The sequence below is a fragment of the Lutimaribacter marinistellae genome (genome assembly GCF_042648365.1).
In the GTDB taxonomy this organism is placed as follows: Bacteria; Pseudomonadota; Alphaproteobacteria; order Rhodobacterales; family Rhodobacteraceae; genus Lutimaribacter_A; species Lutimaribacter_A marinistellae.
Genome location: NZ_JBHRXI010000008.1, coordinates 1 through 92,820 on the forward strand (window position 1 = coordinate 1; position 92,820 = coordinate 92,820).

The 92,820-nt window shown below is 61.1% G+C and carries 71 protein-coding genes, 3 tRNA genes and 1 riboswitch; of the genes, 25 read left to right on the plus strand and 49 right to left on the minus strand.

Annotated features, from left to right (window positions below; genetic code table 11):
• Positions 1-94: 94 nt before the first annotated feature.
• On the minus strand, positions 95-568 hold the full coding sequence (locus ACFORG_RS08360) for a cupin domain-containing protein (protein WP_386734960.1): 474 nt from the start codon (positions 566-568) through the stop codon (positions 95-97).
• A gap of 207 nt (positions 569-775) precedes the next feature.
• Between ACFORG_RS08360 and ACFORG_RS08365 the strand changes: the two genes are divergently transcribed.
• Positions 776-2,446 (plus strand): ABC transporter substrate-binding protein, encoded by a 1,671-nt coding sequence (locus ACFORG_RS08365; RefSeq protein WP_386734961.1) that lies wholly within the window; start codon positions 776-778, stop codon positions 2,444-2,446.
• Positions 2,447-2,495: 49 nt separating this feature from the next.
• Here the strand turns inward: ACFORG_RS08365 and ACFORG_RS08370 are convergent, their stop codons facing one another.
• From ACFORG_RS08370 to ACFORG_RS08390, 5 genes are read right to left on the minus strand one after another with little or no spacing between them, the layout of a single operon-like run.
• A complete protein-coding gene (locus ACFORG_RS08370) occupies positions 2,496-2,981 on the minus strand; it encodes a DUF2165 family protein (RefSeq protein ID WP_386734962.1) in 486 nt (161 codons plus the stop codon).
• A gap of 7 nt (positions 2,982-2,988) precedes the next feature.
• Positions 2,989-3,882, minus strand: coding sequence for a TauD/TfdA dioxygenase family protein (locus ACFORG_RS08375; RefSeq protein WP_386734964.1), 894 nt, complete (start codon positions 3,880-3,882; stop codon positions 2,989-2,991).
• Between the two features lie 15 nt (positions 3,883-3,897).
• On the minus strand, positions 3,898-5,325 hold the full coding sequence (locus ACFORG_RS08380; RefSeq protein ID WP_386734965.1) for an FAD-binding oxidoreductase: 1,428 nt from the start codon (positions 5,323-5,325) through the stop codon (positions 3,898-3,900).
• Positions 5,322-6,554, minus strand: coding sequence for an amidohydrolase family protein (locus tag ACFORG_RS08385; RefSeq protein ID WP_386734966.1), 1,233 nt, complete (start codon positions 6,552-6,554; stop codon positions 5,322-5,324). Before ACFORG_RS08385 ends, ACFORG_RS08380 begins: the two co-directional genes overlap by 4 nt.
• Positions 6,551-7,345: a creatininase family protein gene (locus ACFORG_RS08390; RefSeq protein WP_386734967.1), complete on the minus strand. Its 795-nt coding sequence runs from the start codon at positions 7,343-7,345 to the stop codon at positions 6,551-6,553. Before ACFORG_RS08390 ends, ACFORG_RS08385 begins: the two co-directional genes overlap by 4 nt.
• Positions 7,346-7,560: 215 nt before the next feature.
• On the opposite strand from ACFORG_RS08390, the gene ACFORG_RS08395 reads away from it, so the two are divergent.
• The gene (locus tag ACFORG_RS08395) at positions 7,561-7,959 is read left to right on the plus strand and encodes a RidA family protein (RefSeq protein ID WP_386734968.1); all 399 of its coding nucleotides are present in this window, start codon (positions 7,561-7,563) and stop codon (positions 7,957-7,959) included.
• A gap of 12 nt (positions 7,960-7,971) precedes the next feature.
• On the opposite strand, the gene ACFORG_RS08400 is transcribed toward ACFORG_RS08395, so the two are convergent.
• From ACFORG_RS08400 to ACFORG_RS08435, 8 genes are all read right to left on the minus strand, one after another.
• A complete protein-coding gene (locus ACFORG_RS08400; protein WP_386734969.1) occupies positions 7,972-9,885 on the minus strand; it encodes an HWE histidine kinase domain-containing protein in 1,914 nt (637 codons plus the stop codon).
• A 151-nt stretch (positions 9,886-10,036) separates the two neighbouring features.
• A complete protein-coding gene (locus ACFORG_RS08405) occupies positions 10,037-12,919 on the minus strand; it encodes a beta strand repeat-containing protein (RefSeq protein ID WP_386734970.1) in 2,883 nt (960 codons plus the stop codon).
• Positions 12,920-13,110: 191 nt separating this feature from the next.
• Positions 13,111-15,267 carry a S8 family serine peptidase gene (locus ACFORG_RS08410; protein ID WP_386734971.1) on the minus strand — a complete coding sequence of 719 codons (2,157 nt, stop codon included), beginning with the start codon at positions 15,265-15,267 and terminating at the stop codon, positions 13,111-13,113.
• Positions 15,268-15,303: 36 nt separating this feature from the next.
• Positions 15,304-16,497 carry a phosphatase PAP2 family protein gene (locus ACFORG_RS08415; protein WP_386734972.1) on the minus strand — a complete coding sequence of 398 codons (1,194 nt, stop codon included), beginning with the start codon at positions 16,495-16,497 and terminating at the stop codon, positions 15,304-15,306.
• A 38-nt stretch (positions 16,498-16,535) separates the two neighbouring features.
• A complete protein-coding gene (locus ACFORG_RS08420) occupies positions 16,536-18,332 on the minus strand; it encodes an adenylate/guanylate cyclase domain-containing protein (RefSeq protein ID WP_386734973.1) in 1,797 nt (598 codons plus the stop codon).
• 213 nt (positions 18,333-18,545) lie between these two features.
• Positions 18,546-19,664, minus strand: coding sequence for a CaiB/BaiF CoA transferase family protein (locus ACFORG_RS08425; RefSeq protein WP_386734974.1), 1,119 nt, complete (start codon positions 19,662-19,664; stop codon positions 18,546-18,548).
• Positions 19,665-19,673: 9 nt separating this feature from the next.
• Entirely contained in the window at positions 19,674-20,720 is a 1,047-nt protein-coding gene (locus tag ACFORG_RS08430) for a hypothetical protein (protein WP_386734975.1), read from the minus strand.
• Positions 20,717-21,205: a MaoC family dehydratase gene (locus tag ACFORG_RS08435; protein WP_386734977.1), complete on the minus strand. Its 489-nt coding sequence runs from the start codon at positions 21,203-21,205 to the stop codon at positions 20,717-20,719. Before ACFORG_RS08435 ends, ACFORG_RS08430 begins: the two co-directional genes overlap by 4 nt.
• A gap of 651 nt (positions 21,206-21,856) precedes the next feature.
• Here ACFORG_RS08435 and ACFORG_RS08440 point away from each other — a divergent pair.
• Positions 21,857-27,526 carry a beta strand repeat-containing protein gene (locus tag ACFORG_RS08440; RefSeq protein WP_386734978.1) on the plus strand — a complete coding sequence of 1,890 codons (5,670 nt, stop codon included), beginning with the start codon at positions 21,857-21,859 and terminating at the stop codon, positions 27,524-27,526.
• A gap of 213 nt (positions 27,527-27,739) precedes the next feature.
• Here ACFORG_RS08440 and ACFORG_RS08445 read toward each other — a convergent pair whose 3' ends face one another.
• From ACFORG_RS08445 to ACFORG_RS08475, 7 genes are all read right to left on the minus strand, one after another.
• A complete protein-coding gene (locus ACFORG_RS08445) occupies positions 27,740-29,362 on the minus strand; it encodes a cation:proton antiporter domain-containing protein (RefSeq protein ID WP_386734979.1) in 1,623 nt (540 codons plus the stop codon).
• 80 nt (positions 29,363-29,442) lie between these two features.
• The gene (locus ACFORG_RS08450; RefSeq protein ID WP_386734980.1) at positions 29,443-32,562 is read right to left on the minus strand and encodes an efflux RND transporter permease subunit; all 3,120 of its coding nucleotides are present in this window, start codon (positions 32,560-32,562) and stop codon (positions 29,443-29,445) included.
• Positions 32,562-33,665: an efflux RND transporter periplasmic adaptor subunit gene (locus tag ACFORG_RS08455; protein ID WP_386734981.1), complete on the minus strand. Its 1,104-nt coding sequence runs from the start codon at positions 33,663-33,665 to the stop codon at positions 32,562-32,564. The genes ACFORG_RS08450 and ACFORG_RS08455 overlap by 1 nt, the downstream gene beginning before the upstream one ends.
• Positions 33,666-33,702: 37 nt before the next feature.
• Positions 33,703-35,367: a sulfatase-like hydrolase/transferase gene (locus tag ACFORG_RS08460; protein WP_386734982.1), complete on the minus strand. Its 1,665-nt coding sequence runs from the start codon at positions 35,365-35,367 to the stop codon at positions 33,703-33,705.
• 56 nt (positions 35,368-35,423) lie between these two features.
• Positions 35,424-36,260 carry a formate/nitrite transporter family protein gene (locus tag ACFORG_RS08465; protein ID WP_386734983.1) on the minus strand — a complete coding sequence of 279 codons (837 nt, stop codon included), beginning with the start codon at positions 36,258-36,260 and terminating at the stop codon, positions 35,424-35,426.
• On the minus strand, positions 36,260-37,522 hold the full coding sequence (locus ACFORG_RS08470; protein ID WP_386734984.1) for a DUF3179 domain-containing (seleno)protein: 1,263 nt from the start codon (positions 37,520-37,522) through the stop codon (positions 36,260-36,262). The genes ACFORG_RS08465 and ACFORG_RS08470 overlap by 1 nt, the downstream gene beginning before the upstream one ends.
• A gap of 11 nt (positions 37,523-37,533) precedes the next feature.
• Positions 37,534-37,776: a hypothetical protein gene (locus ACFORG_RS08475; RefSeq protein WP_386734985.1), complete on the minus strand. Its 243-nt coding sequence runs from the start codon at positions 37,774-37,776 to the stop codon at positions 37,534-37,536.
• Between the two features lie 165 nt (positions 37,777-37,941).
• On the opposite strand from ACFORG_RS08475, the gene ACFORG_RS08480 reads away from it, so the two are divergent.
• A complete protein-coding gene (locus ACFORG_RS08480; RefSeq protein WP_386734986.1) occupies positions 37,942-39,339 on the plus strand; it encodes a hypothetical protein in 1,398 nt (465 codons plus the stop codon).
• 807 nt (positions 39,340-40,146) lie between these two features.
• Here ACFORG_RS08480 and ACFORG_RS08485 read toward each other — a convergent pair.
• Positions 40,147-40,236: transfer RNA gene (locus ACFORG_RS08485), tRNA-Ser, on the minus strand.
• Positions 40,237-40,715: 479 nt separating this feature from the next.
• Positions 40,716-41,672 (minus strand): GlxA family transcriptional regulator, encoded by a 957-nt coding sequence (locus ACFORG_RS08490; protein ID WP_386734987.1) that lies wholly within the window; start codon positions 41,670-41,672, stop codon positions 40,716-40,718.
• 57 nt (positions 41,673-41,729) lie between these two features.
• Between ACFORG_RS08490 and ACFORG_RS08495 the strand changes: the two genes are divergently transcribed.
• Positions 41,730-42,920, plus strand: coding sequence for a clavaminate synthase family protein (locus tag ACFORG_RS08495; protein WP_386734988.1), 1,191 nt, complete (start codon positions 41,730-41,732; stop codon positions 42,918-42,920).
• The gene (locus ACFORG_RS08500) at positions 42,917-43,681 is read left to right on the plus strand and encodes a class II aldolase/adducin family protein (RefSeq protein WP_386734989.1); all 765 of its coding nucleotides are present in this window, start codon (positions 42,917-42,919) and stop codon (positions 43,679-43,681) included. The genes ACFORG_RS08495 and ACFORG_RS08500 overlap by 4 nt, the downstream gene beginning before the upstream one ends.
• A gap of 77 nt (positions 43,682-43,758) precedes the next feature.
• Here the strand turns inward: ACFORG_RS08500 and ACFORG_RS08505 are convergent, their stop codons facing one another.
• The 5 genes from ACFORG_RS08505 to ACFORG_RS08525 form a co-directional block, all read right to left on the minus strand.
• Positions 43,759-48,840, minus strand: a complete 5,082-nt coding sequence (locus tag ACFORG_RS08505; RefSeq protein WP_386734991.1) for a hypothetical protein — start codon at positions 48,838-48,840, stop codon at positions 43,759-43,761.
• A gap of 283 nt (positions 48,841-49,123) precedes the next feature.
• Positions 49,124-51,511 (minus strand): calcium-binding protein, encoded by a 2,388-nt coding sequence (locus ACFORG_RS08510; protein ID WP_386734992.1) that lies wholly within the window; start codon positions 51,509-51,511, stop codon positions 49,124-49,126.
• Between the two features lie 266 nt (positions 51,512-51,777).
• Positions 51,778-52,167, minus strand: a complete 390-nt coding sequence (locus tag ACFORG_RS08515) for a carboxymuconolactone decarboxylase family protein (RefSeq protein ID WP_386734994.1) — start codon at positions 52,165-52,167, stop codon at positions 51,778-51,780.
• 80 nt (positions 52,168-52,247) lie between these two features.
• The gene (locus ACFORG_RS08520) at positions 52,248-53,324 is read right to left on the minus strand and encodes an aromatic ring-hydroxylating oxygenase subunit alpha (protein WP_386735031.1); all 1,077 of its coding nucleotides are present in this window, start codon (positions 53,322-53,324) and stop codon (positions 52,248-52,250) included.
• 5 nt (positions 53,325-53,329) lie between these two features.
• Positions 53,330-54,217 carry a MurR/RpiR family transcriptional regulator gene (locus ACFORG_RS08525; protein WP_386735032.1) on the minus strand — a complete coding sequence of 296 codons (888 nt, stop codon included), beginning with the start codon at positions 54,215-54,217 and terminating at the stop codon, positions 53,330-53,332.
• Between the two features lie 71 nt (positions 54,218-54,288).
• Here ACFORG_RS08525 and ACFORG_RS08530 point away from each other — a divergent pair, with 71 nt between their 5' ends.
• The 4 genes from ACFORG_RS08530 (at position 54,289) to ACFORG_RS08545 (ending at position 59,904) form a co-directional block, all read left to right on the plus strand.
• Entirely contained in the window at positions 54,289-56,745 is a 2,457-nt protein-coding gene (locus ACFORG_RS08530) for an FAD-dependent oxidoreductase (RefSeq protein WP_386734995.1), read from the plus strand.
• Between the two features lie 73 nt (positions 56,746-56,818).
• Positions 56,819-57,421, plus strand: coding sequence for a dimethylsulfonioproprionate lyase family protein (locus tag ACFORG_RS08535; protein WP_386734996.1), 603 nt, complete (start codon positions 56,819-56,821; stop codon positions 57,419-57,421).
• Positions 57,422-57,518: 97 nt separating this feature from the next.
• Entirely contained in the window at positions 57,519-58,622 is a 1,104-nt protein-coding gene (locus ACFORG_RS08540) for a mandelate racemase/muconate lactonizing enzyme family protein (RefSeq protein ID WP_386735033.1), read from the plus strand.
• A 4-nt stretch (positions 58,623-58,626) separates the two neighbouring features.
• Positions 58,627-59,904 carry an aspartate aminotransferase family protein gene (locus ACFORG_RS08545; protein ID WP_386734997.1) on the plus strand — a complete coding sequence of 426 codons (1,278 nt, stop codon included), beginning with the start codon at positions 58,627-58,629 and terminating at the stop codon, positions 59,902-59,904.
• A 42-nt stretch (positions 59,905-59,946) separates the two neighbouring features.
• Here ACFORG_RS08545 and ACFORG_RS08550 read toward each other — a convergent pair whose 3' ends face one another.
• Genes ACFORG_RS08550 through ACFORG_RS08575 form a run of 6 tightly spaced genes read right to left on the minus strand, consistent with a single transcriptional unit; the run spans position 59,947 to position 65,585 of the window.
• Entirely contained in the window at positions 59,947-61,017 is a 1,071-nt protein-coding gene (locus ACFORG_RS08550; RefSeq protein ID WP_386734998.1) for a DUF1513 domain-containing protein, read from the minus strand.
• Positions 61,018-61,021: 4 nt separating this feature from the next.
• Entirely contained in the window at positions 61,022-62,008 is a 987-nt protein-coding gene (locus ACFORG_RS08555; RefSeq protein ID WP_386734999.1) for an imelysin family protein, read from the minus strand.
• Positions 62,005-63,582, minus strand: coding sequence for a di-heme oxidoreductase family protein (locus tag ACFORG_RS08560; protein WP_386735000.1), 1,578 nt, complete (start codon positions 63,580-63,582; stop codon positions 62,005-62,007). The genes ACFORG_RS08555 and ACFORG_RS08560 overlap by 4 nt, the downstream gene beginning before the upstream one ends.
• Entirely contained in the window at positions 63,542-64,027 is a 486-nt protein-coding gene (gene bfr / locus ACFORG_RS08565; protein ID WP_386735001.1) for a bacterioferritin, read from the minus strand. The genes ACFORG_RS08560 and bfr overlap by 41 nt, the downstream gene beginning before the upstream one ends.
• Entirely contained in the window at positions 63,975-64,274 is a 300-nt protein-coding gene (locus ACFORG_RS08570; RefSeq protein WP_386735002.1) for a (2Fe-2S)-binding protein, read from the minus strand. The genes bfr and ACFORG_RS08570 overlap by 53 nt, the downstream gene beginning before the upstream one ends.
• 48 nt (positions 64,275-64,322) lie before the next feature.
• Positions 64,323-65,585 carry an imelysin family protein gene (locus ACFORG_RS08575; protein WP_386735003.1) on the minus strand — a complete coding sequence of 421 codons (1,263 nt, stop codon included), beginning with the start codon at positions 65,583-65,585 and terminating at the stop codon, positions 64,323-64,325.
• Between the two features lie 403 nt (positions 65,586-65,988).
• Positions 65,989-66,181: riboswitch (cobalamin riboswitch) on the plus strand.
• Between the two features lie 122 nt (positions 66,182-66,303).
• Here ACFORG_RS08575 and ACFORG_RS08580 point away from each other — a divergent pair.
• Both ACFORG_RS08580 and ACFORG_RS08585 read left to right on the plus strand, forming a co-directional pair.
• The gene (locus ACFORG_RS08580; protein WP_386735004.1) at positions 66,304-66,615 is read left to right on the plus strand and encodes a hypothetical protein; all 312 of its coding nucleotides are present in this window, start codon (positions 66,304-66,306) and stop codon (positions 66,613-66,615) included.
• A 24-nt stretch (positions 66,616-66,639) separates the two neighbouring features.
• On the plus strand, positions 66,640-67,419 hold the full coding sequence (locus ACFORG_RS08585) for a cobalamin-binding protein (protein WP_386735005.1): 780 nt from the start codon (positions 66,640-66,642) through the stop codon (positions 67,417-67,419).
• A gap of 28 nt (positions 67,420-67,447) precedes the next feature.
• Here the strand turns inward: ACFORG_RS08585 and ACFORG_RS08590 are convergent, their stop codons facing one another.
• The 3 genes from ACFORG_RS08590 to ACFORG_RS08600 are packed head-to-tail and all read right to left on the minus strand — an operon-like array spanning position 67,448 to position 69,476.
• On the minus strand, positions 67,448-68,251 hold the full coding sequence (locus tag ACFORG_RS08590; protein WP_386735006.1) for a metal ABC transporter permease: 804 nt from the start codon (positions 68,249-68,251) through the stop codon (positions 67,448-67,450).
• Entirely contained in the window at positions 68,251-68,982 is a 732-nt protein-coding gene (locus ACFORG_RS08595; RefSeq protein WP_386735007.1) for an ATP-binding cassette domain-containing protein, read from the minus strand. Before ACFORG_RS08595 ends, ACFORG_RS08590 begins: the two co-directional genes overlap by 1 nt.
• Positions 68,979-69,476 (minus strand): transcriptional repressor, encoded by a 498-nt coding sequence (locus tag ACFORG_RS08600; RefSeq protein WP_386735008.1) that lies wholly within the window; start codon positions 69,474-69,476, stop codon positions 68,979-68,981. The genes ACFORG_RS08595 and ACFORG_RS08600 overlap by 4 nt, the downstream gene beginning before the upstream one ends.
• Before the next feature lie 76 nt (positions 69,477-69,552).
• Between ACFORG_RS08600 and ACFORG_RS08605 the strand changes: the two genes are divergently transcribed.
• The 5 genes from ACFORG_RS08605 (at position 69,553) to ACFORG_RS08625 (ending at position 73,980) form a co-directional block, all read left to right on the plus strand.
• Positions 69,553-70,626, plus strand: a complete 1,074-nt coding sequence (locus ACFORG_RS08605) for a zinc ABC transporter substrate-binding protein (RefSeq protein WP_386735009.1) — start codon at positions 69,553-69,555, stop codon at positions 70,624-70,626.
• 115 nt (positions 70,627-70,741) lie between these two features.
• Positions 70,742-71,851 carry a CobW family GTP-binding protein gene (locus ACFORG_RS08610; RefSeq protein WP_386735010.1) on the plus strand — a complete coding sequence of 370 codons (1,110 nt, stop codon included), beginning with the start codon at positions 70,742-70,744 and terminating at the stop codon, positions 71,849-71,851.
• Positions 71,844-73,055: a GTP-binding protein gene (locus tag ACFORG_RS08615; RefSeq protein WP_386735011.1), complete on the plus strand. Its 1,212-nt coding sequence runs from the start codon at positions 71,844-71,846 to the stop codon at positions 73,053-73,055. Before ACFORG_RS08610 ends, ACFORG_RS08615 begins: the two co-directional genes overlap by 8 nt.
• Positions 73,052-73,687 carry a DUF1826 domain-containing protein gene (locus ACFORG_RS08620; protein WP_386735012.1) on the plus strand — a complete coding sequence of 212 codons (636 nt, stop codon included), beginning with the start codon at positions 73,052-73,054 and terminating at the stop codon, positions 73,685-73,687. The genes ACFORG_RS08615 and ACFORG_RS08620 overlap by 4 nt, the downstream gene beginning before the upstream one ends.
• Complete coding sequence (locus ACFORG_RS08625; protein ID WP_386735013.1) at positions 73,684-73,980, plus strand: DUF6525 family protein; 297 nt, start codon at positions 73,684-73,686, stop codon at positions 73,978-73,980. Before ACFORG_RS08620 ends, ACFORG_RS08625 begins: the two co-directional genes overlap by 4 nt.
• Before the next feature lie 216 nt (positions 73,981-74,196).
• Here the strand turns inward: ACFORG_RS08625 and ACFORG_RS08630 are convergent.
• Positions 74,197-74,272 (minus strand) — tRNA-Val (locus tag ACFORG_RS08630).
• A 220-nt stretch (positions 74,273-74,492) separates the two neighbouring features.
• On the opposite strand from ACFORG_RS08630, the gene ACFORG_RS08635 reads away from it, so the two are divergent.
• Positions 74,493-77,405, plus strand: coding sequence for a M10 family metallopeptidase C-terminal domain-containing protein (locus ACFORG_RS08635; protein WP_386735014.1), 2,913 nt, complete (start codon positions 74,493-74,495; stop codon positions 77,403-77,405).
• Between the two features lie 13 nt (positions 77,406-77,418).
• Here ACFORG_RS08635 and ACFORG_RS08640 read toward each other — a convergent pair whose 3' ends face one another.
• The 6 genes from ACFORG_RS08640 to ACFORG_RS08665 form a co-directional block, all read right to left on the minus strand.
• Positions 77,419-77,859, minus strand: a complete 441-nt coding sequence (locus ACFORG_RS08640) for a DMT family transporter (protein ID WP_386735015.1) — start codon at positions 77,857-77,859, stop codon at positions 77,419-77,421.
• Positions 77,856-78,359: a GNAT family N-acetyltransferase gene (locus ACFORG_RS08645; RefSeq protein WP_386735016.1), complete on the minus strand. Its 504-nt coding sequence runs from the start codon at positions 78,357-78,359 to the stop codon at positions 77,856-77,858. The genes ACFORG_RS08640 and ACFORG_RS08645 overlap by 4 nt, the downstream gene beginning before the upstream one ends.
• On the minus strand, positions 78,356-78,907 hold the full coding sequence (locus tag ACFORG_RS08650; protein ID WP_386735017.1) for a helix-turn-helix domain-containing protein: 552 nt from the start codon (positions 78,905-78,907) through the stop codon (positions 78,356-78,358). Before ACFORG_RS08650 ends, ACFORG_RS08645 begins: the two co-directional genes overlap by 4 nt.
• Positions 78,908-79,023: 116 nt before the next feature.
• Positions 79,024-80,031 (minus strand): Fe(3+) ABC transporter substrate-binding protein, encoded by a 1,008-nt coding sequence (locus ACFORG_RS08655; protein WP_386735018.1) that lies wholly within the window; start codon positions 80,029-80,031, stop codon positions 79,024-79,026.
• Positions 80,032-80,216: 185 nt separating this feature from the next.
• Positions 80,217-80,342: a type B 50S ribosomal protein L36 gene (gene ykgO / locus ACFORG_RS08660; protein WP_068338904.1), complete on the minus strand. Its 126-nt coding sequence runs from the start codon at positions 80,340-80,342 to the stop codon at positions 80,217-80,219.
• A 78-nt stretch (positions 80,343-80,420) separates the two neighbouring features.
• Positions 80,421-80,495, minus strand: a tRNA-Val gene (locus ACFORG_RS08665).
• Between the two features lie 155 nt (positions 80,496-80,650).
• Here ACFORG_RS08665 and ACFORG_RS08670 point away from each other — a divergent pair.
• Positions 80,651-81,511 (plus strand): N-formylglutamate amidohydrolase, encoded by an 861-nt coding sequence (locus ACFORG_RS08670; protein WP_386735019.1) that lies wholly within the window; start codon positions 80,651-80,653, stop codon positions 81,509-81,511.
• A gap of 12 nt (positions 81,512-81,523) precedes the next feature.
• On the opposite strand, the gene ACFORG_RS08675 is transcribed toward ACFORG_RS08670, so the two are convergent.
• Complete coding sequence (locus ACFORG_RS08675) at positions 81,524-82,777, minus strand: DNA polymerase IV (protein WP_386735020.1); 1,254 nt, start codon at positions 82,775-82,777, stop codon at positions 81,524-81,526.
• Positions 82,778-82,857: 80 nt separating this feature from the next.
• Between ACFORG_RS08675 and ACFORG_RS08680 the strand changes: the two genes are divergently transcribed.
• Positions 82,858-83,289 (plus strand): NUDIX hydrolase, encoded by a 432-nt coding sequence (locus ACFORG_RS08680; RefSeq protein WP_386735034.1) that lies wholly within the window; start codon positions 82,858-82,860, stop codon positions 83,287-83,289.
• A 233-nt stretch (positions 83,290-83,522) separates the two neighbouring features.
• Here ACFORG_RS08680 and pyrF read toward each other — a convergent pair whose 3' ends face one another.
• Both pyrF and ACFORG_RS08690 read right to left on the minus strand, forming a co-directional pair.
• Positions 83,523-84,233, minus strand: a complete 711-nt coding sequence (pyrF, locus tag ACFORG_RS08685; protein ID WP_386735021.1) for an orotidine-5'-phosphate decarboxylase — start codon at positions 84,231-84,233, stop codon at positions 83,523-83,525.
• Positions 84,234-84,431: 198 nt separating this feature from the next.
• The gene (locus ACFORG_RS08690; protein ID WP_386735022.1) at positions 84,432-84,707 is read right to left on the minus strand and encodes a hypothetical protein; all 276 of its coding nucleotides are present in this window, start codon (positions 84,705-84,707) and stop codon (positions 84,432-84,434) included.
• Positions 84,708-84,931: 224 nt separating this feature from the next.
• Here ACFORG_RS08690 and clpB point away from each other — a divergent pair, with 224 nt between their 5' ends.
• Together clpB and ACFORG_RS08700 are read left to right on the plus strand one after the other, a co-directional pair.
• Positions 84,932-87,556: an ATP-dependent chaperone ClpB gene (gene clpB, locus ACFORG_RS08695; RefSeq protein ID WP_386735023.1), complete on the plus strand. Its 2,625-nt coding sequence runs from the start codon at positions 84,932-84,934 to the stop codon at positions 87,554-87,556.
• Between the two features lie 306 nt (positions 87,557-87,862).
• On the plus strand, positions 87,863-88,540 hold the full coding sequence (locus ACFORG_RS08700; RefSeq protein WP_386735024.1) for a DUF6629 family protein: 678 nt from the start codon (positions 87,863-87,865) through the stop codon (positions 88,538-88,540).
• Here the strand turns inward: ACFORG_RS08700 and ACFORG_RS08705 are convergent, their stop codons facing one another.
• Together ACFORG_RS08705 and ACFORG_RS08710 are read right to left on the minus strand one after the other, a co-directional pair.
• The gene (locus ACFORG_RS08705) at positions 88,541-88,945 is read right to left on the minus strand and encodes a hypothetical protein (RefSeq protein WP_386735025.1); all 405 of its coding nucleotides are present in this window, start codon (positions 88,943-88,945) and stop codon (positions 88,541-88,543) included.
• Positions 88,946-89,110: 165 nt separating this feature from the next.
• Complete coding sequence (locus ACFORG_RS08710; protein ID WP_386735026.1) at positions 89,111-89,551, minus strand: DUF302 domain-containing protein; 441 nt, start codon at positions 89,549-89,551, stop codon at positions 89,111-89,113.
• A 113-nt stretch (positions 89,552-89,664) separates the two neighbouring features.
• Between ACFORG_RS08710 and ACFORG_RS08715 the strand changes: the two genes are divergently transcribed.
• The 3 genes from ACFORG_RS08715 to msrQ all read left to right on the plus strand — a co-directional run bounded on the left by ACFORG_RS08715 (position 89,665) and on the right by msrQ (position 92,732).
• Complete coding sequence (locus ACFORG_RS08715; RefSeq protein WP_386735027.1) at positions 89,665-91,158, plus strand: FMN-binding glutamate synthase family protein; 1,494 nt, start codon at positions 89,665-89,667, stop codon at positions 91,156-91,158.
• 69 nt (positions 91,159-91,227) lie between these two features.
• Positions 91,228-92,127 carry a protein-methionine-sulfoxide reductase catalytic subunit MsrP gene (gene msrP / locus ACFORG_RS08720; RefSeq protein ID WP_386735029.1) on the plus strand — a complete coding sequence of 300 codons (900 nt, stop codon included), beginning with the start codon at positions 91,228-91,230 and terminating at the stop codon, positions 92,125-92,127.
• Positions 92,127-92,732 (plus strand): protein-methionine-sulfoxide reductase heme-binding subunit MsrQ, encoded by a 606-nt coding sequence (gene msrQ, locus ACFORG_RS08725; protein ID WP_386735030.1) that lies wholly within the window; start codon positions 92,127-92,129, stop codon positions 92,730-92,732. The genes msrP and msrQ overlap by 1 nt, the downstream gene beginning before the upstream one ends.
• The last annotated feature ends 88 nt before the right edge of the window (positions 92,733-92,820 follow it).

Here is a 92,820-nt window from a genome sequence, read left to right on the forward strand (position 1 = left end):
AGCGCCCTCCCGAAACCACTTTCATCGCGCAAGCCGCCCAACGGCGGCTCCCTGCGTTCGCGGTAAAAACAAAAGCATCAAGATCAACGCACCCTCAAACCCGACCCCCAGAAGAAACAAATCCACCCTCAGGCCCAGGCACGCACACGACAAGGATACGGGCGTCGCGATCTCCGCCGGATGCATAGAGGTGACCAACGGAACTGTCGAAATAGATGCTGTCACCGGCCGCAAGGTGAACGGGATCGCGCCCCTCGACGAAGACCGTCACTTCGCCCTCCATCACGATCAGGAACTCCTGCCCGGGGTGACGCACGAAGTCTTCGAAATCGACAAGTTCCCGCGCCTTGAGCGACCCCATCATCGGCGTCATCGCCTTGTTCCAAAGGTCCGGAAAAAGCATCTCGTAGACGTAGTTCTGCGTCTCCTGCCGCTCGAAATCCCCTCCCCGCGCTACCGCAAAACTCCCAGCCTCGAAACGCTGACCCTCAGCGGTGAAAAAAACCGCCAGATCAACGCCCAAACCAACCGAAAGCTGCGATAAACGATCATACGTCAACGAAATCACGCCAGACGATCAATTTCTGGGCAACCTTCGTCTTTGGCGATCCGAAGATACTGGGAAACCTTGGCATGGGGCGGTTGAACCGGTAGCCTGTTGGAACTCTGGCACAGTTGAAAGGGCCGCGTGTACCCCAAGCCGTTTCGGCGATCGGGACGCGCCTTTCGTCACTCTGCGCGCCTTTGGTTGCGCAACTGCCAGGGAGAGTTTCTCATGCCCATGTCACCTGATCGGCCTATGCGGATTCCGGATCATATTCATTCTTCGGCCAAAACAGCGCGCTCGGCGGGTTGCGAGGTTTCGCGGCGCGAGTTCCTTGCGACTGCCACCAGCTTTGGCGTCGGGGCTGCCGCCGCTTACGGCATGCTTGGAGTGGCGCGTCCGGCCGCCGCACAGGGCACGCCCGAAATGGGCGGCACTGTTCGGATCCAGCAGGAGATCGTGACGCTTCGCGATCCGCGGAAGTTCGATTTCAACAGCCTCGCCAACTTCACCCGCGGCTGGCTGGAATATCTCGTCGAGTACAATTCTGACGGCACCTTTACCCCGTCGCTGCTGGAAAGCTGGGAAATCAACGACGATGCCACCGAATACACTTTGAAAGTACGTCCTGGCGTGACGTGGAACAACGGTGATCCCTTCACCTCTGCAGATGTCGCTCGCAACATCGAAGGATGGTGTGACAGCACGGTTGAAGCGAATTCCATGGCTATCCGCTTCGGCACCATCGTCGACGAGGATACCGGTAAGATGCTGGATGGTGCGGTGACGACACCGGATGAATTGACGGTTCGTATCGTGTTGCCCCGGCCCGATATCTCGCTGATTGCAAGCATGGCGGACTACCCGGCTGCGATCGTGCATGAGAGTTTCAAGGAAAACGACATGCTGGAGAACCCGATCGGGACTGGCCCTTACTTGCCCGAGTTCTACTCGGTCGGTGAGGCTTGGGCCTTGAACCGGAACACCGATCACACTTGGTGGAATGAGGGTAACGGCGCCTGGATGGATCGAATCGAGGGCATCGATTTCGGCTCTGATCCTTCGGCACATTTCGCGGGGGCCGAATCCGACGAGTTCGACGTTACATATGACACCGAGGGTGACTTCATTCCCGCCTTCGACCAACTCGACGGATGGACCAAGCACACGGTGACGACCGGTGCCGTGGTTCTGGCTCGGCCGAACCAGCAGGCCGAGGTGAACGGAGTAACCCCCTATGGTGATGCACGCGTGCGTCGCGCTCTGGCTTTGGCGGTAGACAATGCGGCCGTCCTGGAACTGGCCTACAACGATCTCGGCGCGGTGGGTGAGAACCACCATGTATCGCCCGTGCATCCTGACTATGCCGACATCGGGCCCGCCGAGTACGATCCGGAAAAGGCTCTGGCCTTGTTGGAAGAGGCTGGAATGGCCGATTTCGAGCACGAACTGATTTCGCTCGACGCCGCTTTCTGGAAAGCAACTGCGGATGCCATTGCGGCGCAATTGCGTGATGCGGGCATTCCGATCAAGCGTACGGTGATCCCGTCGTCCTCGTTCTGGAATGACTGGGCGAAGTATCCTTTCTCGGTCACCAACTGGAACCATCGTCCCTTGGGCATTCAGACATATGCGCTTGCATATGTTTCCGGGAAAAGCTGGAACGAGTCGGGTTTTGCAAATGCCGAGTTCGATGCCTTGGTTGAAAAAGCGTTGGCGACCCCGGATGTCGAAGCGCGCCGAGCGATAATGGAGCAGCTTGAACAGATCATGGTCGACGAAGGTGTGATAATCCAACCCTATTTCAGGGGGTTGGCAAACCACGCAAAGTCGAACCTGAATGGTGCAGGCATCCATGTCAGCCAAGAAATGAAGCCGCAATACATGTTCTGGTCGGCGTAGACTTCGCCGCACCTAACTGAAAGGCCGCCCCGAGGGGCGGCCTTTTTCGTCAGAGCATCAGCACCAGAAGAACGAAAAACCCCCAATACATCAGCATGAAGTGGTTCGACTGGGCCCATTGATGACAATACCAATACGCGAAGTAGTTCCCTCCGATCACGAACCCTGCCCAGATCGAAACGAACAGGGTCGAACTCAGAATTGCGGCACCTGTTGCAAGAGTTCCGGCGACAACCCCGGCTGCTGCCAGAGCCAGCAGCAGTGCCGAAAGCAACAGCAGAACCGCAGCCAGCGTTTCGAACAGACGAACCGTCCGGAACATACGTCCGATTAGTTCGGGCGAGTCGATGCGGCGATGTGCAATTATCGCGAAATCGTCAGGGTACATCTGCTCCATCAGTTCCATACGAACCACCAGCGCGACAGCCTCTTCGTTTAGCCGCGGATGTATCCAGTTGTCGGCAACGGCGACCGTCATCCAGACGCCCAGGCCTGCGACCAGGGCAGCATCCACAAGAAATAGGATCGCTACCATCGCTGCCTCAAGCCATTTCCGGCTCGATACGGATCGCGTCGAGACCGTCGCTTTCGCGAACCGAAGAGCAAATGCTCGACAGCTTGCGCGGCTGTTCATAAGGCCAGGGTGTACCCCTGTGCATCACCGCCCGCTGGTCCCACAGCAGGACATCGCCCACCGACCATTGATGCGAATAAACGAAACGCGGCTGTGTACAGAACTCGGTGAGTTCGGCAAGCAATGCCTCGCTCTCTTCGGCGTCATAACCATCTACGGCAAAAGCATGGCTGGCGAGGTAAAGCGCCTCACGCCCGTTCACCGGGTTGGGCCAGACCGATTTCCAATGCTGGTCGGGCCATTTGTTGAACATCGGCAGTTTCGACAATTCCTCCGAGATCTTCTTGCGGGAATGGCTGTAACGGTGCCAGATCCCGCGCCCCTCGACTCGCGTCCTGAGATCGGCGGGCATCTCGGCCCAGGCTGCGCGCGTGGACGCAAGCTCGGTTGCGCCGCCCTCGGTGGTTACAACGCGCCCGACGAGAATGTTCACCAAGGAGGGCACCGGCAAGAACGTACTGTCTGAATGCCACAGAAAGTTCGACTTCAGATTCAGTGTTTTGAGGTCCATCTCACCGCTTGTGGTGCCGTCATCGAGAACGTTCGACACTTCGGGGATCTTGAATGCTTCACCCGGTTTGCGCGTGTCGGCTTCGCGGTCCTCTATGGGACCGAACAAACCGGCGAGTTCCAGGTGCTTTTCCGGCGCCAGATCCTGCCCGCGAAAAAGCAGGGCGGAGTGCTCTTCGAAAAGTGCGCGGATCTCTGGAAACAGGTTCTCCGCCGTCACAACCATCAAATCAAGGCCATGTACCTCGACGCCAAAAGTCGGATTGAGCGGGGTCAGGTCAAACTGTGTCATCCTACTTCTCTCTTCCTAAGTCTCGTTCTTGTGGCCCATGGCCTCGATTTCTTCGGGGGAAAGGTGCCGCAGCTTTTCCCAAACGCGGGATTTGCCAGGATTCAATAGCCCCTTCGGGTCCAGCCGTTTCTTCCACGCCAAATGTCGGTAATCGGGCTGCATGTGATTGCCCTCGATCGCGTTGAGATGCGCGTCATAAACGGTGAAGCCGTCGGACTCGTAAGTCGCATTTATCTCGGCAAGCCGTTCGGGGTTCTTGAACCAGATGATAGGAAGGTCAGCGGTGAGAACCTTGCCGCCCGCCCGTGTGAACTCGTGATGCGACCAGACATCGTCGCCGAGTTTATTGCGCATCGCGGCCACGCGGTCGCTATCAGAGGGATCAGGCACGCCGATCTGTTGATAGGTCGCGCTTCGGTCCGATTTGAGAACCTGAAGCGTGGTGTGATTATAGGCGAACTCGAACACGTGGGGCAGTCTCAGCCGCGTGCGCTCCTCTTCGTCCATGGCAAGGTGAACGGTACCGCCATGTGCCTCGATGAGGTTACGGAATGCCGGCAGTTGGTCGCGAGGAACCAGAGAAACAAGCAGATGCTTTCCCTTGGGAACGTGGTTTTCCAGGCGAGGAAAGTAATCGCAGATTCGCGAGTCCACCGTCGAACAAAGCTTGCGAGCGATGTCTTCATCCGGCGCCGAGGCGAGTGCATAGCCCGCGCGGTAGCAATCGGCATAGTCGTCGAAGCCCGCCATGCAACCGATCCAGTCCTGCGTAGGCACGGTTCGCAAGGTGACCTCGGTGATCGCGCCATTGAGACCCCAAGCATGGTGTATTTGAAGAACGTCATCGCCGTCGAAACTGTGTTCGACCGGTTCCGCCTCCATCGACAGGGCCTTGATACTGATGATGTTGCCGTTCTCGCGAAGCGGCCCGTTGGCAACCGAGCCGATCCCGGCCGATCCACCGGCAACAAAACCTCCGACAGTGGCGATGTCCTGCGTGGACGGAAACATCGCCATCTCCCAACCTTCCGGTTGCAGGGCGGCGTTGATGTCAGCCATCAGCGCTCCTGCCTCGGCCCGGACGAACCCGTCACCGATTTCAAGGATACGGTTCATTGCAGTGGTTTCGATGATCAGGCCCCCCTCCAGCGGTACGGCCTGCCCATAGTTCCCAGTGCCGCCACCACGCAGAACCACGGGAATCTCTTCAGAATAGGCAACGGCCAGACACTGCGCCAATTCTTGCCGCGTTTTGGGAAGTGCCACGAGATCGCCAAAGCACTTGCGCAATTCCTGATTGAGGATCGGCGAATACCAGAAAAAGTCGCGCGAACGCTTCTTGACCAGAACCGGCTCATCAATCACCTCGACCGGCGCAAGGCTTTGTGCGATCGCGGCCCAATCCCGTTCGGTGTCGTGTTGTTTTTCCGGAACATCATTCATGTCGGAACTCCATGCAGGTCGACCAAGGGAACCGGTCGCGGCAGGGCGCTGAGCAATTCCGAGGTCGAAAGAGCGTCGAACGAAAGAAGATCCCCCAAGGCAGCCCCGTCGACGGTTTGAGGTGCCAGTCCCAGGGCGATTTGCGCCCCGGTGGTGATCATGGGAAGTATTTCGTCAAAGGGCGGGTCGAGGTGTGCCGCCAGGACCGTCAGCGACAAGACAGAAACCGGATCATGTCGTCCAATCGGACAGAAGGCATCGCGCACATTGTCCGTCCCGACCACGACATTCACGCCTGCTGCGCGCAGTTCGTGCACACGGGTGATTCCGCGCCTGTCCGGTGTGCCCGCGTTTCGGCCCTGCAGGTAGAGGTTGGTCTGCGGCAGGACGGCGACAGAAATGCCGGCGCGCGCAAGTTTGTCTGCGATCCGTTTCACAGATTCGGGCCGCTGGTTGGCAAGGCTGCAGGCATGACCGCACAAGACCGGGCCTTGGAAACGCGCTGCCAGCGCAGCGTCTGCGATCCGTTCCAAGCCGTCGAGGCCGGGTTCGAGCCCTTCATCGACGTGAAAATCCAGCGCAAGTCCAAGGCGGTCAGCCTCGCGAAACGTGTTTTCCAGCCCCTTGTCGCGTTCGGGCTGGTCAAACAGGAAAGCGCCAAGAACGCCACCATCCGCCGCTACCCGGCTGGCACAGCGTCGCGCGTAGCCATCATCAGAGAGTTGGTCGATACCGGTCAGCGCGGCGCGTTGCAGGCACAACCCGGCATCCTTTGCCAGCTCTGCCAATACGTGCCAGGCGAGTGGAGGACGGTCCCCATCGGCATCGTCGCCCCAATCGACATGGGTGCGTACTGCGCTGCACCCCGCCTTTTTCAGTTCGCGCAACCCGCGTGCTGCGCGGATGCGGATGTTCTCGGCGGTCCAGGTCGCCTTGTCTGCTCGTTGTGCCTCTATCGCCTCGTGCAGGTCTCCGCCGACGTCGTGCATCCGGTCAATGCTGTGGCATTTGTCGAGGTGTACATGCGCTTCGGTCAATCGCGGCAGGACAAGATGCGCGGGCTTCGTCTGGGAAGGGTGGAGTGCCACGGCCCGCCCCTCCACGATCAGCAAGTCGCCAGCCAAGCAATCGGCGACTGGTATGCCACCGAAACGCGCCGGATCAGAAACAAGCGATCGCGGCACCAATACGCCGGGTACGGAAAAAGACCCTCCACCGACACGGTTCATGAAGACGGCCTCCGGTGGTCGAAGCGGGCGAATTCGGCGAGGAAAGCGGCAAAATTCCTTGCAGCGCTTGATATCAGGGCCTCACCCTTTTCTTTCGTTGCAGCAGCAGCATTTCCGCACGCGCCCAAGGGGTGCATGTCTTGGGCCATCCAGCCGGGATTGGCAGGTTTGCCCGACAGACCGACATTCGGAAACCGGCTCTCCCAGTCCGACATGGCCGGACGAAAATTCTGTGCCAGCGCCATGTCGACGCGGTCGGGACGAAGGGCAAGCATTGCCGATGTCTCGCTGTCACCGGCATGGATGTCGTGTGCATACTCATGTGGTTCGAAATGGGATTGCCACTCGGCAAAACTGCTCCAGGAACAGGTCACGACGATCATCTCATGCATGATGCGCAAGTCCCGCGCCACGATCTGCAACAGGGCGCTGTTGCCGCCATGGCCGTTGAACAGGACCAGACGCTTGACGCCCGCCCGCGCGACAGAGGCGCCAATGTCACGAAGCACCGCAATGAGGGTTTCACCGGACAAGATCAGCGTTCCGGGAAACTCGATGTGTTCATCGCTTTTGGTGATTTTCAGCGTAGGCAAGATCAGAACCGATTGGTCATCAGCCAAGTCGCCAAGGGCTCGCTCTGCTACGGCATCGATAAGGTCACTGTCTACCGACAGTGGAAGGTGCGGGCCGTGCTGCTCGGTCGCCCCAAGTGGCAAGACCGCCACAGTGTCCTCTGCGAGGGTCGAAAAGCTGGACGAGGGCAGATCTGCCCAGAATCCCTGTACGCTCATGTCACCACCCCTGCGGGCAGGACAGGATACAACTGATTTACTTCATCACACGATGTTTTGGGATCGCGCATTGGATCACCCCTGACTTTCTCCCGAACCGGGAGGTGAATTGGGTGGCCCTGAAACTCATCTGTGCCTGAGATGCAGCCTAAAGTTTTCAGAACTGATCGGATCTGGCAAGGTTTTTCTGACACAACAGGAAAGCTGTCAAAGATATGAAAGCCTTGAACCCCGAAACACTGCGCGCGCCCTTTGCTGCTTACTCACATGGAACCGAGATACCGTGTGGAATGCGACTGATCCGAACGTCCGGGCAGCTTGGTATCGAAGCCGATGATTCGATCCCGGACAGTCCGTTTGATCAGGCCGTGATCTGTTTCGGGAACATTCGCGCAATCCTAGCAGAGGGGGGGATGACACCCGAAGATGTGGTGCATGTCACCGGCTATGTCACCGCACGCGAGCACATGGCAGGGTACATGCGTGCCCGAGATGCCTTTATTGGCGATGCATCTCGCTTGCCCAGCTCAACCCTGCTGATCGTCTCGGGGTTCACCAAGCCGGAGTTCAAGGTCGAGGTAGAGGTATGGGCTGCTCAAGCTGTCGCTGAATAGCCCGCCGGCAGTTTACTGGCGCAACAACTCGGTGGCTGCCGCTATGAGGTCGCGCAGATTTACCGGTTTTTCCAGTCTTGCGCAGTTCCCGAATTCCATTGGGAAGCTCTTGGCCGACGAGTAACCGGTGAGGAAGAGGAAAGGCGTCCCGCTGTCGAGCAGGCGATGAGCGATGGGCCAGGTATCGCCGTCGTCGACCGAGACATCGAGTATTGCGCAGTCGAAACCGCCCCGCGCGGCGATAGGAATGGCTTGAGCGCAGGAGGCGAGGGGGCCGACCACTTCGGCTCCTTGCGACCTCAATTCCTCGGCTAGATCCTGACCAACGATAGCCTCATCTTCCACCAACAGGATACGCTTTCCGGCCAGCGCAAGATTTTTGCTGCGCCGCCCGGGAGCCAATGAACTCTTCCTTGCCTCCGCGATACCACTGGCTGTGGACGGGGAGGGTATGGAAAAGTGAACCCTCATGCCTTCTTTTTCGGCATCGAAGTGTACTGCCCCTTTCAAATCGCCTTCGACGATCAAGGTGATGAGCCGGGTCCCGAAACCCTTTCCTACCTCGGCGGTTTCGATTTCGGGGCCCCCCTGTTCGGTCCACTGGATGTCAAGCCGGGTTTCACCATCGACCTGCTCAAAGGCCCATTCGCACCGCACCGACCCACCAGGTAGCGTGAGCGCACCGTACTTCGCCGCATTGGTGGCAAGCTCGCCGAAAACGAGGGCCATGCCCTGAGCAGCCTTTGGTGCGACTAGCAGATCGGGGCCTTCCAGTACGACGTTTCCACCTTGATCGAAGGGTCTTAACGTCTCGGCGATCAGAAGGCGTAGCGAGGCACCGCGCCACCGTTCCTCGGACAGGAGCCCGTGCGAAGTTCCCAAAGCCTGTAAGCGCGCCTTTACCGCGTCGCGAAAGGGCGATGGTGCCTTCGACAGTGACTGGTTGACTATCGACTGCACCACGGCCAGCACGTTCTTGACGCGATGATCCAACTCGGCGGTAAGCGTTTTCAGCCTTTCTTCGGCTTCCTTCTGCGCCGAAATGTCGAAGTTTGCACCGATCATCCGGATGGGACGCCCCGCCTCGTCCCGTTCGATCCGAGCACGCGCAAGGATCCAGAAGTCTTGTCCATCCCCTTTGCGTGCGCGCCATTCGGCCTCGAAAGTATCTTCTGATCCTTCCAGTGCCGTACGGACGACGTCCTCGGCGTGAGCGATATCATCAGGATGGACCAGACGTGCCCAATCCGAGTATGTGCCGCCGAAGCTTCCGACAGGGATGTTGTAGAGTCGCTCGATCTCGGGACTCCAATGGTTCACGTCTCGCGTGATGTCCCAATCGAAGGTACCGACGCCTGCGACCTCTTGCGCGAGGCGCAGTTGCGTTTCACTCAGGTCGAGGCGCCGCATCGCGCGATCGCGGTCAATGCCCAGCCATATGCGTTCAGCGGCCTCGCGAAGAAGATCTTCTTCCTCCGCCTTCCAATCACGTGGTTCACGGCAATGAACATAGAAGACGCCCCGCCAGGCGCCCTCGCGGTTCAGCGCGACCGCCAGAAACGCACGGATCTGCGCAGCGGCGAGGAATTGGCGCTCTTCGGGTGAAATGCGTGGGTCCGACGAGACATCCGCGACCCGGATTGCTTCGCCCTGGCGGTAGTCAAGTAAAAAGGCGGCGCCAAAGGCCGAGACAGAACCCGACCCTTCGAACTGTGGTACGCCATCCGTGTATCCCGGCATCGCATCGAACGTGTCGCCATCGATGTTGGCAAAGGACGCGCGATTGACGCCCAGTCCCGGACCGATCACCGCGGCGGCCTCGTTGATCAGCTCCGTCGGATCGTTGAGGAACCGCATGCGATTGGCCAATTCGATACGCAACTCCGCGAGGCGCGCGAGATCCGATTGAAAGGGTGGCGTGCTCATGTGGAAGAGTTCCTGTTGCCTGTGCCAGCTTCACAGCAGCAAGAAGACAAAGGCAAGCAGGTATCAACCAACTTTGGAATAGCATTGGCACGCACGAAGGCGGCCGCGCTTTGTCGGTCGTCGCATGTTTTGGTTCAGAGGCGGCTTGGGCTCAGATGAAATCGATATCCGCGAAAGTCACCAGACCCGGAGTTGCATGATCGACCTGAACCGATCCGCCCGCCCAGCTGACAAGCGTGCCGTTGACGTTTGGCGTGATCGTTGTTCCTGCCTGTGTCACCGGTCCGGAAATGGCGATCCGGTCAAAGCCGTCTCCCCATCCGGTGATCAGATCGTTGCCCGTGCTGAAGGCAGTGTTGAACACAAACACATCAGCGCCCAGCCCGCCCGTCATCGTGTCGTTGCCGATGCCGCCATCCATTCTGTCGGCATTGTTGCCGCCGAATAGGCGGTCATTGCCCCACTGGCCAAACAGCACGTCATCGCCGCCACCGCCGTTCATTGTGTCGTTTCCGTATCCACCGTAGACGGTATCGCGACCGAAGGCGTTCCCCTGTCCGTTATCGTTGAAGACATCGTCACCCCCGTTGAGATAGACAAGATCGGGCCCGTCATCACCCCAAACGGTATCGTTGCCATCCCCGGCGCGTATCGTGTCACCGAAACTGCCGCCGTGGATCTGGTCATTGCCCAATCCGCCTTCGACGCTGTCTGCATGCTGGCCAGCCCAGACGGTGTCGTTCCCGCCATTGGCCCGTATCGTGTCCTGGCCGGTCCATCCGTAAATCAGATCATGTCCGAACTGGTTGTTCTGGGCGTTGTCGATGAATTCATCGTCGCCAGCCTGAAGGTAAACGACGTCGCGACCGTCACCACCCGTCACCGTGTCGTTGCCGTTGCCCCCTCGAATGATATCGGCGAACGAGCCGCCGTCGATGAGGTCGTCCCCGTCTCCGCCGCGCAGATCGTCTTCCCCCGAGCCACCTCGGATGGTGTCATTCCCTCCACCCCCGTTCACGGTGTCGAGGCCGGTGCCTGCAGATATGCTGTCGGCGCCGAAAAATCCGGTTTGCGCATTGTCGTTGAAAAGGTCGTTGCCGTCCCCAAGGTCAACCACGTCGCGGCCGTCGCCTCCCTCGACGGTATCGTTTCCGTTCCCTGCCGCGATGTTGTCGGAGAAGGTCCCGCCGCGGATGGAATCGTCTCCTTCGCCGCCAGAAAGACTGTCTTCACCGGAGCCACCGTCGATCGTGTCGTTGCCGCCACCCCCATTAATGGTGTCTAGACCCGAGCCACCCTCGACACTGTCGGCCCCGTTGGCGCCGGTTTGGTTGTTGTCGTTGAAAACGTCGTTGCCCGCGCCAAGAAAAACGCGGTCTGGTCCGTCATCTCCAAAAACGGTATCATTTCCGGCATTCCCGCGGATCGTGTCACCAAAGCTTCCGCCGCGCAGCAGATCGTTGCCATTGCCGCCTTCGATGCTGTCTTCGCCTGCGCCACCATTCAACGTGTCGTTACCGCCGAAGCCCAGCAGGATGTCCGGACCGCCCAATGCCTGGATGTCATCAACGGCATCGCTTCCGAAATAGATCTCGCCAGCGTTGGTCAGGGTTTGTGTGTTCGGTCCGCCGGGCGAAACAACGACGGTGCGCGGGTCAGCTGTCAGACCTCCCACACCAACCTGCACACCATTCATGATCAAAGCTTCGATATTCGTTAGAAAATCGATCCCCTCATTGGGTGTGATGGCATAGAAACCGCCTGTTCCCGCGACAAACACGATGTCGGCTTGGGCGGCGGCGTAAACCGCGACATCGGTTTCCGGAGCCGCACCCGTTCCACCGTCAAGGTAATCATTTCCCCTTCCGCCAACGAGGGTGTCCGTTCCCGCATAACCGAAGATCGTGTCGTCACCGTCATTCCCGTCGAGGGTCGTGAAGTCACCGTTGAAATTCTGTCCATGGATCACATCGTCAAAAAGCGACCCCAAAAGCCTTTCCACGTTGAGGTATATGTCGCCCACGGCATGCCCCGTCGAGGCATATCCCGGGTTGCCCGGCGCATTGAAGAGGTCGATTACAAGGCCGGTTGGAGAGGATTCGTAACTGGCAGTGTCAATGTCGCCGGGATTCGATATGAGTCCGCCGTTGAAGGTATCGGCACCGGCACCGCCGTCCATGGTATCGCTTCCCGCGCCACCATCCAGGCCGTCATCCCCGATACCGCCGATCAGGCTGTCATTGCCGGTGCCTCCGAAGAGTTGATCGTTGCCGGTCCCGCCATCGATCAGATCGTTTCCATTGCCGCTCCCGTCGACGTTGTCGCCATAAAGCCCGGTGTCATTGCCGTTACCGCCGAAAATCGTGTCATTGCCAGCCCCGCCGGTGACGAAACCGTCATCTCCGCCGCCCGCGTTGATCAGGTCGTTGCCGTCTTTGCCATCGATGCGGTCCACACCCCCCAGCCCGTTCAGAACGTCATTCTGCGCCGCGCCGACAAGGCCGTTGTCACCATTCGTTCCGGTCAAATTGCGGTCAAACTGGTCGAGATATGTATTGAGTGCGCTGAAATCGCCAGTGCCAAAGCTTTGTGCGACGGCTGTACCCAACGCTGCTGCCGAGATGCCGCCTGTCGCGATGGTTCCGACCGTTTCGAGGTTCGAGGCAAGTTCGGTTGCCGCAACCTGGGCCTGGTAGACCGCAATGCCACCGATGTTATTGATGTAATCAGGTGTTCCCAATGCCCAGATGGCCCGGCGGGCATCGTTGAACTCAACCGTGAAGGATGTGATCGTGCCGCCCGTGAACACGGGTACCGTACCGCCACCTTGAACCGCAGCGGTTCCCATTGTCAGTCCGGTACCGTTGAACGTGATCCGTCCCTGCCAGTTGGGGTCGCGTAGAACCACCTGCGTGGACGTCGCCGATACCAGAAGCGGAGGCGATGAACCAAAGATCACACCATCGGCGAAGTAACCGTCAACGCCCATGAAAATGTGTTCGGCGTCGGTCAGGATTGTTCCAGTCCAAGTCATCTCAATACCTCAATGTCGCAATACTCGAATGGGGCGCCGCAATGTTGGAGATGAAAGGCTGCCCGGCCTTTCACGGCCAAATGCCGCGCCCCGGAAATGTCGTGGAGGTTACGCGATTCCGTCCTCATCGCCAACGGTCTTGAGGTCGGAGCCGCCACGGCCTAACGCCGACGGAGTACGACCGCCAAAGCCTATTGGCCCGGCCAGCGCAATGCTCCGAACACCGTGGGCAATCTCAAACGACCTCCGCCGGTTCGGAGGGGGGATGGTTTGCCGGGCGCCGGTGGGTCATCGGTTTCGGCTTTGGCGGCGACAGTTGCGCGTTGGAAGGGGCTGGTCGGAGATAGGGCGATACGATCGGCCGCCCACCGCGCGACTTGAGGAGTCGCTACGCTGGTCCCGTTCATGCTCACACGCGACCCGCTACTGGATCCTGCGCTCAACACCCCGTGAAGAACGAGACTGTCGTCGCTGACGGCAGAGGCGTCAGGCCCGGCCAGGCGAAAACCGTTCAGTGTGGGTCCGCCGGCAGAGTAGGAGGCCATTGTCGAATTGGAACGCACATACCCGGCAATCACCGCTGGCAGGTTGCCGCAAGCGATGCCGTTGATCATGCCCGCCCGCGAAACGGCACTGTCAGGGGCAATCGGGTCGTCCAAGAGTGGCGCTCCCCCCGGTTTGTCGAACCGACGATAAGTTGGATCCGACAGGTAGGATTGCCGTCCGAACTCCGGGAAGCCAGGCAGGGTTTCATCTCGCTGAACCCAGATGTGCAGAACCAAGTCATCCAGATCATTGCCTTTGACCAACCGCAGCTGCCAATCACCAAACGGCGCAACGGGACCAGAACTCTCCAAGTGTTCCGTCGGTACGGCCAATACGGTAAATTGACCACGCTGTGTTGGCGGCGCTGGAGGCCGGTAGGCTATGACACCGACGATTTCCTTAACGCCCGATGGCGTGGTTCTTTTCAGGAAACTGTGTTGAGGCGTCATCCCCGCGACAAGCGACTTGGGCGTTCCGAAGCCCGGAATGCTGACCTCGACCTTGACCGCGTCGTCTACAGGCGTCAGCGCCGGCAGCCATATGCTGAGGATCGAGGCGCTGCGATCACCAGGTTGTATCCGCCAGTTCAGGTCCTGCGACGGTTCTTGCTCGGTCAGCCGGACAAGCCCATGACACCTTGAAAGGTTCCCGTTCCCAGAAGGCAGCACCAGAAGTCGAGGCCGTTTGGAGGCCGAGGCCATATCCGTCAATTTGGCGTCGATGGCGCGCGCGATCTCGCTGGTGCCATCATGCGGCCCCATGAAATTACCAAAGCTGAAATTGATCACGAGCGGGACATCGGCGACTGATCTTCCGATAACGTAGTGATCCAGGCGTTTGGAAATGAAATCCAATGCCTGTTCCAACGCGTCTTCCAACCCGTATCCAAGGGTGTTTGACACCAGCCTTGTCGGCAATTGCACGGCAATAATCGGTCGATCGAGTCCGGGATCGTCTTGGGGTTTGTAGCCGGCGGCAAGGCCTGCGACATGTGTTCCGTGCGACACGCGATGCGCGCAAGCATTGAACGGGCGGGTTTTGTAATCGATCAGACCGAGGTCGCGATACACTGCAGCCTCGTCCAACAAACCGTCATGGAAATTTGCTTTTAGGATCGTCTCGATTTCGCACCGCGTCCATACGCGGCCAAGGGTGCTGGGGATCTTTGCACTCGCATCGGGAAACGCGTCCATGTCCAGAAAGAAATCGACACGGCTTCGCAAAAGGTTCCCGCTGCCGTCATCCGCACGAAAGAGGTCATGCGCAACTGCGATGCCGTGATCGATCACGGCAGTCACAACCGTCGTTGACGTTGCCGGCACCTCGATGGTCGGTGGGAGGAAGGGTTCGCCGGGAGGGACAACGGTTCCTTCCCGCAGTGGAGTGCTGACGGTTACGGATCGGATCCCAAGTCGCTCTTCTCCGTCCGGAGCATTGACGGCATTCAGGTAGTTCCGCCGGGCATAGATCGTTATCACGTCAAGGTCGGTGCGTTTCCACGCGTCCTTATCGTACTCTCCGGGGATCACCAATGAATTCGAAATCGGCGGATCGCCGGGATAATCGAGTGCCTTGCTGACCAGTTGCTCTATCGTAAGGCTCTTTCCTTCCTTGTCGCGCGCAACGCTTGCTAGCGCGAGAAACCACTGTTCCTCGAATGCAGCGCTGCGCTTTTCCGGATCATCAGTTTGCCCGATACCTATATCTTCGGCGACGAACCTCTCCATCGTGTTCAAGGCGAAATCCGTCAGCGGGTTGCGCGGAATGTCCCTTGGGTCGAGGTCTTCCCATTCGAAAGCCATGAGTTCTTCCCCTTGCTGTCAATTGTCGTGACCTGACTAGATGTCCTTCCACTCCGCTTTGGCTTTCTTCCAAAGCCAGTCCAAAGGTTCTGACGTTATGGGGGTTCCGCTCGGGTTCGGAATCGGCTTGCTATCAACCCAGCCTGTTTCGGTTTGCTTTGGGTTTGTTGCGTCCGTGTCGAAGTAATCTCGCCATTCGAAATCCATGGTGCTGGGATAGGCCGTGCCGTCAAATGCCCAACTTTCTGATGGCTCTTTTTTCGTGCATCGGCGGGTGAAGTACTCGCCCAAAGCCAGACCGAGAGTCGCACCCGCGGCACTGTCGACTGGAAAGTGTACACCGGCCACCGTCCGGTTTATCGCGATGCGTGCCGCCTGCCGCATCAGCATGGTTCCCCATACTGCTTCGGAGTACGGTTTCACCCCTGCAGCCCTGAGGAGAGCCCAGAGGACCCGCGCCATGGTGAACGCCTCGGTCGAATGACCGCTTGGCAGACTGCCGTGTGACGGTGTCCAGATCATCGGCTGGATCTGCGGGGAGTATTCGATCGGGCGTTTGCATGCCAAAGCATATTTGAGACGCATTTCGACGAAGTTTGCCAACCAATGCGCGGTTGCCAGCAATTCGATCGTGTAAGGTGTGCGCGCCGGTTCGATGAAGGATATCGCGCGCAGAAACTCGGTCGGCGTCCCCAACTGTGCCAAAATCTCGGCCATCCGATCTTGCCGCAGATCCGCGTAATTGGCGACCAATGTCAGTTGGTCGATGAACACGTCCTGTGTCGGTCGCCGCATCGAGATCAGATGCTCGTACTCCGTATCGGGAACGGAAGAACCTGCTGTTAGGGACAAATGGAAAACCCGCGCCCAACCGGGATCGCTTGATGTTGCGGCAGGTTCGAACGCAAACCCGATGCGGCTGCCAAGTTCCAGGGCATAGATGCTGGCCCGAACCGCGGGCGCCAAACGCGCAAGATAAGCGGTTTGCTCTTCCTTGTTGGGGTTGACTGCATTGGCGTTCGTTATCGGGTTCCAAGTGCCCGCAATGCCGTCGTAGTTGGTAATCAGGGCTTGAGAGATCAACGGCGGGTTGGCGGGGCCGGGGCCACCGAAAGCGCCAAACGCCCCGAACGCCCCAAAGGCGCCAAATGCCCCGCTACCGGTGAATGCGCCGAAAGCTCCAAAAGCACCGAATGCGCCCTCGGGCGCCACGTTAGATGCATTGGCCATGTCAGTCCCTCCGATCTATAAGATGTTGTCAATCGTCTTCAGTCCGGTATTCCAATCTCTTTGAGTGTCTTGGCAAAGGCCTGCCCCACCGAAAAATCGGCGCTGGGCGTGGAACGTTTCCAACGGCTGATCGAGAAATCAGGATCCAGCCGTATGATCTTGTCCGCCGCGCTGCGCGCTGCGGTATGGTTCCCAAGGCGCCATTCTGTCACGGCTAACATCCGAAGTGAGGACATGTGCAGGCGGTTAAGCCGCAACGAGCTTTTGATCAGTTCCAATGCGCGCGGATAATCCTCGGCGGCGAGGCTGGCGCTTCCGGCAAGACACTGGAAAAAGAAGCGATGGGGATCGCGTGGCGCAAGGTGCAAAGAGCGTTCGGCATCCCGCACCGCACGCTGCCCGTCGCCGCGAAACGCGTAGAGCGTCCCGCGCAGGGCGCGTCCGGTCGCCTCATTCGGCGTGTATTCGAGCGCGCTGTCGTAAAGCTCTTCAGCCTCGTCAAGATCGTGCAATAGGTTTGTCTGCACGAAGCCTTCGGCGATGAGCGCGCCGCTGTTGGTCGGATCGAGATCCAATGCGCGGTGAGTGTGATTGAGCGCTGATCGCGCTTCTTGCTGCAGGTCGGTCGACCAGCCCTGAACCACTTTCAGAACATGCCAGCGCGACTTCCATGCAAGGGGAACGGGGTTGTTTGGAATGCGGTCTATCAGGGCATCCAGCAACTCTCCGGCCCGTATGAAATCCGCGCGCGACAAGCGGTGCATTAGCGCCACCGAGGCCATGAGGATCTCGAAGCTGTCGAGTGACGGGACCGGTTGGCTCATCGCGCGCTTCATTTCCAAATCGAGGATCGCGAGGTGGATGTCGTTGGCGACCTGGGCGAAGATCTCGTTCTTTTCCATGACATGGGCTGCATCCAGTTCGATCCGATCCGACCAGATGATCCGTCCGCTTTGTGCCGAAGAGACAGCAATATCGAGCACGTGCCGGGTATCTCCGGCTGCGCAAGAACCTGAAAGCAGGAAATCCGCGTTCAACGCTTTGGACAATTCCGGCAGCGAGAAGGTTTCGACCCGAATGGCCATTGTGGACAGCCGCGATATGACGTTCATTCTGTGGGATCGTGACAGGGCGGCGATCAGGTCATCGGCAAGCATGTCGCCCCACAGTTGATTGCCGTCAGAACCACGTGTCGAAAAGGGCAGAACGGCAATCGTAGGCAGCAGGTCTTCAGGCGACATCAGGGGTGCCACTCGCGAAACCTCGTCTTGTGTCACCACGCGGAAGGCATGAACCGGATCGACAACGTTCTTGAGGTATACAGGGCCGATATCCTCGAACTCTGCATCGTGACAGTTGGCCAGGGTATCCCGGACACTGGCAGAGGCGACGATCGCCCCGGGATATGCCGTGCTTGCAAGCCGGGCAGCTATGTTTACGTCACGGCCGTAGAGGTCGGCATCCGGTCCACGCAAGACATCACCTGAATGCATGCCGATGCGGATTTCCATGTTCTGCCGGTCAGCGTCGCGCTGGTTGATCGCCGCGAGTTCTTCGCGCATGTTCAGCGCCTCGCGTACGGCCTGAAGCGGGTCGTCGAACTCGAGCATCAGCCCGTCGCCGAGTGTCTTCACAATGCGGCCGGCGCGGTTGCCTGAAATCCGTTGTTCGACCGCAGCAACGAACCCAAGCCAACGACGGACCGTGCCCTCTTCGTCATTGTCAATCAGGCGGACCGAGTCCACGACATCGACAAACACGATCGTCTCGGGAGAGCGCAGCAGCGCCTGCATCCCAAGCATGTCGTCAGGAGAACTCTTTCTTTTTTCTGCCATGCAAAGCACCCCGGAAAGCCGGAGCCGTTAGCTCTAGTATAGCGAAAACCAGATATTTTGCATCCTTTTGGCATGACAGCCGACGTCAGGTGTCGTGGTCACAGGGTAGCTGTTTCATCGCGTGCGATGCAGGGTAGACATGCGCGCGCAATCACAATCCGCACGAAGATGTGCGGGGTCGGTGGACCAACAGAAAGATCCACCAAATCGCGCTTATGACCAAGATGCCTCTGAGGAGCCTACAGGTGGCGCACCAGTGTGCTGTTCTGGGCGTTTTCCGTTGAAGCTGAGCGGCAGGCCCAATCCGCGTATCTCGGGGTTGTCGGGCGCAGCTTGAACCATACCCAGAGCCTCGGTTTGTGCGTGGTCCAATGCCTCGGATATGGTGTTTACCGGGGCACATGGGACGCCGGCCTTGCCAAGCACGTCAAACCAATACTCCTGCGGCTTCCGTTTCAGGAGATCGCCGACCATCCCCTCTATCAGCGCCTTGTTCCGGACACGTGCGGGGTTGTCACGGAACCGATCGTCGTCCGGCCAGTCAGGACGATCGAGTACCTCGGCCAGCTTGCGGAAAAGCGCGTCACTTGCGCAGGCCAGCATGAGAGGGCCGGTTTCCGTCTCGAAGTACCCATAAGGAGAAATGAGGTGATGGCTTGCTCCGTTGCGGCCCGGTTCGTTGCCAGACGCAAGATACGAGCTTGCGGCGACAGCCGTCCATGCCAGGGCGGTTTCAAAAAGCGAGGTCTGAACAAGGCCACCCTTTCCAGTCCTGTGTCGTTCCTGGATAGCGGCGAGAACACCGATGGCCAGCCACATGCCCGAGCCGAAGTCACATACCGAAGGGCCGCACCGGACAGGGGCGCGGTCGGCCTCTCCCGTAATGCTCATGACACCACCGAAGGCCTGTCCAAGGATTTCGTAGCCGGGCAGATCCTTCAGAGGTCCCTTGGGGCCATAAGCGCTGATCTCGGCGTAAATCAGCCGGGGAAACTCGCTGGCGAGCGTATCCGGTCCGAGGCCGAGCCGGTTCAGGGCGCCGGGTCGCAAATTGTGTACCAACACGTCAGCGTCGGCGATAAGCGACCTGCATGTGGCAACGTCGGTTGGGTCTTTCAGGTCGAGAGCAACGGATCTTTTGTTGCTGTTGATCGCATGAAAGACCGCGGCATCTTCGCCCCAGAACGGCGGCCCCCAACGGCGCGCTTCATCCCCGCTGCCGGGGCGTTCGATCTTGATGACGTCCGCCCCAAGATGCGCAAGAATTTCCGAGGCGAAGGGACCAGCAAAAGCCTGCCCAATCTCAACAACGCGGATTCCTGAAAGCTGCATGGTATTGTCCTACGTTTGTTGGATGGATGCTTGTTCGCGAAGCGACAATTTCCACACCAGGCCGTCTGCATTGTGCTCGACCCCGACATCGAAAAAGCTGCGGTGTGATGCGATGGCACCCAACCAGAGTTGAATCCAGCACGCCAGGATACTGGCCCGGTCGTGGCCTTCGATATCGCGAACGACGCGCAGCCCGGTCTGTGTTACCTTCGCCTGCTGACCATCATCGTGCAGTGTCATCTCAACCCCGTCACCCATTCCGGCGAAAGCTTTCTGCAAGAAGTCCGCAACATCCGGTACCGCGCCATCGACGCAGTCCATTGCTTGTGCCAAATGGCGGTACTGCTGAAGTCCGGTCAGGCGTGCAGCGCGTTTTCCAATGTCCATTGCCTGGTCCGCACCGATGACGTGTCCCAATTCACGTAAGCCGTTGCGGACATACTCCAGCGCATAGTTTCGCGCGGCCTTGGATAGTCGCTCATCACTCCACTGGTCATCTGGCGGCGCAGGCTGTTTGCTTGGGTCAAAAGACGGCGGCACTTCTTGCGGAGCAAAGCGCAGCCGTTCTTCTGGCAGCAGCTCGTGGTCATACTCCTGAAAGTAGCCGCATAACCCGAATTGACCGGTCAGGTCTTCGGAGACGCAGACATACCCAAGGCGCGGGTTCTTCAATGACACCCCGTTTTGAGCATACCAACCGCGCAGGAAGCCACGGCTGGCCTCGACCGGGATGCCACAGATCGCGGGACCGTCATACATCCAGCGCGGATAACGGAACCGCACCCAAGCCTTGCGATCGTTTTCCTCCATGTATTCGACACGGACCCCGCCGACACCATTGGACAAGACATGATACTTTGCACATGCGACTGCGTGGGGCAGGTCACTAAGTCCAAGCTTTTCGAAGCTCGACAGAAACTTGTCTTCATGCTGCCTTCGGAACAGCCGAAACATCCAATCGCCCACGACATCGCGCCCTTTCTCGACGGCGACCATCAGTTGAAGACCTAGAAAGTACTGGTGATGCAGATGCGCCTGCGCCTTGATCGAATTCATCCTTCGGGCTCCCGTTTGCGGATCAGGTAGCTGTGCTCGCCTTCGAAAACCTGAACGCTGTCCTGATTCCAGATCTCTGCCTTCAACGTAATGATTCCGGTCGTGTTCTGCGGCTTCAGTCCGGCGATAGTAAGACGTGGGTAGAGCGTGTCACCGGCATAGACAGGTTTGAGAACGCGACCGGAAAGTTCGATCATTCCGAGAAGGGAGGCGGCCACCTGCTGCGGAAATGTGCCTGCACCTGCCGCCGACTGGATCATTACTTGCATGCCATGTGCCAGGAGGTGCTTGTGTCCGCGCGCATGGCAGTAGTTCACATCGTAGTGGATCGGATCGTTGTCGCCCGAGGCAAGTTGGAACGCCGCAAAAAGCGCCTCGGTCATGGTGCGGGACGGAATGTAGAATCTTTCTCCGAGTTCGAAATCCTCGAAATAACGGTTTGGTCCGGCGTGAAGATCGCGCAAGACGTCGAAATCGTCGATCATGAACCTTCACCCATTCCTAACCGAAACCCGAGACGTTGCATGGGCAGAGCGACACAGCGTGCGATCGGTAAGGTAGGTCGCAGAGATTCTAGCCTTTTCAACAGGAACTTCGTAATTTGTGGGAAGGTGGTTTGCTCGAGACCAGCCAGCGGGTTGGCCCGGTCTGACGCAGTTCGTGACAATCGTTCCATAGGTGCAAACCTCGCTGGAAGTGTAGTTCTGCCACCCTAGGCGACGCGGAAATTTCTTCAACCGGGTGTCGGGGACACGCGTTCGGTTGAGGTATCGCGTCTGAAGCGGCCAAGTGCTAGAGACGAAAGTACGGCCTGTCTGGCCAATCGACGCGCAAGCGGTGCGATTGCGCAACCCCCGCTAAGTCATCTGGTCACAGAGGCCGTCGGACAAGTCTGCCTGAGGTACGGAACACCCAGTTTCTGGTAATCTGCGCGACGGAGATGCGAAGAAACAAAGCTTCGCATGATAGACCGAGGCTGGTCGTATGCTATCGCTTTCAGGCCGATCCTTGCCAAGTTCACTCAAATCGAAGAACATCTTCGTAACCCGAATTACCGGGAACACTTTCTATTGCCGCCCACGTTTTTTCAGTGGGTTTTGATCAAGATATTTTCGTGTGGGGATTGGGGGGCGACCATGACCATTACGCCATTTCTTTGGGGGCCCGAGCGGCTCATCAACTCTCGTATCGTGGATGCGCAGAGATATCCGAGTGTTGAGGTGGCCCCAAACGGCAATTTCGTCGTTGCCTACCAGACACAGGCTTACGGCGCTTCGAACCAGATCGGGTTACGCATATTGAACGAGGCCGGCGGGCCAATCGGTGCCGAGACACGCGTTGGCGGCCCGTCCCCCGGCGTATATGCGACCGCTCCTTCGGTAGCCGTTTTGAACAACGGAAACATCGTAGTGGGCTACACCTATGGCGGGATCGATGTTCGCGCAACGATCCTGTCGTCCGACGCGTCCGAGGTGATTGCCGAAATCGTCCTTCCGCGCGCACCGCAGGACGTTGTTGGCCCGATCAACCAGGTCACCTTGACCGCCCTCGACAGTGGCGGGTTCGCCGCCGCCTGGACACAAGGCAATTTCGGCGATCAGGATATCCGCTACGCTACGTTTTCCGCCACCGGGACGCGGCAAACACTTCTCGACGGGCTGGCCTCCACCAGCACCGGAAATCATCGGTATGCGGATATTGCGAAACTGAACAACGGCAACGTCGTCATTGTCTGGGAGCGCGAGCTTCTGAATGGGAACAAGGCCACGCGCGCAAAGATCGTCACCGAGACGGGCGTGACCGTGGTGTCGGAATTCGCGGTAAACAGTAACACCTCCGGCGACGAACTCAGGCCCTCGGTGACCACCCTGACGAATGGGGACTTCGTTGTCGCGTGGGATCAAGCAGGCGATCATCAGTTCCGTATCTTCAACGAGGACGCAACGCCCGTGACCTCGGATATTTCGCAGACCGCTTTGGCCGGGAATGCCGAGGTAAAGGCGCTCAACGATGGAGGCTTTCTGCTCGTTGGAATCGACTCGGGCAGTGATCTGTCGGCGCAGCGTTACGACGCGTCCGGTGCGACGGTTGGCAGTCTGATCCAGGTCAACACCACTGCGACCGACAGCCAGATATTGCCCGCCGTTGCGGTGAACGACGACGGGCGCGCGCTGGTTGTCTGGGAAGACCTCAGCCAGACGCCGGATGACACGGATGATCGCGCCATTCGCGGGCAGATGCTGAGCCTGACAAATGCAAACAATGCGATCAACGGCGGGTCTGGTAACAACGTCCTGTTCGGAAACAATTTTGCAAACGAGATCTACGGCAACGCCGGAAACGACACGATCACCGCGCAGGGTGGCGACGACTTTGTCGATGGCGGGGCGGATGACGACCTTTTCCACGATACAGATTTCCCCAGCGGCGACGACTACGACGGCGGCCTTGGGACCGACACCTTGGACTGGTCCACGCTGACTTTCGCTTCGGGACGCGTGACCGTGGATATCGGTGAGGGGCATGCCACCTCGACCTTGACGGGCCTGTCCGACACGTTCCGTAGAATCGAGGTCTTTCGCGGCAGCCAGGGCGATGAAACCTACATCGACGACACCGGCGGCACGACGATCTTCGCCGAAGGCGGCGAAGATACAGTGCAGATGCGCGATGTTCTGTTCAACGGAGATGCGTATCACGGCGGCACAGGCTATGACACGTTCGACCTCAGCGCGATTCCCTGGATCTTTTCCCCCACTATCAACCTTGCCACGAACAGCTGGTCCCACAACGGGTCGGCGGAGGTGGTCAGTTCGTTCGAACACATTATCGGCGGTAACGGGCTGGCGGGCGAAAACCTGATCGGTAATAGCTTGGCGAACGAGATCCACGGCAACGGCGCCGAAGACACGATTTCGGGCGGGGGCGGTGCAGATACGCTGCGCGGCGGCGATGACGATGATGAGATCCAGGTTTTTGCAGGCGAGGCGACCAGCGGAATGGTGCTTGATGGCGGTGCGGATTTCGATCGCCTGGTGTCGCGCTTCGGTGGCACACACAGCTTTCAGCTTACATCGCTGAGTGGTTTCGAAGAGCTCGCTTTCGAAGGTGCCGGAGGGACGAATTCAGCGGTGTTCTATGCGGCGCAGTTCGGCCCGGGCTTGGCGCTTGACGCCAATATCATCGGTGACCCCACCTTTGGTCGCGAAAACGAGATCGTTGTAGTGATGGGGCCGCGTGTCACGCTCGATCTATCCTCGCTGAACTTCTCGAACTGGAGCGGCGAGGATCGCGTTATCGTAAATGGCGACTCCTCTTCGGACAACATCATCGGTTCCGAGGTCAACGATCAGATCAACGCGGGATCGGGCAATAATATCATCGATGCCGGCTTGGGGCGAGATACCGTTACGGGCGGCGGCAATCGCGACATCTTTGTCGACACCAACAATGGAGCGTCCCAGAATATCGATGTCTACAACGGCGGTGGCGGACGGGACCAATACCAGGCAACCGCCATTGCGTGGTCGTCGATCACGGAATTCGACCTACTCAACAATCGGCAGACAGTCTCGGGTGGTTTGCTACGCGATCAGTTGTTCGACATCGAAGACCTTCTCGTTTCGGGCAGTGCTGCCTTGCGGGGCGATAACGAGGACAACCTGTTGGAGGTCGACAACTCGGTCTTCGATGGCAACAACCTGTTGCGGGGCGAAGGCGGCAATGACGAATTGCGCGGCGACAGCGGCAACGACACCCTGATCGGTGGAATTGGTTTCGATACGTTGGTTGGGGGCAGCGGCAATGACGAGTTGCACATCGATCAGGAAATGGATGTCGTAACCGAACTGGCGCTTGGCGGAAATGACACCATTGTTTCGTGGCTGCAGTCGACCCACCTCGCGCTCTACAATCATGTAGAGAACCTGCATGGAGCGGGTGGATTCGGCCAGCAACTTTATGGAAATTCAAACGCCAACCGCGTTTCCTCGGATGGAGAAGACGCGATCCTGTACGGCAATGACGGGAACGACACTCTGATAGGCGACGTGGGCAGCAACATCTTTGTCGGAGGAGTGGGTAACGACCGCATCGTTTCCCAACTCGACGGGCGCCGCGACCTCTATGACTTCACCCTCGGGCATGGTCACGACGTGGTTGAGAATTTCGAGGTCGAGTTCGACGAAATCACAATGCGTACCCAGGATTATGAGGTTCTCGAAGATACCGCCGGTGTCGTGTTGCGCAGCACGGATGGCAGCACGTCGATGACGCTGGAGGGCGTGGACTATGCCGATTTCCGGCGCGGAAACCTGAACCACCTGACCAAACTGGGCGAGCGCACCAGCCTGACCCTTGATCACAACGTCAGCACCTACGCTTTCGACGGCGACTACCAGAACCCGGTGGTGTTCGCCACGGTCGTAACCAATAACGGCATCAGCCCAGTGACGGTGCGCATCCTCGATATAGACGTCAACGCCAAGACGGTTGACCTGCGGCTGCAGGAACCTTCCGACCAGGATGACATCCATTTCAACGAAACGGTTCATCTTACCGTGGTCGAAGCCGGAGCATGGATGCAGTCCAACGACCGATACCTCGAAGCTGGAACCTTCGATACCAACCAGCTGACGACGGACGGCTTCGACACCGTTGCTTTTCAGAACTACTTTGCCGACCTGCCGGTCGTGCACAGCCAGGTGCAGACATTCAACGGGTCCGATTTCGTGGCCACGCGGCAGACACTGCCAAGCCGGACGACCGTGGGAATCGCGTTGCAAGAGGACGAAGCTGGAAATTCCGGCTTTCACAATACTGAAACCGTGGGCTACATGGCCCGCAGCAAATATGGACCGCACCCTCAAAACGGATATCTCGGAACTGCTGACGGGATCGGCGGGGCGTTCGCCAGGGTGGAGTTCGGAGAGACCTTGGCAACCTATTGGCTGCAAGCAAACATAGCCAGCTTCAATGGCAATGATCCAGCGACGATCCGCATAGACGCGCTGGGCAGCCAAGGGTTCGAGGCCCGCGCGCAAGAGGATACCGCCCGCGATGCGGAAACCTTCCACGACCCCGAAACCATCTCGATTTCCGCAGATCTCACCAACCTGATCCTTGGCGGTCGGGCCATGCCTGCCATTGGCGAAGTGCGCAGCCTGCGCGTAAACGAACAGCCGGTGACGCTGGAGTTGCATAACGACTATGACAAACCGGTCGTCGTGGCCCATGTTGCCACTCGTAACGGCATCTCGCCGGTCACTGTCCGGATCACGGATATCGACGTGCAAACCGACACGATCTCGCTTCGCCTTCAGGAACCACGTGATCAGGACGATGTGCATTTCTTTGAAACGGTCCATGTCATGGTCATGGAGGCCGGGCGCTGGGAAACTCCCGACGGGCGCGTGATCGAGGCGGGAACCATCGACACCAATACTCTGTCGGGCAACGGGTTCGAACTTGTCGAATATGCTGCGATGTTTGACGAACGGCCTGTGGTGCTGAGCCAGGTGCAAAGCAATAACGGATTCGAATTCGTTTCGACCCGGCAGACTCTGACCTCCAACCCTTTCGACAGCTTCGCCGTAGCCCTGCAGGAGGACGAGGCCGGGAATACCGGGTTCCATGTATCCGAAACCATCGGATACATCGCCACCGAAGTAAACGTGATGGGCAACGCATCGGGCACGAATATCAGCGTCTCGGGCACCTCTCCGTACACCTATCCATTGGCCAATATGGATGCCCTGAACGATGCGCCGCTGTTCTTTGGGCAGGTCAACTCCTCCAATGACAGCGATCCGGTAAACACGCGTGGTGTTAGCGCAACCTCGGACGAGCTGACTTTCTGGTTCGAGGAGGATACCGCCGCCGATCCCGAGACCACGCATGGAAGCGAGGAAATCGGTCTGGTCGCCTTTGACAGCGAGCAGCTGTTGCGTGGTATCCGCAAGGACGGCGCGGTGGGCGAGTTCCATCAGATCTCGGTCGCCCCCTCTGGAATATCCGTGACGCTCGACAACGAGTATGACAACCCGGTCGTGATCGCGCGGGTGTCGTCGCCGGGCAGTCTGCCGATCGTCGTGCGGGTTACCGATATCGACACCGTTGCCGGTAGCGTCACCATAGCCACGAGCATCGCGGACGGTCCGGTCAGTAGTTTCGGCTCGCAAACCATCAGCCTGCTTGTGGTCGAGGCTGGAACCTACGAGATGGAGGATGGGACCCGTTTCACCGCCGGTACGATCGAGACCGACAACCTGACGACCGACGGGTTCGAGCAGGTCAGTTTCGCGAACGGACTGTTCGACGCGCGACCTGTTGTCGTGACCTCGATCCAGACCAACAATGAAGGCGGTTACGCCTTGACCCGGATGCGTAACGTCGATGCCACAGGGTTCGAAGTCGCGATGCAGGAACAGGAATCGACCAGCTTCGGAGGCGGCGCGTCCCACGCAACAGAGACGATCGGCTATTTCGCCGTCGAGGAAGCCAACGGCGTGACTGGCGGCAGGCAATTCGCGGCGCGTAGTCTCGGCGATACCGTGGATGAAAACCCGGTCACGATACCGGATGATTTCGACTACCTTTCCAACCGGCTGATTTTCCCCAGCCTTGCCAGCTACGACGGGACAGACCCGGCAAGCGTTCGCACATTGAACAATACGATCGGTCAGTTCGACCTGCACGTGGTCGAGGACCAGTCCACCGATGGTGAAACCGCCCATCTCTTTGAAACGGTGGATTACATGGTGTTCGACGGTTCCGGCGAGTTGAACGCGCACGACCTGATCCTGTGATCGAGGCGCGTCGCACCCTCCTAGATGACGCGCGTCATGCGCCTGACTCTGCTCGCGCCCGACATCGTCGAGGCGATCGAACGGAACGAGCCCAAGGCGGACGGATTTGCGGGGGCACTGTTAGCGGCCGCAGCATAGCTTGAACGAACACACCACCGAACCCTGTTCTCTCAGAACCGTGCTCGGATGCTGCGGCGGCGCTCTCAACGTGGATTATGAAGATATTGAGGTCGCTTTCGGGCTACGAACCCCAAGCTGGTCAAGGTCTCCCGCTAAGCGGTCCTGGACGTGCCCGGAAAACCCGGCTCCCGCCTCGGAGAAAGTATCGACCGCCACGTCTGCGCCGGCGGCTGCGAGAATCTCCACTTCGTCGAGATATCGCGCTACGACCGCGACCCTGCCAAGATACTTCCCTGCTTTCAGACGGCCAATGACGGCCAGATTCGAGTCGAGATCGGGAAGGGTGAGCATGATGAGTTTGATCTTTTCGTCCTTCTTGACCCGTTCCCAGAAGTCGGAATCTGCCGCATCTCCCATGACGACGTTGCGTCCCGCGTCTTGGTGAAGCGCAGCTGTGTTAGGATCACTGTCGATCCCGATGACTATTTCGCCGTATTCCGCGCGCATCGCATCATAGGCTCCGGAGCCTACGCGCCCCATGCCAAAGATGGCAATTTGAGCTTTACCAATCTCCAGAGGAACATCGTCTGGGTGACATCCATCTGGCTCCCATGAATGCAGGCGGGTGTGGAGTGCGTCGTAGATCTTCTGAGACATGGCGTTCAGCGGTGACCCTACGATGAACGTTGCGGCCAGAGCCAGGGCGATCACTGCGAGCCACTCTGAACCAAGCCAGCCGTTCGACACGCCGATCGCGCCGACGATCAAACCGAACTCGCTGTAGGTCGAAAGGCTGAAGGCGGCGAGGGTCGCACTTCGGACGCGCAGTTTGAAGCGGGTCAGCAGTGCGAAGAAGAGGCCCGTTTTGATCGGCAAGACCAGCATGAAGAGCAAAGCAGTGAGCACGGCTTCCAAACTCAGTCCGCTCGACAGACCGATATTCAGAAAGAAGCCGACGAGGAAGATGTCCTTGAGGTTCAATAACGCATCAGAGATCTCGCCCGCCCGCGGATGCTTGGCCAGCAGTACGCCCATCAGCAGAGCCCCGAGATCGGCCTTCATTCCGACAAGATCGAATAGCCCCGCCCCCAAAACCAGACCGGCAAAGAGGCCGAAGAGCGGAACGAGTTCCCCGTGGCCGCACTTGTCCATCATGCGGAAGAGAACGGGGCGCAGCAGGATCAGCCCAAAGAGACCGAGCGCCCAGATGGACGGGACCTTGCCCGTAGAAAGAGTGATGAACACCACAGCGATGATGTCTTGCATAATCAGGATGCCGATGGCGACGCGTCCGTGCAGCGTCTTCATCTCGCCTTTGTCTTCCAGCACCTTCACCGCAAACACCGTGCTGGAGAAACTAAGCGCGAAGGCGACAAGGAGGCTGCTTCTGGCTGTGAGATCCGAGAGGATCATTACCCCGAAGGCGCTCAGGCCAAAGATGAATAAGCACAAAAACGCGACCGTCACAGCCATATGGAGGCTCGTACCCGCCCAGACCTCTGGCCGGAGCAGGGTTTCGACCTTCAGCTTCAGCCCGATTGAGAACAACAAAAGCGTGACCCCGAGATCGGATAGCTCGACGAGAATCGGCCCGCTTTCTTGACCGAAGGCGTTGAGCGCAAACCCGGCAGCAAGGAAGCCGACCAAGGGGGGCAGACCGACTTGACGGGCAGCAAGACCCAACAGGAAGGCTGTTCCAAGAAACAGAGGTTCCATCGAGTGTCTCCTTAAGGATACGGGGAGATTGCTCGCCCCGAAGGACGTGCAATGGTCGTCAAGCTGGGCGCTGCCCGGGCTCAGGCTGGAGCGGGATTGGCCTCGCCTTGCGGCTCCGCCGGCCCTTTGCGGATCCCGTGCACGGTAGCGTAGAAAACTGGGACGAGGATCATTGTCAGCACCGTGCCGACGGTGAGGCCGCCCATGACGGTGACTGCCAGCCCCACCCAGAACACGTCGGGCAAGAGCGGCACGACGCCGAGCACCGTGGTCGCAGCGGCTAGCGCGACAGGCCGCAGTCGCGAGACCCCGGCATTAATGAGCGCGTCATAGGGAGCAAGACCCTGCGCCTTGTTCTCATTGATCTCGTCGATCAGCACGATGGCGTTCTTGATCATCATGCCCGACAGGCTCATCGCCCCGAGCAACGCCACGAACCCAAATGGCGAGTCAGTCAGCAAGAGACTCGGCACGATCCCGATCAGCACAAAGGGGATCGTGGCGAAGATGACCAGGGGTGGGCGATAGGCGTTGAAAAGCCCAACCACGATCAGCGCCATCACAGCGAAGGCCGGCACGAGTCCGGGCACCAGAGAGGCCTGCGCCGACACGGTGTCCTCGTACTCTCCGCCCCATTCCAGTCGGTAGCCAGCCGGCAGGTCCGCGGCTAGGGCATCGAACTGCTCGAGCACCGCGGCGCGGTAGGTTGGAAGGGTGACACTGTCGATTGGGTTGGCTTGGACCGTGAGCGTGCGTGCCCTGTCCTGCCGAAGGATCGCGGGGTTCTCCGTCTCGACCCTTATCCCATCGAGGACTTGGCCGATGGGCAAGGTGCCCGTCTGCGCCGGGTTCTGCATCTGCAAAAGCTCGAAATTGTCGACTGCGCTGATGTCTTCTACCGTCTGACGCACGATGATGGGCAAGAGCTCATCGCCGTCGCGGTAGAGGCCCACGGTGCGGCCGTCGAAGGCGCGCTTCGTCGCGTTGCCGAGATCTTCGAGCGTTGTGCCCGTCCACCGTGCGCTCGCCTGATCGAACTCTGGCACCTGCACCAGCACCTCGTTGCGCCAATCGGTACGCGACACCTTGGTCCAGGGATGTACCTCGAGGATCTGGAGCGCCCGGTCACCAAAGCTGCGCAGGATCGCAGGGTCGGCCGTCGCCGGGCCGACGATGCGCGCCTCGAAGGCCCATGTGTTGCTGGGTCCCACGCCAAAGCGCCGGGTGAAGGTCGTCGCTTCGGGGTGGTTTTCCCTAAGCCACTCTGCCGCAACGTCTGCGATACCCGGGATCACCGTATGGTCCGTGACGTTAACGATCACCTGGGCATAGGTCGGGTTCGTGGCTTCTGGGTCCACCGGCAGATAAAAGCGGGGCGGGCCCGCACCGATGAAGCTTGCAACACCCGTCACGCCCTCCTGCGCAGCCATCACTGGCTCGAGGTCGGCGATGGCGGCGTCGACCGCTTCGATCCGCGTGCCTTCCGGCGCGTAGTAGTCAATCATGAACTTCGACATTGCCGAAGTCGGGAAGAAGAGTTGCGTGACCGATCCAAACCCGATCACCGACGCGACTAGGGCCGCGCCAGCAATCCCGATCGTCAGAAAACGCACCCGGATCGCGGCTTCCAGAACGGCTCGGTAGACGCGCAGGAACATGGCCTCCTTGGCGTCTTCGGCCTCGGGCTTGGGCTCCGGCAGCAGCATGACGCATTGGAGGGGCGTGACCGTCATCGACAGGAGCCAGCTAACCAACAGCGCGAGGCCCACGACCGAGAAAAGTGTTCGGCAATACTCACCTGCGCTCTCAACCGAGGCGAAGATCGGGTAGAACGCCATGATCGCCACGAAGGTGGCGCCTAGGAGCGGGATCGCCGGCCGACTTGCCGACTCGATAGCGGCCTTTATGCGATCCATCCCCTTGGCCATGCGCACGCTCGCCCCGTCGGCCACCACGATAGAGTTGTCGACCATCATTCCGAGCGCGATGATCAACGCGCCGAGCGACATGCGTTGCAGGTCAATGCCGAACATCGCAAGCGGTATGAAGGTCGCCAGGATCGTCAGGATCAGACCGGAGCCAATGATGATCCCCATCCGCAAGCCCATCGCCAGCGTAAGCACCACCAGGACGATGGCCACCGCCTGACCAAGGCTGACGAGGAAGCTCGATACAGCGATGTCCACATCGTCGGATTGCCAGTGCACCTTGCCAACCTCGATCCCCACCGGGAGATCGGCCCGGAGCTCCTCCAGCCGCACATCCACGGCCTCGCCAATCGCAACCACGTTCACACCGGACTGGAACGACAACGCAATCCCGATCGCGGGCCGGCCGTCGAAGCGCATCAAGGTTGTCGATGGGTCCACGTATCCCTCACGGACCGTTCCAAGATCGCCGAGACGCACGATCTGAGACCCTTCTCGGTCCTGCATCTGGAGGCGGTCAAGCGCGCTGGGTCTGATGGCGAGCTCGGCGATGTCATCGGGGTCGGTGAAGGCTCCCGTGGGCGCGATCCGCATGCGGTAATCGCCGACATTCACGCGGCCGGCATCGACAACGGTGTTCTGCGTTGATAGCGTGTTGAGGATCGTCCCCCCAGAGATGCCGAGAGCTGCAAGAGTTTCTTCTTGCATGTCGATGAAGATGGCGCGGTCCTGCACACCCCAAAGGCTGACGCGGCCTACACCACCAACGAGCGCGAGCTCCCTTTCGAGCGATTCAGCATAGTCGCGCAACTCATGGTGCGGGAAGCCGTCCGAGGTCAGAGCGATGACGAGACCGGACACATCGCCGAAGTCATCGTTGATCGCGGGCCGACCGGCGCCGGGTGGCAGCTGGGTCTCGATATCCCTGATCTTGCGGCGAAGGGTGTCCCAGATCTGGGGTAGCTCGTCAGACCAATAGTTCGCCCGGATCTCCACGACGATGGACGACACACCGGCTCGGCTCTCACTGGTGATGTTGTCGATCTCCTTGATTTCTTGGAGTTTGCGCTCAATCGGCTCGGTGACTTCCTGTTCGACCTCCTCAGGCCCGGCGCCCGGATAGGGCGTGACGATGACCGCGGTCTTGATGGTGAATTCGGGGTCTTCCAACTGACCCAGCGAGTTGAATGCCCCGATGCCGCCTAATACGAGCAAAAGGACAGCAAACCACGCGAACTTCGCATTTCGGATGGAGAAGCTGGCGAGATCCATCACTCTGCCTCCTCGTCCATGAAGCGAACTGTCTGCCCGTCGCGGAGCGTGTTGGCGCCCGCTGCAACGACCTTTTCCCCAGCTGCCAGGCCACCTTCGATGCTGATGCCGAGAGATCCGGCAGCGCCCAAGGTGACCTCGCGCGCGGCAACGGCCATCGCGCCTTCGTCGATCACCCAGACGAACGTGCCGGTCTCACCTTCTGGCGTGAAGATCCCTTCGGCCGGCACAAAGATGCCGCTTGCAGGCGCTTCGCCTTCGCGTGGCTCTCCCCGTGCCCGTCCGGTCATACCCGGCAAGATCTTCCGGTCCTCGGGTTGCTCTATGAGGAGCGTAACTGGGAAGGTGCCTGTGGTCGCAGAAGCCTCCGTCCCCACTTCGTTGACCACAGCTGGCAGAAATAGGCCATCGAGGGCGGAGAACGTCGCTTTGAAGCCATCGACGCGCGGCAGGGTCGAGATCCAACGTTCCGGAACATCGATCACCATCTCGATCTGGCTGTCATCGAGGATCCGCACAATTGATGCCTGACTCAGCACGTCCTCAAATTCCTCTACATAGGTGGCCACGACGACGCCGTCGAAAGGCGCACGGATTTCTGTGTAGGAGAGGTTGAGTCGGGCACGTTCGAGCGAGGCCGTGACGCCAGCGACGGCTGCACGAGCGGACGATTCCGTGGCAATAAACCTGTCAAGCTGTGCCTCGGCGGCGACATCCCGGGCGACGAGCTCGCGCTGACGGTTCGTCTGCAATTCTGCATTCTCAAACGTCGCCACCGCGCTTTCGAGCTCGGCCTCCAGCCGCGCGACCTCGGTCTGGAAGGGCGCCGGGTCGAGTTGCGCGATCATGTCCCCCTCCGACACGGTTTGGCCCAAGCCGACCTCGATGCTTTGCACCGTTCCCGCGACGCTGAACCCCAGCGTCGCCTGTCGGGCGGCTTGTGCCACACCGACGAAGAACCGGTCGTGGAGCTGCGCGCGGTCTTTAATAACGGCCGTCTTGACGGGCCGGACGATCTCAACGGTGTCCGACACATCTTCCTCGTCGCAGCCGGCAAGCCCGGCGAGCGTCAAGAGGATGATCAGTCTTGAATAGGTGAACATGGATCGGACCCTCCAATGGAATTTCGTTGGGAGCGGCTTAGCGGCCGACCGAGGCCTGTTTTGTCAAAAAGGCTTGCACCGCCGTCTTCGTCTCTGGACGGAGATTTTCGACCCCCTCATAGGGGACACCGCGGGCTGGCTGAGTGTCCGGGTAGAGCTCCTTGCGGGCCATGTGCCGACCCAGGATCCGGACGAACTCCTGGCCGCCCCAGGCACCGACCTCCGTTGAGACGGGGAACTCCTCGCGTGTGTCGCGGTAGAGGTCGTGGAACGCGGCGAGGATGGGGCTCTCCCCCGGCCCGGGCAGGTTGAGCCGGTAGTGATCCTTGACGATCGCCTTGGGGCTGTTGATCGAGTAAATGATGACGTGGTCTCTGCGGGCCAGTTCTTCGTTCGCAAACAGGATCGATGCAGACTGATCCACTCCGTCCACCAGCCGGTCTCGCGGGATGAACGGTTCGGCTCCGGCGAACCGCGACAGCGTGGTGTAGAGGTCGGAGACGTGAATGACGCTGTTGAGCATCGAATCCGCGTTGATCATGCCCGGCCAGCGGATGAACGCGTCGACCCGCACACCGCCTTCATGGGTGGAGCCCTTGCCCCCGCGGTAAATCATCGGCGTAAAGCCCGATTGCGGTGAGTACTTGTCGAAATGCCCGTTGTCGCCCATCACCAAGACGATGGTGTTTTCCGCGACGCCCAACTCTTCCATGCGCAAGAAAAGATCGCCAAGCCAGCCGTCAAGCAGTTGCATCTTGTCGACATAGAGACCGCCATTGGGGCTTTCGGCACCCGAGCGCCCCGTGCGGGTGTTGTGCAGCGGGATCATCGGCCAGTACTGAAGGAAAAACGGGGCATCGCCCTCGGCTAGGCGCTCGAGTTCTTCCAGCGTCTTATCTTGAAACGCTTGGTTCATCTCGTCGTACTTGGCGGTGTTCCAGCGTTCGCCTGCCTCCATTCGGATCTCTCGGATCGGGCCGCCCGCCTCGCCCTCGATCACCGTCATCATTGCGGCGGAATCCGGGCGGAACCAGTTGTCGACAGTGTAGGTGTCCTCGTAGTCGCCAATCCCGACACTGACCTGCTCCCGCAGCGCGTCATCGTTGAAGATCGTCAGTTGCCCCTGCTGGTGGACCGCGTGCTGGGCATAATCGAAGCCTTGGTTCATTGCCCAGCTCTCGGCAATGTCGCCCATGTGCCACTTGCCCACGTGGCTCGTGGCGTAGCCGGCTTCTTTCAGAACCTCGGCGAGCGTGACTTCCTCGTCCGGCAAGCCGAAACCTGCGATATCGACCGCTGTGTCGCCCATCCCCATGCGGACCGGCAACCGCCCTGTCATCTGCGCCACGCGCGTCGGTGTGCAGGAGGGCTCGGTATACATCCGCACCATCCGCATCGCTTCGTCGGAAAACGCATTGATGTTGGGCGTGGAGTAACCGCGTATCGCGTTAAGCTCCGGAATGCCCATGTCGCCAAATCCCATATCGTCGATCAGGACGCTGACGATGTTGGGTGGCCGACCTCCGTTCACGCGGCGAAAGGTTTCGAGCGCGGTGTCGACGGCTGCGTCATCGGCAGCCCACTGGTCAGCGCGCTGCGCCTCGAGGATGTAGTACTCCGCGTCATGGACGATCGGGTCGGTCTGAGCGCTGGCCGCAGCGCCAATCGTCAAGGAGATCAAGGGGAGGGCAAGAAGTCTCATGGAAAGCCTTTCTTTTTGGCGCGCGTTTCGAGGTTGGTGGGAAAGCGTGCAGTCAGTCATTCTGAGAACCCGTTCGCGCGTCGGCGGAATGCGAACCAGAAGGGCAATGCAACGAGCATCGCACCTCCCAGAATGTTCCCTATCCCCGCAGGGATGATGTTCCATACAATGGCTTCGTCCCAGCCCGGGCCTCCGCCTGTCGCCATGCTCAACGAGAAGTACCCCATGTTCGCGGGGCTGTGCTGCAGGTTGCCGGCCACGAAGAGCGAGACCACAAGAAAGACCGGGACAAACTTTCCGAAAAGCGTGTTGCCCATGGTGGCAAAAAAAGCCGCCATGCCGATAAGCGCATTGCCCAGCATGCCGGAGACGATGATCTTAACCCAGGCGATTGAGGTGCCTTCGTCCATGTACGCCATCTTCTTGACAACAACGTTGGCGAGTGCCTCGTGCACGTAATCGGGATAGGTTTGAGCAAAGGCGATCACTTGTCCGGCCACCACTGCGCCCACCATGTTTCCGACCCATGCAATAACCCAGAACTGGAATGCATGGGCCGAGATCTCAGCCCACCTCATCTGCAAGAAACTTGCCGGCAGGATGACGTTGGCCTCGGTGAAAAGCGCGGCGCGGCTCAGTATGATCATGAAGAATCCGGTTGAGAAGCCGAGCCCCTGCAGCAGGAGTTGTGGTCCAGAGGCCGTCACCCCCGTCGAAAGGAGAAGCGAGAAGAGCGCGCCGAAGGTCACAAAAACTCCGCCAGCACAGGCCAGCACGAAGGTTTGAGCCGGGGAAAGACCAAGGTAGAACTCGGCCTCTTCCTTCATCGCGGGGAGCACCTCATAGGCGGCGCGATACTGGCGGCTCGGTGTTTGGGACGCTGGCTTGTTCATCACACAGCCTCCGCGTGAGGCGGGACTCGATCAACGTCAGGTGTGGCCGGCGCGTTGACGCGGTTGATGTCGGTATGAGGGAAGAACTCGGACCAGACATGCCAGAATACGCCCGCCCGCAGCGTCTCCACGCGGGTAAGCTGTCCTTGATCGCTGTTGCCCCAGAAATCGCAGCGCGTTACGTGAGACCCCGTGTCATTATACCAGACGCCGAGACTCTCGAACTTAGGATCAATCTGAACGACAAGATCGCGCCCTCCGACAGTCGCGTTGACCAGCCAGTTGTTCTCGACGATGAAGTCGTCGGTCCAGCAGGCGGCATCTGTGCCGATGGTCACGCCCCAGACGAGGGTCTTGTTCAGGAGCCTGTCGTCGGAGCGCTCCATGTTGGGCATAACCGGCGCGTCTTCCTGGTGCTGGCGCCCAATTCCCCAGCCGAAGGTGATCTCGGTCACCATGTCGAGCATCCTCAGGAATGGGTTCGCCGACGGCTTGTTGAGAAATACCTCGCCCTCGGGATAGGCCTTCTGAAATCCGCGGAAGGTCATCCGGAACGTCGGCCACGGGGTCATTTGCGCCGCAGGCCGGACTGGGCAGGCCGGGCCGTCGGTGTCCGGCGCGCGATCGCCTTCGCGAAAGCCGTAGATATGCTGGATCGGCTCGCCGGTGTCGTTGTCGCGCAGGATCAGGTTGTTGCCGTGCTGGGCAAGCACATCGAGGTTGAGGCGTTTGCCCTCGATGGCTGGCACGTAGCCCTGGCCGAGATTGGCCATGGCACAATAGGTCATCACCACATCTTCGCCGCCCAGACCCTTGTCGTCACCCGCCAGATGCGGGCGCATGATCTGCGCATCGGGGTGCGCGCGGGCGTGATCCCCATTAACGATCACCAGCACCGGCGCCGTCGGAGAGACCAAGGTGCGCGCCTCCGAGATCGGGAAGAAGCGTGCGTCGTTGAGCTGATTGCGCAGCCCCAGATGCACCCAGACATAGGGAAAGCCGTAGAGCAACGCGACCAGGACAAGGCCGACCCACCAGATCCATCCCGCGCCGCCGTCCAATGCGAAGTGCACCAAGGTGGCCACGACGAAAGCTGCGAGGCCGGCTGCAATCAAGCGGTACTCGTGGCGAATGAAGCGGATCATGTTGTCCCGCTTCACCTTGAGGAGCATCTGGCTGACGTCCCCCAGATCGCGGAAATACACGAACCCGATAGCCAAGGAGACTACGAGACTGACGTAGAAAAGCAAATGTACGAGCATGGCGTTCCGTCCTAGAATTCGTCGGCCTTTTGCCGAGGGCCGGCATCTTCGCCGGTGCGGTCGAGAGAAGTGCGAATTTCCTCCTCCAGCGCCTGCATGCTTTCCCGGATCGCTTGCAGAGTTGGGTCACTGGCGTCGCGCGGGAGCATGCAGGACAGGGTTTCGTAGTCGTGACAGATCTCGGCGAAGGTTTCGTCTTTGGTGCACATCCGTTGGATGGCGTCCCAACGGTCGGGGAAAACGGTTTTCAGCACGTCCGACCCTCCACTGTCGTTCTCCGGTGGGGCGTGGACCGATCTGGTGAGCGATTGGCCGCATCCGGTTTGTCGACGATGCGCCTGAAGACGATGGATCGCGTAGGTTATTTGCGGTACGTTACGCGTAACACGTTACTTGTCAGAGGCTTCCGGGGTCGGGGTGTGAGCGTCGAACAGGGGAACACGCGAACGTCGGACGACGACGCGCAGAAAAACGCGACGCAGATCGACCCGCAACGGATCAGACGCGCACTCAAAGCTGTCCTGCAAAGCCCGGAATTCGATGGTGCATCGCGAATCCAGGCTTTCCTGCAATACGTGGTGGACGAGTACCTTGCCGGGCGTGGCGACGAGATCCGATCCAAGACGATCGCCGAGGACGTGTATGGTCGAACGCTCGCGCAGGGGGACGATCCTCTTGCGATTGTGCGTGTGGATGCCGGTCGTCTCCGACGCCGGCTGACCGCCTATTACGACCATGCCGGCAGCACCGACCCGCTGCGCATACACGTCGATCCCGGCGGCTACTGTCCGAGATTTGAGGAACAAACGCAGCCGCCCGCAGTCGATATCCCACCCCTTGCCCCGACCCAACCGGCGATCTACGTTCCGGTCCGTCGGATCTGGGTCGTTGCGGCCTTTTTGATCGGCGCCGCCTTCGCCGCCGGGATCACTTCGCTTTTCGTCTCCAGATCGCCAGAGCCCGCAACCTCGTTCACGGTCGCCACGCCCGGCAATTCCGATGAGGTGCGTGAAGCGCTCTTCCGCCTCTCACCGGCGAGGCTTCAAGCATCCAACCTCGCCGCGGATGCACGAGAGCTCATGTTTCCCGCCCTCGACCGGTCACGGCTTCTGGCCGCACTTGCCCTCTTGGAGCATGCGATCCTGCTCGACCCCGACTATTTCGGTGGCCACGCAGGAGCGGCACAGATCCGCGCGATTTTGGCGTTGACTGCGACAAGCCAGACCGACCGTGAGGCGCTGCTTACCCAAGCCCACCATTCGGCAAGCCGTGCTGTCGCCCTGGCACCATCGGATGGCTGGGCGCATTCGGCCTATGCCCTCACGGCCTACGTCGCAAATGACTGCGCCTCCGCGCTCAGCCGGTCCGAACAGGCACGTCGTCTCGGCCCCGACGACGTCCACGTCCACAACTTCGACGCGTTGATCGCCCTGTTTTGCGGTGAGATCGAGCAAGCGCTGGATACGGCCAAGACATGGGTCAACGATCGGCGCAGCTCGGAGCGATTGGGGTTTGGTAACACGATCGTGGCTGCTCATTTTTTCCTTGGGCAATATGAGGCGGGGGTAGAAGCCGCATTTGAGGCTATCCGTTCAGGTGGTCCCGTGAGCCCCTTAAACGTTGCATTCATGGCAGCGTGCTACTCTGAGCTGGGCAAGCAGTCTTCCGCAGAGGAAAGCCTCGCTCTCTTGGACCGAGCTTGGCCCGGCTACCCGCTCGAGGTCATTGTGCGAAGCCTATTTGTCGACCCTGCTCTCGAGGACCGACTAATGGACACGTTGACACGTGCGGGTTGGGGCTCATCCAAACGTAAGTGACCCAGGCGAGCGCTGACCCACGATCTGTGGGTTGATGGCGGTTCCGTGGACACATGGTTAATTTTGCATGGCACGAGCTTCCAACACCGTCGGGCGCAGATAGGGCAGCCAAGAACACTGTCGCAATGGCTTGTAGAAGGGCTTGACACAATCGAATAGGTCAGGTCAGGTCCGGTCCGGTCCGGTCAGGTCCGGTCAGGTCCGGTCAGGTCAGGTCCGGGCTGACGTGCGTTCGGGGCGTGGTTCTCTTGGCCGCAGGTTCATCTGGCGTTCAGCCGGGCTCCGGAGCCGCATCAAGCAGACGCCTGATCTTCTCGATCCGGGCGCGGCGGATGCCGTTGGCCAGGACCCCCACGCGCCTCGGCCTGCTCCAGCTTGTTAGACAACACGAACTCCGAACCAACGTAGAAGCCGTCTTTTTGTGTTTCAGCCCCAGCCTGCTCAGCCAAGATCGTTTTCCGCCATTGGACTGCGGAGGCCAGCGAGAAGGCATCGCCAACGCTCAAGCGGTCCTGAAAAGCCTTCGGATGTCGCCCAGCGCGATGTCACGGCACTTGCGGCCTCTGGGAGGTGCAGTGCCCCAAGTCCTTTATTGATCTCTTTCCCGATCGGTTTCCCGTCTGATGGGTTCGGAACACCAACGAGATCGAGAGGGGTCACAATGCGGAACACCAAGTTCTTGCCGAGGCCGCGAGGCTCAACGAGGTAGCGCATATCGTCTGTTTCGGCCTTTTTGTGGTCCATTTTGGACAACAAGCCGTTGGGCTATGCAGAAAAAGGATCACAATAACAAAACGTTATGTGCGGTGGCGGAGACGAAGGGATTCGAACCCTCGAGACGGTTTCCCGCCTACTCCCTTAGCAGGGGAGCGCCTTCGACCACTCGGCCACGTCTCCGCCGACGGGTATAACCGCGCTAGCAACGGGAATACAAGGTCAAATTCTCTGCGATTGGAAGACTCTGCGCGCTTACGTTAACATGTTGATATTAATGGAATAGCGATAGGTGACATCGGCTTCGGGCAAGTTTTGATCAATTCGTGTCTGTGCGTACGAGGCAGGAACCACATCAGTTGTTTGATCTGTGCATCACTCGTCCGCCAACGAACTCTCTTCCAAATCGTCCGAAGGTTGACCGCCTTATGACTCCCGATCCGTTCCATTCTCTTCTTCTGGACGAAGCCTTGGGTTGATTTCTGTCCTGAAGAAACTTCGTTTGCCGGTGTCGAAGCCGCTGCGACTTCGTGAGGGACAAACTGACCAGGAATGACTGGGGTCTGGTGCGGCGGGTCGCCGGTTGAAGACGCGTGTTGAGCCTGACGTGGAGCAGGTGGCGCGCATTCTGCGGGGTCGTGAACAAGTGATCGTCCAAGGGGCTAGTGCAGATCCCGGTCCAGACTTGGTGGTCGTCCGTACATGGAGCGATAGGCGCGGCTAAATGCGTCGGAGTTTTCGTATCCGCACTCAGTCGCAATGTCGCCGACGGCCAGTGTCGTGTTACGTAGCATGTCCCGTGCTTTCGCTAGCCGTAACTGAACGAAATACGTGGTTGGAGAACAGTGGAGGTATCTCGTGAATTGTCGTCCCAACTTCCACACCGGATTGCCCACCCTGTTTGCAATTTCAGAGACGGTTATCCGCGTCGACAGGTTCGCATGCATGATCGCCACGGCATCGCGCACCTCCTTCGGAGCGCTTGGTGGGATAACTTGCGGCATCCAGCCCTCCGTGGGTGGATCATAGGTCAATATTTTTGCGACACGTCCCGCCAGACGCTGCGTGGCGTAATGCCCGATAAGGGCAAGCGTCATATCCAGTGTGGAAACGCCGCCAGCGCTTGAAAAGCGCGGTGGTGAAAAGTCGTACATCCTGTCCACGAAAAGACTATCGGGGAACTGCCGATGAAAGCCGGCATTTGCCTCGGGGTGGGCGGCGGCGGGCCTCCGTCCGAGAAGCCCCGCTTTCGCGAAGACCAGGGCACCGGTGTCGACGCAGCCAATAAGGCAGCCTGTGCGGTCGATGCGCTGCAACCAGGAAATCGTCTTTGCCGTCGCAGAGAGGTCGGGCTTGTAGGAAGCCAGCAAGATGAGAGCGTCCGGTGGGTCCTCCGACAACGGAATGGTTTGCAGGGGAATCCCGCTTGATGAAAGACGGGCACCACCCGAGTCAGACTGGACCATCCAAGAAAACTGGTGCCTTCCCAACTCACGGTTCGCTACGCGCAATGGCTCGGTGATGAGCGTCAAGGAAAGGATCGGGAAGCCATCGGCGATGTGAATCGAAACTCTGGTCATCGTCAAAGTGTATTCTTGTGCAAGATCCTTGTCCTCCAAGGTCAAGCACCAATTCAATCCGGAAACTACAGTCGACGCAGAATTGGAGGACCGGACATGAGAGACTTGGAACAACATCCGATCACGCCCGACTTTGACGTCTGGCCTGTGATAGTCAAACCCGCAGCTGTCCGATCCGAAGACGGCGCGTTGCTAGTGGAATGGTCAGACTGTAGTATCAGCCGGTACCACCCGTTTTTACTGGCCGAGAACGATCCTTCGCCTGACGTGCTGCATCCGTTGGCACGTGAAACCACGCTTTCGCCCCTTGATTTGCCGGGGGACCTGCTGATCAGTTCGGCAGAACTCGGCCCGGATGGCACTGTGATCGTGCATTGGACTCATAACCACCCGACCAGCAGGTATCACCCCGGCTGGCTTTACGGGAATGGTTGGTTTGACACGCCTCACACCATTGAAACAACCGTTCTGTGGACCGGCAAAAACCAGCCCGAACCGCCGACCTTTGACGGTCCGACAGCGTTGAACGATCCAGCGGTTTTCTTGAGCTGGCTTACAGCACTGCGAGATTTCGGTGTGGCTCGGCTGGAAAATCTGCCGAACCAGGACGGGCTGTTGATGCAGGTGGTTGAACGTATCGGCCCAATCAGAGAGTCCAACTTTGGTCGCATGTACACGCTTGAGATCAAGGATGACCCGGACAGCAATGCGTTTACCTCGGATGCGTTGATGCTGCACATCGACATGCCGACCCGCGAATGCCCGCACGGGCTGCAATTCCTCTTCTGCCGCGACAACACCACCAGCGGTGGCGAGGGAATTTACGCGGACGCCTATAGGATTGCCGCCGATCTCGCGGCCGAAGAGCCCGAGCATTTCAAGGCGCTCTGCGAAATCGAATGGACCTATAACAACCGTTCGAAATCGACGAGCTACAAGGCCAAGGGGCCGGTGATCGAACGTGACTTCGGCGGCCGCGTAACGGGCATACGATACAACACCTGGCTGCGGGCGCCGCTGGTGGCCTCGCTCCAGGAGCAGGGCCGTGCCTATCGCAGCTATCGTGCTTTTGCCGCCCGCGCCCAGGACCCGACCTATCAGATGAAGTTCGCCTACAGGCCGGGTGATCTTGTGGCATTCGACAACCGGCGCACCCTTCATGGACGCAATGGGTACGACGCCCACGGCGGGACACGGTTTATCGAAGGTATCTACTCCGATCGGGATGACCTGCTGTCTGCTATCCGGTCGCTCGAACGCAGCTTCACAACGGAGACGACATCATGAATATCTCGACCAGCGTTAGGCCGGCAACCTTCAGCGAGGCGGAATGGAAGGCGCGGCTGGATCTTGCGGCCACGTTTCGCATTCTGGCCCATTACGGCATGTCGGATCTCGCCAATGGGGCCGTCGCGGCTCGCGTTCCGGATCAGCCTGATCATTACCTCGTGCATCCCTACGGCATGTTCTGGGAGGAGGCGACCGCATCGGCGATGATCAAAATCGGGCCGGATGGTCGACCGGTGGATCCTGACGGCCCGTGGCTGAACGACGGTGTGCAGAACCTGTGCCAATGGATTCTCGGATCACGCCCCGAGGTGATGTTCTTCGTCCACGGCCACGAAGAAGAGGTGATGGCGGTCGGTTCTATCGAGGAAGGCTTGCTGCCCCTGAACCAGCCCGCAGTGTATCTGGGAAACCTCACAGGCTACATCGAGTACGAATTTGACGAGGATGAAGCGTTCGGCAGACACTTCGTTGAAACTCTGGCGCAACACCAGATCCTGATAAGCCGCAACCACGGTTACTATGCGCTTGGAACCACCGCGGCCGAGGCGTTCTTTCGTGCGTACTTCCTGCGCCAAACATGTTCGACTCAGATCAAGACCCTCTCCATGGGACGCGAACTGCACATGATCGACCCACAAAAGATCGCCCGATATCAGGACCAGATGGCGTCGTCTGAACACTACAACTATGACGGCAAAACCGAATGGGCAGGCTTGCTGCGTATGCTCGAAAAGCGAAGCCCCGACTACAAGACTTGATTTGCCCGCAGGTTGCAGCCTCGGCTTTGCATAAGGAAAACACGACCCGCATTGGGATATCCAGCAAAGGATACGCCCTATTCCGCACCCGCAAAAATTAGCTCAATGGAGCTGATCCCCCAGGTAAAGGATGTGTCTTGTGCCTGAATGATGGACAAGACGTTCAGCCCATCGACCGTCTGCGCCGAATTGAAGGACAGCTCGTGCTGCGAAATGCCGTTGTTCGCCCCCGCCTCCAGGAAACCCAGCGTGTCACCGTTCAACCGGATCTCGATCTCGCTTGCCGTGTCGACGTCGAATGCTGCGATTTCGAGGTTGAAAGACGAGGCGTCGTCGCTGTCGAAGGTAAAGATCAACTCGCCATCCGGTTCGGATGTGCCGTTGAACCCGTTTCCATAATCCGTGTCGTCGCGACCGCCGAAGCCCAGATGTGCGTTCGGTTCCTCCAATAGAATGTCTGTCACACCCCAGCGGAAGTTCGGGTCCAGACGTTGCTCGAAAATCAGCGTATTGACGCCTTCGGCCAAGGTATCGTCATCCAGTCCGATCACGAATGGCGTTTCACCGTTGTTCGCTCCACCGTCGAGTATCGCGCGTTCAACGCCGTTGACCAAAACAGCTATTTCACCCGAAAAATCGGCGTCATAGCCCGACACATCGAGAACCAGACGTTCCGCGCTGCCAGGATGGAAAGTCATTAGGACGCGACCGTCCGGATCGGTCGCGCCGTTGTAATCATTGCCGTACTCGCCTGTTTCCTGTGTCCCGAGCGTAAGGGCGGTGTCCGGCGTTTCGGCCAATGCCAACGCCAGGTTGGTCACGCCCCAATCGAACCCCGGATCGATGCGCTGGGCAAAGGTCAGAACGTTCAACCCGGTTACCTGGTCGACGGCGTCGATGGAAAACTGGTATCCCTGCGTGCCGTTATTCGGCCCCAGGCCGGCAAAGCCGAGGCTTCGCCCATTCAGCAGCAGCTCGACCTCGTCCGCGAGGTCGAAGTCGAACCCGTCGAAGTCCAACGTCAGGTCGGCCCCAAGACCAGTAAAGGTGGCGAAAACCATGCCGTCGGCATCCGAAGTTCCGTTAAACCCGTTTCCAAAACTGGCGGTTTCCGTGTTTCCGACCGTCAACCTCGTGTCCGTTAGGCGTAGTAACAAGTCGGTCACGCCCCAACGGAAGGAGTTATCGGTCATCTGTGCGAACCGCAGAACGTTCTCCTCGGGGATCAGCCAGCGTGCATCGATGCCGAATTGCGATGCTCCTTCGGCGTTGTTGGCCGTTGGCATGAGCGTGCCCAGAACGCGGTTGGTGTCGATCAGGCGATTGTTGACGGTTTCATATTGATCGAGCGAAACCTGAACCTCGATGCTGGTGTCGATGTCGTATCCCGACACGTCGAGGATCAAGTCGCTCTGGCTTGCTTGGAACGCACCGGTCACAAGACCGCGTGTCGCGGTAGCGCCGTTGAAATCGTTCCCGTATTCACCTGACTCCAATACGCCTGGCTCCAGACGGAAATCCGCGTCCACTCCGACCCGCAAATCGGTTACGCCCCAATCAAAGCTCGGGTTTCGAGCCTGGATGATTTCCACCAAGTTCTCACCCGTTTCATGGTCGTCAGTGTCGAGTTCGAAGACTGCCGGACCGGTGCCACCGTTGCCCGTTACGGGCAGGTACCCCCTGAAGAGACCATTGAGCCGTACCTCCACCTCGTCGGCGAAATCGACGTCAAAGCCGGTAAGCTCCAGCTGCTCGACCGGTCCGGACCCATCATAGCTGACCAGTACGATGCCGTCCGCATCGCTTGTACCGTTGAAATTGTTTCCATAATCGCCGTCGTCGATCACGCCGCGTGTCAGGGCGGCATCGACAATCGTGTCAAGCCGCAGGTCGGTGATACCCCATTCATAGGCAGGGTCGATACGCTGATGGAAACTGATCGCGTTCAGGCCTTCGGCCATGTCCGCCGCCGACAGAGTCAGACTGTAATCGGCAAAGGCCCCATTACCACCAAGACTGAGAAAGCCGAGGCTTTTGCCGTTCAGCATGGCCTCGATCTCGCCAACGGCGTCGATATCGTACCCCTTGAACGAAATCGTCTGGTCGTAGCCGTTGGAATCGAAGTAGACGACAGCCTTGTTATCTCCATGCCGGATGCTTCCGGGTAGATAGTTGCCAAACTGGTTCGAATAGGTCACGCCGCGCTCAAGCGTCAGACCATTCAGCGCATAGCTGAAAAGATCGCGCTCGATGGTTCGGTCCGAGAACTGCAGAAACTCGACATCACCGGCGACGTAATGCGACGTGGTGCTGAAGTTGAGTGTCACCGCGGCAGCCGTTTCCGGGTCAAAGGTGAAAGATGTCAGCGGGTTGAAAAACACGGCGGTATCGATACCGCTTCCGCCGATCAGTGTGTTGTCGCCGCCATTGCCTATCAGCGTATCGTTGCCTGCGCCGCCGACCAGGTAGTCGTCGCCCGATAGGCCGCGAAGGCTGTCGTTCCCGCCTCCGCCTTCAATGCTGTCATCCTGGCCGTTGACGCCGCGAACGGTATCATCGCCATCCGACATCACCACGTATTCAAAGCCTGTCAGAACGTCTGCAAAGCCACCGAATTCGCCCGTGTCCATCTTGACAAGGTAAGAGGCCGACGTTTGTCCAAGTTCGAACCGGTCAATCCCGTCGCCCCCGTCGAACTTGTCGACCACCGAGGCCGGATTCCCGATCACGGTATCGTTGCCGCCGCCTGCGTCGATCGTGTCGATCCCGGCAAGCTCTTCGATCGTATCGGCAAAATCTGTGCCGATGATGTGCTCGAAACCCGAGATATCCAATTCTACGGAGTTGTTGCCGGTCAGCGGCCCGCCGGAGACGTAAGTGAATCCGGTGCCGGCCTCGGACAGGTCTAGGGTGTCAGTCTGCCCGTTGCCGGACAGTGTGGAGTTTGACCCGATTTCCAGCCGATCAATGATCAGGTCATTGCCACTTCCACCTGAAACGGTGTCGTTGCCTGCGCCGGCGTCGATCGTGTCATCGCCACCTCCACCGCTGACATTGCTGTGGCGCGCGTCGGTCGGAATGTAAGCTGACAGATGATTGTTTTCCCCATCACCAATGACCGTGACATTGCCGTTGAAAACAAGGTTTTCAATTTCCGAGAACTCGTCGAACTTGGTGCCGTTGAATGTTCTTTGGCCCAGGACCATGTCGAAAACGCTGCCTGAGCTGAAGAACGGCGTGAAAACCGCCGTGTCGATGCCCGCGCCTCCGATCAATGTGTCAGCGCCACTGGCATCGTCAATCAGCACGTCGTTGCCAAGCCCACCCTCCAATTGGTTGCCGCGGTCGTTCCCCGTGATCGTGTCGTCATATCCCGAACCTATGACGTGCTCGATTTCAAAGACGGTGTCAGTTTCCAAGGCGACCCCGCCATTGACCGAGAAGGTCGCGCTGTTCGATCTCAGGTCGATGTTCCAGCCGCGATTGAGCAGGAGGATCGAGCCAGTTGGAGCCGAATAGGCCCAGGTCGCCGTATCGTTGATTCCGCCATCCGAACCACCGTGGATGTAGTCGTCATCCTCGCCGCCCGAGATCGTGTCATCACCGTCATCGCCCAACAGGCTGTCTTCTCCATCGCCCCCTAGGATCGAGTCGTGCCACCCCTGGCCGAGAAGCGTATCGTTGCCCAAGCTTCCGATCAGCGTGTCGCCACCGCCCTGACCGATGGCGTAGTCGTCACCCCAGCCGGTGTGGATGTAGTCCGCTCCGCTGCCCCCGATGACGCTGTCGTCGTTCTGATTTGCAAAGACGGTGTTGAGCCCGGATCCCGTTTCTATCGTGTCGTTGCCGTATCCGCCGCGCAACAGGTCGGACCCCGTGCCGCCCTTTATCACATCATCGCCGTCAAGACCCCGGATCGTGTCGTCACCGCCTTGCCCCAGCAGCGTATCGGCGTCGGGCGTCCCGTCGAGGGTCGTGTCACCAATTCTGGTGGTAATCGTGTTGGTGACCAGTTGGCTGACCGGGCCCGACGCCATGTCGGTAGCATCGATCGTGTCGCCGCGCGGATCCAGAATGGCCCATGCGATTTCCGTCGAAGCCCCGGTCCGGTCGACCGTTGCAAGAATTCTGCCATCGGCGGTCACACCGACATAGGGATTCATACCGGGATAATCGAACACCGTTACCTGCGACCCGTCCGACGTGCCGTCGGAGTTGAAGACGCGTCCCTCGATGCGGCTGTCGCTATCGTCGCGCCAGATAACAAAGAACCCTCCCGTCGGCAGTGCCACGATATCGGCGGTCCGGGTAACGTCGGTACCGGCGACGATGTTGAAACCGGCCCCGTTGACACTTGCATCGTCGTTGAAGCGCTGACCGACGATGTCGCCATCATCTTCCCAGATCACGACGAATGTACCGTCCTTCAATGCAGCAACTTTCGGATCTGCAAGATCGGGACTGGCGGTGGCAAAGCCGATATTGCTGTGCGATTGGGCGCCGCCGGGGTCCATGACATGCACTTCGATCGACACGTTCGCCCCGTCGACCTCGGCCGTCGCAGTAACCAGTTCACCCGTCGCCAGAAGAGCGCTGTCATGATCGGCGTCGGGATCGGCGCTGTTCTGGGCCGCGGCGTAGCTGCTGCCCGGTTGTATCACTCCGGCCGCGCTCAGGGTGGCGGCGCGAACATTGATGTCTGTCCCGCCGTCGTAGCGTTCCCATGACACCAGGCTTTGCTGGGTCAAGCGGTCATAAACGACCTTGGCATTCTGTAGGTCGGCCGCGGAATTCTCGACGGCAACCTGTTGCGTCGCGATTACCGTCCCGCCCGCCGATTGACGTTCCCAGATCACCGCGCTGCGCGGCAGCCCATCCTCGCTGATATAGGCGATGGCAAACTCGTCACCGCCCATGGCCGCGATATCGAAATCCCACTGGGTCAGTGTTGTCTCGCGCGTATTGATGACAAACGTGTCCCGGACCAGCGTTCCATCGATGTCATAGATACGGCCGACGATATCCGCCCCGACACCTATCGTGTCATCGCTGAAGGCCACGAGGATTTGACCATTGGCCAGACCGATCACATGCGGATCAGACTGGCTTCCGGTCAGCGACAGTGTCGTTTGAGCTTTCCAGACGGTAGGCGTGGGCATCGTTTACCCCCTTCAATGCAGTTCCGGCCTCACGGAAAGAAAATCATGAAATGCTTCAAAAGCTGAGGCGAAAATATCGGTTTAGCCTACCACCACACCGCGTTTCGTCAAACCTGGTATGATTTCTGGTCCATTGGCCACCGCCTACAGGTCGCGCGGTTGACAATGGAGCACGTGCGATATTGGTCGCCACTCGGCGCTTCAGGCCACAGGGGCGGTGAACCCATGCCCCGAGCCGGAACCGGCCCGGAGCTATTCAGTATCACCGCCATGTGTTCACGTATCACGCCAGAAGGTCGAACACCTCGCCGCTTATCTGCAGGTTGATGCTGGACTGTCCTTCGCCATCGACCAGCGCCCACATGATCTGACCTGTGGGGCGGTAGATCACGAATGCTTCCTGCACGTCATCATCGCCCGAGCGTTCACCATCCGGCGTGGCGGTATGGGCGAGATTGACCTGAAACTGGTCAGCGGTTGCGGCTTGGCCGAACACCAGAGCGTCACCTTCGGCCGCATCGTAATCCTGCACCCAGTCCGAGCCGTGATCGGCAATGCCGAGATGAAAGAACCGGTCTGCGCCGTCGCCACCGTTGATGCGGTCATACCCGAAGCCGCCATTGATGAAGTCGTCTCCATCCCCGCCAAAGATAAGGTCGGACAGGCCTCCGCCGGTGATGACATCGTTCCCGCTCTGGCCCTGTATCTCGTCAGCGCCAAGGCCGCCATCCAGCGTGTCATTGCCGTCCTGGCCGAAAATCAGGTCGTTGCCGCCACCGCCGCTTGCCCTGTCATTACCACTGCCGGCGTAGATCACGTCACGAAGATCGCCGGTTTCCGGACCGCCCGTGATGTCGTCATCGCCCGAACCTCCATTGACCGTGTCCGCGCCACCTCCGGCGTTCAGTGTGTCGTTGCCAGCCTCGCCCCGCAGGATGCTGCTACCCAAACCGGTTTCGAACAGGTCGTCGGCATCCGTCCCGGTCAACGTCTGTTCAAATTCATCCAGGAATGTCGTGGCGGCGTCGGTCCGGTTGGCGAAGACGAGGTGTTCGACCTCCATCAACAGATCGCTTCCATCCTGCTCTGCCGCTGTACCCGGCCCGCCGGTTACACGCAGACCGGAGCCGTCCGCCGCAAAGGCATAGTCCTGCCAGCGTCCGCTGAAAAACGCCATGTCATCGCCCGGCCCACCGGTAAGCATGTCGTCCCCGGACCCGCCGCTGAAGAGGTCGTCGCCGTCGGCTGCAGATACCGTGTCATTCCCCTCTCCGGCAAGGATGCGGTCTTGCCCGTCGCTGCCGGAAATCAGGTCATCTCCTGCCAGCGCGTCGACCGCTTCGGGGGCTGAAAGCGTTTCACTGTCGGCGCCCGGCGTTAGTTCTCTGGGTGTGAAGACCTTGTACGCGGTCAGCGTTGGGCCATCGACTTGCGATTGCCATCCGATCCACAGGTCCCCGTTTTCATTTCCGGAAAAGCCTATGCTGTTGAACCAGGCGGCGGGACCCTCGAATGGCATCGGGGTACTCTCGGCACGCCCCTCCGAGTCGAAGCTTTGCAGGAACAGGATCGAGTTGTCTTCGGGGCCGGCGCGGGGTCCCACGATGATCAAACCGTCATCCGGTCTGACCGTCGCCGCGAATTCGTTGACCGGATCTTCGCTGCCGCGCGCGACACCTGCTTCCTCCGGCGTCGCGCTGTAAATGGTGTCGGTCGAAACCGGAGCGCCTTCGAAGTCGAAAATGCGCCGGATTACCTCAGCGCGGCCGACACCGACGATCACCGCAAGCGATCCGTCGTCTGTCACGTCAAGCGCGATCACAGAGGCAGAAAACGGGTTGATCTCCAGCAATTCCATTGGCTGCCCCGCGATACCCCCTGCCGGTCCGATCTTTTGCATGACAAGGTCGAAGGCGAAGTTGTCGTTCGGAACCACTGCAAAAAGCGCAAAGCCGCCTTCGGGCAATGGCAGGATTCCGGTGAGGCCCTCGACCCGTTCAGCGCCGTCAAAAACCGGAATCGCGGGACCCGGATATCCCCCGGGACCGATAATGTGGATCAAAGGTTCTTCGCCCGGCCTGAACAACAGGCTGCGCCCGTCGCCAAGCGGCGTGATGCCGATACCGGACAGTGAAAACGCGTCTTCCCCGGTCAGTATGGCCGCAACGTTCGCGGCGGTGCCGTCGGGATTGAAACGCTGAAAATGGGTCTCCTGTCCGCCTTCGCTTGCGGTGACATTCCAGATCGCCAGAAGACCTCCGTCGTCGCGCGCTTGAAGTCTGATGAAGTTATAGGAATCAAAGTTGCCCTGTAGCGTCGAACGCGGGCCCGGTTGCCCGTCCGGTCCAATCGCCGACACCGCGACGGTCCCGGTATCGCCGTCTCTCGTATAGATCAGAACAGTGCCGCCCGGAGAGACCAGCAGCCCCGCCTCGACCGAACTGCCGGGAAAACTGAAATCTGTTTCGATCCGCGTTTCCGAGATCAGTGAACCGTCTGCGCCCATGAGTTTCAGAAGCGGGTAGGGGGACGAATAGTAATCGGAGGGAAAGACAGTCTTGAGAACAAGTAGGCGACCATCAGGTAAGACGTGCCTGTCATACGGTTCTCCGGCGGTGCCGGGATATTGCAGGGGGGCAAATTTCTGGTCGAGTAGCAGAAGATCCGACATGCGAGCTCCAATCATCGGGACAAACTGGCAGGCGAGAAGAAAAGTCGGCTATGTAATATGACATGCATAGAGACTCCCCTTACGTTAGGGAAGCTTCTTGTTCCAACGGTCTCGTCAGAAGGCCGACTCACAGGCAGCCTTGCAATCGGGTTCTCCCCGGTGGTTCCGATACCTCGCGCTGGATTGGCCGTGATTGTCGGGTCACGACGGGGCCGCGATCCTGGTCTGATGAACAGTCCGCAGGCCTGAAACAGTCGACCACTACATCAGCCGGCCTCTGTCTCGGCAAGAACCTTCTTGGCAACGCGAAAACACTCCAAAGCCTGCGGTACGCCGCAATAGATACCGATGACGTGGATGATGGCCCGGATTTCATCCTTGGTTACACCGTTTGTCAGTGCCCCGCGGCAATGGGTTTCCCATTCCTGCATCTTACCCAAGGCGCCGATCATGGCGAGGTTCATCATCGAGCGTGTCTTCGCATCGATCACGTCATCGCCCCAGCCAAAACCCCAGCACCATGCGGTCATCGCTTCTTGAAACGGGCGCGTGAAATCGTCGGCTGCCGCTAGGTTCTTTTCGACATATTCCGCGCCGAGGGTGGCCTTGCGTTGTTCCAAACCCTTCAGAAACAGGTCGTCGTCAAATGTGCTCATGTAAAGATTCCCGATTTTCTCCGAGGGACTGATCTTTCTGTAACTTTAGGAGATGCCGGTCCTGTCCTGCCGCGTTTCATTCACTCCACCGCCTCGCGCATCCAGCGTTGCAAATGCATGATCGAATGTTCCGAGTTCACGCCACAGACGGGATCGACAACCAGCGGTCCGGGCACATAGCCACGGGATTTCAAACCGCGCTGTACCGACTCAACCAGATGTATATCTTCCTCTACCGTTGTTGCGCGGTCTTGTTGCGCAAGGCGTCGCACGGTCTCGTCGTCGTAGCCGCCGACCGAGTACCAGCCGCGCCAGACGACCACGTGATCTGCATCGATCGCACGCCAGTGATAGGTGTTCAGAACGTTGCCCGGATAGACCTGAAAACTGAACATCGGCCAAAGAAACCAAGACGAGTACCGATCATTGTTCGGGTGGCCGCTTTCGATGTCATAGGTCATCTGACCAAGGTCGTTGCACTCGGTCCTGTGCCGTAGGCAATACCCCTGTGGTTGAATGTCATAGGTTTCAGGGCGGATCACCCCGGTGGAAAAAGTCGGGTGGTTCAGACTGCAGTGATAGCATTCCGAGTAGTTCTCGACCGAAACCTTCCAGTTGCAATTCTCTGGTATTTCGACCCATTCCAGCGGTTTGAGATCGGCCCAATGCGGCACGAACTCTTCGATTTCGGCCCGCGCGCCGGGGAACCACTCGTCCATCGGTTTCGCATCGGGGTCCAGGTTGACGAAGATGAAGCCAAGGAACACCTCGGTCCGCACTTCGGTCAGGCAGATCTTCGAAGCGTCGAAACCCGGAACCGCCTTGGCGTTGGGTGCGGCCCGCAAACCGCCGGTCAGCTCATAGGTCCATGCGTGATAGGGGCAGACCACCACGCGTGTCGAACCTTCGCCAGTGACGAGTTGATGCGCGCGGTGCTGGCAAACGTTGTAGAATGTCCGGATAACGCCGTCGCGCCCCTTGATGCAGAACAGGCTTTCATCGGCCAGTTCGAACGCGAAATAGTCGCCGGGAGCCTGAAGTTGGCTGGCATGTCCGGCAAATTGCCATGTTCGGGCCAGCAGCCCGGATTTCTCGGAGGCAAAGACCACAGGATCGGTGTAGAAGTGCGCGTCGAGCGAGCGCACCAGCGCGGTCATTTCGTTCATTCAGGCTCCTCCAGGTAGATGCCCAGCTGGTGGCGGCGGCGGTGGAAGGTTTCGACCCGCTCCACGATTTCGTCCGAGGCAACCGCGATGACGAAACTGAGAAGTGTCTCAAGCAGGGCCAGCGTCGAAACCGACGAGGGAAAGAACTGCGGCGTATCGACCGCCGCAAGAAAACCGTGGTGAGCCTGCCGAATGATCGGGCTGGCCGGACTGTCGGAAATCGCGATAACGGTCAGGCCCTGTTCGCGCGCAATGCGCACTGCCTCCACGACCTCGGAACGGTAGGGGCGGCATGTCATCGCGATCAGCACGTCGTCCTTTCCTGCCCATGCCAGATCGTCGATCGCCGTAGAGCCGGGGCGCGGAATGGCGTGAAACTGGGTCATACCGGTCGATGCGAGATAGGTGAAGTTGCGCGCATTGGCATTGTTCACCCCGACACCAAGCGTGAATACCTGCCGGCTGGACCAGATCGCCTCGGCGGCTGCTTTTAGCGTTTCGGCGTCGATGCCGGCAAAGGTCTCTTCGACGTTGCGCAGCGCCGCTTCGGCCATGTCGGCATAAAGCCCGCCAAGGTCACCTGACTTGCGAATCTCCTGCAGCCAACGCGCGCGGTCGGGAAAGCTCACGGCGCCTTGGCGGATCGCCTCGCGGAACGGGGCGCGAAAATCCTCGTACCCTTCAAAGCCGACCTGGCGCGCCATGCGGACAAACGTATTGGGCTTGACCTTGGCGGCTTCGGCGATCTCGCGCACCGTCGAAACACCGACATCATTCGGATTTTCCAGCACGTAACGCGCCGCTTTCTGTGCTTCGGGCGTCAGGGCATCCCATTCCTCGGAGAGGCGTTCGAGAACCTGTGATGATACATTTGTTCCATTCATGATTGACATTGGTACACACGTCCACTTAGCCTGTCCATCAGTTTTGCGACGTCCGGACAAAGGATACGACCATGTCGGAGAAAACCCTGCCCAGCCATGCGCGCGTGGTGATCGTTGGCGGAGGCGTAATGGGGGTCGGCCTGGCCTATCATCTGGGCCATGAAGGCTGGGGTGACGAAACCGTCCTGCTGGAGAAGGCCGAGCTGACTTCGGGCAGCACATGGCATGCTGCGGGCCAGATCACGCATTCCACCAGCAGCTTTGGTCTTGGCAAATGCGTCGACTACAACATCGGCCTGTACTCGGGTGGCCTCGAGGCCGAGACGGGGCAGGCGGTGACATGGCATGGCTGCGGCTCGTTCCGCCTCGCCTATACCGAGGACGAAATGGACTGGCTGCGTCATACGCTGTCCGTCGGCCGGTCGTTGGGCTTCAACATCGAACTGGTAGGGCCTGACCGCGTTGCCGAGCTGCATCCGTTCTACAACCTCGATGGGGTGCTGGGCGCCCTGCACACACCCGATGACGGCCACGTGGACCCGACCAACGTGACGATGGCGATGGCTGCGGGAGCCCGGGCCAAGGGTGTGCGCATCGTCCGCCGCTGCCGCGCGACGAACATCACACAGGATACAAACGGTGAATGGGTGGTGGAAACCGAGCAGGGAACGATCCGCTGCGAACACGTGGTCAATGCCGGGGGTACCTATGCCCGTCAAATGGGCGAGTGGTCTGGCCTGCAATTGCCGATGACCTCGATGACCCACCACTATTTCGTCACCGACGAGGTGCCGGAATTCAAGGATCTCGACCGGGAACTGCCCGTCATTCGCGATGACAGAAAGGTGTCCGGCTACATCCGTATGGAGCAGAAAAAGGGTCTGATCGGGATCTACGAAAAGGCCAATCCAAACGCCGTCTGGCTCGATCACTGCCCTTGGGACGCCGAGAACGAGCTGTTCGACGCGGATTACGACAGGGTCATGCCGTGGCTGGAGGAAAGCCTGAACCGGATGCCGATCTTTGCCGACCTCGGCATCACCCGCGACGTGCATGGCGCTATCAGCCATCCCCCTGACGGCAATCCGCTGATCGGTCCCGCGCCCGGCGTCCGGAATTACTGGTGCTGTTGCGGTACGCAGATCGGCATCGGCTGGGGTCCCGGCCTGACGCGTGAACTGGCGCGCTGGATGGTGCATGGGGCTGCCAACATTTCGATGCGCGAGTACGATCCCCGGCGCTTCGGCAGCTATGCGAACAAGGAATGGCAGGTCGTAAAGGCCAAGGAGGACTATTGCCTCCGCCACGAGATTCCCTTTCCGCATTTCAACCGGCTCGCCGGACGTCCGATCAAGCCTTCGCCGCTGTACGACACGCTCAAGGAAAAGGGTGCGGTGTTCGAGGAGGTCTACGGCTTTGAGCGTCCGCGCTGGTTCGCACGCAACGGGGTCGCGCAGGAGGATCACTATTCCTTCCGTCGTACAGTCGTGGACGAGATGGTCGCGGCCGAGGTCAAGGCAGTGCGCGAGGCCGTCGGCGTCATGGACGTGACGGCCTTTACAAAGGTTTTGGTCGAAGGGCCGGATGCTTATCAACTGCTGGACCGACTGACGGCCAACCGGATGCCGCAAAAGGTGGGTTCGATCACCCTGACCCACATGCTCAACCGCGCTGGGCGGGTAGAGTTGGAAACCACGATCGTCCGTATGGCCGAGGACAAGTTCTACCTCGTTTGTGCCGCGTTTTTTGAACAGCGCCTGCTCGATCACCTCGCGGCCCATAGGCAGGATGAACAGGTCACGGTCTCGGCACTGTCGGACAGGTGGGGTGCGCTGGCGCTGAACGGCCCTGCCTCGCGCGAGGTTCTGGCAGCTACAACAAACGCGCCCTTGGACAACGCCGCTTTCCGCTGGCTGTCGGCACAGCAGATCACCATAGCAGGCCATTCGGTTTGGGCCTTCCGGATGTCTTATGCCGGTGAGCTGGGCTGGGAACTCCACATGCCCTTCGCTGCGGTGAAGGACGTCTATGATGCGCTTTGGGCCGCTGGTGAGCCGCATGGCATCGCGGATTACGGCAGCTTCGCGATGAACGTCATGCGCATGGAAAAGGGCTTCAAGGGGGCAGGGGAATTGACGAACGAGGTCACCCTTGCCGAGGCAGACGTGCTTCGGTTCGTCCGCAACGACAAGGAGTTTCTGGGCCGGGACAAGACCCTCGACAGGGATCTGCCCTGGGTCTGCGCCTATCTCTCCATCGAACCGGATGGTATTCGCGACGGACATGGTGGCGAAGCGGTCACAAAGGACGGCGTGGTTGTCGGGTCGACAGCTTCCGTGGCCTATGGTCATACCGTGGGGCAGATCCTTGCCTTTGCCTACCTCAAACCGCACGCGGCCGAGCCGGGAACGGCTCTTCAGGTCGTCATTCACGGGCAGCCCCGTCAGGCGAAGGTGTTGGGAGAGCCGGCCTACGATCCACAGAGCTTGTTGCCGCGGACAGATGCCGTGACGGAGCCGGCGGAATGAAACGCCCGAACACCGTTTCGGGCGTGTTCAACGGCCATGACGGTAGTTTTTTCTGCGCTCAGATGGTGATCCCATGAGTCAGCCAAGTTTCGAAGCTCTGCTGGAAGCGACGCGCGCAACGCACCTTGCCTCAGACGCGTTACGCGACTTCGTGCAGTGGCCCGATGATCTGGTGCCTCAAGCTGTCATTCGGCACCACATTCGCGCCGAGGACCTGTTGCTGGCGGATGTCGCGCTGGACTGCCCCGAGGAATACGCACCGCTGCGCGATGCGGTCCTTGCCGCCGCCCCGCATGCCCAGTGGCGCGAGACGTACAAGGGTACGCAGTTGAGCCAGGATTTCATCGAACGGTTCGGCTGTTACTGCCTGATCGGCGCAGGTGGCGCCTATGCCAGCAACAAGATCGGCGCCTATTTCGTCTACATGCCCTCCGATCTGGACTATCCCTTGCATCATCATCCTGCCGAGGAGGTCTATTTCATTCTGGCAGGCGAGGCGGAGTTCTGGGTCGAAGGGGATGGCGCAAAAGTCATGAGGCCCGGCGACCACGTGTTTCATGCATCGAATGTTCCGCACGCCACCCGCACGCTGTCCCGTCCGCTGCTGGCGCTGGTCCTGTGGCGGGGCGATCTCGGGACGAAACCGGTGTTGACCAGCGCAGAGCCGGGCGTGTGACTCCGATGGATACCTCATGCAAATCCGGCGACCCGATCTACAAGGGGTTAGAACCATGACCGTCTTGTCGACGCCTTCCTTGACGCGTGTCGCGCCGATGCGGATCAACCGATTGCGCGCATGGCATGTCCCGCTGACCAGCCACACGGCCTATTACATGGCCGAGGGCAAGACCTGTGACACGGTGGAAAGCGTCGTCATCGCACTTGATACGGATGGCGGCCTGACCGGTTGGGGCGAGGTCTGCCCGATCCCGCATTACCTGCCTGCCTATGCACGCGGTGTGACACCTGCGTTGCAGGAGATGGCGCCGATCATTCTGGGGGGCGATCCGATTGGCCCGGACGCCTTGATGGCGCAGGCCGATGCCTATCTCATGGGACATCCCTATGCAAAATCGGCCTTGGATATCGCCCTGTGGGACCTTACAGGCCAGGTAGCGGGATTGCCCCTGCATGCTCTTCTGGGTGGGCAGCGGCAGGCCGATCTTCCACTCTATCATTCGATCACTTGTGTCGAGCCGCACGAAATGGCGCGCATTGCGATCGACGCGCAGTCCCGCGGAATTAACCAGTTCCAGGCCAAGCTCGGCGCCTCGGGTGACTGGCAGACCGATGTCGAGCGGCTGATCAAGGTTCGCGAGGCGGTCGGACCCGGCCCGCTGGTCTATGGCGACTGGAACTGCGGGGCGACGTCACTTGATGCCACGCGCGTCGGGCGCGCGGTGGCGCATCTCGACGTGATGCTGGAGCAACCCTGCGCGACCCTTGATGACTGCGCCCGTGTACGCCAGGCCACGGGCCTGCCGATGAAGCTGGATGAACTGGCACATGACACCGACAGCCTGCTGCGGGCACATCGGCTGGGCATCATGGATGCGGTTGCTCTGAAGCTGTCGAAATTCGGCGGCCTTTCGGCAACCCGGCGTGCGCGGGACTTATGTCAGCATCTCGGCGCCCGGATGTGTATCGAATGTACCTGGGGTTCGGATATCGTCACGGCTGCTGCTTTGCACCTGGGCGCTTCGACGAATCCCAACCGCCTTCAGAATGTTTGCGACCTGTCCGGGTATGTCAGCCCGCGCCTCGCCCCGACGGCCCCGGAGCGCAGCGAAGGAAGGATCGCGCCGCCGCAAGGCCCCGGCCTCGGCATAACAGTGGACGCCGCCCAATTGGGCCAGCCTGACCTGATACTGGATTGATCCCATGAACCGACTGCATTCCCAATCCGAATGGATTTCCCGCGCCCGCGAAGTCTTGCCTGCCGCTGGCTTTGGCAATTTCGATGCGTCCATCGTCATCGCCCGGGGTGAGGGCAGCCGCGTGTGGGACGAGGACGGAAACGAGTACGTCGATTACCTGATCGGATCGGGGCCCATGCTTCTTGGTCACGGCCACCCCGAGGTGATGGAGGCCGTGTTGGAGCAACTTCCAAAGGGCATGACCTTTTTTGCCAACAACGCGCGTGGCATCGAACTGGCCGAGGCCATTGTTGACGCTGTTCCGTGCTGCGAGCAGGTGCGCTTCGTCACCTCGGGGAGCGAGGCGGACATGTATGCGATCCGCCTGGCCCGGGCCTTTACCGGCAAGTCCAGGATCCTCAAGTTCGAAGGCGGCTATCACGGGATGAGCGCCGAGGCCCAGATGTCTCTGGCCCCAATGAAACAGGTCAACTTTCCGACGGCCGTTCCAGACAGCGCCGGTATCCCACAAGGTGTCGCGGACGAAATGCTGATCGCCCCGTTCAACGACCTCGACGCCGTGGCTGGATTGTTGAACGAACATAGCGACATCGCCGCCATCATCGTCGAGCCGTTGCAGCGGATCATACCGGCCAAACCCGGCTTTCTTCAGGGCCTGCGCGATCTCTGCACCAAGCACGGCGTTCTGTTGATTTTCGACGAGATCGTCACCGGCTTCCGGCTCGCCTATGGCGGGGCGCAGGAACGTTATGGCGTAACGCCGGACATCTGCACGCTTGGCAAGATCATCGGCGGCGGGTTCCCCCTGGCTGCGCTTGGTGCGTCGGCTGAGATCATGGCGCATTTCGACAAGGCGACCGTCGGTGCCGAGAAATGGCTGATGCAACTGGGCACACTGTCGGGCAATCCGGTCGCCTCGGCAGCGGGCCTCAAGACAATGGAGATCCTGCGTCGTCCAGGCCAGTACGAGCGTTTGCGGCAGCTGGGGCAGACCCTGATGGATATGCAGACCGAGGCTCTTAACGCCGTTGGCGTCTCCCACCGAATCTGTGGTGATCCAACCCTGTTCGATATCTACTTTACCGATGCCGACCCCATTGACTACCGCAGCGCCCGTCACCGCGATCCGGCCGTCAACGAGGCATGGAACGCGACCTTGCGGCGCAACGGTGTCTTCAAGTCGCCGGGCAAGCTCTACCCGTCGCTAGCGCTGGATGAAGAGGATCTCGACCTGACGCGCCGCGCGATCGAGCAGGCATCGCAGGTAATCGCCACAGCTTGATCAAATGGCTGGGTTGCCGGGCCGGCCCAGGGGCCGTTCGGCTCAAAGGGTCACGATGTGATTGTCCCACGCGCATTCCATGCGGTTGACGGGGCCGACCACCGAACCTTGCACCGTCAACAGCCCTCCCAACCCATCGCTGGCCAGGTAGCCATCGTCACGTGTCGCAAGGCCGCAGATGTCGGTTCGTGAAACGAACCCGAGGAATCTCCCGCCAGTATCGAAGCGGTGCAAGCGGCCTCCGCGCGGCGAGGTGATGGCAATCTCCGTGCCGTCGCCCGAAAACGCGATGCTGCCGGCATAGCCCTGCATCGCGATCTCGTCGGCAAGCGGTGCCTCGGCCAAAACCGGTGCCATACCCGTTCGGTGCAGTCCCAAAAGCGGGGGCGCGGCCCCGGCTTCCCCCTGCCACTGCATCGCAAACCCGACCAGCCCATCGCTGCGTACTGCGAGGTGCCGGATCGAATTGCGGTGCAAATCCCGGTCGAGGATAATTGTTTCTAACACCTCGCCAGCCAATGACATGTAGGTAAGGTTCGGCTGCATGGTTTCGACGTTCAGCTTGCGACGGTCACGCGGATCGGTCGCGATGCCTCCATTGGCCACTATCAGCGTTTCTCCGTCAGGCATGAGCCGCAAGTCATGGGGGCCGATCCCGCCCGTCGCAACCTCGCCAAGCCGCGCATACCCGCGCGACGCGTCCCACATCCCGATGCGGCCTTCGCTGGTTTGGGCGACCTGCTCGCTCGTGAACAGGATCCTGCCATTCGACGAAAAAACCCCATGCCCATTGAGATGAATACCCTTGGGTGGCGTCAGACGATGCAGCACCCCGCCGCTGGTACAATCCAGCACAAGCGCGAACAGTCCCGGTCGACGGGCAAACGCGACAGCTTCGGCCAGATGTGGATGGCCCGCACCTGCGTGGCCGCGTCCTGGCAGCGGGATGCGAAAACTGGCCCGGCCCGCGTCGTCCAGACCATAGAGTGCAAACGTCCCATCCGGATCGCGCGCGGCTGCAAGGAAGGACGGGCTTCCGACAGCGGCCCACCCCAACCGTGGGGCAGCCCCGGCAGCGATGAGAGACGCGATGAAATGGCGACGTGTCGTCATGGCCTCAATCACCGTCCTGCGCGTTGAAGCCGGGCGCTATCCCCAAGCTTGCGCCGATCTCGCTTTCGATTGCACGGCGCAGGTCCTCAACGGCAAGTGCCAGCGCTTCGACCCGCAGCCGCGCCTGCGGATCGGTGATGTCTTGAAACGCCGCATCCGACACCCGCTCTGCTGTATCGTGGACACGTTGCAAAGCTGCGTTCGCCTCGGGAAGATCCCGTTCGGCCAAGGCGCTTGCCAGTGCGTGCGCGGCTTCGCTCGCCATGACAGCGTTTCGCAGGCTGCGGCCCGATCGCCGTGCCTCTGCCCGGGCTGGCCGGGGGCGGTCGAATGTTCCCAGCGGACGGGCAAGGCGTTGATCCGTGGTAAATTCGAGCGAGGACAGGATCTGCGTATAGATTGCCCGCAAAGCCTCGTCTTCGTCCAAGAAAGTAGCGTTGCCTTCTTCTCCCGCGCTGCGCAGGGTTTCGGCGAAGTCTCCAAGCCATGCCTCGCTTAACCCCGCGGCCTGCAGAGCCATGTCGGAAGCGATCGCACGTGTGAGGGCGCAGCTGTAACTGTCGGCCTCGTAGGTTGAGAATTCGGGATCGTAGAGCATCATCTCGAGCGCATAGAGCCCGCGCGCGGCTATCGACACCTCCGCATATGCATCTGCGCTTTCCACGACGAGGTCGGCATCGGCGATCAGCCGGGACAGTGTCCGCCCGGTGAAACCGCGCGCGTCGGGCCAAAAGGCGATGGACAGGGCGCCGGTCTCGGATGGCCCCAAGCGCAGGTCCCCCACGGGAATCCATGCGTCAAAGGCGTCGTGAAATGCGGGCTGAAGGGCGCTGGGCCGGCAGTCTCGATCAGCCGCATCCGCCAGCGCCTGCGTTTTCACGGAAAACTCGGACAGGGATGGAAGGATGTGATCGTCCAGAACTTCGTTCACGCCTGCCACGGCAGGGCAGGCAATGCCCAGCGAAAGCGCGATGACAGGTAGCAGTCTCATAAACTCTCCAGGAAACGGATCAGCGCCTTGCGGTCATCCGGGTGCATCGCGACAACTTTCGCCTTTGCCGTTTCGGCTTCGCCCCCGTGCCACAATACGGCTTCGAGCAATGACCGCGCCCGCCCGTCATGAAGGAACTGCGTATGGCCCGAAACGGTCTCGGTAAGTCCAATCCCCCAGAGAGGCGCAGTCCGCCATTCCCGTCCATCCGCGCGGCCTTCGGGCCGGTGATCGGCCAGCCCGGACCCCATGTCATGCAGCAGCATGTCCGTGTAAGGCCATATCAACTGAAAGCTTGCCGGGTTTTCCCCGTCCAGCCGGTGGGTAACATAGTTTGGCCTGTGGCAGCTGGCGCATCCCGTGTCAAAGAACACCTCGCGCCCACGCAGCACCTGCGGGTCGTCCACATCGCGCCGCGCCGGTACCCCAAGCGTGCGGCTGTAGAACGTCACAAGGTCAAGGCCCGCCTGATCGATTTCCAGACCATCCTGTTCCGGGTCGCCGCCATGCAACGCGGCGGCGCAATCGGTTTGCGCGTCGGTACATTCGCCCGATCCTGCCCGGTGGATCGGGTTCGAGATTCCGATATCGCCGGCAAACGCGCTTGCCGTCTGTTCCAGTATGGATGGGTTGCCCGCCTTGTGGCCAAACCGCCCAAGCACCGGGCGATCGTGCACCTCGGACCAGACGACCTGCGCGCGGCCGGAAATCCCGTCGCCATTCGCGTCTTCGGGGTCCGCCCATTCAAGGATGTCTTGCGTCGGAACCGCCTCGAGCAGTCCCATCCCGATCATCTGTGGCGCGACCCTTGGGCTCAGCATCGCCTCTGCGTGCAGCGGGCCGTATCCAAGCTCCGTCGCTGAATAGAGTGGTTGCCGCAAACGCGCGACCTCGCCACCGGACAGCGGAACTTCGATTTCTTCGTACTGGACCTGCAGCCGATATTCCGGCGTGTGGCCCGGCAGACTGAAATCCTGCAACTGGGTGCCATACACCGGGTCCGGCGCGGTCGGGTGCGTGCCGGCAATGTATCGTTCGACTTCGGCCATGTCCGGGGCACGTACCGAGATGCGCAGGAACGTGGATACAGCGGTATCCTCTGGACCCTCGGGTGGGTGGCCGCGCCCATCCTTCAGGTGGCAGCGTTGACAGGACCTTGCGTTGAACAAGGGGCCAAGCCCGTCCGAGGCAAGGGTCGAGGCAGGTGCCGAGACCCAGATGCGCTTGAACATCCCGTTGCCGACACGAAAATCGAGCTCCTGCTCGAAACTCAGATTGGCGGCTGGCTGGGAAAAGGCATCGGCCGTCTGCCGAAGGCGGACCGTCTGCGCCCCGGCGGAGTTTTCCTCGAAGGCCCAAGGTTCCGAAAAATCCTGCGGCATGGACGTCACGGCCGAGACCCGTTCGCGCTCTTCGGCCGTGCGCGAGATGACGTCCAGGTGCACATCCTCCAGCCCGGACCAATCGTCCGCAAGCGCAGTGGTCGGCAAGACAGGAGTCGTAACGGCCACCAAGGTGGCCGCGAAAAGCCGGCTACTCGGCTTCATCCATTCGCGATGCATTGAGATGGGCATAATTCTCCGCGCCGATGCGCTCGTGCAGGTCTAGCTGGGTTTCGAGGAAGTCGATATGGCCTTCTTCATCGGCAAGAAGTTCCTCGAACAACTCCTTGGTCACCCAGTCTCCGACGGACGCGCAATACTCCCGCGCTTCCTTGTAGAGCGCGCGCGCCTCGTGCTCGGCTGCCAGGTCGCATTCCAGCGTTTCCTTTGGGTTCTGACCGGTGCGGATCGGGTCCAGCTTCTGCAGGTTGGGATGACCTTCGAGGAACAGGATACGCGCGATCAGCTTGTCGGCGTGGTTCATCTCCTCGATCGATTCCTCGCGACTTTTCTTGGCCATGTGGCCAAGGCCCCAGTCTTCCTGCATGCGGTAATGCAGCCAGTACTGGCTGACCGCCGTCAGTTCACTTCGCAGCGCGCGGTTGAGATACTCGATGACTTTCTCGTCGCCCTTCATGGTTCAGATCCTCTTCCTGTGTTGCTTCACGGCGCAGACCGCGAAGGTGCATGGGAACTTCAAGGTTGTCGTTTTTCCGCATCGTGTCCACGAACAACGCAACACATCCCCCGCAATCGGCGGCTTTGCCGAGCGCGCGATACACCTTTCTGGGCGTGATGATCGTCTCGGGGTCCGAGGCGCGCATCCAGTCGATAGCGGCGTTGATGTCGTGATCGGTGATGCTGGTGCAGTGACAGATGATCATTGTCGGGCCCTGTTGTGTTGTCGGGGCGGTCGGCCCCGGCCTGTAAACTCACTGAAAGACGGCTGTCGGATCGTCGAGGCTGTCCGAGCCTTCGAACTCGATAGTGTCGAGCTCCAACTCGGCCACGATGCGTTCGATAGATCGTGTTTGCGTAATCAGCGCATCGACACCGCCCATGACCAGTTGCTCACCCGCGTCGTTTCCGCGTTCGAGCATCTGGTCGTAATGAAATCCGGCCTCGGCCGCCGTCTTGATCCGGCCTAGCGCCTTCATCGTCTCCGACAGGCGAGTCTGCATCTCGGCGTCGAGGTCGGGGTTCTTCGCGGCAACGAGATCCGAGATGGAGGCGCCGGAAACAAGCGTTCCGTCTGTGCGGACATACTCACCCAGATATACGTTCTGGATGCCCAACCCGTCGTAGTAATGGCTGTTATGCGTGTTGTCCGAGAAGCAGTCATGCTCTTCTTCGGGGTCGTTCAGCATAAGGCCCAACCGCATCCGCTCGCCCGCCTGCTCCCCGTAAGAAAGCGAGCCCATGCCGGTCAGGATCGCCGACAGCCCCGCCGCCTCGTCCTGCATCAGTGCCGCGCGCGCATCGCCTTCTTCGGTCCACTGGGCCGCCATCCATTCAAGGTCAGACACCAGAAGGTCGGTCGCCGCGGACAGGTATTCCGCGCGCCGGTCGCAATTGCCGCCAGTGCAGGCATCGGCCTGCGCGTAGTCGGTCCAGGGGCGGTTGCCTGCACCGTCCCCATGCCCGTTCAGGTCCTGCCCCCAAAGAAGGAACTCGATCGCGTGATATCCGGTCGCGACATTTGCCTCGATCCCGTCGACCTCGTGCAACGTGTCCTGCAAGAAGGCCGGGGTGATGTCCGCCGCGTCGATCTCTTTCCCAGACAGCGTGAAGGAGGTGTTCGCGATCACGTTCAGGGCGGCCAGCTGGTTTTCGTCCGACGGACCACCATAGGCCCCGTCGACATAATCGATCAGACCTTCGTCCAGCGGCCAGGCATTCACCTTGCCTTCCCAATCATCCACGATCGGGTTGCCGAAGCGAAAGACCTCGGTCTGCTGATAAGGCACCCGTGCAGCCAGCCACGCGTCACGCGCAGTTTGCAAGGCTTCGGGCGACGGGCTGTCAATCAGCGTGGCGACCGCATCTTGCAGGGTCCTGACGGCCGTCAGGCTGTCCTCGTACTTCGCCTGCGCGATATCAGCATAGGTATCCAGAACTTCGCCTGCCGATTGCGCCTGCGCGCCCACGGCCAGACCCGCTGTCAGTGCTGTGGTTGTCAATAATGTCCGGATCATCTCGGGGTCCTTCTGTGCGCTTCGCTTTTTGAATCCAACCACTGATGCCAGGGCCGCCAGACCTCGAAATGATCAAGCAAGGGTTCGACCGGCATGTCCCGACACTCTGCACTGTCGCAAGCCGTCTGCATCAATTCGCAGCGGCAAGGCAGGCAAAAACCATCGGCTTGGCGGTACATCTGTGAGTGGTCCCTGGATTCGGGGTGGCAATAACCCGACTTATTTTGTCGGCCTTACGGCGAACCTGACTGATTCACTCAGTAAATGCAATGCCGATCCTGAAAGAGAGTTTGTCGCACCCGTCTGGCAGGTTGCTCCAGTGCCGACCGAACCCGCGAACCGCCGGTATTCGGTTCTTTCGCGCTGCTGCCCATTTGCCCTCTGGACGTGAGGCACTGGGGCTGCGAATACTGTCCACGATGGTGTCCGGCTCTGACAGGGCCGGCTGAAAAGGGAACGCGGTGCAAGACCGCGACTGCCCCCGCAACTGTAAGCGGCGAGCAACCCCGGCGAACACCACTGGGCCACTGGTCCGGGAAGGTTCGGGGGCGCTTTGACCCGCAAGTCAGGAGACCTGCCATCCCGGACACGCGTCGCGTGTTGCGGTCAACTCAACCCGGGCGGGGTGCCCCGGATGCGGAGAGGAACGACCGATGGACCGCCAAGGCCCTGACACATCGCCGCTGACCATCCCCCGCCGATCTGCGCGGAGGGCGCGATGCTACTGGAACGAACAATCTCACAACTCGACATAGGCCCAGTCCCGCCGAACGTGGCGCAACAGATGGGGCAGCTGGGTTACATGCAATGGATTGCCGCCCTGCCGGGAGGGATGGACTACCGCGAAGCCGCGCGCCGCGCATTGGCAACGGCGCAACCATTCGCGGGCCACTCGCCCGCTGTTGCCGCGTTCTGCGCGCTTGTTCAGGCATCGCTCGATTCGCCCCTGACGCCTCTGCCGATGCGGATGCCGCCGCGTGTACGCCGGGGCGGTCGTCGCGCGTGTCTCGCGGCGCGGGCGATTCCTTGATGACGAAAACAGGGTGACACCCGCATGAGGACATTTCCGCCTGAACGGATCGTTTGCCTGACCGAGGAAACCGTCGAAACCCTCTACCTGCTGGGAGAGGAGGACCGTATCGTCGGGGTTTCTGGCTATGCCGTGCGCCCCAAGCGGGTTCGCAAGGAAAAGCCGCGCGTTTCAGCCTTTACCTCCGCCGACATTCCCAAGGTCCTGGCTCTCGAACCGGACCTCGTGCTGACATTCTCCGACCTTCAAGCCGACATCGCCGCCGACCTGATCCGCGCAGGCGTCACCGTCATGGGGTTCAACCAGCGTGACGTGGCTGGGATTCTCGCGATGATCCGGCATGTCGGGACCATCGTCGGTCGGGCCGATCGTGCGGAACAGCTTGTTGTGGGCTACATCTCGAAACTGGCCGATCTGTCGGCCTCGACAAAGGGCAAACCCCGCCCACGTGTCTATTTCGAGGAATGGGATGACCCCATGATTTCGGGCATCCACTGGGTGTCGGAACTGATCGGCACCGCGGGCGGGGACGACGTTTTCCCGCAACTGGCGTCCGAGCCGGCCGCCAGGGATCGTATCGTCACCTCCGACCGGGTCGTTGCGGCAAGGCCGGACGTGATCATTGCCTCATGGTGCGGCAAGAAGGTGCGGCCGGAGAAGATCGCCGCGCGGCCTGGCTGGGATCAAATCCCGGCGGTCCGCGACGGGCGGATCGTCGAAATCAAGTCGCCGCTTATCCTGCAACCCGGTCCTGCGGCGTTGACCGACGGGCTCGACGCGATCGTTGCAGCCCTGCACGGCTGATCGTGTTCGGGATCCCGCCAGCCTTTGGTCAGTGCATGGATTTCCGCGTTCTGCCGAGGCTTACGAGGTTGAGCGCGGCAAAGACAAGTGCCGCGACACAGACGATGGACGGCCCCGCAGGCGTGTCGAAAACATAGGCCCCCTGTAGCCCGGCAACCGCGGAAAAGGCGCCTATTCCCCCCGCGATAAGCGCCATGCCTTCGGGGGTGCGCGCAAGGCTGCGCGCCGAGGCGGCAGGTATGATGAGCATCGCCGCGATCAGCAGGACGCCGACCACCTTGATCGCCACCGCAACCGTGATCGCCAGCGATAGCGTCAGGATCAGTTGTTCGCGCTTGGGGTCCAGCCCGCTGGCATAGGCAAGCTCTTCGTTCAGGGTCGAGGTCAAAAGCGCCGACCACCGCCACGTGATAAGCGCGATGACCATCGCCACGCCGCCCCAGATCACCACAAGGTCAGAGCGGGAAACCGCCAGGATATCCCCGAACAGATAAGCCATCAGGTCGATGCGGATTCCCGAAAGGAAAGAGACGGCTACCAGCCCGAAGGCCAATGCAGAATGGGCGAGAACACCCAAAAGCGTGTCCATCGCGTATCCGCGACCCGTCAGAAAGGTGACGACAAGCGCCATCAACAACGCCACCGCCATCGCGCCCGGAAACACCGAGATCTGTAGCGCAAGCGACAGTGCCACGCCGAGGATCGCGGCATGCGCGGTGGCGTCCCCGAAATAGGCCATCCGCCGCCACACCACGAAGCATCCCAGCGGCGCGGCGGCAAGCGCCACGCCGATCCCTGCCAGCGTGGCGCGTGTCATGAAATCGTCGAGCATTATTCGGCCGCCTCGTGGCTATGCGCGTGATCGTGGTTGTGATCGTGCCGGTACAGCGCCAGCGCGCCCCCGGTGCCCGTCCCGAACAGCGCCCGGTACTCGGGCGCCGAGGCCACGACCGCCGGTGTCCCCTCGCAGCAGACGTGACCATTGAGGCATATCACCCTGTCCGAGGCGCTCATGACCACGTGCAATTCATGGCTGATCATCAGCACGGCGCAGCCGGTTTCGCGGCGCACCTCTTCGATCTGCCGGTAGAACGCCGCCGAACCCGGCTGGTCCAGGCCCTGTGTCGCCTCGTCCAGAAGCAGGACATCCGGGCGGGTGATAAGCGCCCGTGCCAGCATCACGCGCTGCAACTGCCCCCCCGACAGGCGCGACATCTGCCGTTTCAGCAGGTCGGGCACGCCTGCCGTGGCAAGCGCCGCCCGGCTGTCCTCTCGTGACACCTTTCCGGTCAATCGCATGAAGCGCTCCACCGTGATGGGCAGTGTCTGGTCGATATGCAGCTTTTGCGGGACATAGCCGATCCTGAGGCCAGGCTTGAGCCGTACCGCGCCGCGGGTCGGTTCGGCGGCACCAATGATCGCGCGCAACAGGCTCGTCTTGCCCGACCCGTTCGGGCCGACGATGGTGACGATCTCGCCGGGTTCGATCCGCAAATCGACATTGCGCAAGACCGTGTTCGCGCCATAGGCGACGCTCAGGTTTTCGACGGCGATCAGGCTCATGAGTTGGCCTTGTCGCTGCAGGCCGGGCAGACGCCCTCCGCCTCGACCACGGTTTTTTCGATCTGGAAACCGGCGGCCCGGGCCGCGGCCCCAAGCGTTCCGCGGGCAGGCGCCGACCGCGCCTCGGCCACGTTGTCGCACAGGCGGCAGATCATGAAGGCCGGCGAATGATGTTCGCCCGGATGGGCGCAGGCCACAAAGGCGTTCAGCCGCTCGATCTTGTGTACGAAGCCGTTCTCGACCAGGAAATCGAGCGCGCGATAGGCCACTGGCGGCTGCGAGCCGAAACCCGCTTCGCGCAAAAGGTCGAGAATCGCATAGGCGCCAAGCGCGCGATGATCCTGCAGCAGCAACTCCAGTACCTTGCGCCGCACCGGCGTCATGCGCAGCCCCTCGGCGGCACAGCGTGTCTCGGCTGCGGCCAACGCCTGCGCGACGCAAGCGGCGTGATCATGCTTTTCAAAGCCGGTCGGGGCAATCGGGTCGGCGGACATGCGCTTCGCCTCACTTGTCATGTTATTTTGTATCAGTTATGCCGGGTGAAATGTTATATAATCACAGGTGACTCCCATGTCCAGCAAGCTCATTCCTCTCTCAGTTTCGGCCGCGCTGATGGGCGGCACGGCCCTTGCCGACGCGCCCAGTGTGGCCGTTGACATCGCTCCTGTCCACTCGTTGGTGGCCCGGGTCATGCAGGGTGTTGGCACGCCGAACCTGATCGTGCAACCGGGTGCCTCTCCGCACGAGTACAGCCTGCGACCTTCCGAGGCCGCCGCCTTGCAGGATGCCGATCTCGTGTTCTGGATGGGCGACGACCTTACACCGTGGATGGCCGATGCGGTTGAAACCCTTGCATCCGGTGCCGCGGTGACCAGCCTGCTTGAGGCCGATGGAACGACACTGCTCGATTTCCGCGAAAGTGCCCTCTTCGAAGCGCATGATCACGGCGCGCACGACGATGATCACGACGATCACGCCGAAGACGAAAAACATGACGATCACGATCATGCCGAGGCGGATGGCCATGATGACCACGAGCACGAGGAACACGCCGAGGCGGATGGCCACGACCACGACGACCACGACGATCACGACCATGAGGAGCATGCCGACCACCATGGACATGACCATGGCGAGCATGACCCGCATGCATGGTTGTCGCTTGAAAATGCCGGCACCTGGATGAATGTCATCGCTGCGCAGCTTTCGGCGGCTGACCCGGACAATGCGGGTGCATATTACGCCAACGCGACCGCCGCCCGCGAGGAGTTCGCGGCCCTTGCCGAAGAGATCAAGGCGACCCTCGACCCGGTTCGCGGCGGCTCGTTCATCGTGTTTCACGACGCTTACCAGTATTTCGAGAGCAATTTCGATTTCCCCGCGTCCGGAGCAATCTCGCTCAGCGATGCATCCGATCCCAGCCCGGCGCGTATCGCCGAAATCCAGGGCCGCATCCGCGAGGAAGGTATCGATTGTGTGCTTGCCGAACCGCAATTCAATCCCGGCCTGATCGAAACCGTCCTCGAAGGTACCGATGCCTCCACAGGCGTCATCGACCCGCTCGGGGCCGAGCTTGAGGTCGGTCCGGCGCTCTATCCGCAACTGCTGCGGAACATGGCAAAGACGCTGGCGGACTGCCTGTAACGCCATGTGATGACCGGTCGGCGCGCAAGCGTCGGCCGGTCCCTCCAACCTGTCCGTTTGGTGCGCATCAGCGCCAAACTCGGCCGTCAAAATGTAATGAAATCACATAACGTACATGTCTCTGTCTCACCACGCTACCTCACCAGCCCCTGACGCCGATCCGCGTATCCCGGTGACGCTGCTGACCGGATTCCTCGGCGCGGGCAAGACGACGCTGCTCAACCGCGTGCTGTCCGATGCCTCGGATGGAAAGGTGGCGGTGATCGTCAATGAATTCGGTGAGGCCGGGCTTGACCACGACCTGATCGAAACCTCCAGCGACGAGGTCGTCCTGATGCAACCGGGCTGTCTGTGCTGTTCGATCCGGGGGGACCTGTCCACCACATTTGTCGACCTGCTGTCCCGTCGACATGCCGGAACTCTGCAATTCGATCGTGTGGTCATCGAAACCACCGGAATGGCCGACCCGGCGCCTATCCTGCAAACCCTGCTCGTCGATCCGGTCATGGCGCGCAATACCCGGATGGATGGCGTCGTAACGGTTGTCGATGCGGTTAACGGCGACGCAACGCTCGACGCCCAGTTCGAAGCGGTGTCCCAGGTCGCGATGGCCGACCTGGTGCTGCTCAGCAAGTGCGATCTTGCCGCGCAGCCACAGGCAGACGCGCTCGAGGCTCGCCTGCGACGCCTGAACGAGACCGCCGAAATCGTCAGGCTCGAACAGGGCCGGATCGCTCCGAAACGGCTATGGGGTCTGAGCGGCCTGCGTCACTCTGCGACCAGGCAGGAGGCCATCGCATGGACCACGCCGATTTCCGCTCCTGATCCGCTGGCAAACCTGTCTGGCCTTGCCAAGGCCGAGCCGTCGACCCCCGTCCACCGGCACGATACGCGCATCACCTCTGTATCCGTCGTGCTGGATGACCCCCTCAAGGATGTCGCCTTCGATCTCTGGCTCGACACGCTGATCGCGTTGAAAGGTCCCGACATCCTGCGAGTCAAGGGCATCGTCTTTCTCGAAGGGATCGACACGCCCTTTGTCTTTCACGGTGTACAGCACCTCTTCGACCCACCCGTGCCGTTGACGACATGGACCGGCGACGACCGTCGGTCCCGTATCGTCGTGATCGGCCGCGACCTGACCCGGCCCGAATTGCAGCGCAGCTTCGACATTCTGCGTGCCACGCCGGCCCTCACCAAGCAAAAGGAACTTTCCCATGACTGATGCGCGTCTTCCCGTGACGGTCCTCTCCGGCTTTCTCGGTGCCGGAAAAACGACGCTCCTCAACCGTGTGTTGAACAACCGCGAGGGGCGGCGGGTCGCCGTGATCGTCAACGACATGTCCGAGGTGAACATCGACGCAGACCTCGTGCGCGCCGATACCGAGCTGTCCCGCACCGACGAAACCCTTGTCGAGATGTCGAACGGCTGCATCTGCTGCACGCTGCGCGACGACCTTCTGCAAGAGGTGCGCCGCCTGTCAGAAGACGGGCGGTTCGACTACCTGCTGATCGAATCGACCGGCATCTCTGAACCTCTGCCCGTTGGCGCAACTTTCGAATTCCGCGACGAGGCGGGTCAAAGCCTCGCGGATGTCGCGCGGCTCGATACGATGGTCACCGTCGTCGATGCGGTGAACCTGCTCAAGGACTACTCAAGCCACGATTTCCTGAGCGATCGCGGCGAAACGCTGGGTGAAGAGGACGATCGCACGCTGGTCAACCTGCTTGTCGAACAGATCGAATTTGCCGATGTCGTGATCCTGAACAAGGTCGCGGACGCCGAACCGCACCAGGTCGATGCCGCGCGCAAGATCATCCGCAGTCTGAACGCCGATGCCCGCATCATCGAGACGACGCATTCCGATGTCGATGCGGATGCGATCCTCGATACCGGCCTCTTCGATTTCGAAAAGGCCCATGAACATCCCATGTGGGCCAAGGAGCTTTACGGTTTTGCCGACCATGTTCCGGAAACCGAGGAATACGGCGTCACAAGCTTTGTCTACCGCGCTCGTCGCCCCTTTGTGCCTGAAAAGATCATGGCGGTTCTGAACGGCGACATGCCCGGCGTGATCCGGGCCAAGGGGCATTTCTGGATCGCCACGCGGCCTGATTGGGTGGCCGAGTTCTCGATGGCGGGCGCCTTGTCCTCGGTCAAGCCGCTGGGCACGTGGTGGGCCTCGGTTCCGCAAGAGCGTTGGCCGGATCACGATAGTGCCCGTGACTACATGCAGGCGCATTGGCAGGAACCTTGGGGGGACCGCCGACAAGAGATCGTCTTCATCGGGTCCGGCATCGATTGGCCGGCGCTCAAGGCACGACTCGACTCGGCCCTGTTGCCCGAACTGGTTGCAGGCGGCCCCGAGAACCTTCCGGACCTGCCCGATCCGTTCCCGGCGTGGCGGCGTGCCGAGGCCGCGGCATGAGTACGGTGCGCGAGGTCGTCAGCGACGCCGCGGTCGGGGTGGGCGTCGCCGAAAAGCCCGAGGATCTGTCCGTGATCCACAAGCCGGGCTGCGCCGCAGCTATCTGGTGGCGCCAACCCCTGCCGGAGTTTCAGCACTGGATCGCGAAGCTGAAGCCAGAGCAGCTTCCCCGGGCCCGTATGATCCTGCGGCCCGACGGGGTGCGCGCCGCCGTTGCCGAGGTCTGCGAAGCAAGCGGAACGCCCCCATCGGTCGAGCGCCAGAGGTTCGTGGATGACGTTGCCGCGCTTGCCGACATCTTCGCAGGGCTGATGAAGGTCACCTGGCTGCGGTTGCGCCTCGATGTCGTCACCACCAACGCCTGCCGCAAGTTCCATATCGACGCGGTCACCGCGCGGCTTGTCTGCACCTATCGCGGAACGGGTACGCAATACGGAATCTCCACCGACGGCGACGATCCGAAACGGGTTTTCACGGTTCCCGCGGGTGCGCCGATCCTGTTGCGCGGGACCCTTTGGCCGGAAACCCCTAAATCGGGTCTGCTGCACCGCTCGCCACCGATCGAGGGAACGGGCGAAACTCGCCTTCTGCTCGTGCTCGACCCTGTCACGGATCCCGAGGACGAGATATGACGCGCAATCTCGGCGACACCACGCTCAAACGCCGTCGCAGGGCCGGTGATCCGATGCGCACTTTCGATGACCTGCCACCAGCTCTTCGGCGCTGGCTGGCAGAAGCATCGATGCCGTGGTCGCCCGCGTCCTGCCGCCGCATCTGGCAGCAGGCAAGGTCCCGCGGCGAACCGGTCGAGGCGATCCTCGCACGGCTCGACCGCGCTGAGGCACGAATGCTTGCCAGTGACGACCGCCACCTTTCGGGCAAAAGGTCGGAACGGCGCATGGCTCCAGGGCCGCGAAGGTCATGAAACCGGCGGATAGCTCATCGGCGGCTTCTTCGAGATGAGCCACTGATCGAAGCCAAGCCGCGACACGTCCCTCACGGGCGGTCGAAACGCGGTTACAACCGCGCCCTTCGGCACGACGTTAGCCACGTAACCACCCAAAAAACCGGGCCAATGCTCGTTCAGAGCCGTCGCAGTGCCCAGCGGCGCCACGCAATCAGTTGATACACAGGGCTAAGGTGGTGGGTGATGAGAGACTCGAACTCCCGACATCTTCGGTGTAAACGAAGCGCTCTACCAACTGAGCTAATCACCCGCTGCAAAGCCGTTTAGCGAAGCGCGCGGGCGGGTGCAAGCCCGGCTTTTCTCTGAATGCCGTCAGCGTCACTCGCGCCGGCCGGCACCGGCCATTTCGCAGTCACGATCTGTCGCAGCCGCTTGCGGCTTGTTGCGCCCTTGATCGGTTCGGGGGGATGCCCGACACTGGCCCGGCATCGGGATGTGTCGTTTGACTGGCGCGGCGGGGGAGGATCGCCATGGCTGGAGCGGAAAACCTCGAAACTGCGGAAAACCCGCTTCTTTCCGCCGTTGCGGGAACCTTCACGCGCAACGGTCCGGTACACTTCGCCTTCGTTCCCGCCGGTGAACCGGTCGACAAGGCCAATTACGGCGGCGGCGACGACCTGACCCGCGAATGGAGCGATGCCGAAAAGGCCGCCTTTCGCGCCGTCATGACACGATTCATGGAGGTCAGCGCACTCGAACTGGTCGAAACGGTCGATCATCGCGAGGCTGACATACAGGCGCAGATCGTGGACAACGTGCCGGGTGGCTGGGCAGGTTATGCGGGAATCGATTCCACCTTTGTCGTCAGCAATACGTCTGAAACGCTCCTGACGCATGAATTCGGGCACTCGGTCGGGCTGGGGCACCCTTTCGACACAGGCTTTGGCACCACGATTCTGCCGGGTGTCAGCGCACCCGGCGATCCGGGCGATTTCGGCTTCAATGCCAAGCTCTACACGGTCGAATCCTACCAGTACGGCGCCCTGCCGGAATATCCCGGCGTGGACGTGATTACGCCGACCGGTCTGATGGCCCTCGACATCGCCGCGCTTCAGGTGCTCTACGGCGCGAACGAGGGGCACCGTACGGGCGACGACAGATATGGCATCACGGACGGGTTTCGTACCATCTGGGATGCGGGCGGAACCGATGCCATCGACTTTTCGCCGCTTCTTACCGATGCCGTCATAGATCTGCGCGCCGCCTCGTTGCTGGTCGAACCCGGCGGTCTGGGGCGGCCCAGCCTGATCGACAGGTCAGAGCTTGCGCGCGATGTCGGCGGCTACATGATCGCTTATGGTGTGGTGATCGAAAACGCGCTGGGCGGATCGGGGGACGACCTGCTTACCGGCAACGGCCATGGCAACCGGCTGGACGGCGCGGCAGGAGACGATACGCTTACGGGCGGGCGGGGCGACGACCACCTCATCGGCGGTCCGAACGCCATCGCGACCGTTCCGTTGGCCCTGCTCAACGACCAGTATGCCAGCGACCGCGCGCTTGATGCCGATGCGGTGCCCATGCCCGACTCGGCAACCTTCGACATGGTCTTGCGGCTCGATCCGGGCGGTCCCGACTTCTATCGCGTGTTGTCCTACAAACCGTTGGGAACCGACGATTTCCATTTCGACGTGCAGTATTCCGGGGGAACGGACGGCCACCTGTCTGTGATCTACAAGACCGAGACCGGCAATTCGCAACCCTTGTCCATCGGGATCCGCGAGGAAGAGATCCTCGACGGGAAAGAGCATCGCCTGACCATCACCCGCGATTCCGATACCGGCATGGTGAAGGCCTATCTTGACGGGATCTACCAGCACGAGCGCGAAATCGACCCGGGCGCGGCCTTTACCCCCGGAGGCACGCTCGTCTTCGGGCAAAGCCAGGGCGTCTGGGTGCCCCCCGACTCGCCGCGGGCCGCGCTCTGGGGGGGCGTGGGCGAGATGGCGATCTATGACCGGGCGCTCGACGCGGGCGAGATCGCGGCGGGTACGATGCTGAACCTTGCCGACCCGAACGATCCGCGCCTCGTGGCCCATTGGCGGCCCGATCCCGACAGCGGCACCATCGCAACCCTAGCCGGGCAGGTCTCGCTCGAACCGCGCAATGTCGACCGGATCGAGGATTCGGCCATCGCCACCGATAATGACCGGCTGGCGGGCGGCGCGGGCGACGACACGCTGATCGGGGGGGGAGGGCACGACACCGCCGTGATCGCCGTGGCCTCGAACGATTTCGTCGCGGTCCTCGCGCAGGGCGGGGTGCGCGTCGTGTCCGAGGACGGGGCCGATTTCCTTGCCGAGGATATCGAAAGCGTCGCGTTCACGGACATGACGCTTGATCTCGCCGATGTCCTCTCAAACGCCGTGGACGAGCGCGTGATCGGCGGAACGGCGGGGCCGGACAGCCTGCAAGGCAGCACCGAGGATGAGCGCATCCTCGGGTTCTCCGGCGACGACCGGCTGCGTCCAGGTGGCGGCAATGACACGCTGGATGGCGGGCCAGGCCGCGACCACGCCGATTTCTCGGGCCGCGCGCCATCGGACCAGGCAACGCAGGGCGGAGCATTTCTCACCGCAGATCTCGGCTTGGGCACGGCACAGGAACAGGCCGGCCAACGGCTCAGCCTCGTTTCCATCGAGGATCTGACAGGAACCGTTCTGGACGATCGTCTGACCGGCGATGCGACGGAAAATGTGCTCATGGGCCTCGACGGCGCCGACCGCCTGACGGGCTTTCAGGGGAACGACCGGATCGACGGCGGGATCGGGGCCGATACGCTGAATGGCGGCGACGGGCACGACCTGCTGACCGGCGGCCCGGACGGGCATGAGGCGGATCAGCACGATGTCATCTATGCGGGCGACGGCGATGATCGTGCCGAAGGCGGCGGCGGAAACGATCAGCTCTTTGGTCAATCGGGCGACGACACGCTGTCCGGCGGGTTCGGCGCGGACGAGCTGCACGGGCAGGAGGGCAATGACGTCGTGACCGGCGGCGCGCTCTCGGACCTCGTCTTTGGGGGTGACGGCGGTGATTTCGTCAATGGCGGCTTCGGCCATGACCGGATCAATGGCGGGGACGGGGCCGACAGGTTCTTTCATCTCGGTGTCTTCGATCACGGCGCCGACTGGGTACAGGATTACGACAGTGCCGAAGGCGACGTGCTCATCTTCGGTCAGGTGGCGACGGCCGAAGATTTCCAGATCAATTATGCCCATACCGCCACGCCGGACGGCGACCGGTCGGGCGATGACGACGTGGCCGAGGGGTTTGTGATCTACCGGCCCACCGAACAGGTGATCTGGGCGCTGGTCGATGGCGCGGGGCAGGATGCGGTCATCCTGCACGTGGGATCGGACAGTTTCGACCTGATGGCATGAACCGCCCCGCTGCTCAGCGCCACATTACCAGCCCCGCGCCAAGGGCCACCAGCCCAAGCCCCGCGAGATTGGCGGCCGACAAATCGCGCGGCACCATGCCGAATGCGCCCCAGTGGTCATAGGCTGCGCCCGCCGCCAATTGGCCCACGATCACGAAGACCATGTATCTGGACACGCCCAGCCTTGGCACCGCGGCGATCGAGACCAACACGACATAGACACCGATCAGCCCCCCGGCCCATGCCCAAGCCGGAACCGAGGCAATCGCCGTTCGACGGGGCAGGGGGCCTCCGGTCGCGACAAGGACAAACGCCAGTGCCGCGGCCCCCAGGCCAAAGGCCAGCATCGCCGTCTGCACGGGTCCAAGCAGCCCCGCCATCCGGGCATAGATCGGTCCTTGCGCTGCGATCAGGGCACCGCCAAGTACGATCGCACCGGTCAGAAGCCAGATCACTCCAGCACCTTGTACATGTAGGTGGTCGGCTCATAGACCTCGGCAAAGGGGTTCCGACAATATCCGGGGATTTCGCCCGCAACCACGTAACCAAGTCCCAGGTACAACAGGCGCGACGGGTCCGAGCTGCGCGTGTCCAGCACCAGCAAGCGACGGCCAAGCGCCTTGGCGCGTTCCTCCAGCGCTTCCATCAAGGCCCGCCCCAGCCCCTGCCGACGGGCCTGCGGATGCACGAGCAGCTTCATGACATCTGCGCGATGCGGCTGGTTCGGCATCGCCGCTGCCGACAGTTGCACCGTGCCGCGCACCACGCCTTCAACTTCGGCCACGAACAACTCGCGCTGCCCATCTTCCAGCGTGGGCATCACACCGCGCCACCAGGCCTCTGCCTGTTCGGTCGCGAAGGGCAGGATGAACCCCACGCTGGCCCCATCATGCACGCAGGCATGCAGGATTTCGGCCAGCGCATGCAGGTCGCGCGGCTCGCCACGGCGAATCACAGCAGCACCAGCAGGTAGCGCGCGCCCGCTTCACCGGCCTCGAACCGGTTTGGGCCCGACAGGTGATAGCGCAGGCAATCGCCCGGCCCCAAATCGTGGGAGCGGTCCTCGAAGCTCAGGCGCAACGCGCCTTCGAGCAGGACAAGGTGGTGTTCCTGACCCGGACGCGGCGGCGCGTCATAGGTGATGACCGCCCCTGCGGGCAGGCGCCCTTCCATCACCTCGGCCGCCAGCCCGCGCGCCGGGGGCGAGACCGCGCGCCTGACATATCCCGTCGCCGGGTCGGTCCACAGGGCCTGATCCTCACGCCGCACGTGGGCGGTATGGCTGTCCTCGACCATCATCAGCAGCCGCGACATCGGCAGACCGTGCACCGCGCACAAACGGCCCAGCGTTTCTGCTGTCGGGCTGACCTCACCGTTTTCGAGGCGTGACAGGGTCGCCCGGCTGACTCCGCTTTGCTCGGCCAGTTGCTCCAGCGACCAGCCCCGCGCACCCCTCAGTTCTCGCAACCGGCCCGCCAGCCTGCCTGTCATTTCATCCGGCATATCTCATATCCGCAACAAATTCCCGAATAAGAGAATGACCGCATCGATCCCACCGATCAAACGAAAAAGGGCGCGAACCGACCGGCCCGCGCCCCTCGTGCCTGCATTTCCGGCAGTTACTGCCAGTTCACCTCGTTAAAGATCCGCTGGGCGACCGGGATGTTCTTGGCGACTTCGGACAGATCCACCTCATCCGCCTTGAATTCGCCCATCGCCTTGACCGAGTCGGCAAGCTCCACGCCCTCGACGGCGGGGAACTCGTCATTGCCGGCCGAGAAATAGACCTGCGCCTGGTCGCTGGCGAGATATTCGAGGAACTTCACCGCGTTCTCGCGATTGGGCGCATGGGCTGCAACACCGCCACCCGACAGGTTCATATGCGCGCCGCGCCCGTCCTGCTCGGGAAAGACCCAGCCGATCATGTCGCGGCTGTCCGACACGCCCTTGACGTCGGTTCGGATCGCGCGGGCAAAGTAATAGGTGTTCGAAACGGCGATGTCGCACTCGCCCGAAACGATGCCTCGCAGCTGATCCGTATCGCCGCCCTGCGGTTTGCGCGCCATGTTCTCAACCACGCCAGCCGCCCATTCGCGGGCTGCCTCTTCGCCGTCATGCGTCACGATCGAGGCAAGAAGCGTCTGGTTGTAGGTGTTCGAGGACGACCGGATGCAGACCAGGCCCTTGTACTTGGGATCGGCAAGGTCGGCATAGGTCTGCGGTGGCTCCGCCACGTCGTTCTTGTCGAAGAAGATGATGCGCCCGCGCTGGGACAGGCCGTACCACTGGTTGTCGGTATCCTGCAGGTTCGCGGGAATGCGCTCTTCCAGAATGTCGCTTTCAACCGCCTGCAGGAGGCCTGCGTCCTTGGCGCGCGCCAGGCGCGAGGTGTCCACCGTCAGCAGAATATCCGCAGGCGAATTCGCGCCCTCGGCTTCCATCCGGGCCAACAGCTCGTCGGCCTTGCCTTCGATGCGGTTGATGGTGATTCCCGTCGCCTCTTCGAAATCGGAATAAAGGCGCTCGTCGGTATCGTAATGGCGCGAGGAATAAAGGTTCAGCTCACCTTCGGCGGCGGCGGAACCCGCGATCAGCGCGGCAAGTGCTGCGGCAATCGGCTTGTGCATGGCGTTTCCCTCTGGGTCGGTTTCTGACTGAAATGATCAGATAAAGCATCGGCCGAGAGGTGCAAGTAATTTCTGACGGATTTGATCGGAAAGCCGCCGGGGGGCGTCCTCGCGCGAAGCCATGCCCTTGGAAACGAAAAAACCGCGCCCAAGGGCGCGGTTTTTCGAATACTCTGCTGCGTCGTTCAGCCCTGGCGAGCTTTGAACTTGCGCTGCGTCTTGTTGATGACGTAAACGCGGCCCTTGCGACGCACGACCCGGCAATCACGGTGCCGGTTCTTCAGCGAGCGGAGCGAATTCCTGACCTTCATGGCCTGTCTCCATTTCTGCGGCGCATTGACCGGCGCCTGGTTTCAGCGGGTCCTCTGTTGGACAGAGGGGTGAATTCATGGTGGGCGGTACTGGGATCGAACCAGTGACCCCTACGATGTCAACGTAGTGCTCTACCGCTGAGCTAACCGCCCATGAATGCCAGCGTGTGGTGCGACCCCATCTGAAACAAATGGGGCGCGGTTCCCCGCGCCGGTAAGCGGGGTCTATAAAAGCAATCGCAGGGGGGATCAAGGGCTTTTGAACGAACTAATTTTAGGTCTATGTTCTCACCCGTAACGGAGGCGTCATGACCGGATCGGCCTATTATATATCGCAGCCCGCGCAGCGTTCGTCCTGCGTGGTGTTCGCCTCGCCCCATAGTGGGAGCGACTACAATTCCGCCTTTCTGCGCAGCACGATACTGGACGAACACGCGATTCGCTCGTCCGAGGACGCCTTTGTCGACCTGCTGTTCGAACCCGCCGCCGATTTCGGCGCACCTTTCCTCAAGGCCGCTCTGCCGCGTGCCTATATCGACCTCAACCGTAGCGCCGAAGAGCTTGACCCCGCGTTGATCGAAGGGGTGCGCAAGCAGGGGCACAACCCGCGCGTCGCTTCGGGGCTCGGTGTGATTCCCCGCGTCGTCGCGAACGGGCGCGCGATTTATCGCGGCAAGCTGCCGATGACCGAGGCGCGCCGCCGGATCGACCGGGTCTGGCGCCCCTATCACGCGCGGTTGCAGGCCCTTCTCGACGAATCGCGCCAGCTTTTCGGCGAGGCGATCCTGATCGATTGCCACTCCATGCCGCGCGAGGCGCTCGACGGCCTTGCGCGCAAGGGCGGCGTCCGGCCCGAAATCGTGCTGGGCGACCGTTTCGGCGCCTCCGCCGCGCCCGAAGTGGTGGAACGGATCGAGGCCGCCTTTGCCGCCGCCGGGTTCTCTGTCACCCGCAACACGCCCTTTGCCGGTGCTTTCGTCACGCAAAGCTATGGCCGCCCTGCGCGCCGTCAGCACGCCATCCAGATCGAGATCGACCGCTCTCTCTACATGGATGAACGGCGCATCCGCCCCAACGCCAATTTCGACGCGTTCCGCACCCGCCTGCGCAGTGTCGTGGCGGAAATAGCCGCGATCGGACGAGCAAGGGCACCGCTCGCCGCCGAGTGATATCCGGCCCGGTCAACGCAGGCTACGCCCCTTGAGGATTGCATCCGGTCCGAATCGTGCCCGGATCGCGTCCGCCGCCCGCTCGGCCCCGGCGCGGCGTGACGCGTTCGGGTCGAGCAGGTCGCCGGACATGTCTGCCTGCGCCTCGGGGCACAGGTCCGACAGACCGCACCCCAACAGCCGAAAAGGCCCCTCGTCGCCCACCTGGTCGAACAACCCGCGCGCCCGGCGATAGATCGTGTCGGCCATCTGGGTCGCGTCGCGCAACGATACCCGCCGGGTCAGGATGCGGTGGTTGGCCTTCTTCAGCTTCAAGGTCACTACGCGCCCCGCCAGCCCCTTGGCCTTGGCCCGGTCCGACACTTTCTCGGCCATCCGCCACAGGTGACCGTCAAGGATATCCGGATCGCCCGTATCCTCGTAAAAGGTCGTCTCGTTGCTGATCGACTTCACCGGTTCATGCGAGGACACGCGCCGCCGGTCCTCGCCCCGCGCCAGGTGCCACAGACGCGCGCCCATCGATCCGAACCGCGCGACCAACGCCTCCTGTTCCCAGCGCAGAAGGTCGGTAAAGGTCCGAATGCCCGCCCGCTCCAGGCTCTCCTGCGCGGCGGGGCCTATCCCCCAGATCAGCCGCACGGGCTTGTCGGAGAGGAAATCGGCCGTCTCCGCCTTGCCGATCACCGAAAACCCACGGGGCTTGTCGAGATCCGAGGCGACCTTGGCCAGGAACTTGTTGTGACTCAGCCCGATCGAGCCGGTCAGCCCCAGCTCGTCCTTCATCCGCTTGACCAGCCGCCCCAGCATTACCGCCGGCGGCGCGCCGTGCAGTTTTGCGGTCCCCGAAAGATCCATGAAGGCCTCGTCCAGCGACAGCGGCTCCACCACTGGCGTCAACTCGTCCATCATCGCGCGGATCTGCTTCGATACCTCCGCATAGACCGCGCCGCGCGGCTTGATGACCACCGCATCTGGGCACAGTTCCAGCGCCTTGAACATCGGCATGGCTGACCGCACGCCACGAATGCGCGCGACATAGCAGGCAGTGGATACCACGCCCCGCCGCCCGCCGCCGATGATCACCGGCTTGTCGGCCAGCTCCGGATTGTCGCGCTTCTCGACCGAGGCATAGAAGGCATCGCAATCCATGTGCGCAATCGACAGATCGAACAGCTCGGGATGCGATAGGACACGCGGGCTGCCACAAGAGGGGCAGCGCCGGGCGCGGTCGATCTGGGTCAGGCAATCGCGGCAGAAACCGGGCATGGGAACGGCTTGTTTCCGGGGGACGGGTCGACCATCTATATACCCGCACCCGCAGCAGAGCGAAAGCGACCATGGCCGGATTGAGATTTGCAGGCGCCAAGCTGGCGTTGTTCGTCGGTCCCGACCTGCTGGTGATCCGGCGGGACGACCGACCCGACATTCCCTGGCCCGATTACTGGGATTTCCCCGGCGGCGGCCGCGAGGGCGATGAAAGTCCGCTGGCCTGTGCGCTGCGCGAAACCCACGAAGAGGTTGGGTTGAGCGTGCCGGGCGACAGGGTGCGCCATGCAAGCTCCTATCGCCGGCCCGCCGGTCGCATGTGGTTCTTTGCCGGTCACCTGCCGCCCGAGGCCGTACACGATGTCCGGCTAGGCAACGAAGGGCAGGGCTGGCGCCTGATGACACCCGCAGAGTACCTCTCCCACCCGCGGGCAGTGCCGCATTTCGCCACCCGGCTTGCGCTCTACCTCGACAGCGCGGGCTATCATCACGGACGGCGCGAAGCGGCCTGACCGCCCCGCCGTACGACTGTTTTGCGCTTCACGAGAAAACCCCCCGCGGAAGACGAGCGGGGGGAGGTGACGAACCTCAGGAAGAAACGGTTCGTCGGGGAGTGTCTCAAGTATCAGGGTCACTCAGAATCGTGAAATCACCTAGCGGGAATGCCGCGGATCGGAATTGACGTTACGGAATGTGACTTTGCAACCACAGGTCGTTGCCACCCGGCAACGACACCGCGAACCGCTCAGGCGCCGGCGAGATCCGACAGGATCGCGGCCGCCGCGGCCCGCGGATCGGGTGCCTGGATCACCGGCCGCCCGACGACGATATGATCGGCCCCGGACGCAATTGCATCTGCCGGGGTGGCGATACGTTTCTGATCGCCCTTCGCGGCACCCGAGGGACGCACGCCCGGTGTCACGATCAGCCGGCCTTCGGCTTGTGGCAGAGCGCGGATCGCGGCTGCTTCCTGCGGCGAGGCGATGACCCCGTCGGCCCCGGCCTCCAGGGCGCGTGCGGCCCGTTCGACCACCAGCTCCGCGACCGGTCCCGGTTTCATCAGCCCGGCATCCAGGTCGTCACGGTCGAGCGATGTCAGGATGGTGACCGCCAGGATTTTCGTCTGCGATCCGGCCGCGCCCTCCTTTGCGGCACGCACGACATGCGGGTCGCCATGCACGGTCAGAAGGTCGAGGTCGAACTGCGCAAGGCCCCGCACCGCCGCTTCGACGGTGTTGGAGATATCGAAGAGCTTCATGTCGAGGAAAATGCGCTTGCCATGTTCCTGCTTGAGCTCGTTGGCCAGCGCCAGCCCGCCGCCCGTCAGCATCCCCAGCCCGATCTTGTAGAACGAGACCGCATCGCCCAGCCGTTCGGCCATCGACAGCCCGGTCAGAGCGTTGGGAACATCAAGGGCCACGATCAGGCGATCATCGGCGCTCGGGGATTGGGACATCGCTTCGCTCATCGGTCTTCTCTCCGCAAACTTGCGCCCTCATAGGCCCCGGCCTCCCACGACACAACCCGTGCTGGCGGAAAGGGGCTCCCGCGCCCGGATGCATGCCGCCCTTGCGGGCGACACGCCCCGGCCTTGGGCCCGGCACCGCACCCTGCCGGGTGCGGCGCGGTCGCGCCGGGCGGTGCTGTCGCGCGATCAGGCGGCACGCGGGCCTTCGACCATCGCCTGAACGGGCGCAGCCATGTTCAGGGCCATCCTGCCCGACCGGAACTCGGGCATGCGGCGCATCTGGCGCAGGGCGTCCGCCATCATCGCGCGGTCCCGCAGCGCGGGCGAGACCGCCTCGGGCAGGGCCAATGCGCAGAACAGCGTGACCACCCGGTCCGGAAGCGTCAGCCGCAGGCTTGCCCGGTGTCGCCCGCTGGCAGTGCAAAAACGTGTGTCGATGATTTCGATTCCGGTAATCTGCATGATGTCGCCCCTTGTGCATGTCGGGACCCATAGAGAGACGAAACCCTTACCGAACTGCTGTCGCGCACCTGCGAAATGACTAAAATCCAAGAGGTTGCGGAATTTGTGATCACGGGATCTTGAAGCCCCGGATACATTCCCCATTTCGAAATCGAGGCCCCCGGTCAGTGCGCTGCATGGCAGGCACCACGCCGCGAAGGGGCGCTTGAAAAAGGAGACGATACATGGACTTGTCCAAGTTCACCGAGCGGGCGCGCGGCCATATCCAGGCGGCCCAGACCATCGCGATGCGCGAAGGCCATCAGCGATTGGTGCCCGAACATATCCTCAAGGCGTTGCTGGATGACGATCAGGGGCTTGCGAGCAATCTGATCGCACGGGCAGGCGGCAACCCGGCCCGCGTGGCCGAAACGCTGGCAGGCGCGCTGTCCAAGCAACCCAAGGTCAGTGGCGACGCCGCACAGACCTATCTCGACAGCCAGACGGCAAAGGTCCTCGACGAGGCACAGAAGATCGCCGAGAAGGCCGGCGACAGCTTTGTCCCGGTCGAGCGTATCCTGATGGCGCTGTGCATGGTCAAATCCGGCGCGAAACAGGCGCTGGAGGCAGGCCAGGTCAGCGCGCAGTCCCTCAACGAGGCGATCAACGACATCCGCAAGGGCCGCACCGCCGATTCCGCCAGCGCCGAAGAGGGCTATGACGCGCTCAAGAAATACGCGCGCGACCTGACCGAGGCCGCCGCCGAGGGCAAGATCGACCCGATCATCGGCCGCGACGAGGAAATCCGTCGTTCGATGCAGGTGCTCAGCCGCCGGACCAAGAACAACCCCGTGCTGATCGGTGAGCCCGGCGTCGGCAAGACCGCCATCGCCGAGGGCATGGCGCTGCGCATCGTGAACGGCGATGTGCCGGAAAGCCTGCGCGACAAGAAGCTGCTGGCGCTCGACATGGGGGCGCTGATCGCCGGTGCGAAATATCGTGGCGAGTTCGAGGAGCGACTGAAATCCGTCCTGACCGAGGTCACCGAGGCCGCGGGTGAGATCATCCTTTTCATCGACGAGATGCACACGCTGGTGGGCGCGGGCAAATCCGAGGGCGCGATGGATGCCGCGAACCTCATCAAACCGGCACTGGCCCGGGGCGAGCTGCACTGCATCGGCGCGACCACGCTGGATGAATACCGCAAATACGTCGAAAAGGACGCGGCCCTTGCCCGCCGGTTCCAGCCGGTACTGGTACAGGAACCGACGGTCGAGGACACGATCTCGATCCTGCGCGGTATCAAGGAGAAGTACGAGTTGCACCACGGTGTGCGTGTCTCGGACTCGGCGCTGGTGTCGGCGGCAACGCTCAGCCATCGCTACATCACCGACCGCTTCCTGCCCGACAAGGCGATCGACCTCGTTGACGAGGCCGCCAGCCGCCTGCGGATGGAGGTGGATTCGAAACCCGAAGAGCTCGACCAGCTCGACCGCCAGATCCTGCAGATGCAGATCGAGGAGGAGGCCCTCAAGAAAGAGGACGACGCCGCCTCGAGGGACCGGCTGGAAACCCTGCAAAAGGAACTGGCCGAGCTGCAGGAGAAATCCGCCGGTCTGACGGCGCAATGGCAGGCCGAACGCGACAAGCTCGCCGGTGCCCGCGACCTCAAGGAACAGCTGGACCGCGCCCGCGCGGATCTCGAGATCGCCAAGCGCGAAGGCAACCTCGCCAAGGCGGGTGAGCTGTCCTACGGCGTGATCCCGCAACTCGAGAAGAAGCTCGAAGAGGCAGAGGCCGCCGAGCAATCCGGCACCGGCATGATGGTCGAAGAGACCGTCCGCCCCGAGCAGATCGCCGAAGTGGTCGAACGCTGGACCGGCATCCCGACCTCCAAGATGCTGGAGGGCGAGCGCGAGAAGCTCCTGCGCATGGAAGACGAGCTGCACAAGCGCGTCATCGGGCAGGATGCCGCCGTGCGCGCCGTGGCCAATGCCGTGCGCCGGGCCCGCGCCGGGCTGAACGACGAGAACCGGCCGCTGGGCTCGTTCCTCTTCCTGGGCCCCACCGGCGTGGGCAAGACCGAGCTGACCAAGGCGGTGGCGAATTACCTCTTTGACGACGACAACGCGATGGTGCGCATCGACATGTCGGAGTTCATGGAGAAACACGCCGTCGCCCGCCTGATCGGCGCGCCTCCGGGCTATGTCGGCTACGACGAGGGCGGTGTCCTGACCGAGGCCGTCCGCCGCCGTCCCTACCAGGTCGTGCTGTTCGACGAGGTGGAAAAGGCGCATCCGGACGTTTTCAACGTGCTGCTGCAAGTTCTGGACGACGGCGTTCTGACCGACGGGCAGGGCCGCACGGTGGACTTCAAGCAGACGCTGATCGTGCTGACCTCCAACCTCGGCAGCCAGGCGCTCAGCCAATTGCCCGAAGGCGCAGATTCCGGCCAGGCCCGGCGCGACGTGATGGATGCGGTACGGGCGCATTTCCGTCCCGAATTCCTGAACCGCCTCGACGAGACGATCATCTTCGACCGGCTCAAGCGGGCCGACATGGATGGCATCGTCGATATCCAGCTGGCCCGCCTGCGCAAGCGGCTCGCCGGGCGCAAGATCGAGTTGGCGCTCGACGACAGTGCGCGGGAATGGCTCGCCAACAAGGGCTATGACCCGGTCTATGGCGCGCGTCCGCTGAAACGGGTGATCCAGCAGGAACTGCAGAACCCGTTGGCCGAGGCGCTGCTGGCAGGCGACGTGAAGGATGGCGATACCGTCCCCGTCCAGGCCAGCGCCGAGGGGCTGATCGTCGGCGACCGGCTCGGTACGTCCGAACGCCCGCGCCCTGACGACGCGGTCGTGCATTGAAGGCGGGCGCACCCTGGACCGAACCGTCCGAATGAAATCGCCTGAATGAAACCGAAAGGCCCCGGCACCGACCGGGGCCTTTTTCATGCGCGACAGCAAAACGGGCAGGCGCTCCCGCCCCCTGCGGAACCGCCCTTCGGGCGTTTTCCTCGGCGTTGGGCCGGGCCGCGCCTGCGGCGCGGCGGGCGCGCATCACCCGGGCAGGGGTGCAAACCCGATCCCGCCCGCGCCCTGCGGTATCTGCCAGCCTTGGCACCTCGTGGATGTTGCGCCTAGAATGGGTCCGTTCCTGGAACAGGTGGCTCCATGTGTTTCTCGGCCGAAGCCAGTTTCGCGCTTGGCGGCGCGCTCGTCATAGGCGGCGTGGCGACCCTTCGCGCGGGCCGGGCGCGCGGGCCCGGTTGGACGGGCTTTGCCAGTTTCCCGCTGCTTTTCGGTCTCCAGCAGCTCAGCGAGGGGCTGTTGTGGCTGTCGATCGAGGCGGGAGAGGCCTCTCTCTCGGCGGCCCGGGTGTTCCTGTTCTTCGCCTATTTTCTCTGGCCTGCCTTCGTGCCGCTATCCGCCGCCCTGGTAGAGCCCGATGCCCGGAGACAACGGCTCTTTGCCATCGTTGCGGCGCTGGGCGCGGCGCTCGGTCTGTTTCTATACCTGCCGGTGATCCTGTCGGCAGACACGCTTTCTATCTCGCTGGCGCGTCATTCGATCCGCTACGAGGCTGTCGGCGCGCTGCCGGGTGAAACGCTGAAGACCGCGGCCCGGGTCGTCTATGCCGCCATCATCTGCCTGCCGCTCCTGCGGTCATCGCTTCGCGAGATCCGGATATTCGGGATCCTCATAACCGCATCCGTCGCGCTGGGCTTTGCCGTGGCCAACCACGCCTTCACCTCGATCTGGTGTTTTCTTGCGGCGGGCCTGTCGTTCTGGCTGTGGTATGCACTTCGGTCGCCAAGGGTCGAACCCGACCCCTCCCGGCTGCGCGGGTGATCAGCCGCTGGTGGTGCGCTCGTCGCAGGCGCGCTCGGCCGAGGCGACGCTCATCGCGTTGCCGACAAGATCGACATCCGTGCTCCAGCCGCCGTCGACGGCACCGCTTGGCGGGGGCGTCAGTCCGAACGTGACAGCGCGCTGCCCCGGCGCGGCAGTGCTGGGCGCCGGGCCACGCCAGACGTAGAGCCGCTCGGTGCCAGCTCGGTCGAGACGCGCGCGCGCCAACTCGCCCGCGCCGCACCAATAGATGGCATTCTCGGAAAAATCCGCCACCACTTCGATCAACCCGCCGGGAAGCAGGTAGGCTGTCGCCCGCGACTGGTTGCCGGCGGGCACCGCCGTCGCGAACAGGACGGTCGTCGTGATGGCGGCGGCCGCCACAGGTATCATCCGTGTCATCATGAAATCCTCTCCTTTGGTTCGGATACGCGCAAGACACGGGCCCGGATCAATAAGACCCCGCGCCGCCGGGGGGGGTACCAGCATGTACAAAACGGTCAACCGCACCCCCGAAGGATGTACAAAACGGTCAAAACTCCGGTGGAGCGGTCGCAGTGAGTGCCGCGCTCACTCGCCGATGGCCTCGTTGACGATCTCGTCCAGCATCTGCTGCACCGCCTGCATCGGACCTTCGGGGAACTGCCGATACCCGACGATGACCTCGCCCGGATTGTCCGCACGTGTCGCCACGAAGATGTCATAGGGGCAATAGACGATGTTCATCGGATCGGCCTCCATCACCTCGCGTGATACGGTGGCCGAACAGAAGGAATAGACATCGGCCTCTTCGAACAGCACGACATCCGAGCCGACATCGCCGCGCGTCCGTTCCAGCATTTCGCCCACGTGGCTGACATGGTCGACGACCAACCCCTTGCCGATAATGGCATTTTCGATGGCAAAGCTGACATCGCCAAAGCTCTCGCTGCTGGTGTAGGTCACCATCTCCTGCGCACTGCCCGCGCCCGCAACGAAGGCGAGGACGCCTGCCAGAACCGTTCGTTTCATGCTTTCTCTCCGTTTGTGAGCATACGTGTCTTGCGTCTTGCGCCGCACGTGATCACTCTTTTCCAAGGAAGGCCAGCCTGCCTTGAACCAGATCAAACGGAATGGAGAGACAGATGGGACTCGCGATGAAAGCGCTGGAATGGATGGCGCTTGCCTTTGTCTTCGGGCTCGGATTGCTGGTGTTCGCCGCGCTCGTCCTGTTCCTGATCGACCGGTTCCAGACCAGTGACGCGATCCGCAGAAACTACCCGGTGATCGGACGGTTCCGGCATCTCTTCACTACGCTGGGAGAGTTCTTTCGCCAATATTTCTTTGCCATGGACCGCGAAGAACTGCCGTTCAACCGCGCTCAACGCGATTGGGTCTACCGGGCGGGAGAGGGGCAGGGAAACACCGTGGCCTTCGGATCGACGCGGAACCAGTCCATTCCGGGTACACCGATCTTCGTCAATGCGCCTTTCCCGCCGCTCGACGACCAATATGCCCGAACCGAACCGCTGTTGATCGGGCCAACAGCGGCCAAGCCGTTTCTGGCGCCGTCCTTCTTCAACATATCGGGGATGAGTTATGGCGCCCTGTCAAAGCCCGCGGTTCGCGCGCTAAGCCGCGGAGCAAAGGAGGCTGGCGTCTGGATGAACACCGGCGAAGGGGGGCTGAGCCCCTATCACCTCGAGGGCGGGTGCGACATCGTCTTTCAGATTGGAACGGCGAAATATGGTGTACGCGATGCCGAGGGCGGATTGTCCGAAGAGAAACTGCGCGAGATCGCCGCCCACGAGACCGTGCGCATGTTCGAGTTGAAGCTGTCACAGGGTGCAAAACCGGGCAAGGGTGGCATCCTGCCTGCGGAAAAGGTGACGCCAGAGATCGCGCGCATTCGCGGTATCCCCGAGGGCAAGGCCAGCCTGTCGCCCAATCGGCATCTCGAGATCGGGGATTTCGAAGACCTGCTGGACATGATTGACCGCGTTCGCGGCATCACCGGCAAGCCGGTTGGTATCAAGACAGTCGTAAGCTCCCGCGAGGTCATGGTCGAGCTCTTCGAGACGATCGTTCGGCGCGGTCCCGACAGTGCGCCCGATTTCATTACTATAGATGGCGGCGAGGGGGGGACCGGTGCTGCGCCTATGCCGCTGATCGACCTCGTGGGCATGTCCGTGCGCGAGGCGCTGCCGCTTGTGACGGACCTGCGTGACGAGTACGGGCTGAAGGAGCGGATCCGCCTGATCTCGAGCGGAAAACTGGTAAACCCGAGCGACGTTGCCTGGGCCCTGGCAATGGGTGCCGATTTCGTCACCTCCGCTCGCGGGTACATGTTCGCTCTGGGCTGCATCCAGGCGCAGAAGTGTAATCGGAACACTTGCCCTACCGGCATCACCACCCATAACCCAAGGCTGCAGCGTGGTCTTGTGGTCGAACACAAGTATCTGCGTGTCGCGAACTATGCCCGTGGTATCATCAACGAGGTCGAGACGATCGCGCATTCCGTCGGCGTCCCCGAACCGCGCCAGATGCGGCGGAGGCATATGCGCATCATGCAGTCCGACGGACGATCCATCCCGATGAACGAGATCCTGCCGAGTTACAATCCGGTCACCGGGTCGTGACCCGAGTTGGTTTGGTGGATCGGTTCCAACAGGCTATTTCAAGTTCAATGGAAATAGTCGGAGGCCCAGATGGCCCATCGCTGGAAAAACGATTTGACCCGGGACAACGCGACGCCCGAGGCGCTCTTTCTCAATCGGCGCAAGGTGCTGGCCGGCATGGCCGGTATGTCGCTTGCCGGTATCGCGAACCCTGCTGTCGCTGACACGCTGGAGCCAAACACCTGGGAAGAGATCACCAGCTACAACAATTTCTATGAGTTCGGGACCGGCAAGGGTGATCCCGCCGCCAATGCCCACCGGCTGAAGACCGAGCCATGGACGATCAAGATCGACGGGCTGGTCGATCGTCCGGGCGATTATGGTTTCGAACAGGTCATGTCCGAGATGGAGATCGAGGAGCGCATCTACCGCTTCCGTTGCGTCGAGGCATGGTCGATGGTGATACCTTGGAACGGGTTCGAGTTGGCGGATCTGCTGGAACTTGCCGGTGTTCAGGCCGGCGCCAAATACGTGGCCTTCGAGACGGCCTATCGCCCCGAAGAGATGCCCGGAACGCGCTTTCCCGTTATCGAATGGCCCTATCGTGAAGGGCTGCGACTGGACGAGGCGATGCACCCGCTCACCATCATCGCGACCGGTATCTACGACCGGCCGATCCCGAACCAGAACGGTGCGCCGCTGCGTCTGGTGGTGCCATGGAAATACGGGTTCAAATCGATCAAGTCGATCGTGCGCATCACCCTGACCGACAAGGAGCCGCCCACCAGCTGGAACATGCTGCAACCGAACGAATACGGGTTCTATGCAAATGTGAATCCCAATGTTGACCATCCACGCTGGTCACAGGCCAGCGAACGCAAGATCGGCGGGGGGCTGTTTTCCCGTCGCGAACCCACGCTCATGTTCAACGGATACGAGGATGAGGTGGCCGGGCTTTATGACGGCATGGATCTGTCCAGGCTCTTCTGATGGAGACCGTCAACGCAACGCTGCGCCGGGTGCCGGTCTGGTTGGTCTATGTTATCGGCCTTTTGCCGGCGCCATGGTTTGTATGGCTCGGCGCAACGGGTGGTCTGGGCGTAGAGCCGATCGCCGCGCTGGAACACGAGCTGGGGCAACTGGCCCTTCAGTTGCTCATCCTTGGCCTCGCCGTAACGCCGCTGCGCCGGCATCTGGGTCTGAACCTGATGAAGTTCCGCCGGGCAATAGGTGTCCTTTGTTTCGCCTACGTGGTCCTGCACCTTATGGTCTGGCTGGTTCTTGACCTGCAAACGCTGGATAGGGTTTGGGCGGATATCGTGAAGCGTCCATATATAACCATCGGCTTTGCGGCCTTCCTGCTTCTCTTGCCGCTTGCCGTGACATCGAACAACCGATCGGTCCGCTTGCTGGGCGCTGGCTGGCGCAACCTGCACAAGCTTGTTTATCCGGCCGCGATTCTTGCCGTCGTGCATTTCGTGATGCTGCGCAAAGGAATCCAGCTGGAGCCCTTGCTTTATCTTACCGCGATTCTCGTTCTCCTCCTCCTTCGGTTGCCGCGGCTTCCCCGACTTTGGTTTGTTTCTGGTGTTTGACGTTGGTTTTGAAGTTGTGAGTCTGTGTGGAAGTTTGTGGATAAGGTGTTGAGTCGGATGTTTTGGGGCTTTTTGGGTGTTGGTTTGG

Bases quoted from the DNA above. Each gene is read 5' to 3' on its own strand.
- ACFORG_RS08365 (WP_386734961.1), top strand. From the start codon at position 776: ATGCCCATGTCACCTGATCGGCCTATGCGGATTCCGGATCATATTCAT.
- ACFORG_RS08370 (WP_386734962.1), bottom strand. From the start codon at position 2,981: ATGGTAGCGATCCTATTTCTTGTGGATGCTGCCCTGGTCGCAGGCCTG.
- ACFORG_RS08375 (WP_386734964.1), bottom strand. From the start codon at position 3,882: ATGACACAGTTTGACCTGACCCCGCTCAATCCGACTTTTGGCGTCGAG.
- ACFORG_RS08380 (WP_386734965.1), bottom strand. From the start codon at position 5,325: ATGAATGATGTTCCGGAAAAACAACACGACACCGAACGGGATTGGGCC.
- ACFORG_RS08385 (WP_386734966.1), bottom strand. From the start codon at position 6,554: ATGAACCGTGTCGGTGGAGGGTCTTTTTCCGTACCCGGCGTATTGGTG.
- ACFORG_RS08390 (WP_386734967.1), bottom strand. From the start codon at position 7,345: ATGAGCGTACAGGGATTCTGGGCAGATCTGCCCTCGTCCAGCTTTTCG.
- ACFORG_RS08395 (WP_386734968.1), top strand. From the start codon at position 7,561: ATGAAAGCCTTGAACCCCGAAACACTGCGCGCGCCCTTTGCTGCTTAC.
- ACFORG_RS08400 (WP_386734969.1), bottom strand. From the start codon at position 9,885: ATGAGCACGCCACCCTTTCAATCGGATCTCGCGCGCCTCGCGGAGTTG.
- ACFORG_RS08405 (WP_386734970.1), bottom strand. From the start codon at position 12,919: ATGACTTGGACTGGAACAATCCTGACCGACGCCGAACACATTTTCATG.
- ACFORG_RS08410 (WP_386734971.1), bottom strand. From the start codon at position 15,267: ATGGCTTTCGAATGGGAAGACCTCGACCCAAGGGACATTCCGCGCAAC.
- ACFORG_RS08415 (WP_386734972.1), bottom strand. From the start codon at position 16,497: ATGGCCAATGCATCTAACGTGGCGCCCGAGGGCGCATTCGGTGCTTTT.
- ACFORG_RS08420 (WP_386734973.1), bottom strand. From the start codon at position 18,332: ATGGCAGAAAAAAGAAAGAGTTCTCCTGACGACATGCTTGGGATGCAG.
- ACFORG_RS08425 (WP_386734974.1), bottom strand. From the start codon at position 19,664: ATGCAGCTTTCAGGAATCCGCGTTGTTGAGATTGGGCAGGCTTTTGCT.
- ACFORG_RS08430 (WP_386734975.1), bottom strand. From the start codon at position 20,720: ATGAATTCGATCAAGGCGCAGGCGCATCTGCATCACCAGTACTTTCTA.
- ACFORG_RS08435 (WP_386734977.1), bottom strand. From the start codon at position 21,205: ATGATCGACGATTTCGACGTCTTGCGCGATCTTCACGCCGGACCAAAC.
- ACFORG_RS08440 (WP_386734978.1), top strand. From the start codon at position 21,857: ATGACCATTACGCCATTTCTTTGGGGGCCCGAGCGGCTCATCAACTCT.
- ACFORG_RS08445 (WP_386734979.1), bottom strand. From the start codon at position 29,362: ATGGAACCTCTGTTTCTTGGAACAGCCTTCCTGTTGGGTCTTGCTGCC.
- ACFORG_RS08450 (WP_386734980.1), bottom strand. From the start codon at position 32,562: ATGGATCTCGCCAGCTTCTCCATCCGAAATGCGAAGTTCGCGTGGTTT.
- ACFORG_RS08455 (WP_386734981.1), bottom strand. From the start codon at position 33,665: ATGTTCACCTATTCAAGACTGATCATCCTCTTGACGCTCGCCGGGCTT.
- ACFORG_RS08460 (WP_386734982.1), bottom strand. From the start codon at position 35,367: ATGAGACTTCTTGCCCTCCCCTTGATCTCCTTGACGATTGGCGCTGCG.
- ACFORG_RS08465 (WP_386734983.1), bottom strand. From the start codon at position 36,260: ATGAACAAGCCAGCGTCCCAAACACCGAGCCGCCAGTATCGCGCCGCC.
- ACFORG_RS08470 (WP_386734984.1), bottom strand. From the start codon at position 37,522: ATGCTCGTACATTTGCTTTTCTACGTCAGTCTCGTAGTCTCCTTGGCT.
- ACFORG_RS08495 (WP_386734988.1), top strand. From the start codon at position 41,730: ATGAGAGACTTGGAACAACATCCGATCACGCCCGACTTTGACGTCTGG.
- ACFORG_RS08500 (WP_386734989.1), top strand. From the start codon at position 42,917: ATGAATATCTCGACCAGCGTTAGGCCGGCAACCTTCAGCGAGGCGGAA.
- ACFORG_RS08505 (WP_386734991.1), bottom strand. From the start codon at position 48,840: ATGCCCACGCCTACCGTCTGGAAAGCTCAAACGACACTGTCGCTGACC.
- ACFORG_RS08510 (WP_386734992.1), bottom strand. From the start codon at position 51,511: ATGTCGGATCTTCTGCTACTCGACCAGAAATTTGCCCCCCTGCAATAT.
- ACFORG_RS08515 (WP_386734994.1), bottom strand. From the start codon at position 52,167: ATGAGCACATTTGACGACGACCTGTTTCTGAAGGGTTTGGAACAACGC.
- ACFORG_RS08520 (WP_386735031.1), bottom strand. From the start codon at position 53,324: ATGACCGCGCTGGTGCGCTCGCTCGACGCGCACTTCTACACCGATCCT.
- ACFORG_RS08525 (WP_386735032.1), bottom strand. From the start codon at position 54,217: ATGAATGGAACAAATGTATCATCACAGGTTCTCGAACGCCTCTCCGAG.
- ACFORG_RS08530 (WP_386734995.1), top strand. From the start codon at position 54,289: ATGTCGGAGAAAACCCTGCCCAGCCATGCGCGCGTGGTGATCGTTGGC.
- ACFORG_RS08535 (WP_386734996.1), top strand. From the start codon at position 56,819: ATGAGTCAGCCAAGTTTCGAAGCTCTGCTGGAAGCGACGCGCGCAACG.
- ACFORG_RS08540 (WP_386735033.1), top strand. From the start codon at position 57,519: ATGCGGATCAACCGATTGCGCGCATGGCATGTCCCGCTGACCAGCCAC.
- ACFORG_RS08545 (WP_386734997.1), top strand. From the start codon at position 58,627: ATGAACCGACTGCATTCCCAATCCGAATGGATTTCCCGCGCCCGCGAA.
- ACFORG_RS08550 (WP_386734998.1), bottom strand. From the start codon at position 61,017: ATGACGACACGTCGCCATTTCATCGCGTCTCTCATCGCTGCCGGGGCT.
- ACFORG_RS08555 (WP_386734999.1), bottom strand. From the start codon at position 62,008: ATGAGACTGCTACCTGTCATCGCGCTTTCGCTGGGCATTGCCTGCCCT.
- ACFORG_RS08560 (WP_386735000.1), bottom strand. From the start codon at position 63,582: ATGCCCATCTCAATGCATCGCGAATGGATGAAGCCGAGTAGCCGGCTT.
- bfr (WP_386735001.1), bottom strand. From the start codon at position 64,027: ATGAAGGGCGACGAGAAAGTCATCGAGTATCTCAACCGCGCGCTGCGA.
- ACFORG_RS08570 (WP_386735002.1), bottom strand. From the start codon at position 64,274: ATGATCATCTGTCACTGCACCAGCATCACCGATCACGACATCAACGCC.
- ACFORG_RS08575 (WP_386735003.1), bottom strand. From the start codon at position 65,585: ATGATCCGGACATTATTGACAACCACAGCACTGACAGCGGGTCTGGCC.
- ACFORG_RS08580 (WP_386735004.1), top strand. From the start codon at position 66,304: ATGCTACTGGAACGAACAATCTCACAACTCGACATAGGCCCAGTCCCG.
- ACFORG_RS08585 (WP_386735005.1), top strand. From the start codon at position 66,640: ATGAGGACATTTCCGCCTGAACGGATCGTTTGCCTGACCGAGGAAACC.
- ACFORG_RS08590 (WP_386735006.1), bottom strand. From the start codon at position 68,251: ATGCTCGACGATTTCATGACACGCGCCACGCTGGCAGGGATCGGCGTG.
- ACFORG_RS08595 (WP_386735007.1), bottom strand. From the start codon at position 68,982: ATGAGCCTGATCGCCGTCGAAAACCTGAGCGTCGCCTATGGCGCGAAC.
- ACFORG_RS08600 (WP_386735008.1), bottom strand. From the start codon at position 69,476: ATGTCCGCCGACCCGATTGCCCCGACCGGCTTTGAAAAGCATGATCAC.
- ACFORG_RS08605 (WP_386735009.1), top strand. From the start codon at position 69,553: ATGTCCAGCAAGCTCATTCCTCTCTCAGTTTCGGCCGCGCTGATGGGC.
- ACFORG_RS08610 (WP_386735010.1), top strand. From the start codon at position 70,742: ATGTCTCTGTCTCACCACGCTACCTCACCAGCCCCTGACGCCGATCCG.
- ACFORG_RS08615 (WP_386735011.1), top strand. From the start codon at position 71,844: ATGACTGATGCGCGTCTTCCCGTGACGGTCCTCTCCGGCTTTCTCGGT.
- ACFORG_RS08620 (WP_386735012.1), top strand. From the start codon at position 73,052: ATGAGTACGGTGCGCGAGGTCGTCAGCGACGCCGCGGTCGGGGTGGGC.
- ACFORG_RS08625 (WP_386735013.1), top strand. From the start codon at position 73,684: ATGACGCGCAATCTCGGCGACACCACGCTCAAACGCCGTCGCAGGGCC.
- ACFORG_RS08635 (WP_386735014.1), top strand. From the start codon at position 74,493: ATGGCTGGAGCGGAAAACCTCGAAACTGCGGAAAACCCGCTTCTTTCC.
- ACFORG_RS08650 (WP_386735017.1), bottom strand. From the start codon at position 78,907: ATGCCGGATGAAATGACAGGCAGGCTGGCGGGCCGGTTGCGAGAACTG.
- ACFORG_RS08655 (WP_386735018.1), bottom strand. From the start codon at position 80,031: ATGCACAAGCCGATTGCCGCAGCACTTGCCGCGCTGATCGCGGGTTCC.
- ykgO (WP_068338904.1), bottom strand. From the start codon at position 80,342: ATGAAGGTCAGGAATTCGCTCCGCTCGCTGAAGAACCGGCACCGTGAT.
- ACFORG_RS08670 (WP_386735019.1), top strand. From the start codon at position 80,651: ATGACCGGATCGGCCTATTATATATCGCAGCCCGCGCAGCGTTCGTCC.
- ACFORG_RS08675 (WP_386735020.1), bottom strand. From the start codon at position 82,777: ATGCCCGGTTTCTGCCGCGATTGCCTGACCCAGATCGACCGCGCCCGG.
- pyrF (WP_386735021.1), bottom strand. From the start codon at position 84,233: ATGTCCCAATCCCCGAGCGCCGATGATCGCCTGATCGTGGCCCTTGAT.
- ACFORG_RS08690 (WP_386735022.1), bottom strand. From the start codon at position 84,707: ATGCAGATTACCGGAATCGAAATCATCGACACACGTTTTTGCACTGCC.
- clpB (WP_386735023.1), top strand. From the start codon at position 84,932: ATGGACTTGTCCAAGTTCACCGAGCGGGCGCGCGGCCATATCCAGGCG.
- ACFORG_RS08700 (WP_386735024.1), top strand. From the start codon at position 87,863: ATGTGTTTCTCGGCCGAAGCCAGTTTCGCGCTTGGCGGCGCGCTCGTC.
- ACFORG_RS08705 (WP_386735025.1), bottom strand. From the start codon at position 88,945: ATGATGACACGGATGATACCTGTGGCGGCCGCCGCCATCACGACGACC.
- ACFORG_RS08710 (WP_386735026.1), bottom strand. From the start codon at position 89,551: ATGAAACGAACGGTTCTGGCAGGCGTCCTCGCCTTCGTTGCGGGCGCG.
- ACFORG_RS08715 (WP_386735027.1), top strand. From the start codon at position 89,665: ATGGGACTCGCGATGAAAGCGCTGGAATGGATGGCGCTTGCCTTTGTC.
- msrP (WP_386735029.1), top strand. From the start codon at position 91,228: ATGGCCCATCGCTGGAAAAACGATTTGACCCGGGACAACGCGACGCCC.
- msrQ (WP_386735030.1), top strand. From the start codon at position 92,127: ATGGAGACCGTCAACGCAACGCTGCGCCGGGTGCCGGTCTGGTTGGTC.